Consider the following 115343-nt stretch of genomic DNA (forward strand, 5'->3'; position numbering starts at 1 on the left):
TCCTGTTGTAGCATTACTTCTTCGAAGCCATTTGCTTAAGAAAACCATTAGGAAAACTTGATTGAAAACTGGCCACATCCATGGAATCCAAACACTTTTAAAGCCATACAGAAAAGCCATACTTACTAAAAGCATTGTTCCCGAAATGTCAAACATATCGCTGGCATCGCTTAATCCTAGCATATACCAAGGTAGTTTTTTTCCACCCATTAAGTAATTGTCTTTGCTTCGTTTGGCTTTGTTTTTCATCACAATTCCAATGACAATCATCATTAAAAAATAGAGCGCAATAATGGTTAAATCTATAGCTGAAAGTCTCATTAATTATTATTTTGGTAAGTTTTTAATGTTTATTTGTATAAGTTAAATTTAGAAACGTCTTTCTGAAAAAGTGTTTTTTCTAGATTGTAAAAATCGATAAAATCTTTTTCGTTAGGATGACCTTTAAATGGAACATAGTAGTGCATTTTTTTTTCGCTTTCTTGCCAACCGTGGTTTCTCCATGCCAAAACAAAAGATATTTTGTAGTTTCCGATGGATTCTATTAAAGTTTTTGTCCAGAATTTGTCATAAGGAATTTGCTCATAACCTGTTTCTGCGAAGGCAATTAACTTGTTTTGTTCTTTTGCGATTTCGTCCATAATTCCAAATAATTTAAAATTATTTTCTACAAACGAATTGTCTTTTGTTGGATCAGTATATAGGTAATTATCAAAACTTAATATATCAACATAGTCTTCGCCTGGATAATATTCAAGAAATTCTTCGCGAGATTTCACCATCGATGTGTTGTAAACGTAAATCAAATTATGAACACCTTTTGACTTATAATAATCTACAGTAAATTTCCATACTTCTTTGAATTGCTCTGGCGTTCCGTTGTTTTTACACCACCAAAACCAATTTCCTGTAAGCTCGTGAAACGGTCTAAAAAGAATAGGAACTTTTTTGCCATCTTTCCCTTTTATTGAATTAAAAAAAACAATTGAGTTGTCTAGCCATTTTTTATATAATTCATGTTTGGAACCATTTGGAAGAATGGATGCGAAAGAATTTGGAGTAATATCCCAAGCATTTTTACCAGTAAACGGATTGTCCATGTGCCAACTGATGGTGTTAACTCCATTCCTATCGTAGATTTCGCCAATCCATCTTTTCATTTTGTCAAATGGAACGCCGTCAATATCATTTGGAGAATTGTGTTCAGTTCCACCTAAATCCCAACCATAAATTGCTGGATGATCGCCAGTAACGTCTTTTATATCACTTCTTCCTTCTTCATATTTCCAGTTGACACCATAAGCTAATACATCTTGCTGACCAAACATGACTCCTTTTTCTTGAAGAGTAAACAAATTTTTATAAAGATTGATTGTTTCTGCTGTTGCCTCTTTGTCGCATAAAAGTTTGTTATTCGATGAAATCTTTTGAGATTGACATGAAAAAATAGTTAGCAAACAAAAACTATATAATAGGTGTTTTTTCATCACTATATGAATTGATTTTCAATTATTTCTGTTTTGATAATAAGTTGTTTTTTTGATAAGACTTGAATTTTATTTCGAAATAATTTACAATTTCATAAAAATACAATCTAAAAATTTAATATTCTTCAAATATACTTTTGATAATTTACTTGACATGATATTATTTTATCATTTTTATATCTTATAATTGCATTAAAATTAATTAAATTTATGAAAAATATCTCTAAAATTCACAGAGAAATTACTCCATTATCAATGGAAGACAGTTTTTTGGTCTTCGATAGAGTAAAAGATAACTTTGATTTCCCAATTCATTATCATCCAGAATATGAAATAAATTTCATTCAAAATGGAAAAGGAGTTAAGCGAGTCGTTGGTGATCATATTGAAGAAATCGATGATATTGAGTTGGTTTTAGTTGGTCCAAATTTATATCATGGTTGGGAATTGCATAAGTGTAAAAACAAAAAAATTCATGAAATAACGATTCAGTTCCATAATGATTTGTTTACTGATTCTTTATTATCAAGAAGAATTATGGCTTCCATAAAAGATATGTTTAATAGGTCAATTCACGGTATATTATTTTCTAAAAAGACCGCAAATGAGTTGGCTGAACGAATAATTAAACTTTCGAGATTGGATGGAATGGATTATTTTTTAGAGGTGATTTCTATTCTTCAAGATATGGCTAACTCCCGTAATCAGAGAATTTTATCAACATATACTGTAGATTATGATAAGTTCGAAGATGATGATAAAATGAAAGTTGTGTATGAGTATGTACAGAAAAATTTTTCGGAAAAAATAACTTTAGATGATGTTTCAAAAGTAGCATTGATGAGTCCGGTTTCATTTAATAGATTTATAAAAAAGCGAACAGGAAAAACATTTGTGAATTACTTAAATGACATTCGAGTTGGTTATGCTGCAAGATGGTTGGTAGAAAAAGATTCTAGTATTTCTGAAATTGCTTTTAAGACCGGTTTTAATAATATAGCTAATTTTAATCGAATATTTAAAAGTTTAAAAAAGACTACACCAAGTCAATATAGGGATGAGTTTTATGGAATAAAAAGAATTCTGTAAAGTAGTTCTTCTCAATAATACTATAGTTAAACTCATGCTAATATAATTTTATCATTTTTAATAAAAATAGTTACGAAATCGATAGAGAAAATAATAGTAACATTTGATAAAATAATATTAACAAATACTTAACAACAAGTATAAATTTGTTATTGTCAAAAAATAAACAGTAAAAATAGTAATACTGAAAAATTAATGTTTATTTTTTAAATTATTAACAATCTTAACTAACTAACAAAAATTATGAGGGATTTACTTTTTTATCTCGATCGATTTGAGGGTAAGAGACATAAGTTTTTACTTTTGTTTTTTTTATGCTCAATTTCAATTTTAAATGCACAAACTAAGGTTTCAGGAGTTGTTTCAGATTCAAAGGGATTAACACTTCCGGGAGTTAACGTTACTGTAAAAGGTTCTAATGATGGTGTTTCTACAGATTTTGATGGAAAATACCAGATTGATATTCCTGCAAATTCTACCTTGGTATTCAGTTTTATTGGTTTTACTACTCAAGAAGTTGTTGTAGGTTCAAAAACTACCATTAATATTAAATTATCTGAAAGTTCAAATGAACTAGATGAAGTTGTAGTAATTGGGTATGGAACACAAAAGAAAGGTGATGTTAACGGTTCAATATCTTCTGTAAAAGCAAAAGATTTGCAGGATTTAAAGCAAGTTAATATTGACCAAATGTTACAAGGAAAAGCTGCGGGTGTTAGTGTTACTAGTAATAACGGACAGCCAGGAAGTGCCGTTTCTATTAGAGTTAGAGGTACAACTTCTATTAGTGGAACCAATGAACCTTTATATATAATTGATGGAGTTCCAGTTTCAGGTGATGCAACGGGAATAGCAACTGGTGGAAGACCAATTGCTGGAAATGATTTTTCTGCAAATGGTGGAAGTGGTAATAATGCAGTAAGTCCATTATCAACTATTAATCCTAATGATGTTGAGTCTATAGATATTTTGAAAGATGCTTCTGCAACTGCTATTTATGGTTCAAGAGGTGCAAATGGTGTTATCATAATTACTACAAAATCAGGAAGAAAAGGTAATGGTAAAATTACATACGAAGGATTTACATCGGTTCAATCTATATATAAAGATTTGGATGTAATGAACTTAAGACAATATGCTATTCATCAAAATGAGTTGGCCTCTTTATTCGGGACTGAGTTAAGACCAGAATTTGCACATCCAGAATTATTAGGAAATGGAACAGATTGGCAAGATGCGGTATACAGAACAGCTGCAACCAATAGTCACCAAGTTTCTTTTTCTGCCGCAAAAGACGGTACAAACTATTATTTATCGGGAGGTTTTCTTGATCAGGAAGGAATTCTTTTAGGTTCAGGTTTGAAAAGATATACAATGCGTTTGAATTTAGATTCTAAAGTTAAAGATTGGCTAAAGGTTGGAGCTAATTTAAATACTGGTATAACAAACGAAAATATTACAATTAATCAAAGTTTTACTGGTTTGATTTCTAATACTTTATTGCAAGCTCCAGATATTCCTGTTAGAAATATTGATGGATCATATGCAACAGCTCCATTGAATGCAAACTTTACAACTTATTTTAATCCAGTTGCAGAAGCTCTTACTAAAGATAGTAAATTGATAAGAAAAAACTTTTTAGGAAATGTATATGCTGAAATGAGTTTAGCAAAAGGATTAAAGTATAGAATTGAACTTGGAGCTAATACAGAGTTTTCTGAAAATACCGAGTTCAGACCTTCATCAGAGCCTTTGCGAAATGCTGTTGCAGATTTGAATGAAAGAAGACAGAACTGGTATTCAACGAATTTAAAAAACTTATTAACTTACGATTTTAGTTTAGGTGAGAAAAATAAGTTTACACTTTTAGCGGGACAAGAAGCTAATGATAGTCATTGGGAAGGAATTATAGCTAGTGCACAAGGATTTCAAACCAATGATATTTATGGATTAAATTTATCTGATCCTGATAACAGAATTGTAGATAGCTATAAAGGTAGTCAATCAATTTCTTCGCTTTTTGGTCGTTTTATTTATGATTTTGATAATAAATACAACATCTCAGCTTCAATCAGACAAGACGTTTCTTCTAAATTTGATCCAACAACTGATAACCAAAAAGGAGTATTTGGTGGAGTAGCTGCATCTTGGAAATTGTCTAGTGAGAAATTTATGGAAAATACGCGTAAATATATAGACAACATAAAACTTAGATTAGGTTACGGGGAAACTGGAAATCAACAAATTCCTAATAATGCCTATAGTGCTTTACTTGGTCAACAAAATTCTGGTCTTGGTGCTGGATTCTTACCTTCAAATTTTCCAAATCCTGCTTTAACTTGGGAGTCGCTAAATCAAACCAATTTTGGACTTGATTTTACTCTACTAGACTCAAGGTTTTCATTTAGTTTGGATTTATATAAAAAAGTATCGGAAGGATTTTTATTTCAAGTACCATTGCCTTTATACTTAACAGGTGGCGGTGGACAATATGGTGGTATTTCTGCTCCATTTTCAAATTTAGGAGAAATGGAAAACAGAGGTTATGATATTACAGTTGGATATACTACAAAAGGAGGTAAAGATTTTTCTTGGAATTCAACACTTGTATTTTCACATTATAAAAATGAATTAACTGAACTTGTAAGTGGTTTATCATTAATCACAGAAATTAACACAAATGGATATTTACCTGTATCTGCAACAAATACAGTAGTAGGAAATCCAATAGGTCTTTTCTATGGATACCAAACAGATGGTATTTTTAATAGTTTAGATGATTTGAATGCCGCTCCACTTCAATTTGGACAAACGGTTGGAACTGCTTCCGGACAAACTTATTTGGGAGATTACAAATATAAAGATGTTAATAATGACGGTGTTGTGGATACAAACGACAGAACTTTTATTGGTAACCCACATCCGGATTTCACATTTGGATTTACAAACAATTTTAAATACAAAAACTTTGATTTGTCAATATTTCTTCAAGGTTCTTATGGAAATGATATTTTGAATTTAACAAGAAGAAGTGGTACAGCCAACTCAATATTAGGTCAAAATTTATTTGTTGAATCGGCAAACTATTGGACACCAACAAACACTAATACTGATATTCCAAGACCTATAAATCTTGAAAACAACACTAACTATAACATTTCTGACCGATATGTTGAAGATGGTTCTTATTTAAGAGTTCAAAATCTAACTTTTGGTTATAATTTACCTCAAGATTTAATTTCTGTTATTAAAATGTCTCGTGTGAGATTATATGCTAGTGTACAAAATCTATACACTTTTACAAAATATTCAGGATATGATCCAGAAATAGGTTCTTTTAATCAAAGTCCACTTTTATCAGGAATTGATAATGGTAGATATCCATCACCAAGAACTTATTCTTTTGGAATTAATGTAGAATTTTAAAAAAAAATGAAAATGAAAAAAATTATTAACACTTACAAGTTGTTTTTAGTAGCAACTCTTTTCTTAACGCTGGGTTCATGTGAAGATGAATTTACAAACAGACCTCCAGAAGATGGAATAAGCTTAGATGCTTACTATAGTTCAAACGAACAAGTAGCAAGTGCTACTAATGGAATGTACAGTAGAACCTGGTTTCAATTTGAAAACAAATTTATGTGGGCAGTTTCTGAAGTTGGTTCGGGAAATATGTATACAGGTTCTGCTGATGTAAATGCAATGAGAACATTTGCTATAAACGGAAGCGATACCGAATTAGTGAATGGATGGAGTTCAATGTGGGCAAATGTTGCACAAGCTAATGCTATTATCAACTTTTTATCTTCAAGAGTTGGACCAGCAGTTGATGAAGACGTATTACAGAATACTATTGGACAAGCTTATTTCATGAGAGCAACAGCCTACTTTTATTTAGTTAGACTTTGGGGTCCAGTTCCGATTATAGAAAATAATCTTAATTACACTTCATCTCCAGTCATTAATACAAATAGAGTTGAAGATATTTATACCTTAATTGAAAGAGATTATCTTGCTGCAATTGATCGTTTGTATGAAAAAAACAGAGGAACAAATTATGCTGAAAATGGTAGAATTTCCAAAGGTTCTGCTAAAGCAATGTTAGCTAAAGTATACCTGTATGGAAAAAAATATGCTGAAGCTAAACAAATGGCTGAAGAAGTAATCAGTAGTGGTGAATTCAAACTTTATGGCGGACCATCATTGCCTTCTAAAACCTATGCTGACATATTTACTTATGGTAACAACAACAATGAGGAGTCAATTTTTGCTTTTCAATGGAAAACGGATGGAAGATATGGTTCTGGAAATAATTGTAATACACAATTCGGAATTAGTACTCCACAAATTACTACTTCAAATGCTTCATATGGAGGCGTTTTCGCTCCATCCCAAGATTTAATGGCAGCTTATGAACCAGGCGATTTAAGAAGAAAAGCGACAATAATGCTTCCGGGCGACTCTTATCCTGAGGTTAAAGTTCTATTGGCTGGCGGAGCATTTGGTACATTAACTGTTCCTGCCGCAGATCAAATTGGAGGTCAAAATGCTGGAGCTGCCATAAAAAAATACTGTATTGGCATAGTAAACGGAGCAAATACTGGTCAAGTAGATGAATGGGGAATGATGGAAAATGTGACTTACATTATGCGTTATGCGGAATTATTACTTATACATGCAGAAGCAACACTAGCTGGTGGTGGAAGTACTTCTGATGCTGGAGCATTAGCATCATTTAATGCAGTTAGAAATAGAGCTGGATTATCTTCTCTTTCCTCAATAACTTTTAATGACATCTTCAAAGAAAGAAGATTAGAGTTAGCATTTGAAGGTGACTATTGGTTTGATTTGGGTAGATTGCCAAGAGCGCAAGCCATTTCAATTATGGCAGCACAAAACAGAGGAAATAGATTTGCTGCCGAGTATTATACTCCTGAAGAGGGTGATTTCTTATTGCCTTATCCTGACAATGATGTTGCTAAAAACCCAAAATTATTGGAGCCTCCAGTTCCTTATGATTTTAATTAAAAAAAACATATAGATATGAAAAATTTTAAAATTAAATATTTGTTTCACTTTTTACTATTAACATCAATAGTAACTAGTTTTATTTCATGCTCTGATGATGATAACTCCTCTCAAGGTGCTGCTCCAGTTATTGAAAGCGTTAGCGCAGCGGTAGATATTGATGGAAATCCTGTAGAATTAACTCCAACAACAATAGGTTTTGCAGACAATGTATATATCATTCAAGGTTCTGGATTTAAAACCGTTCAAAAAGTTTTCTTTAACGATACTGATACTTATTTTAATCCAACATTGGTTACTGATAATACAATTATTGTAACAATTGATAGAGACACACCTTATGCAAATGCTTCAAATGAATTACGTGTAGAAACATTAAACGGAATTGCAACTTTTGATTTTGTTGTTGCACCACCAGCACCATTAGTAACTAGTTTTAATTCTATAAATGCTAATGACGGTGATACTATAACTGTATATGGTTCTTTCTTTTTAGATCCAACGGTAACTTTTGGAACGACTCCAGCAACCGTAGTTTCTAATACGTTAACTGAAATTGAAGTCATTGTTCCAGCGGGTTCTTTTCATAAGTATGTTACAGTAACCACAATTTCAGGTTCTAGTACAAGTTCTCAAGCAGTTGGGACTGCAATTTATGATGATGTTGCCGCATCATTTGTAGAAAATTATTTAGGACCATGGGATGGAAGTGGTTTTGTTCCAAATACAGAATTTAAAGTACAAGGAGAGAGTTCTATTGAAGCAAATTATTCTGGTTATACCGGATTTAAATTTCCTATGTATGGCGCATCTCCTTCAACAACAGGTTATAGAGGTATTCGCGTTTCGTTAAGAAGCACAAAAGAAACAGGGAAATTTAAAGTTGTCTTAAATAATAATTATGGCGCTGGGAAAGAAGTTTCTTTTACGAACCAATGGACTACTTTTGTTATACCTTTTTCCGAGTTAGGTGGAGCTCCAGCTACGATAAACGAAATTGTTTTTCAAGAATTTAACAATGGTGGTGGCGACAAACTTTACATTGATGATGTAGGTTTTGTATTAAATTAAAAAATTGAGTTTGGTTATAATTTTTTTGCAGAAACCCTGAATGCTAAATCAGGGTTTCTTTTTATCTTTTTTTTATGAAAAAAATAACAATATCTATTACAGTTTTTTCCTTTTCTATAATTGCTTTTGGTCAAGGAAATACACACAAACAAGAAACTGGAAAGTTTGAAGGTTTAGCCAATACGCCGCCTATGGGTTGGAATTCTTGGAACACTTTTGAAACTCATATCGATGAAAAATTGGTCAAAGAAACTGCCGATATTATGGTCGCTTCAGGCATGAAAGATGCGGGTTACTCTTATATTGTTCTTGATGATGGGTGGATGACAAGAGAACGCGATAAAAACGGAGATTTAGTTCCCGATCCAGTAAAATTTCCATCTGGAATGAAAGCTCTTGTTGATTATGTTCACTCAAAAGGATTAAAATTTGGATTGTACAATTGTGCCGGAACAAAAACTTGCGCAGGTTATCCAGGATCGCGTGGTTATGAATATCAAGACGCTCGATTTTATGCTAGTTTAAATATTGATTTTTTAAAATATGATTGGTGTAATACCGAAGGAATTAATGCAAAAGAAGCCTATACAACCATGAGTAATGCCCTGAAAACAGCTGGAAAACCAATTGTCTTTAGCTTATGCGAATGGGGTGACAATCAACCTTGGAATTGGGGGAAACCAATTGGAAATTTATGGAGAATTTCTGGAGACATTAGTCCGTGTTTTGATTGTGAAGACAATCACGGAACATGGTCTTCTTGGGGTTTTATGAAAATTATTGACATGCGAAAAGACATCCGTAAATTTTCTGGACCTGATCATTGGAACGATTTTGACATGATGGAAGTTGGAAACGGAATGACTTTGGCCGAAGATAAATCGCATTTTGCCATGTGGGCAATGATGGCGTCACCGTTAATTGCTGGAAACGATTTTAGAAAAATGTCAAAAGAGACATTGTCAATTTTAACCAATAAAGAATTGATTGCAGTTAACCAGGATAAACTAGGAATTCAAGGATTTAAATATGCTGATGAAAATGGATTAGAAACTTGGGTAAAACCATTATCTGATGGTAACTGGACAATAACGTTCTTAAATAGAAGCAATGTTGCAAAAAAAGTTAATTTCGATTGGAATAAAAATACAATTAAAGATGCCGATTTTGGACATGAATTAAATCCATCAAAAGAAGTTTATAAACTAAAAGACTTATGGAAAAATAAAGAAGTTGGAACAACAAAAAAAGCATTTATTTCAGATATTGCTCCACATGATGTCATTACTTTAAAAATCTATAAATAAATCATTATGAAAATAAAAATTATCATTTTATCTCTACTGTTTTCAGTTTTTTCAAATGCGCAATTTGTTAAAAACCATGGACAGTTAAAAGTAGAAGGCACTCAATTAGTTGACCAAAATAATAAGCCAATTATGCTTCGCGGTATGAGTTATGGTTGGCACACTTTCTGGCCAAGATTTTATAACAAAGAATCTGTTAAATGGTTAAAAAATGATTTTAAATGTAATGTGGTTCGTGCTGCAATGGGAATAGAACAAGGTGATAGCTGTTATATAAAGCAACCTGAATTTTCAAAGAGAAAAGTAAAAGCGGTTATTGATGGTGCAATTAAAAACGATATTTATGTAATCGTAGATTGGCACAGTCACAACATCAATTTAAAAGAAGCAAAAATATTTTTTGATGAAATTTCAAAAGAATATGCCGGATTTCCAAATATTATTTATGAGATTTTCAATGAGCCTGATGATGAAACTTGGGAACAAGTAAAAGCTTATTCGGAGGAAATCATTAAAGTAATTCGAAAGAATGATAAAAAAAATATCATTTTAGTTGGTTGTCCAAGATGGGATCAAGACATTCATTTGCCAGCAGCAAATCCTATAAAAGGTTTTGATAATTTGATGTATACGGTGCATTTTTATGCTGCAACTCACGAAAAATGGTTGCGAGACAAAACAGATGAAGCCTTAAAAACAGGTTTGCCAATTTTTGTTTCAGAATCAGCTGGAATGGAAGCAACAGGCGATGGTCCTCTGAACATGAAAGCTTGGCAGGAATATATCGATTGGATGGAAGAAAAAAAAATCAGTTGGATTACATGGTCTGTTTCCGATAAAGATGAAACGTGTTCAATTTTAAAAAAATCAGCTAGTTCATTTGGAAATTGGAAAGATGAAGATTTAAAAGAATCGGGTTTGAAAGTCAGAGAATTTCTTAAAAAGTATAACATAGAAAAATAATATTTTGAAAAATAACTTGTAGATATCAATATTCGTTGTATATTTGCACCCGAAACATCGCGGGATAGAGCAGTAGGCAGCTCGTCGGGCTCATAACCCGAAGGTCACAGGTTCGAGTCCTGTTCCCGCTACAAAAAAAGCCATTCAGAAATGAGTGGCTTTATTTATATTGAAATGGATGAGTTTGTTGTATATGTTTTATACTCAAAAGAACATGGTAAAACATACATAGGTTTTACTTCTAATTTGATTGAACGATTTAAATCTCATAATTTTTTGAGTAGTAAAGGTTACACAGTTAAATTTAGACCTTGGGTTGTAATACATTTGGAATATTTCTCATCAAAAACTGAAGCTTTAAAAAGAGAAAGACTCTTAAAAACAGGAAAGGGCAGAGAGTTTGTAAAGGGAATTATTTCCAATTTATAAATTTTTGGGCTCATATCCGCCGCGGCGGACACAGGTTCGAGTCCTGTTCCCGCTACAAAGAAAGTCATTCAGAAATGAGTGGCTTTATTTTTTTACAATAAAACGAATTTATGAAAAGAGTTATTGAGTACAGAAAGTTACTAGAAGTTGACAAAAACGTAACTTTAAAAGAGTTAAAAACCATTTACAGAAACTCGATGAAAGATAATCATCCTGACAAGTTCGTAAATGATGAAGAAGGAAGAAAAAATGCAGAAGAAGTTAGTAAAAACATCATTGCAGCGTATCATTTTTTAGTAAGTATTTCAAATGAAACACTGGAAAAAAATCTACCAGAATATCAAGAAACAACAACAAAATTTAATATTCATGATTTTTATTATGAAAAGCAGACGTTGTTTGTTACCTATTTAAATGGAGTTTCATACGAATATATAGGTGTTCCAAAAAATATTTATGTAAAAATGGTCAATGCTGAATCGCCTAACCGATTTGCTAAAAGACACATTTACGGAAATTTTATTTACAGAAAATCAGGCGAAGGAACTGAAGAGTAGACGATTAACCTTTTTTTAAATAGAAACTTACACTTAGTTAATTAACTTTGTAAAAAAAATAAAATGTCACACAAAGCAGGTTTTGTTAATATAATTGGTAACCCAAATGTCGGGAAATCAACGCTAATGAATGCATTTGTTGGCGAAAGATTATCTATAATTACTTCAAAAGCACAAACAACTCGTCACCGAATCTTAGGAATTGTAAATGGTGATGACTTTCAAGTTGTTTTGTCCGATACGCCAGGAATTATAAAGCCTGCGTATGAAATGCAAAAATCTATGATGGATTTTGTAAAATCTGCCTTTGAAGATGCTGATGTTTTGATTTATATGGTTGAAATAGGTGAAAAAGAATTGAAAGATGAAGATTTTTTTAATAAAATAATTCATTCTAAAATTCCAGTTTTATTGCTTTTGAATAAAATTGATAAATCAAATCAAATCGAATTAGAAGAGCAGATTGATTTGTGGGCAACTAAAGTCCCAAATGCGGAGATTTTTCCAATTTCGGCTCTAGAAAATTTCAACGTAAAAGAGGTTTTTGCCCGAATCTTAGACTTACTTCCTTTATCTGAACCATATTATCCAAAAGATGCGTTGACGGATAAACCAGAGCGTTTTTTTGTAAACGAAACCATTCGTGAAAAAATTCTTTTAAATTATGATAAAGAAATTCCATATGCTGTAGAAATTGAAACAGAAGAATTTCTTGAAGACGAAAAAATCATCCGAATTCGTTCGGTAATTATGGTAGAACGCGATACCCAAAAAGGGATTATTATTGGTCACAAAGGTGCTGCATTGAAAAAAGTGGGAATGCAATCTCGTGAAGATTTAGAAAAGTTTTTTGGAAAACAAATTCACATCGAGTTGTATGTAAAAGTCAATAAAGATTGGAGAAGTAATGCCTATCAACTTAGACGATTTGGGTACAACCAAAAATAATTTACCCAAAAAATTATTTTAAACATTTAAATCTGAAACCTTTAAACAAAAGGTTACCTTTGCAAAAAATTAAAAATAAAAAAGATAGCGATAATTACTTTTATGCTCTATTTCCTAAATCTAATATCTTAAATCTAATAGTTAATATCAAAATGAACAATATTGTAGCCATCGTAGGAAGACCAAACGTAGGGAAATCAACCTTTTTTAATCGATTAATCAAAAGAAGAGAGGCGATTGTTGACTCAGTTAGCGGTGTAACTCGTGACCGAAATTATGGAAAAAGTGAATGGAACGGAAAAGAATTTTCAGTTATTGACACTGGTGGTTATATTAAAGGTTCAGAAGATATTTTTGAAGCAGAAATTCGTCGTCAAGTTGAATTAGCTATAGATGAAGCTGATGCAATTATTTTTGTAGTTGATGTTGAAGAAGGAATAACTCCTATGGATGCTGAGGTTGCAAAACTATTACGAAAAGTAACGAAGCCAATTCTACTTGCGGTTAATAAAGTCGATAATGCCATGCGTGAAAAAGACGCTATCGAATTTTATAATTTAGGTCTTGGCGAATATTTTACCATTGCCAGCATTAGCGGAAGCGGAACAGGTGAACTTTTAGATAAATTGGTTGAAGTTTTACCAGAATTGCCAGAAGTTACAGAAGAAGAAAATCCATTGCCAAGATTTTGTGTCGTTGGAAGACCAAATGCTGGAAAATCATCTTTTATCAATGCTTTGATTGGCGAAGATCGATTTGTTGTAACTGATATTGCTGGAACAACTCGTGACTCAATTGATACAAAATACAATCGTTTTGGTTTTGAATTCAACCTTGTTGATACTGCTGGAATTCGTAGAAAAGCAAAAGTAAAAGAGGATTTAGAATTTTATTCAGTAATGCGTTCGGTTCGTGCTATCGAGCATTCTGATGTTTGTATTCTCTTAATTGATGCTACACGTGGTTTTGAAGGGCAAGATCAAAGTATTTTTTGGTTAGCTGAAAAGAACCGAAAAGGCGTAATTATTTTGGTAAACAAATGGGATTTAGTAGAAAAAGATACTATGTCAACTCGAGATTATGAAAACAAAATCAAAGAAGAATTACAACCTTTTACAGATGTGCCGATTTTGTTTATTTCTGCATTAACCAAACAACGTTTACTAAAATCATTAGAAGAAACGGTTAAAGTTTTTGAAAACAGAAAACAACGTATTCCAACTTCAAAATTCAATGATTACATGTTGAAAGTCATTGAACACATGCCACCGCCAGCATTAAAAGGGAAATATGTAAAAATTAAATATTGTATGCAGTTACCAACACCAACACCTCAGTTTGTGTTTTTTGCTAATTTGCCACAATATGTAAAAGAACCATACAAACGTTTTCTTGAGAATAAAATTCGTGAAAACTGGGATTTTTCAGGAGTTCCGATAGATATTTACATCCGTGAAAAATAAATAAATGTTAAATTTTCGTAAGATTTTTTAACATTACACAATAAAATTATTATTTAGCCGTTATTTAGTTTTTAAACTAACCTAACAGCTAAATTTTTTTTATGCCTAAACCATTTTATTTATTTTGTACATTACTTTTTAGTTCTTTTCTTTTTTCCCAAAACACAATTACTCTTAAAGGGAAAGTTATTGACCCAACAACCAAAATGCCTATCGAATCGGCTACGGTTTATTTAACTTCGGTGAAAGACTCATCCGTCGTAGATTACACTATCACTAATAAAACGGGTAACTTTGATATTAAAGTTCGGAAAAGTGATAAACCAATCAATCTTAAAGTATCATTTGTTAGTTACCAAGATTTTGTTGAAACCATTGCCAATTTATCAACAGATAAAGATTTTGGAACAATTGAATTGAAAGAAATCACCAATCAGTTGAATGAAGTGATTATTAAATCAGAAATTCCGCCAATTCGAATTAAAAAAGACACACTAGAATTTAATGCAGCTTCTTTTAAAGTTGGGGCAGATGCTAACGTGGAAGCTTTATTAAAACAATTACCTGGAGTTGAAATTACACCAGAAGGAAAAATAACTGTCAATGGAAAAGAAGTAAACAATATTTTGGTCAATGGAAAACCATTTTTTGGCAAAGATGGAAAAATTGCTACTCAAAATCTTCCTGCAGAAATCATTGATAAAGTGCAAGTTGTTGATACAAAAACGAAAGCTGAAGAAATTTCAGGTGATGCTTCTGGCTCTGAAGAGAAAACTATTAATTTAACCATTCAAGAAGATAAAAATAAAGGTTTTTTTGGAAAAATAATGGGCGGATTGGGTTCGGATGAACGATATGAATCCAGTTTATTATTGAATTATTTCAAAGGCGAACAAAAGATTAGCGTTTTGGCTTCGTCAAACAATATAAATTCGGTAGGATTTTCAATGGATGAGATTTTTGATAATATGGGTGGCGGAAGAAGTCGCTCTGTTTATTATAATGACGATGGAAGTTTTGGTATCAATAATATGTCTTTTGGTGGTGGAAATCGAGGAATTACGCGTTCCAATATGGTTGGAATTAACTATCAAGACAAGTTTTTAAAGAAAATAGATCAAAGTGGAAGTTATTATTTCACAAATTCTGAAACTGAAAATAACAATAGAACCGATAGAATTAACCTTTTGCCAGAAGGTAGAACATTCACCAACTCAACAGCGGTTACTGAAAATAGCAATAATGGACATAATTTAGGATTGGATTTTGAAATTAAACTAGATTCTACTGCGACAATTTATATCAGTCCAAGTTTTCAAAAAACAAAATCTCAAAGTAGATCTTCTAGAAATCAAGTGACTACCAACGAAGCTTTTGCTGAATTAAACAGTAGTTCCAATGATGATTTTAGTGAAAATGATAATTCTTCCTTTACTACAGAAGCAAGTTTTAGCAAACAATTTAAAAAGAAAAGTAGAGGAATGTCTGTCAACTTTGAAACACAAATCAATAAAAGAGATAATTTCTTAAATACTAATTCGCAAACGCTTTTTGCCGATGCAACACCAGATGATATAAGGAATCAGAATCAATTTGAAAGTGACGACAATAAATTTGTCAAGCTCGAAGTGCGATTTGGCGAACCTTTGACTGATTCCATTCGATTGAGTTTGACTTCTGAAGTTACGTACCGTAAAATTGACAATCAATTAAACACCTTTGATTTTGACAATGGAACCAATACTTATGATGATTTTAATGACACGCAATCTAACGAAACATTTTCAAAAGCAACTACGTTTTTTCCATCGACTGGATTGATTTTGAATAAATCAAAAACGAATGGTAGAATCAACTTTGGACCTGAATTTATAACCTTCGATGCACAATCAAATTATTTGGGATTGGTTACAAACAGAAATAAAAATTATGTTTTTCCAAGAATAAAAGGTTATATCAGTCATACAATCAATAAGTCAAAGTCAATTTATTCGTTCTATGATTTTGGTGTGGAATTGCCTCAAGCAAATCAGGTTTTACCAGTTGAGAATTTATCAAATCCATTGAGTACTTTTATTGGAAACGATAATTTACGTCCAACACAAAGACACAATTTATATTTTAGTTTTAATGATTATGATTACCAATCACGTTCAGGATATTATATTTATTCAGGTTTTAATTTGAGCAAAAATGCAGTAGTTTCTTCAACTATTTTTGATGATAATTTCAAGGCTACAACAACGTATCAAAATGTAGAAAGTGGATATAACTCTTATTTTGGTGTGAATTGGAGTAAATCCATGAAAAAAGAAAAGCGAACGCTTCGTTTTGGTGTTGGAATTAATTTAAACTATGACTTTAGCCAAGGTTTAACCAATGCTGTTTTGTTTGAATCTAAAGGTTTACAACTTAATCCAAAGGTTAACTTGACTTGGAGTATTGATGAGCTGATTACTATTGCGCCAAGTTATCGTTACACCTATTTTAAAACTGATTATAAGAACTATGTGATTGATAATGCCAATAACTTTTTGCACAACGCGAAACTTGAAATTACATCCTATTTTCCAAAGAAGTTTGTACTTGGTTCTGATTTTGGATATACTTACAATTCTAATATTGCTCCTGGTTTCAAAAAAGATTTTTATTTATGGAATGTGAGTTTGGGCTATAATTTTTTTAAAGACCAACTTTTGGCTAAGGTTAAAGTCTACGATATGTTAAATCAAAATCTGAACAATTCACGAACTATAACACCTACAGCAATTATCGATTCTGAAAATACGGTTTTAAGACGCTATGTGATGTTTTCCTTGACTTACAAGCTAGAAAAGTTTGCTGGAAAGAAGAAAGAGAACAATATGATGTTTATGGATTAAAAAGTAAAAATCCGGTCTCAAAAAGACCGGATTTTTTTATTCTTTCCACTTTTGAATTAAGTTCAAAAGACAATTTTTTATTCCTTCAAAATAATTTCCTTTTTTGAATTCTGGAATAATTTTGTCAACCTCTTCTTTGCAGATTTCGTTCGTCAATATGTTTTCTGTTTGTGTTCCAGTGTTAATTCTAAATTTTCTCAATTCGGCAGAAAATACAATGATTAGACCATTATCGTTCTCTTTTTTTCCAACACCATAATAGTTTGATAAATCAAGGCAATATTTATCAAAATCGTCATAAGTTGGATGTATTTCTTTTAAAGTGATTATTGCAATTTCATTGGATGTTTTCTTTTCAAAATCAGTAATAATTTTAGCTAATTCTTCCTTTTGTTTTTCGGTAAAAATGCCTTCAAAATCATTTACCACACCAACACTTTCTGGAAAAACGTTTTGTCCACAATTAATTGATGTAACAAATAGTAACAAGTAAAAATATTTTCTCATAAATATAAATTTTTACCAACCGCCACTTGCTCCACCACCTGAAAAACCGCCGCCGCCAAATCCACCACCAAATCCGCCGCCACCAGAAGAACCGCCAAAACCACCACCAAAACTTCCGCCACCGCTATTTCGTCCAAGACTACTTAAAATAATAATATCAGCTAAGTCAAATCCGCCGCCACCGCGATTTCCTGAGTTTCCACCGCCATTTTTCTTGTTGTTAGCAAAAATGATGATTAGAATAACAATAACAATAAGTATTGGAAAGAAGGGAAAATCACCTTGTTTATTTTGTTTTCTTGTGCCTTTGTATTTGCCTTTTACAACTTCAATAATAGCATCAGCGCCTTTGTCTAAACCTTTGTAAAAACTTCCAGCTTTAAATTCAGGAGTAATTACATAATCGATAATTTGTCCGCAAGTTGCAGCAATAAGTTTGTCTTCTAATCCATATCCTGGTCGAATGCTTATTTTTCTATCATTTTTTGCAACAAGAATAAAAACACCATTGTCTTCTTTGGCTTGACCAATTCCCCATTTTTGTGCCCAATTAGTAGAAACAACATCGATACTTTCTCCTTTTAAATCCAAAATAGTAGCCACAACAATTTGAGTTGTTGTACTGTCGGAATAGCGAATTAGCTTTTCTTCTAGTTGAATTTTTTCCTCAGGACTTAAAAGATTAGCAAAATCATAAACTGAGGTTTGCTCTTTTGGTTTTTCAGGAATTGTAAATTGTGAAAAACCAGAAAGCGAAGTAAATAGTAAAAAAATCAAAAACGTTGTTTTGAAAATTTTAGAATTCCTAATTTGCAATTCGTAATTCATAATTCTCATAATTCGTCTTTGGATATTTCGTTTGACAGTTCATTTTTATCGCCTTCTTGATAAGGGAAATACTTTTGTAATTGTTCGCCAGCTCGTTGAATTCCTTCCACTAAACCTTGTTTGTAATTTCCCTCTTTAAAGTTTTTTACCATGACATCTCGAGTGCAATCCCAAAAATCATTTGGAACGACATCATTAATGCCTTTGTCACCACAAATTACAAAGGTTTTATCTTTTACTGCAAGGTAAATTAAAACGCCGTTTTTGAGTTCGGTTTCGTCCATTTTCAATAAATGGAAAACTTCCATCGCGCGTTCATACGCATCAATGGAAGTCTTTTTTTCTAAATGTACTCTAATTTCACCCGAAGTATTTTTTTCGGCCACGCGAATAGCTTCAACAATTTCTTGCTCTTCTTCTTTGGTTAAAAAATCTTCTACTTTTGACATTGTCTTAAATTAGAATTTTACTTCTACTGGTTTTTCTGCTCCTTCAACGGCTTGAAAATAAGCTTTTTCTTTGAAACCAAACATACCAGCAAACATTGAATTAGGGAAAGTTTTAATATGTGTATTATATGGTTTAACCGCTTCGTTAAAACGAGTTCTTGCTGTTAAAATTTGATTTTCAGTACTTGCTAATTCTCTTTGTAAATCAAGAAAGTTTTGGTTTGCTTTTAAATCTGGATAAGCTTCAACGGTTACTAATAATCTTGATAAAGCTGATGAAACACCACTTTGTGCTTTGTTGAATTCAGCCAATTGTTCTGGTGTAATGTTAGTTGGATCAACAGTTACCGATGTTGCTTTTGAGCGTGCTTCTATAACAGCAGTTAATGTTCCTTTTTCAAATTCGGCAGCACCTTTTACAGTGTTTACTAAATTTCCAATTAAATCATTTCTTCTTTGGTATGACGTTTGAACATCACCCCAACTTTGCTCAACAGTTTGGCCCAGTGTAACTGCAGTATTATTAATTCCTTTAACCCAACTGTAAATTGCGAAAATTACAACTGCTCCAATAATCCAAGGTAAAAATTTTTTAAAATCCATTTTTGTTTAATTTAAAGTTTATTATTAGTTTTTTAGTTTATTTAATTGTTACAACTGATTTTTTATAGCAGTCAGTTGTGCTTTTACCGCTTCGAGTTTACTAATGATTTCAAATTTATCAAGTGTTTTTTTCTGACCTTCTTTCAGATGCGTTTTTGCTCCTTCCAATGTAAATCCACGTTCTTTAACCAAGTGATAAATCAATTGTAGATTTTTCACATCTTCGGGAGTGAACATTCGGTTGCCTTTTGCATTTTTCTTCGGTTTTAGAATATCAAATTCTTTATCCCAAAAACGAATTAGCGACGCATTTACATCAAATGCTTTGGCAACTTCGCCAATGCTGTAATATCTTTTTCCTTCCTGTAAATTTACATTCATAGTTTTATCTTTAATCTGAAATCAAAATTCATTATTCTTAAATCGTTAATCAAGCGACTGATTTTCCTGATTGGCTAATTTAGATATAATTGAATATTCTGCCGCAGAAATGTTTCCATAATAAAAATTAATTGGGTTCACGGGTTTACCATCTTTGTGAACTTCATAGTGCAAATGTGGCGCTTCACTTCGACCTGTGCTTCCAACATAACCAATAATATCACCACGTTTTACTCGTTGTCCAGCTTTGCATTTGTATTTACTCAAATGACCATAAAGCGTTTCATAACCATATCCATGCTGAATAACAATGTGATTTCCATAACCCGAAGCGGTGTTGTCTGCACGTTTTACAATTCCATCGCCAGTGGCAAAAATCGGTGTTCCAGTTGGAGATGTAAAATCCATTCCTTGGTGCATTTTTCTCGCTTTCGTAAACGGATCACTTCGATATCCAAAACCTGATGCCATTCGTTTTAACTGCTCATTTTTAACAGGTTGAATAGCTGGAATTGCGGCTAATAATTTGTTTTTTTGTTTTGCTAAAGCCAAAATTTCGTCCAACGATTTTGACTGAATTGCCAATTCTTTAGATATAACATCTACTCGTTTTGAGGTGTTTATAACCAATTCAGAGTTGTTGAAACCTTCTAATTCTTTGTACCTATTTACACCGCCAAAACCCGCTTTTCGTTGTTCTGTTGGGATTGGTGACGTGTTAAAATAAGCTCTGTAAATATTATTATCTCGCTCTTCAATCGATTCCAAAACTTCATCAATTTGTTCCATTTTTTTATTCAAAATCGAATACCGAAGCTTCATCGTTTCAATTTCTCTCGCTTGCAATCGGTCTTTTGGCGTTTCAAAATATGGCGTATTCAATAAAACCACAAAACACAAAAATCCAAACAACGCCGATGACAACAAAAACAAACCAATATAACCCAATTTCTTGGAGAGTTTTGGTTTTATTTTGCGGTAAGCCAAACTTTCGGTATCGAAATAATACTTTACTTTTTTCGCCATCTTTTATTTTATACTATTTTTGTGCAGGTTTTAAAAACAATGGTTATACGAACAAATTTAACAAATGTTTCAATTAATCCTTAAATTTAATTTGAACTTGTTTCAAATTTTACTGTCAATCCCAACTTGATTGACATAAGGAGCGAAACATTCGGGCTTTTTCAATAAACCATTTTCCTGCTTTTCGTTGCAATCTTTTTTTGAGTTATCACTCAAAAAAAGGATTTCCACTTCAATCAGGGCTAAAAAGTAAACCATTTTAAATCTAATAATCTAAAGATCTAACAGTCTAATAATCTAAAATGAAATCACAAGACATTCGTAAAGCCTACCTTAATTTCTTTGAATCAAAAGGACATTTAATCGTTCCATCGGCACCAATCGTGCTCAAAGACGATCCAACCTTGATGTTCAACAACTCGGGAATGGCACAATTCAAAGAATACTTTTTAGGAAACGGAACGCCAAAAAGTCCACGAATAGCCGATACGCAAAAATGTCTTCGTGTTTCAGGAAAACATAACGACCTTGAAGATGTAGGTTTTGATACGTACCATCACACCATGTTTGAAATGCTTGGAAACTGGTCGTTTGGCGATTATTTCAAGAAAGAAGCCTTAGCTTGGGCTTGGGAATTTTTAACCGAAGTGTTGAAGTTAGACAAAGACCGTTTGTACGTTTCTGTTTTTGAAGGAAATCCAGCCGAAAATGTTGCTTTCGACCAAGAAGCTTGGGATATTTGGAAACAATACGTTCCAGAAGACCGAATTATTTTAGGAAATAAAAAAGACAATTTTTGGGAAATGGGCGATCAAGGTCCGTGTGGTCCATGTTCTGAAATTCATATCGATTTGAGAACTGATGCTGAAAGAGCTGCTGTTTCTGGAAGAGATTTAGTAAATGCCGATCATCCGCAAGTGGTAGAAATTTGGAACAACGTTTTCATGGAGTTCAACCGTAAAGCTGATGGTTCGTTAGAAAAACTACCAGCACAACACGTTGACACCGGAATGGGATTTGAGCGTTTGTGTATGGCAATGCAAAATGTAACTTCCAATTATGATACGGATGTTTTTACACCACTAATTGAAAAAGTAGAACAAATTACAGGATTAAAATATACTTCAAACGAAGTTAAAAACGTTTCAGAAGAACAAAACAAAACTAACATCGCAATTCGTGTAATTGTAGATCACGTTCGCGCTGTGGCTTTTGCTATTGCCGATGGACAACTTCCTTCAAATACTGGCGCAGGTTATGTAATTCGTAGAATTTTGCGTCGTGCGATTCGTTACGGATTTACATTTTTGAATACTAAAGAACCTTTTATCAATAAATTGGTTGAAGTTTTAGCGAATCAAATGGGCGAATTTTTCCCAGAAATTAAATCGCAACAACAATTGGTTACCAATGTGATTCGTGAAGAAGAAGCTTCGTTTTTGAGAACTTTAGATCAAGGTTTGCAATTATTAGATAAAGTAGTTGCTGAAACTAACGGAAATGAAGTTTCAGGAGCGAAAGTTTTTGAATTGTACGATACATTCGGATTTCCAAAAGATTTAACAGCGTTAATTCTGAAAGAAAAAGGATTTTCATACAACGAGTCAGATTTCGAATCTGAATTACAAAAACAAAAAGCGCGTTCTCGTGCAGCATCAGAAGTTTCAACCGAAGATTGGTCAGTTTTAATTCCAGGAAATGTGGAAACATTCGTTGGTTATGACCAAACAGAAAACGAGGTAAAAATCACTCGTATTCGTAAAGTAGATTCTAAAAAAGACGGAATTTTATACCAAATAGTTTTAGATAATACCCCATTTTATCCAGAAGGTGGAGGACAAGTTGGAGATAAAGGAACATTAGTTTCTGCTAACGAAACGATTGATATTATTGATACTAAGAAAGAGAATAACTTAATTATACATTTTGCAAAACAACTTCCAGAAAATATTGAAGTTGATTTTGTAGCAAAAGTAAATACTGATTTACGAACTTCAACTTCTAAAAATCACTCGGCTACGCATTTGATGCATTTGGCTTTGAGAAACATTTTAGGAACGCATGTGGAGCAAAAAGGTTCGTTGGTAAATCCGAATTATTTGCGTTTTGACTTTTCGCATTTTTCTAAAGTTTCTGATGACGAATTACGTCAGGTTGAAGCAAGTGTAAACTCTCAAATTGAAGCACAATTGCAATTGGTAGAACACAGGAATATTCCAATAAAAGAAGCATTGGAAAAAGGTGCGATGGCATTGTTTGGAGAAAAATATGGTGATTCGGTTCGAATGATTGAATTTGGCGAAAGCAAAGAACTTTGTGGTGGAATTCATGTGAAAAACACGGCTGAAATCTGGCATTTCAAAATTATTTCTGAAGGTGCAGTTGCAGCAGGAATTCGTCGTATTGAAGCTATTACTGGTGATGCTGTGAAAGATTTCTACAAAAATCAAGAAACTACATTAGCTGAAATTAAAGAGACGTTGAAAAATCCGCAAGATATTTTGAAATCGGTAGCTTCATTGCAAGATGATAATGCGAAGTTGAAAAAACAAATTGAGCAATTAGTAAAAGAAAAAGTGGACGGATTAAAAGACAATTTACTTGCAGATTTTCAAGTTATAAACGGAATTAACTTTTTAGCAAAACAAGTTGATTTATCGATGAGTGCAACGAAAGATCTGGCGCAAGCAATTGGAACTTCAAAACCAAATTCGTTTGTGTTTTTAGCTTCTGTTGAAGATAATGCTCCAAATATTCACTGTTATATTTCAAAAGAATTGGTTACCGAAAAAGGATTAAATGCTGGAAATGTAATTCGTGAATTAGGAAAATTAATCGATGGAAATGGTGGTGGACAACCATTTTTTGCCTCTGGAAAAGGAAAAAATGTTGCTGGAATAAAAGAAGCTTTGGAGAAAGTAATTAATTATATTAAATAAAATAAACATGAAAAAAATTATTTTAGGATTACTCATTTTTACAGCTTTTACTACTTCTTGTAGTAGTGATGACGATAATGGTTTGGCTGTAACCAAGCAAAATTTACTTGGAAAATGGTATTTAAAAGGAGGAACAATAAATAATGGAGCTTTTGAAGATTACAACCATGATTGTTCAATTTCAAGAGATTTTCAAGAGTTTTTTGATAATGATATTTTAACATTTAATGGATATAATATTGATTGTGAATTAAATGAAGTTGAGGAATCTAACTGGTATTTAAATGGAAGAGTAATAACAGTTTCGATACCCAATTTTATGGAATATGACATTACTGTTGAAAAGTTAACCAGCAATGAGTTGATTTTGAAACAAGATGGAATTAATGAAGATACTGGTGCTGTTGAAGATGTCAGATATTATATGACAAGAAACTAAAAAAGAAAAACCCTTTCAATTTGCTGAAAGGGTTTTTTTATTATGCTTTTTCTAAAATTCTATTTGGATCATAACCAAAAAGATGATGTTGCTTGATTATCTCTGCAATACCTTTTGGTAAAAGATTTTCCCAACCTGGAGTTCCATTGCTAATCATTTTTAAAACTTCGCGTGAGAAAATTTTTAAGTGGTCTTTATCAAATTCGGTGATGTCGACTACCTTTCCATTATAAGCGAAGAATTTGTATAATTCTTTCATTCTTGGATGAACTTTTAGATTTTGAGAGTTTATGATTTCTCCATTTTCATCTTCCATTGGATATAAGAACACTTTCAAATCACGGTAGAATAATTTTCCAAACGCTTCAAGAATTCCACCACTTAAATGACGATAGTATTTTTCATCAAAAATATCAATTAAGTTGTTTACACCCATCGCTAATCCCATTCTAGCTTTGGTATAACTAGAAAAATATTCAACTACTTTGTAATATTCTTGAAAGTTGGATATCATTACGGTTTGTCCTAACGAACAAAGTAATTCTGCTCTGTCCATGAAATCTCTTTCGTCAATTTCACCTTCAGAACGAAGGTTTGAAAGTGTAATTTCAAAAATTACTAAGGCATTGTCTTTGTCTACTTTGCTTTCGTCAAGAAACATTTTTAATGATTTCTCATACATGTCCATATTTACCTGAGTTACTGGACGGAAACTTCCGCGCAAAGCAAGAATATTTTTTTTGTAAAGTATCGCTGCTGGTAAAATATTTTTACCATCTGGACCAAACATTACCGCATCGGTCATGCCATTTTTCACTAATTGTAAACTCATCAATCGATTGTCAACATTAGCAAATCGTGGACCAGAAAAATTGATAGTGTCAATCTCTAATTGGTCTTTGTCTAAATGGTCATACAAATAACGAAGCAGTTTTTTTGGATCATTGTATTTATAATATGCACCATAAATTAAATTTACCCCTAAAATACCTAATGTTTCTTGTTGCAACTTTGCATCAGTTTCTTTAAAACGAATATGAAGCGTAATTTCATTATACTCTTCATCTGGTTCTACTTGGTATTTTATTCCAACCCAACCATGACCCTTAAATTGCTTTGCAAAGTCAATGGTAGCAACGGTATTTGCAAAACTGAAGAATATTTTATTAGGATGTTTGTCTCTTTTTAAACGCTTTTCAATCAGTTCTACCTCATGGTTTAGCATTTTTTTCAAACGACTTTCCGTAACATATCTTCCGTCATCTTCAATACCATAAATGGCGTCACTAAAATCTTTATCATAAGCAGACATCGCTTTTGCAATAGTTCCAGAACTTCCTCCAGCTCTAAAAAAATGTCTTACCGTTTCTTGTCCAGCGCCAATTTCTGCAAAGGTTCCATAAATGTTTTCATTCAGGTTGATTCGTAAAGCTTTGTCTTTAATTGCAGGAATCTGCTCAATAGCTTTATCACCTTTTAACTTTATGTTTGAAATAATTGTATCCATAGTAATTTATATACTTTGCAAAGTTAGTAAAATAGCTATTTCATAGAAAGATAATTAACCCTATTTTTGTAATTAATTGCTTTAGAAATAAAACCAACAAATTATTTTTATCAAAAACCGTGCTATTATGCAAATCTATTTTCTAGGAACAGGAACTTCACAAGGCATTCCCGTTATTGGTAGTTCACATTCGGTTTGTTTAAGTAATGATGCCAAAGACAAACGATTACGAGTTTCGGTTTGGTTAACTTGGGATGAAAATTCGATAGTGATTGATTGCGGTCCTGATTTTAGACAGCAAATGTTGGTTTCGGGTTGTCAAAAATTGGATGCATTGCTTTTTACGCACGAACATGCTGATCATACCGCAGGGTTAGATGATATTCGTCCTTTTTATTTTAAGCAATCTAAACCAATTCCTGTTTATGCTCATCGTGATGTTTTAGAAAATTTGGCTGTTCGATTTGATTATATTTTTAAAACCGAAAACAAATATCCTGGTGCGCCACGCGTTGAGCCAATTGAAGTGATTAATAATATTCCATTTTTACTTGGTGGAAAAGAAATTGTTCCAATTAATGTCAATCACGGCGGAACGCAGGTTTTTGGTTATCGTGTTGATGATTTCGTTTATTTGACGGATGTGAAATCAATAGATGACGTTGAGGTTGAGAAAGTAAAAAATGCAAAAGTATTGGTTATTAATTGCTTGAGAGAAGAAGAACATCATTCACATTTTAATTTGCAAGATGCTTTAGATTTCATACATTTGGTACAACCTACAAAAGCATATTTAACACATATTAGTCATCTTTTAGGTTTTCACGAAGAAGTTCAAAAACGTTTGCCTGCCAATGTTTTTTTAGCTTATGATAATTTAAAAATTACTTTATAATTTTATATTTTATATGAAAAAATCATTGTTTTTATATTTGTTTATCATTGCTGTTTTGATGAATGTTTTCACCTACAAATATTTTGCTTCAAAAGGTTTAGATGAAGTGAATACTTTGAAAATAGAAAACAAAAAACTAAAAGACAGCACATTAGTAATGTATAATAAGTCGATTGATGATAATTCTTTTTCATTGGAATTTAATGATAGAGCTCAGAATTATTTGAACCAAAATAATCTTGCTGCTTTTTCTGAAAAAGTAAAACAAGCACTTTTGGCATACAATGATGATCCAGCAGGAAATAAATATGTTGATCAAGGTAAAGTTGGCGAACAAAAATTCATCATCAACAAACTAAAAATTTTAAATCACCGTTGGATTATTGCTGATTATAGTAATGGCGAACTTTGGGGCGAAGTACTTATAAAATATTTTGTTGAAGAAGACCAAAGTATAACGTTTCAAACGATGGATAGCTATTTATATCCACAACAATTAAATTAAAAAATGATGAAAAATATACTTTCACTTTTACTAGTTACACTGTTATTTTCTTCTTGTAAATTAACGGATAATCCATCGGTTGAAGAAGCAGAAGAAGTGGCAAATGCTCCAAAAGATACTATTGCAGTTTCTGATAAAGATGAAAACGGATGCTTGGCTTCGGCTGGTTATGTTTGGTCAAAAGTTAATAAGGAATGTGTAAAAGGATTTTCTGGGATTCAATTAAATCCTGCTAATCTAGAAGCAAATGAAGATGAAACCAAAAGCGCTTATGTACTTTTTAGTGAAGATGTTAATCAAGCGGAGGTTTTTTTGCCAAACGATGCCAATTCTATTATACTAACCAGAAAATCGGAAGGAAGTCCTTGGATTTATCAAGATTGGCAACTTATTCCTTGGAAAGGTTATGTGCTTAAAAAAGGGGAAGAAATTAAGTTTTCTGGTGATGCAGAAATTGGACATAAAGTTTTAGGAAGCGATACGGAACAATAAATATTAGATTTTAAATATCAAATATTAAATTTCTAAAATCTGATATTTCATATCTAATCTTCCAGCCATTTCTTAAAATCAAAAAAGTTTTGTGGCGCAACACCATGTCCAACAGGATATTCCCTGTATGTAACATTTATTCCTAAATCTTCTAAAACGGGAATTGATTTTCGAGCCCAATCTACGGGTATAACTTGGTCAACTGTTCCGTGAGAAGCAAATATTCTAAGTTGAGACACATCATTGTTTTTGAAATCATCCACAGCAATTTCAGTATTTAAATAACCGCTCATTGCTACTACTCGTTGTACTTTTTCTGGATACGATAAGGCAACAGCATAACTCAAAATACAACCTTGACTGAAACCAATTAAGGTTACGTTTTTATCGTCAATGGCATAATTGGCAACTAATTCGTCAATGAAATTAGCAATGATGTCTCTTGAAGCTCGAGCTTGACCAATATCAGAGAACTTGTTTTCATCTGCATCAAAATTTATGGCATACCAAGCATAACTGTTATACATCATGTCAAAAGGTGCGCGTGCCGAAATCACATAATAATTATCAGGTAATTCATTGGCAAAAGAAAATAAATCTTCCTCATTACTGCCATAACCATGTAGTAATAGCAACAAAGGATTTTTATCATTTTTAATTTTTGGCTCTCTAACTAAATGATGTAAGGATAAATTCATGGTTCAAAATTAATTTCCAATTCTATTTTTTTCGTCTTCTAAACCAGTATTTCTGTTTTGTGCTCGTTTGATTTGTTCGCTACCAAAGTTATAACTTAAATTAAAACGAACTTGTCGGCTATCACTTCCACCATCGCCACGAATTACTAGATTTGGAAACGTTGCTCGTCCATTCCAAGGTGATGTAAATAAAACATCCGAAAATGCCAATCTAGCCGTTAGTCTTTTGTTCATAAATTGTTTTTGAACAGCTAAGTCTAATGAACCTAATCCTTTGGTTCTGTATGTTCCACCCCAAACGGATGGCGAACTATACCAACCAGAAACTTCTAAATTGAAATTTTTTGGAAGGCTAAAATTGTTTTGACCATAAAAACTAAAAGTTTCTTGTGTTAAGCCCGTAAAAGAGTCGTTCGTCGGAATGTATTTGCTTTGATAAGCGTTAACAGACATATACACATTCCACCATTCTTTCACTTTAAAAGGATAAGAAATACCAAGATTTATTATTTCTTGATTGGCCACATTTCTTGTAATTAAGAAGTTTTTGGTATCGCCAACTGCTTCGGTTACTTGTGCAAAAAAGTCAGTGATATAACTATAACTCAAAGTTGTATTTAAAGTGTATTTATAGGTATGAGAAACTTTGATGTTCGTTGTATATTGAGGTTTTAAAAACGGATTTCCTTTTTGGAACGACAGCTCATCAATTTGATTTTCAAATGGATTTAGCGATTGATAGCTTGGTCTTTCAATTCGACTACTAAAAAGTAAAGCTATTGAATTGTTGTCGTTTGCTTGGTAGGTAATTCCACCACTTGGAAATAAATCAGTATAATTTCTTTTTACTCTTTCATTTTCGTTTTGTTGTGTGCTGATAAGTTTCCCATCTGAATTTGTGTTTTCAACTCGCAACCCAACTTGAAAATTGAACTTTTTATACAAACGATTATAGTTCATGTAAACCGCATTGATGTTTTCATTAAATTCAAATCGATTACTCAGATTGGTATTGAAAATAGGTTCTCCGTTTTCATAATTAAAAACATCAAATGTATTGTCTGTTTTTACCAAAGAAGTTTTAAAACCTGCACCAAATTTCCCTTTGAAAAGACGTTGTTCATAATCACTTTTTAAAGATAAAATATCAATTAAAATCGGAGTGTTTTGCGAATTGATGGATTCGCTTAAAATCATACTTTCAGTATTGTTGTAATAGAAGTTAGGTTGATAATTATTTCTATCACTGTTGTATTTTCCATAATCAAAATCCGAACTAAACGTTGTTCCTGATGTATCTTGGTATCTGTAATTTATGTTGGAATAAAGATTGTAATTGTTGTTGCTTGCATCGCCTTTGGCAATTAAAATACTATCAATAGTTGTGGCGTTAATTTGTTTTATTGGCGTTCTCGTTTTTCCGTTGCTGAACGAATTATTAAAGTTTCCACTAACTACAACCCCAAACGTATTTTTTGAATTAGCATAATAATCATAACCAAATTTTAGATTGTTGGCGTTATTTTCATAAACACTAGTCGAACGAGAATCGAAAAGTGTGTTGCTTTGTTCGCGATAAAGATTTATAAAACCATAATTTCTTCCAAAACGATTACTATAACTTCCGTAAAAATTATTCTTCTTGTTTCTATTATTAAATGAAATGGAATTTACCGAAGTTCCAAATCTACCTACGTTAAAACCAGAACTTATCGTTCCGTTTGTTCCAAAGTTTTTATTCTTTTTCAATTTGATATTAACAATTCCAGCATTTCCAGCGGCATCATATTTTGATGACGGTTGTGTGATGATTTCAACCGCTTCAATGTCTGTGGCTTGTATGGTTTTTAGATAATTTGTCAAATCGGAACCCGATAAAAACGATTGCTTTCCATCGATATAAATTAAAACACCTGATTTCCCTTCAACAATTAAGTTGTCATTATTGTCAATCACAACGCCTGGTGCTTTTCGCAACAATTCAAATCCCGAAGTTCCTGTCGCATTAATGGTGTTTTCTACATTAAAAACCGTTTTGTCTGCCAAGACTTGAACCATCGGTTTTTCTTTTTTGATGACTACTTCTTTAAGTTCTTCAGCACTTTTAGATAAGCGTATGATTGGAACTTCAATATTTTTGTCGATTACATTTAAAGTTGCTGTTGTATAGTTTTGATAGCCTAAGTAACTTACTTTCACATAATAATTACCCGTTTTAATATTGTTAAATACATAACTTCCATTAGCATCCGTAACAATAGCTTTGACTAAAGTTTGACTGTTTTCTGGGTATAATAAAACGGAAATTGTTGGGATTTTTTCACCGTTATCAAGTTCAACTTTCCCAGTTATACTAAAGTTTTGTGCTCCAGCAATACTTGACAACAATAAAAATAAGAAGTATAAATGTTTCATATAAAATGGAGTTTGCTACATTGGTAGGAAACTTTGTTTTTTGTTACAAATTTTTAAATAATTTCTGAAAAATAGTTCCCAAAAGCGGAAGCGAAGTTGTTTTTCCCATTGCTGCCGAAAACAAACCATACATAGCTAAAACCGAAATAAAAATCCACATTGAAGCGGCAATCATAAGGTTTTCAAAATGACTAATAGTAATGCCCAAAGTGATAAATGTAATCGTTAAACCCAATCCTTGACGGATGTGAAACGAAGCAAAACTATTTTTATTTTCGCTATTCATTGAAATGGCGATTAATGGTCCAACGAACAATATATAGCTGATAATAGCTGCTGTTTTTCCTTCTTTTATAATTTGTGGTTCCATTTATAAAACTAATTTCTTTTGATTATAAATTCCAATTGCTTTTCCTTTCATTTTTTGCCCAATGAAAGCACTGTTTTTTGATTTTGATAAAATACTGTCTTTACTAAAGTCCCAATCATTTTTGGTTGTAAACAAGGATAAGTTGGCTGTGTTGCCTTCTGTTATGGGTTGATTTTCAATTCCAAAAATGGTTTTTCCTGCTGTTAGTTTTTCAACTACTTTTTCCAAAGGCAAAACAGTTAATAACGCACCAAAAGCACTTTCTAAACCAATCGTTCCGTTTTTTGCCAAATCAAATTCCATCTTTTTGTGTTCAATATCAATCGGATTGTGGTCAGATGTGATGCAATCTATTGTATTGTCTAAAACGGCTTTAAGTAACGCTTTTTTATCGGCTTCGTTTCGCAATGGTGGTGTAACTTTATAGCGACTGTCAAAGGTTTGTAATTTTTCATCGGTAAATACTAGATGATGTACAGCAACACTACACGTAACGTTCAATCCTTTTGCTTTTGCTTCTTTTATCAACTCAACTGATTTGGCAGTTGAAATGGTTGGAATATGAAGTTTTCCACCTGTGTATTCTAGTAAAAATAAATTCCTAGCTACAATTAATTCTTCAGCAAGTGTTGGAATTCCTTTCAAACCAAGTTGAGTAGAAACTATTCCTTCGTTGGCAACGCCATTTCCTTTAATTGCTTCGTCTTGACAAAATGCGATTAGCAAACCATCAAAATCCTGTGCATATTGCAAACCAATTTTCATCAAATTAGAATTTGACAAACTCTTTGTATAATCTCCAAAAGCAACTGCACCAGCGTTTTTCATATCAAAAAGTTCTGCTAAATCTTTGCCTTCGCTGCCTTTGGTCATTGCACCAATTGGAAACAACTCGGTGGCAAAGCCTTGCGCTTTTTGTTTTACAAAATGAATTTGCGATTGATTGTCAATAATTGGAAACGAATTAGGTTGTAATGCAATGGCTGTAAAACCGCTTTTAGCCGCAACTTCTAGTCCGTTGGCAATGGTTTCTCGGTCTTCAAAACCAGGTTCGCCAAGCGAAACGCTACTATCAAACCAACCTTGTGAAATATGCAATCCTTCAATGCTGATTTCTTTATAATCATCAATATTGGAGATGCTTTTACCTATTTTTTCTATAATTCCATCCTTGATAACCACATCTACTTTTTGATTGTGAAAAGCACTTTGGTTATCAATTATAGTTGCGTTGCGGAGGATTAGGTTCATTTTACAAATTTTTGAATGAGTAATTCTAATACTAAAAAGAGTAGTGTAAGCAGCACAAACCATTTCCAGATTTGCGTATCGGTTCGGTTTGTTTGAATGGTGTTGAACACCGTTTCAATATCGTTGATTTCTTGAAAGTTGGCTGCAATATCTGGATTGGCTAACGACAGATTACTTTCGGTTCTACTGTAATTGAAACCAATATTTTGCACCAAGTTTGTTTTATTATAAATACCAAAATTTCCAGCCGTTGACGGATTTTCGTTAAAGGTCATTTTAACTTTGGTATTCATCATTTGCTGTACAGGAATAAATTTTTCGGTATCGTTTTTTATCTCAATAATTTCATCTTTTGAAAGCGAAGCATCAATTATAAAAGGTTGGTTTTCTCCAATGATAATAGCATTTACACCTGTTTTTTGATTGTTTTTTGCCATGTTGTAAAAAGTCGGAACAATCAGCGGTGAGTTTTGAAAATTACTATTTTCTTTATTGATTGCTGCCGCAAAAACATACACTGAAGCTAATTCATTTTTAACGGAAGTTAGAAAAGCCGTTTGGTCTTCATAAGTTAAAATTGCTGGTGAAGTAGTGCTTACAGCAAATGAATTCTTGGTTGATGGATATTGAAAATTATCAATCTTTTTCTCAAAAACACCGCTAAATAACGGATGATTGAAATTTATTTTAGTTACTTTTTTTTCCGAATTGGTTGCTGCATTCAGTTTAATAGCTCCAAAACCAGCAAGCCAAGTGTTTAAGTTTTGCACATTGCTATTTTGCGCTGGAACGATGACCAAATTACCACCTTTTTGCACAAACGATTTTAACGTAGTTTGCAACGCTTGTGGAATTTCTTGTATTTCATTTAAAACGATAGCGTCTTGTTTCTCCAATGCATTATAATCTAAACTGGATAACTGAAAGTTGTTATAATTAAACTCGTCACTAGTGTAAATTCTCGAAAGATAGTTGCTTTTATCATTTTCGCCTATACTGATTACGTTGGTTTTACTTGGTTTGCTAATGCTGAAATAATACGTATTGTCATACTCTAAACCTTTGTCAAGAATAGAAACATAACCATTAAAATCGGCTTTTGGAATGGTGAAATTGATGGTTTTAGTCGTTGTTTCAAAATTCAAAATGGTTTTTGCCGCGAGTTTCGAATTGTTGTAAAGCGAAATAGGCACTTCTTTGAAATCTTCGCCGTTTGCCGTAAGTTTTACACCAATTTCATAGAAATCATCGAGTGTTTGTTGAATAAAAACGCTGTCAATAGCCACATTATTTTTTTGTTCCGCTTCTGGAAGAACGAACAATACATTGTCTTCTTTTCTAAATCCTTTGGCTTGATTTTCTTTAACGCCAACAGCATCGGTAATGATAATGATGTCTTTATTAAAAGCTGATTTTCTTGCATTTATTTTTGCTAAAATATTATCCAATCGGAATTCGTTGCCGCTGTATTTTAAATTTTGTAATTCTTTTTGAATGGATTTAATATCCGTGTTCCAAAAATTCTCATTGCAAGTGATTAATGAAAAGTTTTGCGCTTCTGGCGTGTGTTCCAATAAATCTTGAACCGCTCTTTTTAGCAATTCGCCATTTTTTCCTTTGGCTTGCATACTGAACGAATTATCTAGAACGATATACATTTCATTGGTAGCTTTTTTACTTTCTTTTGCTGTAAAAAAAGGTTGAGCAAACGCTAAAATTAAAAAGGCTAGGAGTAATAATCGAGTGAAAAGCAACAACCATTTTTTGATGGTGGAACTTTTTCGTGTTTGAATAGATAGTTCTTTTAAAAATTGAACATTGGTAAAATATTCTTTTTTAAAACGACGCAATTGAAATAAGTGAACCAGAATTGGGATAACCAATAAGAAAAGAAAATATAGAATTTCTGGATGTTTGAATTGCATTTTGATTTTCGATTTGTCAAAAATACTACTTTTTATTATTTTGAGTTACGAATTCAAAATTTTAAATTTAAAAAATGCTGTTAACTTTTGAAACACCTATTTTTGCAGCAGTCAAAATTCCACAAATGAAACATTTTTTTACTTTCTTGCTTACATTTTGCTTGTCCCAAATGGCTTTTTCACAAGACAATAAAACCAAGTTACTGATTGGTACTTATACTAACACTTGCAAAAGCGACGGTATTTACATTTATGATTTTAATACCGAAACAGCTGATTTTAAATTGAAATCTTCCTCAAAAAGTATAGTAAACCCTAGTTTTCTAGCGCTTTCTTCGGATAAAAAAACGGTTTATAGCGTTAACGAGAATGGCGATGCGAGTGCGGTAAGTGCTTTTGACTATACTTCAAAAACGAGTAGTTTAAAGTTTAAAAATGCTCTTCCTTCCGAAGGAAATGATCCGTGTCATATCATTACGGATGATAAAAATGTAATGATTGCTAATTATAGCGGTGGTAACATAGCCGTTTTTGGTAAAAATCCTGATGGCAGTTTGTCTAAAGTAAAACAAACGATTAAACATTATGGCAACAGTAGTAATCAACAACGCCAGGAAAAACCGCATGTGCATCAGCTGCATTTTTCTCCAGATAAAAAATACGTTTTAGCAACCGATTTGGGAACCGATTTTATACATATTTATAAGTACGATCAAAACCGCGATGACAAACCATTGGAATTATACAAAGTTAAAAAAGTAAAGGTTGGCAGTGGACCAAGACATCTTACCTTTAGTAATGATGGTAAGTTTGTCTATTTAGTTCAAGAGTTAACGGGTTTGGTTTCGGCGTTTAGTTATCAGGATGGTGAGTTAAATTTGCTGCAAGAAACATCGCTTTTGGAGAAAAAGTTTGTAGGCGAAACCAGTGCTGCTGATATTCACATTTCGCCTGACGGTATTTTTCTTTATGCTACCAATCGTGGAACGGCAAATACCATTTCGTGTTTTAAAATTAAAGAAGATGGAACATTAAAATTAGTACAAACCATCAGCACGCTAGGCAAAGGTCCACGGAATTTTGCTATTGATCCATCGGGGAATTTTTTGCTTGTAGCACATCAGTATTCAAATGAAGTTGTGGTGTTTAGAAGAAATAAAACCAAAGGCACGTTGACCGATACCAATCAAAGAATTAAAGTATGTTCGCCAGTTTGTTTAGTTTTTGAAAACTAGTTTATTTCTTCTTGCGCTTTGCCGCTCTTGTTTTTAAGATGTTTCGGTTGACAGAAGTTCCGGTTTTCTTTTTAGTTTTTGATGGTCCGCCAAGATTGATTTTTTTGTTTTTGGCTGCTTTTTCATGAAACGAAGCACCGCCTTCCAACTTTGGTTTTTTCATCAAAAACTTCATTTGCTTTTTCTTGTCTTTTTCAAATTCCAAAAGTTTTTCGGCAATTTCAACTGTGGATGGAAGTGCTAAAAACGTAATTTCCTTTTCCATCAACACTTCGGCTTCAATTTGAATTTCTTGCTCGTTTGGAACAATTAAACTAATGGCAATACCCGATTTATCCGCACGACCTGTTCTACCAATTCGGTGAATGTATTGCTCTGGAATTTCGGGAAACTCCACGTTGATAACATGAGTAATATCAGAAATATCCAAACCGCGCGCCATCACATCAGTAGTTACGATACCGCGAATTTCTCCTGCTTGAAACGAAGCCATCGTTTGCAAACGATAGTTTTGGGATTTGTTCGAATGAATAACACCAAATTGTTCAGGATAGACTTCTTCAATTTTATCTGCTAGTAAATCGGCCGTTTTTTTATTGTTTACAAAAAGCAACACGCGTTCTAGCTTTTCGTCTTTCAATAATTCAAGGATAAGATTTATTTTCGTCAAAAAGTTAGGAACGTAATAACCCAATTGTTCAATTTTTTCTAAAGGCGTGCCACTAGCTGCCAACGAAACTTCTTCAGGCAAATCAAAATATTCTTCGAGCATGGCATCTACTTCATCGGTCATCGTTGCAGAGAACAAAATGTTTTGACGCTTGTTTTTTAGCATCGATAATATAGTAGTAACTTGGGTTCTAAATCCTTGGTTGAGTATTTCGTCAAACTCGTCGATGATTAGTTTTTGCAAACTGTCAAAACGGATAACATTGTCTAATGCCAAATCCATTGTTCGTCCTGGTGTTCCAACCAAAACGTCAACACCTTGATAAATTGCTTTTTTCTGTGTGTTGATGTTCACACCACCATATACGCCAACGGTTCTAACCGACATGAAGCGTGTCAACTTTTCTACTTCTTCTGCTACTTGAACAACCAACTCACGTGTTGGTACTAAAATTAAAACTCTTGGCGAGTCAGTAGCGACAAATTTCCATTGTTTTAAGATAGGCAAGAGGTAAGCAAAGGTTTTTCCTGTTCCTGTTTGTGCAATACCCATTACATCTCTACCCGAAAGTATTGGCGAAAAAGCGCGTTCCTGAATAGGAGTAGGCGTTGTTAGCCCAAGTTCGTCTATGGCTTTTTGTAATGATTTAGGTAAATTGAATTGCTCAAAAGTGGACATGCTATTGCGGATTTTGGCAAAGGTAACAATTTCTAACGGTTATGCGATTTGGAAGTGGGTTTTGTTTGTTTTGGAAGTCAACGGTTAGGTTTTATTCACCTTTGAGAATGAATGTCTTTCTTATTTTTTGAATTTGATTGTTCTAATTGATTTTAAGAATGCTTGTTGATTCTCTTCACTTAAATTAAAACCACTAATTAAAAAACTCACATTCTTTTCCTTGGTCTTAATTTTTTTAAAATAAACCCAGGTTAATCCTGTTCCAACTTTTTTTGGAATTGTTATTTGTGCATTTATATTATTGATTACTTCGAAAGAAGATTTTGTGTTAGATAAATTTTTAAAATTAACAGTATCTGCTTTGCCGTAAAATTTATCTTTATATCGATTAACTTTATCTTCATTTTCTTGATAAAGAAATACACTATCATTAATAATGTAAAACCCTTTGTTAGCCTCAAAATTATTTAAGTTTTTGCCATAATAGAATTGTAAAGTGTCTTTTTTATCAAGTGCTATTTCACCCAAGATAAAATCTGTTTCCCTTTTTTTGATATACTTCCAATTGTTTGGAATTTTCATTGTAAATGAACCAAAATCCATTTCTTGATTACTACTAAAATTTAGCAATAAAAGGACAATAAAAAGAGGGCTTACTATTTTCATTTATTTTTTTTAAGATTTTTGGCTAACTAACTAATAATAACTTTTCATTATTTCAAGTGGGTTTTAAATTTTTCCAGCAAACCCACTTCAAAGCAAATTTAGTAAAAAACGACAACGGTATTACTTGCGTTTCTTTATCTTCCTATAGAATTAAGATAAAGCACTTTATAATTTTTTACCAAGGTCCATCTCTAGTTACATTTACAAATGCTCCGTTGTCTAATCGGTAGGCACCTTTAAACCCAACAAACCAAAAACGGTTTTGTAGGTCTTGGTAAATTTGGAAAGGAAACGGCGAAAAGTCACTGTCTTTATTTTTAACTTTTGTAAATCCATTGGTGTTATAATTATAAATTTCTCGCTTGTTTACGCTAAACCAAAGCGTACCTTCTTTGTCTTCATAAACACAACCAATACTATCATCATTTTTAATTAGTTTTTCAGTAATGTTGGTAAGTGTCTTTCCGTCGTATTTATAAATTGCTTTGGATATTGCAATATAAAAATAGCCCATCTTACTTTCAATAACAGTACTAACAAAATTGGATTGAAGTCCGTCTTTCTCAGAAATGTTTTTTAAAGAAGTTCCATCAAACTTGTAAACACCACCATTAGTGGCAAACCACATGTTGCCATTACGGTCCTCAATTATGGAATGAACCATTTTGGCAGTACTAATACCCATTGAAGGATTTATTTTTCCTTCTGGAATTTCGAATGGAGAAAGTGTTTTACCATCAAAGGTAAAAACGCCTTGGGTTGTCCCAATCCAAAGAATACCTTTTTTATCTATGGTCATGCTCCAAAGACCAGTTCTCAATAGAATATCTTTTTGATGAAAAACAGTAAAATAACTACCGTCATATTTTGCAATGCCACCGCCATAACCAATCCAGACAATTCCCTTGGTATCTTCAATAATAGTATGTACTGTTACTCCTTGGTTATTACTGTCTTTTAAATCAAAATAGAAAAGTCCGTTTTTATCTTTTCGGCAAAGTCCATCTTGGGTGCCAAACCAGTAGTTTCCTTTACTGTCTTGAAAAACGGTTCTGATAACACCGCTAATTTGATTACCCTGACTTTCTTTGTCGTGAACATCTACTTTAAATTCGGGTAGCGTTGCTGCATTAACACTAATACTGTCTTGATGGATTTTTGTTATGCTTACTACTTTTGGTTCTGCATTTTGTCCAGCACAGGAATTTAATAAAAATAATAGAAGTAGTGAAAAGTAGCTTGTTTTCTTATTTTGGTGTAAAGCCATAGTAATTGTTTTTCTGTTGTAAAATGTGCTATCACACTTTAATCAAAGGTAGAAAAATAATTGTTTGTTTTGTTTTGATTGTATGAGCGAGAAGCTTTTAGGTTTTTAGTTTGAAATATTATTTTAAACTTTGATAATAGGTTTTTGTAATAACTCAAAGTAAGGATGCTTTGATCAACAGGTTTTATTCTAACGATTTTCTAACAAATTCTAATGTCTTCCCATTTGACAGTTCAATTGAAATGGTATCATTCTTTATTTTCTTCAACATTTTTGTTTCGTTGTTGTTTTCAAAAGTTAAAGTATAAGTTAAGCAATTTTCAGATTCAGATACCTGGTTTGGATAAGATAAACTGTCGACTTTATTTAATTTTCCGAAGGCAGTTGATTTAATTTCCTTAATAATTTCATTTTTGCTTAAGTCAATATTTGGACTTAATTTAATTGTAGCTGTTAAACCACTTAGTTTTGGTTTCATGTACTTTATATAATATCCAGTTCTTATGTTTAAAAAATTATCTCCATCATATTTAACTTTTGTAAAAGCAAATTCATCATCCTGCGAATCCATTCCGGTATATTTATACTCGTGAAATTTTCCGCCAGGACAACCCATTAATGTATAACAACTTAAAATCAGAAGAAGTATTTTTATTTTCGATTTCATTTGCGCTTTTTTTTAAGGAATTAATATGATAGGCTTTTATTTTAGCTCAAAGTCGGGAGACTTTGCGCAGCTGGTCACTAAGCAACCCAGCAATTGCGCGAAACCGCTGTTAGCTGCTGGCTTTTTTCCATAATATTGACTTCTTCTTGATTGGGAATCTAAGCTTTAAACCTATTTCACCACTTCTAGCACTACTAACAGGTTTTTCATTTAGTTGTATTCCTTCAATAATATTTCTTTGAAACTTACCATTTTTTTCAATAAATATTTCTTCTGATATTTTTAATTCAACCTCTGTTATATTAATGATGCACACTTCACCATTTTTTAGAATTTCTTTGGGCTCATCGATGTAAACTAAATTTTCAGGTTTTATCTCAATCAAACCAAAATTTAAAAGTGAATTTCGAACTTCTTCTTTTGTAATAATTCCGTCTTCAATTTCATAGTATGCATTAAATAATTGCCAGGTTGTTAATAATCCTCTTTCATCATTTTGTGCATCCTGTATTTGATTTTCTGTAAATGGAGGATTCTGACGAGTTAATGGTGGTAAATATCTCTGATGATTGACAATATACAAAGCATAAACATCAAATTTTCCACGCTCCTTACATCTTCTGTGCTTAATTTTTGAAATTTGACTACAGTCTGAATCAGTTGATGTGCCACCAATTCCTTTACATTCAATTATTAAGATACCGTTTGATAATTGAATTTGTATATCTTCCTCAAGAATTTTTAAATCGGTTTTGTCTTCATCAACTTTATTGATTTTAGTAAACCCTAACCATTTAAAATATTTTACTAAAGCTTCAACTAAATCATCCCCTGTTGCAGTTAGTAAATTATGCAGATATAAATATTGCTCTTTGTTTTTAACTATTTCAGAATCTTTAATATTTATTTTTTCAGCATATTCTTTTTCTAATTTTACTTTTTCTTCCAGTAATGATTTGTGATTAGGCAACCAATAATCTTCGGATTCTTTCCAATTGAATGTAGTAGAAAAAGGAAAGAGTTCTGGCATCAAATCTGTTAGAATTTTTGACAAAAAGGAATTCAAGAATTCACCTTTATTTTCTATTTGTGGCAAATAGAATATCATAGAATTTTCACGAGATTCACAAATTGAAATTATATCACCACTTGAGTTTTTTATTAAAGGAACAAAATTTTCATTCTCCACATACTCGTTTCCTTTGTAACTTGTTGGGTGTCTAAAGGTTTGATTGTAGCTCGCAGTTGGTAAGTGAGTTTCTAGAAGCTTTTTCAAATCTTCTTTTACGTCACATACAATCATTTCTTTTCCGATTTTTGGAGCATAAAGTGGCGCATTACCAGCAAATGAATAAATATTATATCTTTCTATTCCTTGTCTTTCTGGATAATGGTCAGTAATTCTTATAGTTTCATATTCTGTATCATAAGCTCCTGTACTAAATGCAATTATTATATGTGGTCTTGTTCCTATTTCGATTAGTTTAGTATTTAAAATTAAACTCCCGAGTGGACGCGGATCAAAAACTGTTTCGGGATAACTGCTTAAAATTGCAACCGCACTTTTGCCAGTATGCTCTTCTCTTGTATGGTCTTTCTGCTTATAATCTATTGTAGAGTAATTATCCAAGTCAACAACAATAATATCATACTCGTGTAAATTTGAAGGGAAATTATAATTTAACAATAAGTGATGTGCATTATTTCTTGAAATATTTGGAACTTTTACCTTTTTACCGAGAGTTCCAGAAGAAATATTATAACCAGATTTTTCAAGAAGATTTATAGAATCTTTATCAATATCTATACAACATATTCTTGGTCGTTCATTTATTACTTTTTCTTCAGATGCCATTTATACAATATATTTTTTGGTTATTTTTATAGAATACCCTCAATGTTGGGCAAAGCTTGCAGCTAACTAGTGTATAAGTCTAACAAAATCAAACCCATAAACCCATAATCGGATAAATAAGTCTAACAACCGTCAAACTTCATTACAACTGTAAATATATAAAAATCCAATAGATATCTCGGAGTTTTCAATCCACTGCCCAATAAATCTAGCAAAAAACAATAACCCAATTTATAATTGCTACTAAAACTAGATAACACGCTTTTGTTTACTGTAGTTCAACTTGTTACGTTATTTAATTACTACAATTTCTATCAAAAATGAGCTTTATGACTAAGCAACCACAGTATAAAGCTTAAGTAACCATAGTATAAAGCTTAAGTAATCACAGTATAAGGCTAAAGTAACCACAGTATAAAGCTTAAGTAACTACAGTATAAAGCTTAAGTAACCACAGTATAAAGCTTAAGTAACCACAGTATAAAGCTTAAGTAACTACAGTATAAAGCTTAAGTAAGTTAAGCATAAGGCTAAACTAAGTTGAGTATAAAGCTAAACTAAGGTATGCATTATACTATTGTTTGTTATGCCTTATACTATTGTTTTTAATTTTTAACACTGAAAATGAAATAGTTATAAAACGTCTTTTTTGAGGTGTACAAACAACGTTCGATTGATTTTTCATCCATTTTATTTGAAATTCACTTTAGTCAAAGTCAGTATCCTTTTGGACTAGGGATTATTTGTTACGTTTTGATACAACTAACTTACAGTAAATGAAAAACCTTTCTCGGTGTAAACCATTGACAAAGGTTGCATTTATTGAGATTGGTGTTTGTGGATGTTGGTTGCAAGTTGTGGTTACGGACTTTTATTAATGGTGCAGTTTTTCCACTGCTTTTAACCTTTTTCTTCCTCTTAAACTGTCGATTTCTGATTAATAATTGTTATCGTCGTACACTTTCATCTTCGCTTGCTATATTTTTATAATTGAATGTCCAGCGGTGTTAATTTTAGTAACAATTTATATCGAATTCTAAATCAAAACCATAAAATTCTAATTTTATTGTGGTTAAACACAACTTTTTCTATTACTTTGTATCTATTGGTTAACAATTAATTTATAAGGATATGAAAAAAGTTATATTTTTTACTGCGGTATTTGTTTTGTTTTTTAATGAGGTGTTTTCGCAAAATCCTTATATCTATTTTGATAATCAAACATCAGGCTATCTTATCGAAGGAAATACGGCTACTTTTAGATTGAGAATTTCTGGCGCCATAGCAACTCCAATTTTGGTTACTGTTACTACTGAAACCAATACAGCATCGAGTAGTGATTTCACTGCAATCAACACCGTTGTAACCATTCCAGCAGGACAAACACAAAGTGCTCAATTTTTCATACCAACAACCAATGATGCCTTACCTGAGTATGGTGAATATTTTATATTAAAAGCATCGGTAACCACTGGAAATACCTCTAATCTCACTAATCAAAGAAATGTTTACATTGATGATGATGATACAATACCTAATTTTTATGTAAGTAATGGAGTAGGACAAAAATATGAAGGAACTGGAAATTTAGGAGTTTCTGTTAGTTTAACAAGACCTTATAACTCGCCTATTACATTTAGTTGTGTTACTTCTAATATCACAACGGACACAGGAGATTTAACTCCTGTAAACACTACACTTACCATTCCTGCTGGTCAAACTTTAGCAAGTACTAGTATTCCAATAACGGATGATGCTTTAGTGGAAGCTAACGAAACATTTGAAATTATTCTAACGGCTACCTCGGGCAATACAAATAATACTGTCGTTACAAGTACAATAACTTTATTAGACAACGATACCACTCCAACACTATACATTTTAGATGGAATGGTCAGAGAAGGACAAAATGAAACTGTTTATGTTCGTTTAAACAGAGCTTATAATTCAAATGTTGTTGTAGATATTTCAACTGCTCCAGGAACGGCATCTACAGCAGATTTTACTGCTACAACCAATACAATAACATTTGATCCAGGTAGTACTTCTAAAAGCTTTGTTGTTGCAATTACAAATGATGCCATTGATGAACCTGTTGAAAAATTTAGTATAAATGGAACTATTACTTCAGGAAATACTACCAATACAAATGCTACTTCTGAAGTTTCAATACAAGATAATGATGGATTACCTGATCTAGAAATTTTTGCAGATGATGGTGGATATGGCGTCCTTGAAGGTGATACTTATAATTATGTTTCTGTAAGTTTTTCATCAGCGTTAGCAACAGATACCGTTTTGCAGCTAACTACAGTAAATGGAACAGCTGGTGCTGCCGATTTTGTTCCTCTTGCTACTACAGTAACTATTCCAGCTGGGCAAACAATGGCTTTTATTACTGTTGACACCCTTTTAGATACTTTACAAGAACCTACTGAAAATTTTTCTATAGTAGTAACAAATCCTTCGGCAACTACGTTTAATAGTTCTGCAACCTTATTGGTTGATATTCGCGATAATTACAATATTAGAGCAAGTGATGATAGTGTAGAGTCAGTGTTTGGTGTGGGAACAAATTTTAATTTATTAACTAATGATTTTTTACGCGGATTACCCTTAAATTCTTCTGACGCAGTCAGTACCCTAAATGCTAATACTATAGGAGCTACAGTTAATGCTCAAGGAGAGATCAGTATACCAGCAACAGTGCCAGTTTCAGGTGGTTATTATCAATTGACTTATACCGTATGTGAAGTGGCTAATCCAACTTTTTGTAGTTCGGCTACAATTCGTGTTAGAGTAAATTCGCCACTAACAGCAAGTGCAACAGCGGCTTATTTTGATTTAAATGGAGATGGATATACGAATGTTGGTGATGTTATTAAAATATCTTACACTATTTCAAATATTGGAAACGCACCTATTACCAATATTGTTTTTGATACAGTTCAAGGCGTAACGAATTTTACAGGTGGACCGATAGCCAGTTTAGCGGCTGGTGCAACTGACACCACTTCTTTTGAAGCTTTTTATGTGCTCACTCAAGAAGATATTTCCACTGGATTTGTGAATAATTATTTTTTTACAATCTTTAATGGAATTTATAATGGAGTACAAGTTGAAGGCAGTACTTATAATCAAGGAGCTAGTGATCCAGGACAATTAATAAGTTTAAATGTAAGTAACGGTTTAAAACTTAATGCTTTTATTGATTCTGATTCAAATTCAGCACAAAATGGTTTAGAAGTAAGTTTTCCTTATGGTAATTACGACTATTCTATCAATGGAGGAATTGTTCGTAATGTTTACACGAATACATTCCACTACTTATATGAATCGGATCCATCAAATGTTTATAATTTAACTTATAATGTTGATACGCCTTATTATCCATATAATTCTTGTGCTACTTCTTATTCTAATGTAACAGTTCCAACAGGTTCAGGTATAACAACCAAGGATTTTCCAATAATTGCCATTCCTTATCAAGATTTATCAGTTTATTTAACGGGTTCTAGTTCGCCTCGTCCAGGAGAACCTTACCGAAGTCTAATTGTGTATAGAAATTATTCAAATCAGTTAGTGCCATCAGGAACTTTAACTTTCAATAAACCAACCAATGCTTCTATTATTGAAACATCACAATCAGGAGTGGTTATCAATGCTACTGGATTTACCTATAATTTTACAAATCTATTACCTTATGAAACTCGAACTATTACAATTGAAATGTTGACGCCAACAATTCCAACGGTAAACTTAGGGGATTTGCTAGTGAGTTCTGCTTCTATAAATGAACCATCAGGTGATATTGTTCCTTTAAATAATAACAGCAATTTGGTTCAAGTTATCGTTGGTGCTTATGATCCTAATGATAAGATGGAATCACATGGCGGTAAAATATTGTTTTCAAGTTTTACACCAAATGATTATTTGACCTATACGATTCGTTTTGAAAATACAGGAACGGCTAATGCCAATTTTGTAAAAATCACAGATGTTTTAGATGATAAATTAGAACCTTCTTCTATAAAAATGGTTCATGCTAGTGCGGATTATATTTTAGAAAGAGTAGGAGCAAGTCTAACATGGAAATTCAACGGGATTAATCTTCCTCCTTCCGTTGAAGACACCACAATAGGAAAAGGATATGTAATTTTTCAAGTAAAACCTAAACCAGGATATGCTGTTGGTGATATCATTCCAAATTTTGCCAATATTTATTTTGATACCAATCCAGCGATTGTTACAAACACATTTAATACAGAATTTGTCACAACTCTTGGAAGTTCAGATTACGCTTTAACCGATTTGAAATATTATCCAAATCCGGTAAAAAACAGTTTAACCATATCTAACAATTTCACCATTGAAAAGATAGAGGTTAACTCCATTTTAGGTCAAACGGTTTTAGTAAAAGAAGTAAATGATTTACAAACAACTATTGATTTTTCTTCACTAACGAATGGTGTATATTTTATCACAGTAACAAGCCAAGGAGAAAATAAAGTAATTAAAATCATTAAGGAATAAAAGTTGAATTGAGGTGAAAAACTACACCAAAAGATTATAACTCTAAGTTATTTCAGTAAGTAGTTTTTCATCTCCTCATAACTCTTAATCTTTATACTCACTTTTTCTTGATGCAATACACTTTCAATTTGAGTTGGTATTGGTAATTTTATATTCAAAGCGGGTTCGACAATATCCAAAAATTTAATTGGGTGTGCCGTCTCTAGAAACACACCAACGGCATTCGGATGCTGCTGCATTTCTTTCTTCAAACCCAAATAACCCACAGCACCGTGAGGTTCGGCAATGTAGTTAGTGTTTTTATAAATGGTTTTTAGTGTGGCTTCGGTTTCGGCATCGGTAAAACTATAGGACGAAAAATCCTTTTGGAACGCCGCTAAATCATTGTCATACAACTCTTGTATGCGGATAAAATTACTCGGATTGCCCACATCCATTGCGTTTGAAATAGTAGCAATAGAAGGTTTAGGTTCGTAGTTGCCTTTTTCTAAAAAGCGGGGAACGGTATCATTCGCATTGGTCGAAGCTACAAAATGGGCAATGGGTAATCCCAAACGTTTTGCCATAATCCCGGCACAGATGTTTCCAAAGTTACCACTCGGACAAGAGAGAATTATTGGTTTGTTGTGTTTCTTCAATTCGCGGTAAGCAAAGAAAATATAAAACATTTGCGGCAACCAACGAGCAATGTTTATCGAATTGGCTGAGGTTAGGTTTTTATATTTCAAATCCTCATCAAGAAAGGCTTTTTTTACCATGTCTTGACAGTCGTCAAAAACACCGTCCACTTCTAGTGCGGTGATATTTTGACCTAAGGTAGTAAGCTGTCGTTCTTGAATATCGCTCACTTTGCCCGAAGGATAAAGGATAACCACTTCTACGCCTTTCACACCAAGAAAACCACTAGCTACAGCGCCACCAGTATCGCCAGAAGTAGCAACAAGCACGGTATTTTTTTGATTTTTGTTTCTGTTGAAATATGCCAAACACCGCGACATAAATCGGGCGCCGACATCCTTAAATGCCATAGTTGGTCCGTGAAATAATTCCAACGAAAAGACATTTTCTTCTACCTTCACCAAAGGAAAATCAAAGGATAGGGTTTCTTTTAAAATCTGTTTTAGTTCCGCTTCGGGAATTTCAGAACCCACAAATTGCTTGATGGCTTCAAAAGCGATTTCTTCATGGGATATAGTTTCAATAGTTTCAAAAAAAGCAGGCGACAAAGGTGTTATCGTTTCAGGGAAATACAAACCTCTGTCAGGCGCTAATCCTTGAATGACGGCTTCTTCAAAAGAAACTTTATGGGTTTTATTGTTTAGGCTGTAGTAATTCATAAAAAGTACGATTTACGAAGTTTGAAGTACGAAATGCAAATTACTTTGTACCTCGTACTTCGTACTTCTTATATTATTTTCACTCCTTCTTCATTTATTTTCGAAACATGAATGTCAAACGGAATGCTTGTTCCAACATAGGCTTCTTTCATAGCATCGGCTACTTTGTTGGCGGTTTCGTTTCCTTTGCACAGCGCAAAAATCGATGGTCCAGCACCTGATATTCCAGCGCCAAGCGCGCCATTTTGCAACGCCGTTTGTTTTACTTGGTCAAAATTAGGGATTAATTTTTTACGATGAGGTTCTGCCACAACATCAAGTAGCGAACGACTAATCAATTCATAATCTGAAGTGTAGAAACCGGCGATTAATCCGCCAAGATTTCCCCATTGGGTGATGGCGGTTTTTAGTGGAATTTCATTGGGCAATACGGCACGCGATGCTGATGTTTTTACTTCAATCAGCGGATGTAAGACTACGGCAACCAATTCGCTTGGCGTAGCTATTTTTATATAATCAATCGGATTGTAACCACGAATTAATATAATGCCGCCAAGTAGTGCAGGAGCAACATTGTCTGCATGAAAACCACCGCTGGCTAACGCTTCGCCTTGCATGGAAAATTCTACCAGTTCACTATCCGAAAAAGGTTTGCCAAGTAATTGGTTTATGCCAAAAACAACTCCCGAAGCACTAGCAGAAGAACTTCCAATGCCGCTTCCAGCTTTAATTTTTTTATGGATTTCTATTTCAAAACCATAATCAATTTCAATGGCATTTATCATAGCTAAAGCGGCAACGCCTGCTACGTTTTTTTCGTTTTCAAACGGCAAATCAGCACCCGTGATTTTGGTTATTTTTATTCCTTTTTCAGATGTTTTTCTAATAATCATCTCATCGCCGATGGTATCCAAACACAACCCGATAACGTCAAACCCACAGTTTAAGTTAGCAATACTGGCAGGACAGAATAGTTTTATTTCGTTCATAACAATTTCGTTTCGAGTATGAAACAAGTTTTAGACATTTCCAATTCGAATTACATCAGCAAAAATTCCAGAAGCTGTAACCGCAGCACCAGCACCAGCACCTTTGATTAATAAAGGTTGGTCAACATATCTTTCGGTAAAAAACTGAACGATGTTGTCTTTTCCTTCCAAATTATAAAACGGACTTTCTTTTGGAATAAATTGCAATCCAACTGATGCTTTTCCATTGTCATATTGAGCTACAAATTTAATTCGGCTGTCTTTTTCTTTAGCTTCAGCTAATAGTTGGTTGAAATGACTTTCGTTTTTGAGTAATGACTTGAAAAAATCGTCGTTATTAGTGGTGTTCATGCATTCCTCAGGAAGGAAGCAATTGTTTTCGATGTCTTCCATTTCCATGGAAACTCCGCTTTCGCGAATGAGGATTAAAATTTTTCGGGCTACATCTACACCGCTCAAATCAATTTTCGGATCGGGTTCGGTGTAACCTTCTACACCTGCTTGTTTGACTACATCGTGGAAGCTGTAGGTTTCGGAGAAATTATTAAAAATAAAGTTCAAACTGCCTGATAACACCGCTTGAATTTTGTTGACTTTATCACCAGAAGCCACGAGATTTTTAAGCGTATCGATAATTGGTAGTCCAGCACCAACATTGGTTTCAAATAAAAATGGAGCGTTGTATTTTCGAGATAATTCTTTTAGTTTTTTATAGTTTTCATAGTGCGATGAACAGGCAATTTTGTTGCAAGTAACCACGCCAACATTCATTCGAAGAAATTGCTCGTAAATCATTGCTACATCATAGTTAGCCGTAATGTCTACAAAAATGCTGTTGCGCAAATTGAGTTCTTTTACTTTCGAAATGAAATCGTTTACACTGGCTTTTTCTCCATTATCTACTTTGGCTTTCCAATCGTTGAGGTTGATGCCGTCTTCGTCAAAAAGCATTTTTCTCGAATTTGCTAAAGCAATAACGCGTACATTTATTTTTAGATTTTCTTTTAGGAATTTTTTCTGTTGGTGAATTTGGTCGATGAACTTTTCGCCTACATTACCAATTCCCATCACAAATAAATTAAGTTGTTTGGTGTTGTCTTCAAAAAAGCGTTCGTGAAGTGTGTTCAACGCTTTTTTCACATCTTTTTCATTAATCACTACCGAAATATTACGTTCCGATGCACCTTGAGCAATCGCACGAATATTGACGTTGTTTTTGCCTAAAGTGCTAAACATTTTACCCGAAATGCCTTGGTGATTTTTCATGTTTTCGCCTACTAGCGCTACGATACATAAATCTTTCTCCACGATACAAGGCTCGATTTTACTTTGTGCAATTTCGAGTTCAAAGGTTTTATCAATGGCTTTTTTGGCATTCTCTGCATCTTGGTTTAGTATCCCAATACAAATAGAATGTTCAGAAGAAGCTTGAGTGATAAAAATAACGTTGATTGAATGATTAGATAAAACTTCAAACAAACGTTTTGATGAACCTGCAACGCCAATCATTCCCGAGCCTTCAAGTGTAATGAGTGCAATTTTATCAATATGTGAAATTCCTTTGATAGGATTATTTCCTGCTTGGTTTTCATTTGAAATATAGGTTCCAAAAGCATCAGGTTCAAAAGTATTTTTAATCCAAATTGGAATATTAGAGTCAAGAACCGGTTGAATAGTTGGCGGATATAAAACCTTAGCACCAAAATGAGACAATTCCATTGCTTCTTGATAGGAAATAGTTTCGATAGGTTGCGCTTGTTTTACAATTTTTGGATTGGCAGTAAACATACCGTTAACATCCGTCCAAATTTCTAATGCAGTGGCATGAGTAGCGTTGGCAATAATCGCTGCGGTGTAATCCGAACCGCCACGACCTAATGTTGTAGTGTTTCCAGCTTCATCACTTGCAATAAAACCAGGAAGTAAAACCACTTGAGCTTTATTTTCTTTAAAATAATTGGCAATTAAGTGATTGGTGGTTTCTGTATCAACGTTGGCTTTTCCAAAATCGGAATTTGTTTTTATTAATTCGCGACTGTCTTTGAAAACGGCATTTATTTTTTGTTTTAAGGCAACAGCAATAATTTGTGAGGACAATAATTCACCAAAACTGGCTACAATATCTGCTGTTCTGTTGGACAATTCTCCTAGAAGAAAACAGCCGTCGAGCAAGGTTTTTAACAAATTAATATTACTGTTGATGTTTTCAATTAAATCACTTTGTTCACTAAGCGGAATAAGTTCTTCAATAGCAGCTTTGTGTTTTTGGTCAATCTGACTGATGATGTCGCGATAAGCTTTGTCTTTTTGTGCTGCTTTTTTGGAAGCGTCTAACAATAAATCGGTAACTCCACTAAAAGCTGAAACAACAACCGCTAAAGTGTCTTCTTTGGATTTTTTTTGAACTATATCAAGAACTAATTTAATATTTTGAGCATTGGCAACGGATGTTCCGCCGAATTTAAGTACTAACATTTTGAATTGGAATTACATTAAAAATTTGCTTTCAAACGAAAGCCATTAGAATGGACTATATGTGAAAATTATACCCCAAATGGGGTTGTAGTTGTTGTGCCAACAGTAGTTGTAACCAAAGTTTTGGTTGGAGTAGTGAAATTATATTTTTTACTGTTGAAAATCATAATTTCAAATATATACTATTTCGTTTTAAAACCTACAAAATCCTTTCATTTTTATGAAAATAGCAATAATATATCGATATAGTGTGTTAATTTTTTGATAGTTGCAGTTGATTAAATTACATTTTTGATGATTTGTCAATAAAATAGCGATTACATAATTGCTTATTAACGATTGTTTACTCATTTTTGCATTGTAAAAAACGATAAAATGGATACTACGCACTACATTTCAACAGAAGTATTGACTTTAGAACAACTGCAACAAATTGTTTCACAAGGAAAAAGCATTGCGCTATCTGAGGAAGCAAAAGTTAATATTCAGAAATGTAGAACCTACTTAGACAATAAAATGGCGTCAAACGATGAGCCAATCTATGGAATTAATACTGGATTTGGTTCGTTGTGTAATGTGAAGATATCTACTGAAAACCTATCAAAACTACAAGAAAACTTAGTGAAATCGCATGCTTGCGGAACGGGTGATGAAGTGCCAAGTGACATCGTGCAGTTGATGTTGTTGCTTAAAATTCAATCGTTGAGTTATGGTCATTCGGGTGTGCAATTGGAAACAGTGGAGCGTTTGGTAGATTTTTACAACAAGGGAATTTATCCTGTGATTTATACACAAGGTTCGCTTGGTGCTAGTGGTGATTTAGCGCCGTTAGCTCATTTGTCGTTGCCTTTATTAGGCGAAGGCGAAGTCTATTTTGAAGGAAAGAAAATCCATTCCTCCGAAGTGTTGAAACAGTTTAATTGGCAACCTATCGTCTTGCAGTCTAAGGAAGGATTGGCGTTGTTGAACGGAACGCAATTTATGAGTGCGTATGGTTGTTATGTTTTGTTGAAAGCCATGAAATATGCTTATTTGTCAGATGTGATTGCTGCAATTTCGCTTGAAGGTTTTGATGGTCGCATTGAACCTTTCAATGAACTAATTCATTATGTTCGTCCGCACAAAGGACAAATCGTAACAGCACAACGTATGAATGAGTTGCTTGAAAATAGCCAAATAATTGCCCAACCAAAACAACACGTGCAAGATCCATATTCTTTTAGATGTATTCCTCAAGTTCATGGCGCTAGCAAAGATGCCATTGATTATGCGAAGAAAGTTTTTAAAACTGAAATCAACTCCGTGACGGATAATCCAAATATTTTTATTGAAAGCGATATTATCGTTTCTGGTGGAAATTTCCACGGACAACCATTGGCACTTGCTCTGGATTTTCTTGGAATAGCGTTAGCTGAATTGGGTAGTGTTTCCGAAAGAAGAACGTATCAATTGATTTCAGGACTTAGAGGTTTACCTGCTTTCTTGGTAGACAATCCAGGATTGAATTCTGGGTTTATGATACCACAATATACTGCTGCCAGCATTGTGAGCCAAAACAAACAATTGGCTACTCCAGCCAGTATCGACAGTATTGTTTCGAGCAACGGACAAGAAGACCATGTTTCTATGGGCGCGAATGCAGCAACGAAATGTTTGAAAATCATGGAAAATCTAGAACGTATTTTGGCAATAGAATTGATGAACGCTTCTCAAGCCATTGAGTTTAGACGACCATTACAGTCAAGCGACTTCATAGAAATGTTTCTTAAATCCTATCGTGCCGAAGTGCCGTTAGTAAAAGAAGACCGCATTCTTCATTATGATATCGAAAACTCGGTAGCGTTTTTAACTAGCTTTATGATTGAGTTGGAAGATTAATTAGTTCTTTAATTAAACACCGCATTTAGTTTTTGCCAAAGCGCATTATCAAAACCCGAGAGTGCAAAATTAGGATTGGTAGGATCAGAGGCATTTCCCATTCGGATAACGACCATGTTTTTGCTTGGGATAACATATATTCGTTGGTCTTCAGCACCCATTGCGGCATACATGTCTGATGGCGCATCAGGAACCAAATTGGTAGGATAGACCGTTTGTCCGCCAGGAACCATATAACTTCCTTTTCCGTTCAACCACCACAAATAGCCATAGGATGGATTTATATTCTGAGAAGTAGTGATACTTTGGTTAAAAAACGTTTCGTTGATTATGGTTTCGTTTTTCCATTTTCCTTTGTTGAGTGCTAGCAATCCGAATCGCGCCATACTTCTGGTATTGCTATTGTAAACTTTAAAAATAACGCCATTGTTCCAAAAACCATCCATTCCGATTTTGTTTTTTAGTTTGGCATTGAAATACGTTTCAAACCCTTGATTGCTCGCATCGGCAACAACATCCATCAGTTTTTGAAACACATTGTGATAGGACCACCTTGTTCCGGCATCGGCGAGATAGGTTAAATTGGCTGGTATTACAAAATTACTTTCGTCATTTAGCCCAGAAGTCATCGTTAGTAGATTTTTCGATGTGATTAGGTTTTCTTTATCTATTGGCGCGTTGGCCCAACCTTCACCTAAATAAGTGCTTACTTTATCATTGATGTTGAGCAAACCTTCTTGTTGCGCAATTCCTGTTGTTGTCGTTACAAGTGTTTTTCCAGCACTGTTCCATTGCCAAGAAGTAGAAGCGGTATGACCATCATAATATTCTTCCATCACAATTCGACCATTAACTAATATCATAAATGATTTGGTGTTTTTATCGATAAGATAGTCGCGTAGTGGTTGGAGTTGGCTTTCGTTCCATCCTAAACTTGCTGGGGTTTTGGTTTCCCAAACGTTATTGGTATTTGAAGGGAAATACATTGTTTCAACATTTGTTGTATCGCCATCATCAGAACTGCAACCTAAAAAAGTAATCGATAGTAGGAATAGATAGGTTAAATTTTTCATAAGTAACTTTTTTAACAATAGTATTTCTTAAGACGTAAAATAGACTAAAAGGTTTAAAAGGATTAGAAGGTATTTCTTTGATTGGGTTTTAGTTCAACTCATTACTTTGTTAGTAGTTACTATATAAATAACTTATTCTTGTTTAGAAAAAGTAGTTTAAAAAACCACTAAGGTTTATTTTCTATAAATTCTTTTAATCTTTTTATAAAGCTTGGTGAGTAGCAATATTCACCTCTTTGACAAATATAATTGCCGTTGCTATCTATTATTACATATCCACCACATGGATAGGCAATTGGAAAAAATATTTTTTCAATTAATCGATTTTTATCTCGTAACCAATCTATTTTTGAACCAAAATCTTTAAGATTATCAGGAGTTTTGTATATAAAAAATTGTTTTAAATTTTTTATTTTTTCAATTTCGTTGAAGTATGTGTCATGTTTATTTTTAAAATTTATCATATATCCATAAGAACTACAGGGAGTATTTCCGGGATAATAATTAATTACAAGTATATCTTCTGGTTTAAGTTCTTCTTTGCTTAAGCTTGATAAATCAGTCTTAATTGAATCGAGTAGTTGTAAACTTATTTTCCCTTTTTTGTATCTTGAGACTTTAACATTATAAAAGCATGTATCCAATTTTAATCTCAAATTATAATCCAAAGGATTGTCATGCTCTTTTATAAATTCGGTTTCTGTTATAAAATTGAAATCATCATTAAGAAAGTATTCTTTTTTCTGAGCTAAAACAAAGTAAGATGTAATGCAAAAAATAATTGTAAGGACTTTTTTTAGCATAGTTTATATCATTAACATTGTTTTTTTTAATGTTGGGCATTACAAACATAAATATAAAATTTCACTTTAAATAAAAACTAATTAGGTCTGGTAACTATTTTTTCAATTCAACGGACAGCAAATTAGTAAAATTATAAAAGAATACGGTACACAAAAAAAAGCCAGTCTGTGTAGACTGGCTTTACTTTGTAATGGTAAATTATATCTTAGATAACAGTAACATTTACAGCTGTTGGTCCTTTCTGTCCGTTTTCTACAGAATAAGACACTTTGTCGTTTTCACGTACTTGACCTGTAAGACCAGTAACATGAACAAACACGTCTTGTCCACCACTATTTGGTGTGATGAATCCGAAGCCTTTTGCTTCGTTAAAAAATTTAATTGTTCCTTCGTTCATAATAAATAATGTATTAAATAAAGCATCAAAGATAGGTATTATTATTATAATTTCAGTTTTTATTTAAATTATTTAAAAATTTTTTAAAAAATTAAACTTTTTAATATGATTTTTTTAATAAAAATAAGTATTAGTTGATTTTTTTAAAAACATATTTCCTATCTCTATTCACGTCATTTGAAAGACTAACTTTTTTATCTTTACCAAAAAAAGGAATGCAGTTTTCAACACCCGTTTTTGTTTCAAAATCAAACCATCCTATTGATTATACATCATCAATAGTGGCATTGGGTTCTTGCTTTGCTGAAAACATGGGAGAGAAGTTTAGTTATTTTAAATTTCAAAATACGGTCAATCCGTTTGGTATTATTTTTAATCCTTTTTCTATTGAAAAATTAATCGAGCGAGTGGTTAATCAATCGCTTTTTACAGAGAAGGATGTTTTTTTTCACAATGATTTGTGGCATTGCTTTGAGGTGCATTCGGAGTTGTCAAATCCTAGCAAAGAGGAATTGATAGATAACTTAAACGCTATACTCACTTCAACACGTAACCAAATAATTAAAGCTACACACATCATCATTACTTATGGCACTTCGTGGGTATATCGAAATAGAGAAACCAACGCAATTGTTGCCAATTGTCATAAAGTATCGCAAAACCAATTTACTAAAGAAATACTTTCGGTAACAACTATTGAGCAATCCATTCAAAATACGATTGATTTAATTCGTCAACTCAACCCGAGTTGTAATTTTATATTCACTATTTCGCCCGTTCGTCACATCAAAGATGGTATTGTTGAAAACCAACGAAGCAAAGCGCACTTGATTTCTGCCATTCACAGTTCAGAATTCACCATTCATAATTATTTCCCTTCCTATGAAATTATGATGGATGAACTTCGCGATTACCGTTTTTATGCCAATGATATGCTACATCCAAGTCAGCAAGCAATTGATTTTATTTGGATAAAATTCTTTGAGAATTATGTAGCAGAAAAAGAGTTTAAAACGATGCAGGAAGTTTGCGATATTCAGAAAGCTTTGGCTCATCGACCATTTAATGTTGAATCGATAAATCATCAAAAGTTTATTGATAGCACCAATAAAAAGATTGCTGCACTCCTCCAAAAACACCCGAATATTAGTTTCTAGACTTAACATGTTTCTAGTTGTAAAGCAATTGCGTAGATAAAAATACGGCAATTGCCCTATTGATTGCCTTATTGTTATCCTGCAAATTTGCATTATAACTTTAACACATTAAACAATATGAAAACAATTAAACAATTCGGATTTGCATTAGCAATTATTTTTTCTTTAACATTATCATCTTGCGGAGGTAGCGATGATAATGGCGGTGGCGGCGGATTTAACGGACCAGCAACTGGCACTTTTATTAAAGCAAAAGTTGGAGGTTCTAACTTTATATCTGAAGGAGAATTTGCAGTAGGTAATTATACAAGTGGAGCAATGGTCTTGACAGGTTCAAGCACATCGGGTAAAAATATTGGAATTCAATTATACTCAACTACAGGTTCACTTGCTGTTGGAACTTATAACATGAATGCAACACAAGATAGCGATATTGCGGTAGGAAGTATTACTTACACCGATGTTAATACAAGTACTTTTACTGTTACTCCATATAATTCATTAAACTGTGAAAATACTAATGGAACATTAGAAATCACTTTTATGGATGCTACAAAAATTGAAGGAACATTCAGTTTTGTTGGTAAAGAAGTAAAAGAAGATGAAACTTGTAATGGAGGAACTAAAACTGTTACAAATGGTTCATTTAGATTAGTATTGTAATAGTTTTTTTGAGTAATAGAAAGACCTAATTTAATTAGGTCTTTTTTTTGTTAATACGGCATTTGGCGTATTTTTTTGCATAAATGAATTGCCGAGATTTGAAAAATTAACTTAAAATTATTTTCACTCATGATATACTTCTTAACCTTTGTTTTCATAGCACTGCTTACATATATATTCTATCTAACTTACAATATACATGTGAACAGAGTTAGTTTTGATACGAAGTTAAAAGCTCTCGAAGAGTTTGTGATTCAGTTGAACGAGGAACAAAAAATGCAATCCAATCAATTGCAAATTTCTTCTGAATTAAGAGAAAAGATGAAAGAAATTAATCAAACACTAAACAGGAACATCTTTGATATAAATTACCAACTATTTGAAGATAATTATCAGAAAAAGAAATAAAATAACACTGATTTTAACAAAATTTGTATATTTAAAATATAATTTGACTTCATGAAGAAACTGTGTGTTTTTATTTTATTTGTTGTTTTTGGGAGTTGCTACTCTCAAGACATTCAAAAGCATTTGATGAAAGCATTTACTTCACAAGACTCGTCAGATTATTACTTTAAAATTGCTAAAAGGAATATAAAATCTAAGGCAGATGAAAGCCAATATTATTTTTGTAAAAATGCGCGTTGTACTGATTATAGTGAGACTGATAGTGCCATAATTTATGGAAAAAAGGCCATCAAAATGTTGAAGGAGTTGAAAGACTATCAAACACTCTGCAGTGTTTACAGTAACATTATTAAGGTGTATAGAAAACAAGGAGAATATGATACAGCTACATCTTATGCTTTGGAGGGATTGACTCTTGCTGAAAAATTAAAATACGGTTATTGGCTTGTGCATTATAATTCTTATTTATCTTTAAATTATCATGATTTTGAAAGTTATGAAAAAGGAATTTATTATGGCAAGAAATCATTAGACTATGCTCTCAAATCAAAAAAGAAAAGCACAAGTGAAATTGTAACCGCTTTAAACGTTATTGCTATCAATTATGACGATTGGAACAAACCCGATAGTGCTTTGTATTATCATAAAAAAGTCATTGATTATGTCAAAGGAAAAGACACACTTACTTTAAGCTCTACTTACAACAATATTGGAAATACTTTATTAAAGCAAAAAAAATATAAAGAAGCAGAAAAATGGATTTTAAGAGCATTAAAACTCACAAATTTAGAAGCAATTAACGAAACAAGTTCTGTAAATTATTATCAATTAGCTACCAATTATACCAATCTAGCTACAATTGCATTTGAATTAAACGATTATTCAAAAGCCGAAAAGCTATTTGAAAAAGCTTTTCTTTATTCTAAAGAAAGTAAAAATGCTGAAAAGTTAAGAGATTACTACTATCAAAAATCAAAATTTGAGAAAAAAAGAAACAACCTTCAAAAAACAGTTGAAGAACAAGAAAACTATATCAAGTTAAGAGATTCCGTTTTTGCTATTGAACGCGAAAAAACCTTTTCTGAGTTAGAAGCTAAATATCAAAACGAGAAGAAAGAAAAAGAATTATTGCGATCCAAAAACGAAATAATTCAAAACGAAAATGAAATCAAAAGAAAGAATACACAGTTTTTAATTTTATCATTAATAGTAGTTGGACTACTGATTATTTCTTATTTAATATACCGTCAGCAGAAGCTGAAAAACAAACAACAAGAACAAGAGTTCGAATTGAAATCGGCTATTTCAAGAATTGAAACACAAAACGAACTCCAAGAACAACGATTGCAAATTTCGAGAGATTTGCACGATAACATTGGTTCACAATTGACTTTTATAATTTCTTCAGTTGATAATATAAAATATGCTTTTGATATTACAAATGAAAAATTGGATAATAAACTTTCAGGAATTAGTGATTTTGCCAAATCAACTATAATTGAGCTTCGCGACACGATTTGGGCAATGAATAAAAGCGAAATTACTTTTGAAGATTTACAAATTAGAATTCATAATTTCATTGAAAAAGCAAAAATTGCTAAAACGGATGTCAACTTTAACTTTACTGTTGATAATCAATTAAAAGAATGTAAATTTTCTTCGGTGGAAGGAATGAATATTTATAGAACCATTCAAGAAGCTATAAACAATAGCATGAAATATGCTAATTCAAAGTCAATTTCGATTGCAATACAACCTAATAATGATGCTATTGAAATTTTAATTTCTGACGATGGAAAAGGATTCAAAATTGATGAGGTTTCTCTTGGAAATGGAATTGTTAATATGAAAAAAAGAATTTCGGATGTAAATGGAATATTTGAATTGCAATCTAATGAAAATGAAGGGACTAAAATAAAAATAACTATCCCTAAAAAATGTAAAAAAGTATAGATTTTATAAAATACTAAGTAATTAAATACGGCATTTGCCGTATTTTTTTTTACACGCACATCAGCCATCTTTGTAATATTAAATGAGTAGTCTAATACAGAATTAAGATAAAACGGTTGTTTTTATTGTCGTCCTTTTCAAACCAATATCAGTGGAGCAAAACTTAAGGTTTGGAAAGGACTTTTTTTTAGTTGCCAATACTTTTTTATACTAAATGTCTATAAAACCAAGTCCAATATTGCTTCTTCTTTTTCTTTTAATTTTTAAAAGCAATATCATATTGGCTCATAATGATGGGCTTATAAAACAGATTGATTCTATTAATAATCTTTCTTATCAAAACAAAATAGCCAATACTTCAAACTACCTAAAAATTTATCAAGACAATCTGAGTAAAGCCCAAAAAATCAATTACAAAATCGGAATTGCTGACTCGTACTATAACTTGAGTTTGATATACTATTTTCAAGGAAAGTACGATTTGAATACAAAATACATGCTCAAAGCAACTCGACTCTATCAGCAGTTGAAATTAAAAAACAAGCAAGCCAATTCCTATGCTGAATATGGTTATCAGTTGAAACGAAGAGACATGAATTCAGCTGTGAAGTATATGAATAAAGGAATGAGGCTGGCAGAATCTATTAAAGACGAGTTTAGTTTGAGTGGAATTTATGATAACTATGGTGTTTTGAAAGAAATGCAAAACCAACTCGATAGCGCGCTATTTTTCTACAACAAATCATTAAAACTAAAAGAAAAATTAAAAGACAATCACGGAATTCCTTATAGCGCAAATAAAATAGCTTTGGTCAAATTGATTCAAAACAAACCTCTTGAAGCAAAAACACTTTTGGATTATGCTTACAAGGTTAGAAAAGAAATTCAGGATGTTTATGGAATTGCTGAAAATTTGAATTATTATGGTTTTTATTTCAAGCAAATTAATGATGATGAAAAGTCGATAAGTTATTTTAATCAAGCAATTGAATGGAGCAAAAAGCACAATTTTCTCTATTTGACACAAGACAATTATAAAGAGTTGTCGGGCGTTTATGAGCGAAACGAAGATTTTAGAAAAGCACTGGAAACATTTAAAAGTCATGTTGAAGTTAAGGACAGTATTTTCAATTCTGAAGTAAGAAATAAACAATCAGAACTCGATATTGAATACGAAACCGAACAAAAAGAAAGGGAAATTTTAATTCAAAAAGCAAAATTGGCTGAGAAAAATCTATGGATTTTAGGTGGTTTTTCATTAGCAATAATCGCTATTCTTTTGGGCTTTTTATTCTACAGTAAACAAAAACAAAAAACAGTCCAACTTCAAAAAGAAAATGAATTAAAAGACGCATTGTTGAAAATTGAAACCCAAAATAAACTACAGGAACAACGTCTGAGAATTTCAAGAGATTTGCATGATAATATAGGTTCGCAGTTGACTTTTATTATTTCTACAATCGATAATTTGAAATATGGATTGAAAGATCAAGACGAGAAAATTATCAATAAATTAACCAGTCTAAGCGGATTTACTAAAGAAACTATTGCGGAACTTCGTGATACCATTTGGGCGATGAACAAAGACGAAATATCGTTTGAAGATTTAAAAGTGAGAATTTCCAATTTTATCGAGAATGCTCAAATTGCATCCAACGGAATTGACTTTGAGTTCAATTGTCAAGAGGAATTTGCACCGATTTCATTGAGTTCTTTGGAAGGAATAAACAGTTATAGAATTATTCAAGAATCAATAAATAACGCCTTGAAACATGCCAAACCAACAAAAGTTTCGGTTGAAGTTTTATTTCAAAATCAATTTATAGAAATCATAATTAAGGACAACGGAATTGGTTTTGATGAAGCAACGACTAATTTTGGTAACGGAATAAACAATCTAAAAAAGCGCACCAAAGAATTAAATGGTGAAATTGTAGTAACTTCACAACTAGAAAAAGGAACAACAATCGTTTTAAAATTTAAAAAAAAATAACATGTCAGTAAGAATAGCAATAGTCGACGATAATACATTTCTTCAAAAAGCCGTTGCCGAAAAGCTCTCTTTTTTTGACGATTTAGTACTGAAATTTACTGCAATAAATGGTAAAGATTTAATAACGAAATTAGAAGCAAATAAAAACATTGATTTAATTCTAATGGATATCGAAATGCCTGAATGCAATGGGATTGATGCGACTAAATTGGTTAAAAATAAATATCCTCAAATCAAAATTATTATGCTTACAGTATTTGATAACGATGAAAATATTTTCAATGCAATCAAAGCAGGAGCTGATGGTTATTTGCTCAAAGAAGTAAACCCAAAAGAACTTCATCAAGGAATTATTGAAACGCTAAATGGTGGAGCAGCAATGAATCCTTCGATAGCACTAAAAACATTAAAATTACTCAGAAACCCTGTTGATTTTGTCTCCAATGACAATCAAGAAATTAAATTGTCAACTCGCGAAATAGAAGTTCTTGAACAACTAAGCAAAGGATTGAGTTATAATATTATTGCTGATAATTTAATACTTTCTCCATCAACTGTTAGAAAACATATTGAAAACATCTATACCAAACTTCAAGTTCATAACAAATTGGAAGCCATTCAAAAAGCAAAAAATAACAATTTGATTTAATGAAAATAAGGCAATTGCCTTATTTCTTTGCTCTGTTTCATCATATAGATTTGCTTAATAACTAAAAAATAAAATGATGAAAACAAAAAATTACTTTTTAAAAATTGCTTCGGCATTATTTTTATTATTTGCTATCAACACAAATGCAAATAATTTAGAGATTACAGGAACATCAGTTTCTGGAAATGATATTACATTTAATATTTCTTGGGATAACAGTTGGAATGCCAATGTTGCACCGGCCAACTGGGATGCAGTTTGGGTTTTCGTGAAATTTCAAGATTGTAACACACGTTTGTGGGCGCATACTAGTTTAAGTACAGCTGCAGGCGATCATTCTGCGGCTTCTCCGTTACAAGTAGATCCAGTTGCCGACGGTAGAGGTGTTTTCATCAGAAGAAGTGCTCTTGGTGGTGGTAATATTTCTGCTACATCCATCACATTAAAAATGACTGGACTTGGAGCTGGGCCATATAATTTTAAAGTTTTTGGTATCGAAATGGTAAATGTACCGCAAGGAAACTTTGAAATTGGTGATGGTACAAGTACTTCATCATATAACAGTATTTCTATAACAGCTGCAACACAAGCATCAGGATTAACTTCTGCTGTAATTGGTGGTAGTTCTGCGGCTGTTCCAGCAACTTTTCCAATGGGTTACAATGCTTTTTATTGTATGAAATATGAAATATCGCAACAACAATATGTAGAGTTTTTAAACGCATTAACTTATGATCAACAAAAATCAAGAACGTTTAATGATCCAATTAGTGCAGCAGGAACTTATGCCATGTTTACAGGATTTAATTATCGTAATGGAATAAGAATTTTAACACCAGGAAACAATGCTGCTATCCCAGCAGTTTACGCTTGTGATGCAACTGCAGGTGTAGAAAACAACAGCGATGATGGTCAAGCAATTGCTAATAGCGGAATGAGTTATGCCGATTTATCTGCCTATTTAGATTGGGCTGCTTTACGTCCAATGACTGAAATGGAATTTGAGAAAATATGTAGAGGAACTTTACCTAGAGTTGGTGGAGAATACGCTTGGGGAACAACAGATATTGTTCCAGTATATAATGTTTCAGCTGGATTAATTAATGATTTTCAAGCAAATGAAACCTATACGCCAGCAACAAATGGAGCATGTGCTGTAGCTATTGGAAGTATCAGTGGTATTTACGGACCATTAAAAGTGGGTGTTTTTGCTACAGGAACATCGGGTAGAGCATCATCAGGTGCAGCTTATTATGGCGCAATGGAGATGAGTGGAAATTTACAAGAAAGATGTGTAACAACAGCAAATGCAACTGGAACAGCTTTTAACGGAACTCTTGGCGATGGAACATTAACACCTCTTGGCGACTCTAATCAAGCTACTTGGCCTTCTCCAGTAACTGCAATCGGTATCTCTTTTAAAGGTGGTGATTATATTAGTCCTGCAACACAAGCTAGAATTTCTCACAGAAATACAACAGTTGATGCTGCTAGATATCCAATTTATGGTGGTCGTGGTGTAAGATAACATTCTAATTTGATTTGCATCTCAATAGTTTTGATTTGCAATACAATGAATTATAATAATTTAAAAATCAAATTAGATGAAAACAACAAAAATATATTTAGTTGTTTGCTTAACATTTCTTTTGACACAATTCAACGCTTTTTCACAATACAACGGAGGTGTTTCGGATGGAGCAACTTTAGATGAAATTAGCGCAACCAGTTGTTCAACTCCAGCGCATTTTTATGCCTATTTTGGAGGAAACAACGATGGTGCAAGTGTCGATGAGTTAAGTGCAACAACCTGCGGATTTTCAAACTTCCAATATGCTTATTTTGGTGGAGTTTCAGATGGTGCAGCAACAGAAGAATTAAGTGCCACAACTTGTGGAATTCCACCATCTTTCTTTGCCTATTTTGGAGGAAATAGTGATGGTGCAGGAGTAGAAACTTTAGAAAGCACTGTTTGCGGATTTCCACCTCAGTTTTATGCATATTTTGGAGGAAATAGCGATGGTTTTTCATTGGATGCAACTGCTCCAATATGTCCAACGCAACCACCAGTGGCAAGTTTTACAGCGTCAACAACGGCTTTGTGTGTAGGTCAATCGGTTACGTTTACAGATACGTCAACTAATATTCCTTTTGTGTGGAATTGGACAATAACTGGTGCAACACCAAGCACATCAACAGTTCAAAATCCAACATTCACATTCAATTCACCTGGAACTTTTACGGTAGTATTTACAGCAACCAATTATAACGGAAGTGACACAGTTACCTTCACCGATTACATAACAGTAACTGCAATTCCAGTTGTAAATTCAACAACTCCAGCAAGCAGATGCGATGCAGGTACTGTAACCTTGCAAGCGGCTGCAACTTTGGGAACGTTAAATTGGTATGATGCACCAACAGGAGGAAATCTAGTTGGAACAGGAACTAGTTTTACAACGCCAAGTATTTCCGCTACAACAACCTATTATGTTCAATCGGTTGTAGGTTCATGTACTTCAACACGAGTTTCAGTTGTTGCAACGGTAAATAATACACCAACAATTACTTCAACAACTCCTGCAGCTCGATGTGGAACTGGAAATATTACTTTATTGGCAATAGCAAGTTCGGGTACAATACAATGGTATGATTTACCTTCGGGTGGAACATTATTAGCGTCAGGTGGAACATTAAATTTATTTGGGTTATCCACAACTACAACGTATTATGTTCAGGTAACCAACGGATTTTGTACTTCGTCAAGAACTCCTGTAATTGCTACGATAAATGCTGTGCCAACAGTTACATCAACAACACCAGCAACCAGATGCGATGCAGGAAGTGTAACGTTGCAAGCACTAGCTTCAAGCGGAACATTAAACTGGTACGATGCACCAACAGCAGGAACTTTAGTAGGAACAGGAACAAGTTTTACAACTCCAAGTATTAGTACCACAACAACTTATTATGTTGAAGCAACTTCTGGAACTTGTAATTCAGCGCGAACTGCAGTAACAGCAACAGTGAATGTTACACCAAGTATAACTTCTACTACTCCAGGAAATAGATGTGATACAGGTAGTGTTACTCTTTTTGCTTCAGCAAATGCTGGAACGTTAAATTGGTACAATGCTCCAACTGGAGGAACTTTACTTGGAACTGGAACAAGTTTTACAACGCCTAGTATTTCTGCAACTACAACGTATTATGTCGAAGCTGTAAATGGATCTTGTACTTCTGTGAGAACATCAGTTGTAGCTACCGTAAATGCAAGTCCAACAATATCATCAACAACTCCAGCGAGTATTTGTAGTGGTGATGCATTCAACATAACAGCTGTAGCAAGTTCGGGAACAGTTAATTGGTATAATTCACCAACAGGTGGAACTTTGCTCGCAACAGGAAGTAATTATTCATTGTCAAGTTTGAGTACTACAACAATTTTTTATGCTCAAGCAATTGACGGAAGTTGTTCATCAGTAAGAACTCCTGTAGAAGTTACGGTAACCAATAGACCAACAAATACGTCGTCAACGCCAGCTTCACGTTGTGGAAATGGTTCGGTTACTTTATCGGCAACTTTCTCATCTGGAACTGTAAATTGGTATGATGCTCCAGTTGGCGGTACTTTAGTCGGAACAGGTTTTAACTTTACCACACCAAGTTTATCTGCTACAACTTCGTATTTTGCAGAAGCGACGAACGGAGTTTGTACATCATTAGTAAGAACATCGGTTACAGCAACTATTAATGAAATTCCAGTGATAACTTCAACAACGCCAGCGAGTAGATGCGGCGACGGAAGTGTAACATTACAAGCAACAGCAAGTATCGGAACAATTAATTGGTACAACGCTCCAACAGGCGGAACATTAGTGGCAACTGGTGGAAGTTTCACTACTCCAATTTTAGGAACTACAACTATTTATTATGTTGAGGTTGTAAATGGAGGTTGTAATTCGGCTCGAACTGCTGTAAACGCAACAGTATTTGCAGTAGCAACAATCACTTCAACATCACCAGCGAGTAGATGCGATGCAGGAACTTTAACATTAAATGCAACTTCCAATATCGGAACATTGAATTGGTATAATGCGCCTTCTGGAGGAACTTTGCTCGCAACAGGAACAAGTTTTACAACACCTGTAATTTCAAATTCTACAACGTATTATGTAGAAGCAACAAATGGTTCTTGTACATCTTCGAGAGTGGCAGTAACGGCTTCAATAAACACAATTGCTGCACCAACAGGTTTTGCAAATCAAACCTTCTGTGCAGGAGAAACTGTCGGATTAATTTTGGTTACTGGTTCGAACGTAATTTGGTATGATTCTCCAACAGGCGGAAATATAATTCCAAATGGAACAGCTTTAGTTTCTGGAACAACCTATTATGCTTCTCAAACGCTTACCAGTTGTGAAAGTCCAACAAGATTGGCGGTTACAATGACTTTAGGTGGATGTTTAGGTATTGATGATTTTGAAAAAAATAACATAAAAATCTATCCAAATCCAACAGAAAATAGCGTTACTATTTCAAGTACACAACAAATCAAAAATGTTGAAGTTGTTAATTTACTTGGTCAATCGCTATTTGTAAAGCAATTTAACTCCATGCAAGATGAGGTAGATTTATCAAAATTGCCAACAGCTACTTATTTACTCAAAATTAGTGATGAAAATGGTTCAACCAAAATCAGCAAAGTAATTAAGAAGTAATAATCATAAATTGATTAGAAACCGTCTCACTTTTGAGGCGGTTTTTTTAATATAAATAAATTTGATTTTCTATCTTCGTTCAAATTATTGAAAATGACAAGGAAAGTATCAACAGAAACTCAAATCAAAAATCTTTTAGTTCCAATTATTCAAGGAATTGGAAGATCAGGAAAGCTCATTTACTTGCTTTTATTTATCGTCATTGGTGTAATTATCTTCAAATTTTTCTCTTCCAAAGAAGAAGCTTCAACAATTGAATACAACACAAATTTAATTGAGAAGCAAATCAAAAATGTTGGAAAACTAATTGTTACCGAAGGACATTTTGCCGAAGTTCTTACTTATAAAGACCAAAAAAGATATCTTATGGATATGGTTTCTTTTGAAAAAAAGGCATTGATAATTGTCAATGCAGATGTCACTGTCGCTTATGATATGAGGCAAATAAAGTATGATATTGACGAAAAAAATAAAACGATTACCATCCTCAACATTCCAAAAGAGGAAATTAAAATCAGTCCTAATATTGAATATTATGATGTAGATCAAAGCACATTAAATCCATTCACAGGTGATGATTACAACAAAGTGAACAAAACGGTTCGTGCCAATTTGCAAAAGAAAATTGAAAAATCCACATTAAAATCAAATGCAAAAAACAGATTGTTAAGTGAGTTGTCAAAGATTTTAATCCTTACTAATTCCATGGGTTGGAAATTAGTGTATGAAGGAAATAGCATTACTAACGAAGCTGACTTTAATAAAAAACTATAATTGTTTTGATGAAGCCAATTGATAGAAAAACCGAAATCATAAACGTATCCGCAAAACTTTTCAAAGAAAAAGGATACAGCGCTGTAACTATGCGTGACATTGCCCAAGCTATGGATATAAAAGCAGCAAGTTTATACAATCACATCAAATCAAAACAAGAAATTTTAGTCTTAATAATCATTGAAATAGCCGAAGAATTTACTTCCGTAATTGATGAAATACTAGCTTCAGACCAAACTACAATCCAAAAAATCGAACGAGTTATTCAACTTCATATCGATATTACTCTACGAAATTCAGATGCATTAGCTTGCCTAAACAACGATTGGATGCATTTAACCGACGACGATTTAATCTATTTCATCAAAATGCGTGAAGACTACGAAGAAAGTTTTCGAAAAATTATTAAATCCGGAATAGCAAACGGCGAAATCAAAAACCTAAACATCGAAGTCATCATTTTCTCCACACTTTCCACACTAAGAACGCTCTACCTCTGGTACGGAAAGAAAAAAACAATCAAACCCGAAGTCCTAAAAGCAAATATGATACAGGTTTTATTAAATGGAATAGTGTAAGCAAAACTTAATGAACCTTAATTTATTAATTGACGAAAATACAAGCAATATTTTTTTAAATTTCTCAAGTTTATCCAATCTGTATTGCAACTTAAAACTTAATGAACCTTAATTTCTTAATGGTTCAAAAAACTACCCAATGGTTTTAACTAAACCTAGATAAAAAATTATAACGTTTTCGTAACATATCAAAATTTTCACTAAATTTGCATAACAAACTAACAAGTGTTAGTTAAAAAGTAGTAAGAAGTTATGTCAAAATTTCACAGCATAAAAATTGCCGATATTTACAAGGAAACAAAAGATTGTTCCGTACTTTCTTTTGAAATTCCAAACGATTTAAAGGAAGAATTCCAATACAAACAAGGACAACATTTAACGCTTCGATCAATCATCAACGGTCAAGATACACGTCGTTCCTATTCATTATGTTCATCTCCAATCGAAAATACGTGGAAAATCGCTGTTAAAAAAATCAACGGCGGATTGTTTTCAACTTTCGTAAACGACACCCTTAAAAAAGGTGACACCATCGAAGTTATGGCGCCAAATGGTGAATTTAATGTAGCAATCAACTCCCAAAAACCGAAAAATTACATCGTTTTTGCAGCAGGAAGCGGAATAACTCCAATTCTTTCCATCATAAAAACGCACTTAATTTCCGAGCCAAACAGCACATTTAAACTGTTTTACCTCAATCGTACCGTAAAATCAATTATCTTTAAAGAAGAAATTGAACAACTAAAAAATACCTATTTCGACCGTTTCGAAATCTTCCATTTCTTAACCAAAGAACACCGAAGCATCGAATTATTAAACGGACGATTTACCAAAGAAAAATTACAAGTTCTTACCAAAAATATCATCGACATTCCATCAACCGACGAATGTTTTATTTGCGGTCCAGAACAAATGATATTCCTAATCCGCGACGAATTAGTAGCCGCAGGTTTAGACAAAAATAAAATCCATTACGAGCTGTTTACCTCAGGAATTACTGAAGAAGACAAAGCCCGAATGGCAAAAATTGTAGAGAAAAAAGTAGAAGGAACAGATGTAACAATCATCGATGGCGGAAAAGAATTCCATTTCGTTATGGACGACGATTTCGACAACATTCTAGACGGTGCATTAGCCGCTGGAGCCGATTTGCCATTCGCCTGCAAAGGTGGCGTTTGCAGCACATGCAAGTGCAAAGTCGTGTCAGGAACAGTCGAAATGAAAATCAATTACGCACTCGACGAAAACGAAGTCGCAAAAGGATTGGTGTTAAGCTGTCAAGCCGTGCCAACCTCAGAAAAAGTAGTAGTCGATTTTGGAGTTTAGGAGCGGCACGAGCGATAGCGAATTGGCGAAGCAAATGGCTTGGGCATTTTTTGCAATCCATTTTCCTGCTTTCCGTTGCAATCTTTACTTTTTTAAAGAAAAAAAGTAAAGGATTTCCACTACAATCAGGGCTAGAGAGTAAGCAAAAGGAATAAAATTAAAATATAGAAATCATAAATTCTTAAATGACCTTATATAGCTTATATGGTTCAGAAAAAGAAAAATAAAATAATAATCGTTCAAAGTTACTGCAAAGTAAAGTATTACGGCGACTGAACACTGAACACTAATTCAAAAAATTATGTCAGAACACGAAGTAAAAAACCTAGAAGCAATTTTCGACGCAAGAATTGCAAGAGACGAAAAAATCGAACCAAAAGACTGGATGCCCGAAAAGTACCGTCAAACACACATTCGTCAAATTTCCCAACACGCGCATTCCGAAATTGTTGGCATGTTACCCGAAGGAAATTGGATAACTCGTGCGCCTTCTCTAAAAAGAAAAGTAGCACTTTTAGCCAAAATTCAAGACGAAGCTGGACATGGTTTATACCTGTATTCTGCTTGTGAGACTTTAGGCGTATCTCGCGAAGAATTATACGATCAACTCCATTCTGGAAAAGCAAAATATTCAAGTATTTTCAATTATCCAACATTAACTTGGGCAGATATGGGAGCAATTGGTTGGCTAGTTGACGGCGCAGCAATCATCAATCAAGTGCCATTAACAACTACGTCATTCGGACCTTATGCTCGTGCCATGGTACGTGTGTGCAAAGAAGAAAGTTTCCACCAACGTCAAGGTTTTCAAATCATGATGACACTTGCAGAAGGAACGCCAGAGCAAAAAGAAATGGCACAAGATGCCTTAAACAGATGGTGGTTTCCAGCATTAATGATGCTTGGACCAACAGACGATGCTTCTGTTCACACAGAACAATCCATGAAATGGAAATTGAAACGCAAAACTAACGATGAATTACGTCAACAATTTGTAGACCAAACCGTTCCACAAGCACACATGATCGGACTTACAATTCCAGATCCAACGTTAAAATTTAACGAAGAAACCAAACATTACGAATTTGGAGAATTAGATTGGGACGAATTCTGGCAAGTTGTAAAAGGCCACGGACCATGTAATAAAGAAAGAATCTCAGCACGTAAAAATGCATGGGATAACGGAAAATGGGTTCGTGATGCAGCAATGGCTTACGCCGAAAAACAAGCAAACAAAGAAGTAAAACAAGCTATATAATTCAGTATTCAGTTGACAGAAATTAGTTGACAGTTAAATCTGAGCACTAATAACTGAACACTGAACACTAATAATTGAACACTATGAAAAACTGGCCACTTTGGGAAGTATTTATAAGAAGTAAAAACGGATTAGAACACCGCCATTGCGGGAGTTTACATGCAAGCGATGCAACAATGGCATTAGAAAACGCTCGAGATGTTTACACACGCAGAATGGAAGGCGTAAGTATTTGGGTAGTTCCATCAGCACAAATCACAGCTTCAAATCCACATGATAGTGCAGAGCTTTTCGATCCAGCAAAGGACAAAGCCTACCGTCATCCAACATTCTATGAATTACCAGACGAATTAAAACACATGTAGAATTTGAAATAAGTTTTACTTAAATGACCTTAATTGTCTTATATGGTTTAAACTTAATTTTTCTTAATTTCTTAATGGTTTAAAAAACAAAAAATGAACAACAATTTAATTCAATACATCTACGGAATTGCAGATAATTCTCTAATTCTAGGTCAACGTCTCGGTGAACTTTGCGGTCACGGTCCAAGTCTAGAAACCGATATTGCTATGACCAATATTTCTCTAGATTTATTCGGTCAAGTACGTAGTTACTTTCAATATGCAGCCAAATTAATCGGAGGCGATGCTACAGAAGATACAATCGCTTTCTTAAGAAAAGAAAGAGAATATAAAAACGTTTTATTGGTAGAACAACCCAATCAAGATTTTGCTTATTCTATTACAAGACAATTCCTGTTTGATGTCTATCATTTGTTAGTATTAGAAGAATTACAAAATAGCAAAGACGAAACGTTATCAGCTATTGCTAAAAAAAGCATAAAAGAAGTTTCGTATCACACTAGATTTTCTTCTGATTGGATTAGAAGATTAGGCGACGGAACCGAAGAAAGTCATAACAAAATCCAAACCGCAATCAACGATTTATGGATTTTCACCGACGAATTATTTCACCAAACCGATGCCGATAAAGCAATGGTTGCCGAAGGAATTGGTGTAGATGTAACACTTTTGAAAGGAACTTACTTTAAAAAAGTAAACGAAATTTTAGAAGAAGCAACATTAGAAATTCCAACAATTGAGTATTTCCAAAAAGGAGGAAAACAAGGAATTCACAGCGAACACATGGGATATCTTTTGGCACAAATGCAATACATGCAATTAGCGTATCCAAATATGAATTGGTAAATGATTAACGATTGTCGATTTCTGAATTTTAATTTCTGAATTTTTCACTTCATAAATCAAAAATCGTTAATCTTCAATCAAATAAATCTACATGACAGAACAATTAACACATATCGACCAAAATCTCTTCGAAATCCTCGAAACAGTATCCGATCCAGAAATTCCAGTATTATCAATAATGGAAATGGGCGTAGTTCGTTCTGCCAAAATAGTAAACGGAATTGTAGAAGTTCAAATCACACCAACCTACAGCGGTTGCCCAGCAATGGATGTAATTGGTGATGATATCAAATTAGCATTCAAACAAAAAGGCTACGAAGCCAAAGTAGAACTAATCCTTTCGCCAGCATGGACAACCGATTGGATTACGCCAAAAGGCAGAGCAGCATTAGAAAAATACGGAATTGCTTCACCATTATCAGAATCAGCAGATAAAGAAGCACTTCTTGGAAATAAAAAAGTAGTAAAATGTCCGCAATGCGGTTCATTCAACACAAAATTAGTAAGTCAATTTGGTTCCACAGCATGCAAAGCATTTTTCCAATGCGAAGATTGCTTAGAACCATTCGACTACTTTAAATGTTTAAAATAATAGGATTAACGATTGTTGAATGTTGATTTTTGATTTATGAAATTTTAAAAATTCTGAAATCAAAAATCGTTATTCTTCAATCTTCAATAAATATAGGTATGAGCAATAATTCAATAGAACTAAAAATTGAAAATAATGTCGCGTGGATTTCACTAAACAGACCCGAAGTTTTCAATAGTTTCAATCGTGAGATGGCTTTTCTGTTACAAGAAACTCTTGACAATTGTGCAAACGATACAAATGTCCGAGCAATAGTAATCACCGGAAACGGAAAAGCATTTTGCGCTGGACAAGACCTAAATGAAGTAACAGATCCAGACCTAAATCCGGGTTTCAGAAAAATATTGGAAGAACATTACAATCCAATTATTCAAAAAATAAGAAACATCGAAAAACCTATAATTGCCGCTGTCAATGGTGTTGCCGCTGGAGCTGGAGCTAACATCGCTTTAGCCTGTGATATTGTGGTAGCATCAGAACAAGCAAGTTTTATTCAAGCTTTCAGCAAAATCGGATTAATTCCAGACAGCGCAGGAACATTCTTTTTGCCAAGATTAATTGGTTTCCAAAAAGCAACAGCTTTAATGATGTTAGGCGATAAAGTTTCAGCAGTAGAAGCCTTAAATATGGGAATGATTTATAAAATTTTTCCGGTTGGGATTTTCAATGAAGAAGTAAAAGAATTAGCCGAAAATTTAGCTCAAATGCCAACAAAAGCTCTGGGTTTAACCAAAAGATTATTAAATCAATCCATGACAAATAATCTAGAACAACAACTAGCTTTAGAAAGTGATTTACAAATTGAAGCGAGTTCGTCCAATGATTACAAAGAAGGAGTAACTGCTTTCGTAGAAAAAAGAAAACCCGAATTTAAAGGAAATTAAAGTTCCGTTGGAACGAAATATAGTTATGAAAGTAGCAATCATAGGTTCAGGAACAATGGGAAGTGGTATCGCGCAAGTTGCCGCAACTGCAGGTTGTGAAGTAAAAATTTACGACACCAATCTCGATGCGATTGCTAAAAGCAAATCCAATCTCGAAAATACGCTATCTAAATTAGTCGAAAAAGCAAAAATCGATGAGCATGAAAAATCCCGAATCGAAAATAACATTTCCTACGCACACACGCTAGGAGAATTATCGCATTCCGATTTAGTGGTCGAAGCCATCATTGAGAATATGGAAATCAAGCGAAAATTATTTTCTGAACTAGAAAATTACGTCTCGCCCGAAACCATTTTAGCATCCAATACGTCTTCATTATCAATAGCTTCCATTGCTGCATCTTGCCAAAAACCAGAACGCGTCATTGGAATTCACTTTTTTAATCCAGCGCCATTAATGCAATTGGTTGAGGTAATTCCAGCGGTTCAAACCAGCGAAGAAGTGCTCCAAAAATCAGTAGAAATTATCTCCGATTGGAAAAAAGTAGTAGCCGTTGCCAAAGACACACCAGGTTTCATTGTAAACCGAGTTGCAAGACCATTTTACAGTGAAAGTTTACGAATTTACGATGAAGGAGTAGCTGATTTTGCAACCATAGATTGGGCTTTAAAAACTATTGGCGGTTTCAAAATGGGACCATTCGAACTAATGGATATGATTGGTCACGATGTAAATTATATCGTAACTGAAACCGTATTCACAGCATTCTATTTCGATCCAAAATTCAAACCATCATTCACACAAAAACGCCTTTTGGAAGCAGGATTTCTAGGAAGAAAATCAAGACGAGGATTTTATGATTACAACAAAGAATTGCCAGTTCCAAATGAAGATTTAGTTTTAGCAAAATCAATTTTCGAAAGAGTAATTGTAATGTTAATCAATGAAGCAGCAGATACGTTATTCTTAAACATAGCATTAGCCAAAGATATTGACAACGCCATGACCAAAGGAGTAAATTACCCAAAAGGATTACTGGCTTGGGCAGACGAACTCGGCATTCAATGGTGCGTTGAAAAGCTAGACGAATTATACAACGAATATCACGAAGACCGATATCGTTGCAGCCCAATTTTAAGAAGAATGGCTAAAGAGAATAAAAATTTTTTCTAAATGGAAGGAACAAAAATACCATATAAAATGTTAAGTCAAGATGCTTACAGCCAATGGCTCGGCATCGAAATTCTCGAATGCGAAATCGGGCGTTGCAAAGTGGCCATGATGGTTCGTAAGGAAATGCTCAACAGTATGTACAAAGCCCACGGCGGAATCACTTATTCCTTAGCCGACACCGCTTTTGGATTTGCAGCCAACACACACGGAAAATTTGCGGTTTCCATCGAAACCTCAATAAATCACATCGAAGCTGTAAACGAAGGCGATTATCTAACCGCCGAATCAGTAATAGAAAAAGTAAATAACAAATTAGGGTTCAATATAATAGAAGTAAAACGAGGCGATGAATTAGTAGCATTATTCAAAGGAGTAGTCTATCGCACACAAAAAGATTGGGAAGAATAAGATTAACGATTGAAGAATATACATTTTTGATTTTTGAAGTTTCATAAAGTTCTAAAATCAAAAATCGTTAATCAACAATCAAATAAATCATTTAGAGCGAATGGCTCGGGCATTTTCAGTAATGGCAATTCCTGCTTTCCGTTCCAAGTCCCGAAAAAAAATCGGGTGCTTTCCTCTCCAATCAGGGCTAAATAGTAAATGTATTGAATAGAAAATAGAATAAAAAAAGGGATTAACGATTGAAGATTAACGATTTTTGATTTTAGAACTAATCAACAATCAACAATCAACAATCAACAATCAACAATCAAACATGGAAGCATACATCATAGACGGAGTAAGAACTCCAATCGGAAATTACCAAGGAACACTAGCATCGGTTCGTCCAGATGATTTAGGTGCATTGGTAATAAAAACCGTAGTAGAAAATAACCCAAACATCCCAAAAGAAGCGTATGATGACGTAATCATGGGTTGTGCCAATCAAGCCGGTGAAGACAATCGTAATGTGGCTAGGATGTCACTTTTATTAGCAGGATTACCATTCACAGTTCCAGGTGAAACTGTAAACCGACTTTGCAGTTCGGGATTGTCAGCCATAATCCACGCAAATCGTGCCATAAAAGCAGGCGACGGACAAATCTTTATAGCAGGCGGAATCGAAAACATGACTCGCGGTCCATTAGTAGTTTCTAAACCATCATCAGCTTATGGAACCGATTCTAAAATGTACGACACTAGTTTTGGATGGCGTTTTATAAACCCAAAACTGCACGAAATGTATGGTACTGACGCAATGGGTGAAACTGCCGAAAATTTGGTAGAAAAATACAATATCACTCGCGAAGACCAAGATTCATTCGCTTTAAATAGCCAACAAAAAGCAACAGCAGCCCAAACTTCAGGAAGATTAGCCAAAGAAATAGTAACCGTAGAAATTCCCCAACGAAAAGGCGATGCGATTCAGTTTTCAAAAGACGAATTCATTAAGTCAACTACTTCTATGGAAGGTTTATCAAAATTACGTCCAGCCTTCAAAAAAGACGGAAGTGTAACAGCAGGAAATGCGTCAGGATTAAATGACGGAGCTTGTGCAACAATCATAGCATCAGAAGAAGCAGTAAAAAAATACAATCTAAAACCTTTAGCTCGAATAGTAAGTTCATCCGTAGTAGGAGTAGAACCAAGAATCATGGGAATTGGTCCAGTAGAAGCCACCAAAAAAGCACTAGAAAAAGCAGGTTTAACATTGGATCAAATCGACATAATAGAATTAAACGAAGCCTTCGCAGCTCAAAGTATAGCATGCATTCGCGAATTAGGATTAAAAGACAACGATACAAGAATAAATCCAAACGGTGGCGCAATAGCAATCGGTCATCCACTAGGAGTAACCGGAGCAAGAATTGCCTATTCAGCAGCCTTAGAATTACAACTAACAGGAAAACGATACGCATTAATTACAATGTGCATCGGAGTTGGACAAGGCTACGCCGCAATTATCGAACGCGTAGCTGAATAGCCGTTGGCTTTAGCCAATGGAAAAAATGGAAAAAATGGAAAAAAATGAAAAAAAGATTTTTATTTTAATATAAAAGCTCCGTAGGAGCGACATATTGGTTATATGAACAAAACACAACATTACGTACAAGGAAAATGGACTTCAGCAATAGGAGAAGGGAAACCTTCTTTTGATGCAGTAACAGGAGAATTCATAGCAGAAACTTCTGTTGAAGGATTGGATATCCCAGCCATTTTACATTATGGAAGAACCAAAGGCGGTGAAAAACTTCGCAAAATGACCTTCCAAGAACGTGGCAATATGATTAAAAGTTTGGCGATGTATTTAACCAAACGCAAAGAAGCATTTTACGAAATTAGTTATAGAACCGGTGCAACTCGCGTCGATTCGTGGATTGACATCGAAGGTGGTTTCGGAAATTTATATGCTAATGCGTCCTTGCGAAAATTATTCCCAAATCAATCCTATCACGTAGAAGGCGACCCAATCAATTTGTCAAAAGGTGGCCGATTTATGGCGCATCATATTCTAGTTCCGAAAAAAGGAGTTGCCATTCATATCAATGCTTTTAACTTCCCAATTTGGGGAATGTTAGAAAAATGTGCGTGCAATTGGATGGCCGGAATGCCAGCGGTTGTTTTACCAGCGCCAGTTACAGCTTATCTGACTGAAGCTGTTGTGCGTGAAATAATCGCATCAAATATTTTACCAGAAGGCGCATTACAATTAATTTCTGGAACTGCTAAAGATATTTTCGATACTATTGAAAGCCAAGATGTAATAACATTTACAGGTTCGGCAACAACTGGAAGAGTATTAAAATCGCATCCAAGAATACTACAAGAATCAGTTCCGTTTACAATGGAAGCCGACTCATTAAACGCATCCATTTTAGGCGAAGACGCCGTTCCAGGAACGCCAGAATTCGATTTATTCATAAACCAAGCTCGAAGTGAAATCACCGTAAAAGCAGGTCAAAAATGTACAGCAATCCGTCGTATGATTGTTCCAGAAAAACTGATGGATGACGTTCAATTTGCTCTTTCAAAATCATTAGATAAAGTTGCTATTGGCGACCCAAGATTAAAAGAAGTCCGAATGGGAGCATTGGTAAGTAAAGACCAAGTCGATGTTTTAAAAGGACGTGTTCAAGAATTATCAAAATCGGCCAAAATAGTTTACGGTGATTTAGAAAAAACCAACATAATCGGTGCCGATGAAAAAGGGGCTTTTGTGAGTCCAATTTTACTTCGCGAAGACAATCCGTTTACAAATATAGCCGTTCACGAAACCGAAGCTTTCGGCCCAGTTTCAACAATAATGCCTTATAAGAATCTTGATGAAGCGATTGAATTAGCCCAAATGGGTAAAGGTTCATTAGTATCTTCTATCGTTACAAATTCAGACGAAATTGCCAAAGAATATGTTGTAAATGCGGCCTCACATCACGGTAGAATTTTAGTTCTAAATCGTGAAAATGCGAAGCAAAGTACTGGTCACGGTTCGCCATTGCCATTATTGGTTCACGGTGGTCCAGGTCGTGCCGGTGGCGGAGAAGAAATGGGTGGCGTTCGCGGAATTAAACATTATATGCAACGTTGCGCGATTCAAGGTTCGCCAACAACTTTAACTGAAATTACAGGCATTTATCAGGCGAATTCGGCCTACAAAGAAATCACGCAACATCCGTTCCAATACCATTGGGAAGACATCCAACCCGGAATGTCATTGCGAACTCATAACAGAACAGTTACCGATACAGATATCATCAATTTTGCCAATATCACTTGGGATCATTTCTACGCACATACCGATATTACTTCGCTTGACGGAAGTATTTTCAAAAAACGAACGGCTCACGGCTACTTCATTTTAGCAGCTGCAGCAGGTTTGTTCGTGTACCCAAATAAAGGTCCGGTTGCCGCAAATTACGGATTAGAAGAATGTCGTTTCTTACGACCAATTTACCACAATGATACGGTTTATGTACGTTTAACGTGTAAACAAAAAGTTGATAGAGATGTGGCTTCTGCCGAACATCCAAGCGGAATTGTAAAATGGTTTGTTGAAGTTTTTGATACCGAAAATGAATTAGTAGCAGTAGCAACAATTCTAACAATGGTTCAGAAAAAACAAGAGGTTTTCGTAGAAATGACTGATGAAAAAATAGTTGAATGTCTAAATAAACTAACCGAAAATTCAAAACCAAGTTGGGGAATTTTAACGCCACAACATTTGTTAGAACATTTGGAACAAGGCTACCGAATCATGTCAGGTGAAATTCAAGATTTCGAAATTGCAACACCCGAAAAGATTTTAGATAAAGTCCATAATTCGTTATACAATTATGATAAATTTCCAATTGGAACCAAGTTTCCAACGATGAAAAAAGACGAATTAGAAGATTTAATCCATCCCGATTTCGAGACAGCCAAAGCCAAATTTTTTGAAGCAAGAGAACAATATAAAACCTTTTTCAAAGAAAATCCAGAAGCGGTTTTAAAGAATATGGTTTTCGGAGAAATGAATAAATACGCGTCTTATTTATTAGAAAGAAAGCATTTGAACCATCACTTTGAACAGTTTAATATTTTGTAGAATAATAATTTGGAGCTAATCCTGCTATCCGTTGCAATCTTTTCTTTTTTAAAGAAAAAAAAGAAAAGGATTTCCACTACTATCAGGGCTAGGAATATAGAATAAAAAGAAAATCAGCGGTAATCAGTTAAATCTGTGTCATCCGCGTTCAAAAAAATAATTATGTCAGAAGCATACGTTATAAAAGAAATAAACAACAACATCGCCACTATCGAGTTCTTTCATCCTGAACAAAACTCCTTGCCAAGTGATATATTAGCACTATTAGCCAACACAATAACAGAAGTTGGAAATAATTCAGAAGTAAAAGTAATCATCCTAAAAAGTGGTGGCGACCGAACATTCTGTGCTGGAGCAAGTTTTCAAGAACTAATTTCCATCAACGATGCCGCAACCGGAAAAGTATTTTTCTCAGGATTTGCCAATGTAATCAATGCCATGAGAAAATGTCCAAAATTTATCATCGGACGCATTCAAGGAAAAACCGTTGGTGGCGGAGTTGGAATTGCAGCATCAACCGATTATTGTATGGCAACTAAATTTGCAGCCATTAAATTATCAGAATTAAACGTTGGAATTGGTCCTTTTGTGGTTTCACCAGCAATCGAAAGAAAAATGGGAGTTTCAGCAATGTCACAAATAGCAATCGATGCCAACACATTTTATGATGCAAATTGGGCAAAAGAAAAAGGATTGTTTTCTCAAGTATTTGAAAATATAGAAGAAATGGACGAAGCCGTTCAAAAATTCGCCGAACATTTATGCACCTACAATCCAGACGCCATGACCGAAATGAAAAAGGTTTTTTGGAGAGGAACAGAAGATTGGGACAGTTTACTAGCGGAAAGAGCCGCAATAAGTGGACGATTAGTATTGTCTGATTTTACGAAAGAGACGTTGAAGAAATTTAAGTAATTGTATACTGTAAAATGTATATTGTATACTGAAAAGAGCAATATACATTATACAACAATACATTATACAACAATACATTATACAACAATACATTATACAATAAAACATGATATACGAATTCAAAGGGTTCATCCCAGTAATACACGAAAGTAGTTTCATCCATCCGCAAGCTGCGGTAACGGGTAACGTGATTATTGGAAAAAATGTTTACGTTGGTCCAGGCGCGGCTATTCGTGGCGATTGGGGAGAAATTATAATTGAGGACGGCTGTAACGTTCAAGAAAATTGTACGATTCATATGTTTCCTGGAAAGACAATGGTATTGAAAACTGGTGCGCACATCGGTCACGGAGCCATTATTCACGGAGCAAATATTGGTGCGAATTGCTTAGTTGGAATGAACGCCGTAATTATGGATGACGTAAATGTTGGTGATGAATGTATTATCGGCGCATTAAGTTTCATAAAAGCCGGAATGCAAATCCCAAACCGAAAAATGGTAGTAGGAAATCCAGCTACAATTATAAAAGACGTTTCCGATGAAATGATTGATTGGAAAACCAAAGGAACCGCATTATATCAGCAATTACCAAAGGAATGTTATGAAACCTTAAAAGCCGTTGAACCGTTAAGAGAAATTCCAGCCAATCGACCAACACAAGAAGCTTTTTATAAAACATTAGAAGAATTTAAAAAAAAGTGATCAGTATTCAGTGGTCAGTTTGCAGAAATGCGAGACTGAACACTGAACACTGAACACTGAATACTATATAAATGATAACAGAATTCAAAATGCCCAAAATGGGTGAAAGTATTTCAGAAGCAACAATAATCAGTTGGTTGAAAAACGTAGGTGATTTTGTGGAAGCCGAAGAAACTATTTTAGAAGTAGCTACCGATAAAGTCGATAGTGAAGTGCCTGCGCCAGTATCTGGAGTAATAACTGAAATTCGTTTTCAAAAAGATGATGTGGTTGAAGTTGGAACTGTTTTGGCTTTGATAGATTCTGATGGAAAAACAGAAACAAGAAACAAGAAGCAAGATGTATCTGAAAAGAATAGTATCAAAGCGAGTTCAGTCGAGGTACAACAGCCAAAAATTGACATCCAAAAACTGACAACTAATCCAAATGCTTTCATTTCGCCATTAATAATTTCTATCGCTCAAAAAGAAAATCTTTCGATAGAAGAATTACAAGCCATTCCAGGTTCGGGAGCAGAAGGAAGATTGCAAAAAAGCGACGTTTTTAATTATCTGAAGAATCGTAAATATCCACTTCAATCTAAACCGATAATTGACAACCGACAACTGTCAACCTCTTCTTATCCTAAACCAAAAATCAATTTCGTTGAAGGAAAAGACCGCATTGTAGAAATGGACAGAATGCGCAAGATGATTGCCGATCACATGGTGTATTCTAAGCAAACTTCGCCTCACGTAACTTCTTACATTGAAGTCGATGTTACGAATTTGGTAAATTGGAGAAACGGAAACAAAGACAAATTTCAAGAAAAACACAACGAAAAACTAACGTTTACTCCAGTTTTTGTTCAAGCTGTAGCCAAAGCTGTAGCTGATTTTCCAATGATTAATGTTTCGGTAGATGAGAAAAACATCATTGTCCACAACGACATCAATATCGGAATGGCAACCGCATTACCATCAGGAAATTTAATAGTTCCTGTAGTGAAAAATGCCAATGAAAAAGATTTAGTTGCTTTAGCAAAAGATGTAAATAATTTGGCGGAAGCTTCACGAAATAACAAATTAAAACCTGAACAAATTCAAGGAAGTACGTTCACTATTTCCAACGTAGGAACTTTTGGAAGTTTGATGGGAACACCAATTATAAACCAACCTGAAGTTGCCATTTTAGCATTAGGAATTATTAAAAAACGTCCCGAAGTTATCACAACTGAAAAAGGAGACGAAATCGCCATCAGAAGCATGATGTATCTTTCTTTATCGTTCGACCATAGAGTAGTGGACGGATTTTTAGGAGGTTCATTCTTACGAAAAGTAGGCGATTATTTAGAACAATTTGACACAAACACAACGATATAAATTATGACAGAGAGTATGACATCAGAAATAAAAATAACCAAAGTCACACAATCAAGAGTTTCAGAAGTGAATCTTGAAAACATTACTATGGGAACCAATTTCACCGATCACATGTTTATTTGCGATTATGAAAATGGTGAATGGCAAAATCCAAGAATTGAACCTTTGGCGTTAATTCCAACGCATCCTGCGGCAATGGCTTTACATTACGGACAAGCTATTTTTGAAGGAATGAAAGCGACTTTAGGAAAAGACGGAACACCATTGTTATTTCGCCCAGAAGAAAACGCAAAAAGAATGAACTTTAGCGCGGATAGAATGGGAATGCCTTCATTTCCAGAAGATTTATTTGTAGAAGCATTAAAACAATTCACTGCTTTAGAGAAAAATTGGATTCCAACTTCAACAGGAAGCGCTTTGTATTTGCGTCCGTTTATGTATGCTGATGAAGCTTTTATCGGAATGCGTGCAGCGACGAGTTTTAAATTCATCGTAATGGCATCGCCAGCTGGACCATTTTTTAGTAGAAAAATTAAATTATACGCGGAGAAAAAATACGTTCGTGCCGTAAATGGAGGAACAGGAGAAGCCAAAGCAGCCGGAAATTACGCTGCAGCAATTCGTCCAACGGAATATGCGAAAGCGAAAGGTTTTGACCAGGTTTTATGGTTAGATGCACAAGATTTTGAATACATTCAAGAAGTGGGAACAATGAATATCTTCTTCAAAATTGATGGGAAATTCATCACACCAAGTTTAACGGGTTCGATTTTATCAGGAATTACCCGAATGAGCATAATCGATTTGTTAAGAAGTAAAGGATTTGAAGTAACCGAAAGACCAATCACTATTTCAGAGATCATCGAGGCATCTAAAAACGGAACTTTAGAGGAAGCATTCGGAACAGGAACAGCAGTAGGAATTGCGATGGTAGAAGAAATTGGAAACAATGATTTGTCAATTAAATTCCCAGTAGAAAATCCAGTTTCTGTGATGGTAAATGATACGTTGAATGCTATTAAAGTTCAAGATATTAAAGATGAATTTGGTTGGATTGTAGAAGCAAAATAAATTTTAAACCACTAAGACACTAAGAAAGTACAATGAACACAAAGTAACTAAATAGTGAGCTTCGCGATTTCTTTGTGAGCTTTGTGGTTAAATTTTAAAACAGATGTTAGATAAAAAAATACTAGAAAAAGCGTTTTCAACAATGGCAACTGCCAAAGCCATGGCAACCTTGTATGAAGATAATTTCAAAATAGTTTCTAAATACGTACACGCAACTTCACGCGGACACGAAGCCATTCAAATTGCGATGGCGATGCAATTGTTGCCACAAGATTATGCGTTTCCGTATTATCGTGATGATGCCATGATGCTCGGAATTGGAATGCAGCCTTACGATTTGATGTTGCAATTGATGGCAAAAAAAGACGATCCGTTTTCGGGCGGACGAACTTATTATTGTCATCCGAGTTTGAACGATGCTGATAAACCTAAAATTCCGCACCAATCATCAGCTACAGGAATGCAAGCTATTCCAGCAACTGGAGCTGCGATGGGATTTTGGTACAAAGAAAACATAGGGATTCAAGAAACTAATCAAGAAAAACCATTCGTTGTTTGTTCACTTGGTGACGCATCTGTTACCGAAGGAGAAATCGCCGAAGCATTGCAAATGGCAGCTTTAAAACAACTTCCAATTTTGTATTTAGTACAAGATAATGGTTGGGATATTTCGGCAAATGCGGCGGAAACTCGTGCGCAAAATGCATTTGAATACGCCAAAGGATTCCACGGAATTGAAGCCATTTCTATTGATGGAGCGAATTTTACCGAGAGCTATTTAGCCGTTCAAAAAGTGGTAAAAACCATTCGTGAAGAACGTCGTCCATTTTTGGTTCATGCCAAAGTTCCGTTGTTAAATCATCATACTTCAGGTGTTCGAATGGAATGGTATCGTGACGATTTGGAAGAAGCACAATCGCGTGATCCTTTTCCAGTTTTAGTACAACAATTGTTGGAAGCTGGATTTACCGAAGAAGAAATAGATGCTATTGAAAATACAGCTGTAGCCAAAGTGCAAGCCGATTTTGATAAAGCACAATTAGCCGAAGATCCAACTCCAGAAGATTTATTCACGCACGATTTTGCTCCAACGCCAATCACAGAAGAAGTTGGAGAACGAAATCCAGAGCGTGAAGATAAAGTCGTAATGGTGGATTGTGCGCTTTTCGCCGTAGAAGAATTAATGAAAAAGCACCAAGAATGTTTGCTATACGGACAAGACGTAGGCGGACGATTAGGTGGAGTTTTCAGAGAAGCAGCAACATTAGCACAAAAATTCGGAGACGAACGCGTTTTTAATACGCCAATTCAAGAAGCATTTATCGTTGGTTCTACAGTCGGAATGTCGGCTGTTGGCTTGAAACCGATTGTTGAGGTGCAGTTTGCCGATTACATTTGGCCAGGATTGAATCAGTTGTTTACCGAAGTCAGCCGTTCGTGTTATTTATCCAACGGAAAATGGCCTGTGAGTATGATTTTGCGTGTTCCAATTGGAGCTTACGGAAGTGGCGGACCTTATCATTCCTCGTCTGTAGAAAGTGTTTTGACCAATATTCGCGGTATTAAAATTGCTTATCCAAGTAATGGCGCTGACTTAAAAGGACTTTTGAAATCTGCTTATTACGACCCAAATCCAGTGGTGATTTTGGAGCATAAAGGTTTGTATTGGAGCAAAGTAAAAGGAACTGATGCCGCAAGAGTAAACGAACCAAGCGAAGATTACATTTTACCTTTCGGGAAAGCTAATATTGTTCAAGAAATTTGGGAACAAGAAACCGACGAAACAATTACGGTAATTACTTACGGAATGGGAGTTCATTGGGCATTGAATGCTTCTACTACAATTAAAAATCAAGTAGAAATTATCGATTTACGAACCTTGTGTCCACTTGATGAAGAAACAATCTTTAAATCGGTTAAAAAAGCCAAAAAATGTCTTGTCGTAACCGAAGAACCAACCAACAATTCCTTTGCAAGAAGTTTAGCTGGATTGATTCAAGAAAAATGTTTCAAATATCTTGATGCGCCAGTAATGGTAATTGGTTCAGAGAATATGCCTGCCATTCCGTTAAATAGTACTTTAGAGTTTACTATGATTCCGAATGTCGATAAAGTGAAAGTTAAAATAGAAGAACTTTTGAAGTATTAGTTCTTTTGAAATGCTGCCTCTATTCAATACAAAACCTATCTATCCCGAAGTTTCGGGACTGATTGCAGTGGCACGAAGTAGAGCGGAAAGCAGGAATAGAGAAACCAAAAGGAACCAAGCCATTCGCTCCTAAAATTCATAGCATAAATCATAAAAAAAAAACACTATTTCGGCAGTACGAGATAGTGTTTTTTATATTTTCCGCAACATCAACTGAATACTGTCAACTGAAAACTGTGTACTATTTTTTCGGTGGATATTGTTCTAAAATTTTGGAAACAAATTCTTTTATTTTTTCGTCTTTTTTTTCGGTTCGTTTGGTTAAAGCGCCTTCGCCTTCACCTTGCCAAATTAGTTCTTTTTTCTTGGCATCTATGATATCAATGGTTAAAATACCTTCGGTGTAGCGATTGACGGAAGTTGTATTACCCCATAACCAAGGGTTCCAACCCCAACCCCAACCCCAACCAAAGCCCCAGCCAGCATTGAATTGGTTGACATCTACCTGCTCTCTTTCTTTGGTTGTGAAGTTTATCAGAACTTCTGGATTTTCACTTTTTGTAAAACCTTTTGTAGCCATTACTTCGTCTATGGAACGAAGAATTCTTTTTTTGTCTAAATCGGAAATCTCCGCTTTGTCAATGCCACTTTTATGATAAGCATAGGTTTTATACTGACTAAAATCGGCATTTTTGTCGTAGTCTTGGTATACCCTAACCGAACTGCACGAAGCAAGAACGAAGAGTAGGAGTAACGGTAAAAATTTGAGCGTTTTCATTATCTTTTGAATTTTAGATTATTAAATTTTCAGATTGCTAGATTTATTATTCTTGACAATTCTAACAATTCTAATTGTCTAAAAATCTAACAATCCGTCTTCAACTATATTAGGGATGGTAACTTTTAATAAAGGTTGCGTTTCCATGGCTCTTTTTATGGCAAAAATGGCACCTTCATTTCTAGCCCAACTACGTCGCGAAATTCCGTTATTGACATCCCAGAAAAGCATTGACTGTAAACGTCTTGATGCTTCTTTAGTTCCATCAAGAACCATACCAAAACCACCATTAATAACTTCGCCCCAACCAACGCCACCACCATTGTGAATGGAAACCCAAGTAGCACCACGGAAACTGTCGCCAATAACGTTTTGGATAGCCATATCGGCAGTAAATCGTGAACCGTCGTAGATGTTTGATGTTTCTCTGTATGGCGAGTCTGTACCGGAAACGTCGTGATGATCGCGACCTAAAATGATATAGTCAATTTCGCCTCGAGCAATGGCTTGATTAAAAGCTTCTGCGATTTTAATTCTTCCTTCGGCATCGGCATAAAGTATTCTGGCTTGCGAACCAACTACTAATTTATTTTCTTGTGCGCCTTTTATCCATTGGATATTATCAGCCATTTGCTGTTGGATTTCTTCTGGAGAATTTTTCATCATTTCTTCCAAAACATCGCAAGCAATTTTGTCGGTTTTGGCTAAATCTTCGGGATTTCCTGAAGCACAAACCCAACGGAATGGTCCAAATCCGTAATCGAAACACATTGGACCCATAATGTCTTGAACGTAGCTATTGTATTTGAAATCGATATGATTTTCTGCAAAAACATCAGCGCCAGCTCGAGAAGCTTCTAGTAAAAATGCATTTCCGTAATCGAAGAAATACGTTCCTTTTGCAGTATGTTTGTTGATTGCATCTGCATGACGACGCAATGTTTTTTGAACTTCTTCTTTGAATTTATCAGGATTATTTGCCATTAAATCATTGGATTCTTCAAAAGTGTAACCAATTGGATAATATCCTCCAGCCCAAGGATTGTGCAACGAAGTTTGATCGGAACCTAAATCGATATGCAGATTTTCTTGGTCAAATCGTTCCCAAACATCAACTACATTTCCGAGATAGGCAATGGAAACAATTTCGTTGTTTTCTAATGCTTTTTTAACTCTTGGAACTAATTCGTCAATGTTTTCAATAATTTCATTTATCCAACCTTGTGAATGACGAATGTGAGTTATTTTCGGATTAACTTCTGCGCAAACAGTAACGCAACCTGCAATATTTCCAGCTTTGGGTTGTGCACCAGACATTCCTCCAAGTCCAGAAGTAACGAATAATCCACCTTTGGGTGATTTTTTTATTTTTCTGAATCCGTTTAAAACCGTGATTGTAGTTCCGTGAACAATCCCTTGCGGTCCGATGTACATGTAACTTCCGGCTGTCATTTGTCCGTATTGTGAAACGCCTAATGCATTCATTTTTTCCCAATCGTCCGGTTTTGAATAATTTGGAATCACCATTCCGTTAGTAACTACGACTCTTGGTGCTTCTTTGTGAGAAGGAAATAATCCCATTGGATGACCGGAATACATTGCTAAAGTTTGCTCATCGGTCATTTCTGCCAAATATTTCATGGTTAGTAAATACTGAGCCCAATTTTGAAAAACTGCGCCGTTTCCGCCATATGTAATTAGTTCATGAGGATGTTGCGCAACTGCATAATCCAAATTATTTTGTATCATCAACATAATGGCTTTTGCTTGTTCGGATTTTCCCGGATATTCCGAAATTGGTCGTGCATACATTTTGTAATCAGGACGTAAGCGATACATGTAAATTCTTCCGTAGGTTTCTAATTCGGCTTTGAATTCGGGAAGTAATTCGGCATGATGTTCTGGTTTAAAATAGCGCAAAGCATTTTTAAGAGCTAACTTTTTTTCCTCGTCAGATAGAATTTCTTTTCGTTTTGGCGCGTGATTTATTTCGACTTCGTAGGGTTTTGGATTTGGTAAAACCGATGGAATTCCTTGTAGTATTTGTTCTTTGAAGGTCATTTTATATTTTTTCTAAGATAATGTTAGGATTATTTTTTTTTAATTCGTCTAGAAATAACTCTTCATTTTCAGGAGTTATGTATAAATCGTTTCTATGTTTCGTAAAAATAATTAACCCGTTTGTAGATGTACCAAATTTATTAAATCCACTCCACATAGTTTCACCTTTTCTTATTTTATAAATTTTATTAATATCTGTTTTGTAGAGTGTAAAAATTATTTTTACTACAAGAAAATTTCCTTGGATACTAATTTTTAATTTTAGAATAGAAACAATTAAAATTGATATGATAAGAGTAAAAATACTTTCCATGACGATAAACGGATATAAACCATTTTTTGTCAATAACAAAGGTAAAGGCATAAGTAGCATAAATAGAAATAAAAAAATGTAAATCTTCTTAAATATTCCATTTATTTTTTTTGATTTATAGTCAATAATCATAGAATTTTGATGTTTTTAATGAATAGTAAGTTTAAACAGATTAGACAAGAGCTCACAAAGAATTAGCTTACTTCTTGATTGTGCCTGTTTTTTTATCAAAACCATACGGACAATGTCGGCAACCGCTTTTGCAACAATAACCACGTTTTAGATGGTATTTTTCGGTGAAACATCGATAACCTTCGGGCGTTAGATAATAATCTTCACCTTCTATTGGTTTTTTTTCGTTATTTTGGTCATTCATAGCTACAAATTTAAAGAGTTTATAACAAATGTTGATAATTGTTTCAAGATATTTAATACCAAAAGGTTTTAGAGGATTTACTTTTTTTCCTTTTGTTTTTTTGAAATATAGAAAAGATACAGCCAATGAAGTCTTACTTAATCATGAAAAAATTCATATTCAACAACAGTTAGAAATGCTTGTTGTTCCTTTTTTTATTTGGTACTTGTTAGAATACACATATCGTTTAATTCAATATAGAAATAGTCAAGACGCATATAGAAATATTTCGTTTGAAAGAGAAGCGTATGATAATGAAAAAGACCTCAACTATTTAAAGCTAAGGTCTTTTTGGCAGTTTTTGAAAAAACTTTGATTACTCTTGAAATTCTGTTTTTTTGATTTCAAATTCTTTTAAAGGTTCAATGTTTTTTTGCATAGAATTATTATTGGTTTGATATTCTTTTGATTGTTTGTTTAACACTTGCTTTTGGTTTTCAAAATTATTTTTGGTTACAACTTGTGTTTCAATTTCCGTTGGTTTTAGAATACTTTTTTCTTTTAATTCTGGCATACGAATATCTTCTTTCCCTTTCCAGATTGCGTAAATGCTGAACTGAACAATTCCATTACTATTTCCACCTAAATCTTCAAGAAGAAATGATTTTTCAGTTTGATTTCGGGTAATTTTTATAGATCCTAATGTGTTTTCTGCACCTTGTACAAAAACTTTGAAAGGTTTGCTATCTGAAATTGTTTCAGTAAAAAGAGGATCAAGTTGTACTGTTGCTTTTCCGTTAACTAATTGTACTTCTCCCATGTCAAAAAACCAATTTTCTGTTGCCTCAGGAGCAAACATAATTCGTTCACCTTGAGAGGTTTTCATGGTTGTAGAAACAGAACCACCACCAGTTCCTAATATTTTGTAATTTACACCTCCAACTCTTGCTCCAACATAAACGTTATCTAAAGTGCTTCCGCCAGAAGTATAGTTTCCAGTTAAAACAGCTCTGTCAGTTGCGTCATTTGCTACATCAGTTATGGTCGAAATACCTGTAATTGCCCATTGAAGTCCAGTAAATGCTCCTCCAGCGCCATTAGCTAAAGTAGAAATGGCTACATTATTTCCAGCTCCAGCTATTCCGATTCCGCTTGCGGTATTTGTACCAAAAGAGACAGAGCCATAGTTAGTTCCTGTAAATGCACCGCCACTTCCGTTAGTCAGATATAAAGCTGTTCCATTATTACCACTTCCAAATACTCCTGTTCCTGAGGTGTTTGTGTTTGTACCAAAAACACCAGAACCACTTGCTCCTGAACCTTCGCCATAAACTCCATCTGAAGCTGTTCCACTTGCTAATCCAACTACACCTGCTGCAGTGTTTCCTGTTGAATTTCCAATGACGCCGATTCCTGTTGCACCAGTACTTGAACCTGACATTCCAACACCTGTTGCATTATTGTTAATTCCTCGAACTCCAATTGCGGTTGCCCCACTTGCAGTTCCAAGAACACCATTTCCTGATGTTCCGGTAGTTTCTCCACTAACTCCATTGGAATTATTTCCTGTTGACGAACCATAAACTCCAATTCCTGTAGCATTATTATTTAATCCCCAAACTCCATATCTGTTTGCTTGATTTGCTTCACCAAAAACGCCAGTTCCACTTACTCCAGAGGATTGACCTAAAACTCCAATTCCATTTCCACCAGATGAATTTCCAAAAACGCCACGACCATTTAATCCATTTGAAGTTCCATAAGTTCCAACTCCATTGGCTACATTTCCAACTCCAAAAACTCCTGCGCTAGTTGCACTTGTGCTTGTTCCATAAACTCCAGCGCCAGTTCCTGTATTTTGACCAAAAACAGCTAGACCATTTCCAGTATTTGAACCAAAAACACCAACGCCATTTGATGTTGAGTATCCATTAATTGCATAGTCACTTGTTGTAGTGTTGTAAACGCTAAACCTGTCTGTTGCTGCTGGAGCTGCAATATTATTTATAACTACTTGTCCATTGGCTAAAACTCTAATTCTTTCTGTACTTGCTGTTGATAATTTCAAAGCAACTGCATCAGTTGTTCCAATAAAATTTGCTGCACCTGTTCCCGCATTTCCAGTTATTGTCCAATCGTTAGAGTTGACAGTAATAAAAGGCGTCCAAGATGTTGCATTCCAATAATAAAATCCAGGAACGACGTTGTTTGGAGCTACACCACTTGTTGCGGTATTATAAACTAATAATGATGTTGCAGGTGCGGTTATTGGTCCAGCAGCATTTCTTGCTGTAAGCGCAACTCTTGGAATTAAAAGTCCTTTATCTGTAGCGGTTATGTCCATTTTTGCAGAGGCATTTGGTGTTACACCAATACCAACATCGCCATCAGCTTCAACTCTCACTTTTTCAGTTCCAGCAGTTGCAATATTTAAAATATCACCGCCAGCACTAAATATTCCAGTATTTGTATCAGCACCGAAAGAATAAAATGGAGCATTAGCAGTTCCAAGATTTAGCGCATGAATTTGATTAGCATTTGGAATTCTGAGGCGAGCATTTCCATTGGTCGAAAAATCTAAAGCATCATTTCCTGAACTGAATATTCCAGTATTTGTATCAGCATTAAATGAGTAAAAGGGGTCATTATTTGTTCCTCTATCCATCGCAAGGATTTGATATTCGTCGGGAATTCGTAACCTAGATTCTCCCCAAGTTGCAAAATCTAATGTATTTTCTCCTGAGCTAAACATACCAGTATTTGTGTTTATATCTTGTTGGAAAGAATAGAAGGGTTCGTTTTCAGAACCTCGATTCATAGCTAATACCTGAGTATTAGTGATTCTGAAACGGCTATCACCTTGTGTTGAAAAATCTAATATGTTTGGATTAGAACTATACATTCCAGTATTTGGATCTGCAGAAAAACTATAGAACGGTAAGTCATCAGTTCCTCTCGATAAAGCATGAACTTGATTAGCATTAGGAATTCTAAATCGGGAAGTTCCACCAGTAGTAAAATCTAAAGCATCGGATCCAGAGCTATACATTCCAGTATTTTGATCTGTTTGAAACGAATACGTAGGTAATGCTGTTGTACCCAATGAATAAGATTGTAATTGACCTAAGTTAGCATTTGAAATATTCCATCGGTCAATATTATTTGTTTTAATTCTAATGTCAACAGCATTTATTGTTCCAAGAAAGTTTGTTCCTGGAGTTGTACCATTATTGCCAGTTAAAGACCAATCTGAGCTTACTCCAGAATTTATTGGAACCCAAACAGTACCATTCCAATAATAAAAACCGTTTGGTGCAAAACCGTTATTATAAACCAATAGCGATAATGCAGGTGCAGTAATTGTTGCTGTATCTGTTACACTTAATAATCCAACTCTTGGAATTAATAATCCTTTGTCGGGAGAAGTGATATCAAGTATTGATGAACCAGATGGATTAGTCGTACCAATTCCAACCTGACCAAAAGTATTGCAAAAATTTAAATGCAATACAACAATAAAAAAAAAGTAGTATAGCTTTCTCATGATGTTTTGTTTTATTCAAAATTACTATATAATGGATTGTAAGTGTTTGAAAATCAGTTAAAATGCTTTTATAGCCGATAAAGTGTCGTTTTTTTAATTATTGTGCATTTCATCAAATTTTTTTGCATTTGAGGTGTAAAATTTAGATAGATAAATACTTATTAAGTAATTTGTATTTATATCTTTGTATCTCAAAATCAGAAAGTCATGAAAAAATTATATATTTTACTCTCAACAGTTATTTTTTTAAATTCATTTGATGTAGAAGCCCAACTATTTGTTAGTGATAGTTATGTGTATGTTGGAAATCAGTATTTGTATGTAAAACAGAATATTGAACTCGAAACAGATGGTAATATCTTGTTAAGAAGAGAAGGACAGCTTTTACAAGGAACAACAGCAGGTTCTGCAAATGTTGGAGTTGGAAAACTTTCAACCTATCAAGAAGGAACTTCGGATAATTTTGCATTTAATTATTGGTGTTCACCAGTTGGAAACGCATCAAATAGTATAGGAAATGAAAATTTTGGAATTACAATGTTAGAACAACCAACATCGGTTGAAAATAGTAATCCTGCAATCATCTTACCTATGAGTGCTACTAATAGTATTTCTAGTCCATTATCTATAGCTCCAAGATGGATTTATAAATTTACACCGATTATCAATAATGCTCAGATTTATGCAGATTGGATTACTGTTGGTTCGACTTCAACCATTGGAGCAGGACAAGGATTTACAATGAAAGGAACTGGATATGGAGCATTAGATGGATATACACCTACAGGCGAGTCGGCACCAAATAATCCTGGTGGAGCACAACGATATGATTTTAGAGGAAAACCAAATGATGGGAACATTACTATTGATGTGGCTGATGATAAATTTACTTTAACAGGAAATCCTTATCCATCTGCAATTGATTTGTCTGATTTTTTGACAGACAATTTAAATTGTACAGGTATTGCTTATTTTTGGGAACATGATAAAAATGCAAATTCTCATATAATTTATCAATATCGAGGTGGTTACGGCATTTATTCTCCTATCTCTCGTAGTGGAACAGGGATGTATATACCGCCAGCTTACAGTGCATACGACATTAGTGGAAATCCAACAGGTGTTACTGGTGCACCACCATCACCACTAGGACCATCTTCGAGATATTTTTCACCTGTTGGACAAGGATTTATGATTGAAGGAAATGGTGTAGGAAGTACGGTTTTAATGAGAAATGATTATAGAGTTTTTACTAAAGAAAATTCAACAACATCTGTTTTTGAAAGAAATGCTGAAAACTCAGAAGCTAATGAAAATGAGTTTTTACCTTACACTCCTTCTGTTTCTGGATTTGATTACACAACAGTAAGAAAGGGTGAAGTTCCTCATATCAAAATCAATACTTTGATAAACGGTCAAGGAATTAAACAAATTGCTGTAGCTTTTGATGATGAAGCTACTGATGGAATGGATCATGCAAAAGATGCAAAAAATCCAAACGGAAATGCAATAGACGTTAATTTTGTTGTTGAAACTAATAATTGTGTATTATCTGTTATTCAATTTGATGAAAGCAAAAGATTACCATTGTCGATAAAGTCTAATGCTAATGCCACTTTTACTATGAAAGCTGTAGACTTTGTTAATTTTAACCAAGCTGAGAATGTTTACCTATATGATGCAGAAACAAATTTATATCATGATATAAAAAACAGTCAATATGATTTTGTATTACCACAAGGTGAATTCAATGATAGGTATGAGATTACATTTAGAAATAGCACACTTTCTATTGATGATAATGTGAAATTAAATATAGGTATTCATCAAAACAATGCTATAAAATCTTTGGTTGTTTCTAATCCTAATTTAATTGATTTGAAATCGGTTTCACTTTATGATTTAACTGGAAAAAGAATATTTGAAAAGAATAATCTTGGACCACAAGAAAAACATGAGTTTTCAACATCATCAATTGCTGAAGCAGTTTATTTAGTTGAATTAATTACTTCTGAGAATAAAAAAGTTACTCAAAAAATAATAGTTACTCAGTCTAAGAACTAATTTCATTTTAAAAAATATAATAAAAAACCTTAACAATTTTGTTAAGGTTTTTTTATTTGGCATTTAAGATTAAAATGGATAATGGTTTAACTCTTTAATTGACTTGAAAATTCTAATTTAGTAAATTACTTTCTTTGTTACTATAATTCCATTTTCAAGTTTAATCTTTAACAGTAATGAAGTGTTGCTTTTTGCGATAGAATTAATTATGACGTTTTCTCTATCAATGTTATTGATAGCTTCTATTTTTTGACCTAGGATATTAAATACTTCTATAGAATCTATTACTTCATTAGAAACAATATTAATTTCATTTTTAGTAAAAACAATAACTTCATTTTTACTTGATATTTCTCCGATGGATAATGTTGAATTTCTGTAAATGATTTCAAATCTATTATTGAACATTCCGTTAGATGAATAAAATTGATATGGGTTAGCTTTAATATCGTGAACTGTATTCAATAAATTATCTCTCAGATATATTTCATGTGAATTGAATATACCATCAACTCCAGCAATAGCGATAGTATGGTTTCCTGCGGTTTGTATAACAATACCAATTGGAACAACGTCATTTTCATCAAAAGGAAGTTCTTTTCCTTGAATTAAATATTTATCATTATTTGATAATGTATATATTGTCATTAGTCCTATATTTTGAGTTAAACAATCATAAAAATGATCTAGATTGTTCGTTGCTCCTTCTATATATCCGAATAATGTTCTTTCAGATTTATTAGTTGAATTTATAATATCCAACCAAATTCTGTTTTTTTCTAATTGATTGACATTTACATTGATGTCATTGTTTTGAGTAGGATTTTCAAATCTAAAGAAATAATCATTTGGATAGGATGCATTTCTTAATCCGTTGTTGAACGCTACAACATCACTACCTTCTGGTCCATCCAGCATTTGAACCATAAATCCTTGTCCAGCACCAATAAATAAATCATCCTCTGCAGCTGGACAACAACTTGTTCCAGTAAAAGTATATGTCAAATAGTCGCCAGGTGTGTAATTATAACCAAAAGAGTCGTAAAAAGGGTTTGTGTTGTAAATTGGAAGATTTCCATGTGTCCATAATCTAACATTCCCTAATATTTTTGTTCTGTTATTGAATAAAAACTGACTAGCACGAATAGAAGAAGGATAAGGATTACCTATTAAGTTCCAATTATCGCTGAAATTTGATATTTCTATTCCATTCGCGCCAAAATGTGGTAATGGGTTTTCGTCATCACCTCTTGAAATTTGCGTAAATATGTCACCATTATTGGCTACTCCAGTAAATGTGCCAACTAGAATGTTTGGAGTTGTGTTATTAAATCCAGAAGTGCTTGGACCTCTAATAATATATCCTTTACCTCTTGTCATTGTTGTTGTGCTTGGAACTGTCCAATTTCCTTGAGTATTATTAGGGTTATCAATTGTTGGATTCCACTGATAAATTGGTCCAGAAACAATAGGTGATGTTATACCACTAAAGACTTGATTAAATACTGGTGATGACCAATAAACATAGTCTAACGTTCTTATGTTTGCTTCTCTTTTATAAGTTATGTTTCCTGTGTTAGTAACATTGTTTATTTGAACTAAACTTGCATCATTATTGATTAAAAAAGTACCTCCAGTGTTAACATCTACAAAATCAGTAACTGTTATACTGTTGTTAGAATTAACAGTTAAAATAGCGTTATTGTGAATTGTTAGAGTTCCAGCCAATCCATTATAATTTGTTCCTGAAATTATTGGGTCATTTACTGTATTTGGTATCGTTACACAATCTGAACCGTTTGGAATCCCAACAGGTATCCAGTTGTTTGGCTTGTTCCAATCAAAATCTACGGAACCATTCCAAACTTTATCTGGATTGACAGTTACAGTAGTTTGATCTAATTCTGTAATAGTTCCACCAGTACACAAATTATAAGTTACTTGTGCAGTGTAGGTAGTTGTAGTTGTTGGACAGACACTCAAAACATCTGTAGTTCCAATAGCTGGTCCTGTTATTCCAGCACCTTCATACCATGTGATTGAAGTTAAAGTATTTCCGCTTGGAGTAAATCGCCATGCTTCGTTACTTGTAGCCCAATTGGTATCCAATCCATTTCTGCCAGGAGCAACAGTTGCAAGCGTTCCTGCAGCATTTTGAAGACCAATAATTGCATTACCGTCATTCCAGTTTGTTGAACCATTAAACTCAATGTTTTTTTCTTTAACATATACTTCAATAATGTTTGTATTTTCATAAAGAACAATCATACCAGAATATAAAATACTATTTGTTCTAAACATTGGAACATTACTCCATGCAGCAACCAAAGCTCTACAACCAGTGTCTAAAGTAATGAGTTCCCAGCCAACTTCACCACCTTTACTCGGATCAATATCATGATAAACGCCGTAGATAGTGTTTGCAAATAAAGCGCCAACTGTGCTAGGCAAATTATTACTAAAAGAATAACCCGTTGCTCCACCAGGAGTTCCAGTATTAAAAGTAATCATTCCGTTTGATCCAACTAAACAAGAATTATATGTATTTCCATAAAAACAAAAGTTAAAAGGAAGGTTTACAATTGGTGACCATACATCGTCAATATTAACACTCACAGGATTCGCCAAACACTCAAAATTATATGGTGGTGGATTATAATTTATTTGTTCTACTGAATAAGATGTAGTTTCGCCAACAACTAAATAACTTGCTTCAAGTTCAACACAGCTCGAAGCATTACAAGCATCTAAAGGATCTGGATCAGCACCAATAAGCCCTAAACCACCAGTCACAATTACAGGACAACCCGCAGTAGTATTTCCTTGACCATTTCCGGGAGTACAAGGTGTGCTTAAACAAATACCAAAAGTACCCGGATTGTCATTATTGGTTTCCCAAAAACGAATGTATAATATATTTCCAGGCGTTTGACCAGTTAAGTTTAAATAAGGCATTGCACCATTAACGCTACTATCGTTATCACATTGAATTAATGTTAATCCTGTACATGTTCCAGAATAAACTGCCAATCCACCATCTAAAACCTGACCGATTTGTGTATCTATTCTAACAATTCCATTGGCAGGAACTGTGGTTGTAAACCATACATCACCACTAGTATAACTTGCACAACCTGGCGCAGGAACTCCAGGACTTGCAGTAGCTGCTAATGTGGTAAAACTTTGAAAGCTACAAGTTGTATTTGTATTCAAATCTATAGCAGAACAAGGATTGTCATTTATTGGCGGATTTGGTGTTGTAACACAAATTCCAAATGTGCCATTGTTGTCGTTTCCATATTCCCAAAATCGAATGTAAATAGTACTTCCTGGGGTTTGATTTATTAATCTTAAAAAAGGCATTGCTCCATTGGCGCTATCATCATCATCACATTCAATTAATATTAATGAACCACAAACTCCTCTGTAGGCAGCCACTCCGCCATCTGTTACAACACCTTGAATTGTATCAATGAGCAATATTCCATTTGCTGGAACAACCGCACTAAACCAAACATCTCCACCAGAATAGGATGCACAACCTGGTGCAGTTTCGATACTGGCTGTTGCACCACTTGTAGAATAAGTAGCATAAGTACAAACACTTCCTGTAGGTGTTAATGATATAGCACCTAAACAATTATCGTTTATTGGTGGTGGTATAGGACAAGTAATACTAAAGCTTACGCTTCCGCCTGTATTACTTTCTGGGTCTAAAAGAAAAAAATATTGTGTTCCTGCTGTAAGTGTAAATCCTAAACTCGAACTTGCTCCAAATATATCATCGATACAAGTCCAGCCAGTAGCACTACATCCTAAACTTGCTAATTTATATTGATAATCAATAAAAGTGAAAGAACTAGTTTGATTTATAGTATAAAGTCCTGTAACAGTTGGAGTAAAACTATAAATTAATTCATTTCCGGGAGTTGTAAATCCACAAGCTGATGTCGAATATGTTCCGGTTCCAGCGGGGATTGTCACAGAAATAGGTGTATTACAAGCTGTAATAGTAGTTATGCTTGAACATGGATTGGGTGGAGTTGTAACACAAACACTAAAAGTTCCTTGTCCGGTTGAGTTTCCAAAACTATAAACTCGAACAAAATAAGTTGTTGATGGGGTTAATCCTGATAATGCAATGGTTTCTGCTCCGCTAAAAGTTCCGTCAACACACGAAACACTTGTCAAACTTCCACAACTTCCACTAAAAACTTCTAAAACAGCATCAGATAATGATCCAGGAGTTACGGTTATTGTATGTGCTGTGCTTGTAGCTACGAAACTATACCAAACATCATCATCGGCTGCGCCAAGGCAACCTGTTTGAGATTGGGTTGCATTGATGGTTGTTCCAGACGAATTTGTAGTACATGTTGCTGTTGGATTTACTGTTAAATTTGTTGCTCCTGAACAATTATTATTACTTGGTGGTGTTGAAACACATAAACTAGAAATATTTATATTTCCAGCATTACCTACGTTGGATGCTTTAATAAAATAAGTTCCTGCAGGAAGTGAATTATATTCTATAATTTCAGTTTGAGCGCTATTATTGTTAACAGTATTTGCACATGCCAATTCAGATAAAGTTCCTCCACAAGTTCCATTTATAAGTTGTAAATATAAATTTCTGTTATTGTTTGTTGATGTTCCTCTAATTACTATATTTTGCGGACCAGTAGCTAAAGTAAATGTGAACCAGCTTTCTCTATTGAATGTTCCAGGACAATTAACACCAACATTTGGAGCATTTGGTGAAGTGTCTGAGGCGTTGATTGCTCCACAAGTTCCGTTCAAAGTGATTGGCAAAGCTGTTGAACATGATGTTTGAGAAAAACATACACTATAAAAAAGCAATAAACCAAAAAATAATAAATGATTTAAAAATCTTGAATGCTTTTTCATTCTATTTTTGAATTTGTATTTTTTTATCATATGCGTTTTAAATTTAACTTGAATAGTTTATAAAAGCACAATTATAAATTAAATGATATTTAATTATTTAGATTTAAAATGTTAACAAAACAGTTGCTTATTAACACTATTTTTTCTTTTTTTAAAGAAAAAAACCATAAAACCTAAAAACTTCATTATCAAATTAAAAAAAAATGTTAAGATAATAAACTATTTGAACGTAGAAAAGTAAATAAAGTCGATATAATACATCTTTTTATAAAAAATTTAATTTACATTTAATAAAATTAAACATTAAAAAATTAAATAAAACATTGGATATTCAGTTACAAAAAATAGTCGAGTTTAAAAATCAAATATCACTCTTTATTAAACGTGAAGATTTAATACATCCAATCATTTCTGGTAATAAATTTCGAAAGTTGAAATACAATTTAACTGAAGCCAAGAAACAAAATCAGACAACATTGTTGACTTTTGGAGGAGCTTTTTCAAATCATATTTTGGCTGTAGCAGCTGCGGGAAAAGAATATGGTTTTAAGACAATTGGTATTATTCGTGGTGAAGAATTAGAGACTAAAATTGAAGCTAATCCAACACTGAAAAAAGCTCAGGAATTTGGAATGGTTTTTGACTTTATTTCAAGAGAAGAATATAGAACTAAAAACAATCCCGAATTTGTTAATAAAGTTGAAAAAAAATTTGGCAATTTTTATTTAATTCCAGAAGGTGGAACAAATGAATTAGCCGTTATTGGTTGTCAAGAAATTTTAACAAAAGTCGATGAAGATTTTGATTTTATTTGTTGTGCAGTTGGAACTGGAGGAACAATTTCAGGGATAATTAATAGTTCAAAAGATTGTCAAAAAGTTTTGGGTTTTCCGGCGTTAAAAGGTGACTTTTTACAAGAAGATATTCGTAAATTTGCAAACATGGATAATTGGGAATTGATAACCGATTACCATTTTGGTGGTTATGCAAAAATTGATGAAAAATTAATACATTTTATCAACGATTTTTATATGAAATATAGTATTCCTTTAGATCCAATTTATACTTCCAAAATGACTTTTGGAGTAATCGATTTAATTGAAAAAGGATATTTTCCGCCAAAATCAAAAATTTTACTCATTCATACCGGTGGTTTACAAGGTGTAAACGGAATGAATTCAGTTTTGAGAAAAAAAAATATAACCCAAATTAATATAAATGTATAAAAGATTTTTTTTAGTGTTTTTGTCGATTTTTGTTATTGCTTGTAGTTCCAATAAAACAGTAGTTAGAACTACCAAATCTGCTCCAACAAAACCACGAATAGCAACAGTACAAACTGCCCGAAAAACGCTTCAATCGACTTCGCATTCGCAAACAAAAATTGAAACTAAAAAGCCTTCAGATAATAATTCCACAAATAATTCTAGAGGTGAAATTGTTATTTTAGAAGCTACAACAAAAGTGAAAGTTACTACCGAATTGGTTTTGGCATACATCGATAGATACAAAGAAATTGCCAAAGATAATATGAATAAAAACGGAGTTCCAGCTAGCATTACTTTGGGACAAGCTATTTTAGAATCGGGAGCTGGAACAGGACCTTTAAGTGTTCAAGGAAATAATCATTTTGGAATAAAATGTCACAAAGAATGGACTGGCGCAAGTATCCGCCATACCGATGATGAAGAAAATGAATGCTTTAGAAAATATGACGATCCAAGCCATTCGTTTCGTGATCATTCCTATTTCTTAGTAAGTCGTCCACGATATGCCGATTTGTTCAAGCTAGGAAAAGATGATTATAAAGCTTGGGCAAAAGGTTTAAAAGCTGCAGGTTATGCAACAGACCCAAAATATCCTGATAAATTAATCAGTTTGATAGAACGTTATCAATTGCAAAAATACGACGCTGAGGTTTTAGGAAATGAGTTTATTCCAAATTCCAAATCTGAGCCAATTGCCTACAATGATGAATCTAAATACACTGTTGTGAAAGGCGATACGTTGTATTCAATCTCAAAACGATTTAATATTTCGGTTGATGATTTAAAAAAGAAAAACAACCTTACCGATAATTCACTTTCATTAGGACAAAGTATAATTATCAAATAATTTCAAAAAATGATATACCAAAGAAGCAGTCAGCTTTTTGCTGAAGCAGAAAAAGTAATTCCTGGCGGTGTAAATTCCCCAGTTAGAGCGTTTAAAGGAGTTGGAGGAACTCCAATTTTTGTAAAAAGTGCAAAAGGTGCCTATCTTTATGATGAAGATGATAATCGATTAATTGACTACATCAATTCTTGGGGACCAATGATTTTAGGTCATGCATTTGAACCTGTAGTTGCTGCAATAATCGAAAAAGCTAAAAAAGGAACATCTTTTGGAATGCCGACTGAACTTGAAACAAAAATTGCTGAATTAGCAGTTTCGATGATTCCAAATGTAGATAAAATTAGATTTGTAAATTCAGGAACAGAAGCTTGTATGAGTGCTATTCGTTTGGCAAGAGGTTATACAAAAAGAGATAAAATCATTAAATTTTCTGGATGTTATCACGGTCACTCCGACTCGTTTCTGATTGCCGCTGGAAGTGGTTTATCCACTTTTGGTGTGCCAAATTCTCCAGGAGTTACTCAAGGAACTGCGAAAGATACTTTATTAGCTAACTATAATGATGTCGAAAATGTAAAAGCATTATTCGAAGCAAATAGAAATGAAATTGCAGCCATTATAGTTGAACCTGTCGCTGGAAATATGGGTTGTGTACCACCAAAAGATGGTTTTTTACAATCATTAAGACAACTTTGTGATGAGAATAATACTTTGCTAATTTTTGACGAAGTGATGACGGGATTTCGCTTAGCTAAAGGTGGAGTTCAAGAATTATATAATGTCAAAGCAGATATAGCTTGTTTTGGTAAAGTTATTGGTGGTGGTTTACCTGTCGGTGCTTTTGCTGCTAGAAATGAAATCATGAATTATTTAGCGCCAATTGGACCGGTTTATCAAGCTGGAACTTTATCTGGAAATCCATTGGCTATGGCAGCAGGATTGGCAATGTTAGAAGCTTTGAATAATGACTCAGAAATTTTTAATCGATTAGATCAAAAAACGGTTTATTTAGAAAAAGGAATTCAAACTGTTTTGACTAAAAATAATATTGAATTTACCATAAATAGAGTAGGTTCGATGATTTCTGTTCATTTTGATAAAAATCAAGTTGTAGATTTTGAAACAGCAAAAAATGGAGATAACGAAACCTTTAAAAAATTCTTCCACGGACTGTTGAATGAAGGCGTTTACATTGCGCCATCTGCTTATGAAACTTGGTTTATTACTGATGCCTTGACTTATCAAGATTTAGATTTTACAATAAACGCAATAGATTTAGTTGCAAAGACATTATAAAAACAAAACCTCTCGTTTATTTAGGAGAGGTTTTATTATTTATGTATTATTATTGTTTAATTAATCTGTTTAGTAATTCAGGATTTTGATCTAATTTTTTCATTTGTTCAGCTGTAAGCCCAGCTCTTAATTTGGCTTCTATTGATCCAGCTAACTCAGATTTTCTCTCCGCTGTTAATCCTTCAGTAGTTAGTACTTTATATTTCTTTGTAAACAGTCTCGCAAAGGTTTCAAGATTTTTTTCATCTAAACCTAAATATTTAATAAGTTCAATAGCGTCATTTTTACCAGCAACTTCAGGAGGTAATTCTTTTCTTAATTTTTCGGTTTTTGCTATCTCTTCTTTGGATAAACCTTTCTTGTCTTGAGCATTAGCTCCTAATGTAAACGCGAGGCATAATGTTAAAACTGCGATTATTTTTTTCATTTTTCTAAGTTTTTTAGTTGAATTAATACGTCAAAGCTAATTTATTTTTAGTTCAACTCAAAATTTATTTTTTATTTTTACTCCTCTGAAGGTTTTTCTAATGATTTTGCTTTACGATTTTTCATCCTACTTTTCATTTTAGATTTTGCTTCATCGCGATTTTGTTCCCATTTTGAAAATTGTTCTGCAGTTAGAACTTTTTTCATCTCAGCTTTGTGAGCGATTTGTTCATCTAGCATTTGGTTTTTTAATGCAAACCTTTCATCAGCAGTTGGTTTTTGTCCCTCTACTTTTTTTGCTTTTAACTCTGCTTTTTTTGCCTCTCTTTTTTCAATTTGTTTTGACATAATTTTTTTAACTTCTACAATTTGTTTGTCATTCAAATCTAGTTCAAGTTTCATTCTCTTTACTTGTAATTCTACTTGTTGTTCAGGAGTTAATTGTTCTCTTTTTTCTCCTTTTTTCTGAGCAAATGTTGTTGTTCCAACAACTAATAATGCTAATAAAAATAATTTTTTCATAAATACTAATTAAGTGTTATGCAAATAAGAATAAGGATATTTAAAAAGGTTTAATTGTTAACAAAACATTTGCATTTGAAAAATTAAAAAGTCAAATAACCATACCAAGCACTATTACCACATTTTGCTCTTACAATATAATTTCCATCACTGATTTTAACTCTAAATGAAGTATCTAATTCGTAACAGTGTTTTTTTGTATTTCCAACTCCAGCACTAAGTAACTCTACTCTTTCAATGGTTTTTCCCGAGGAATCAATGGTTTGTAAAACTGGAATTCTACTGTTGTATAATATAGAAACCAATCCTTTATTTAGGTTTTTCGTATCGTTATAAATCAATGAAAGTTTGTTATTTTTTAAGAAATACAAACTGCTAAAAAATTCACCATTATCATTAATTGTTCCTGGTTCATCATTTTTAATGTCAGTAATCCAATCTAATTTTCCTGTGATTAAATCTACCATCGCAATTGTCATTCCAGCAGAATCATATTTATATTCATATTTAAAATCAAATGCTGCTGCGCCAGGTTGTTGAGGTAATCTCTTAGTTTCTTTATAAACTTGATCAAATAGTAACCATGTTTTATTTCCATCGACCAAAACATCTTTTATTAAAAAGTTTTTATATCTCTCGGTTGGATTTGAAACAAAATAATTCATTTCTCCTGAATTGGCATTGAATTTAGACGAAAAAATCCCCGTAGAAGGAGAAGATTGTCCATAGCTGACAGAAAAAAATCGAGCACTATCAGAATAAAATCCCTGCAAGTAAAAATTATCATCAATGAAGTGACCTTTAAATTGATTGATTTGCAAAATATCTTGTTCTAATTTTAAACTTTTTTCAGTTATTTTGTTTTCTTGAGTGTTCCAAAAATACAATGACATATAAGGTTTCATTTTTGGTAAATCGATATTTTTGACCATGAATACATTTCCTGAATTAGAAACATAAAGTGTGTTATCACCTGATTGTTTTGATGAAAAAGGAAATTCGTATTCAATTTCTTTTACTGTTTTTAATTTGTCATCCAAAAGACATAAAACAACTTTTTCATTCACTTTTTTGTCGTAGGATGGTTGTTTTAAAACTACATATAATTGTTTGTTTTCTGATTGTGCGACATAGAACTCACCCGGATTTGTACCGTTTTTTCCAGGCATTTTTGTCACCATTTGAATTCTAGATTTTGTCCTAGTATCAATATTTACTTTTTGGAAAAACAACTCGTTTTCTCTTGAAGTTTTGTTATATTCATCTAAAAAATGGATGTATTCTTTTCCAGACAAGCGAAACATAGTATTGAAAGTTAACATGTTTAAACCCATAACAGGTTGCTCTACAGACAATGTATTAGTGTCGTCTTTTTCGAAATCATCATTTGGAGAATAAATGTCAACCAAAACATCAGTATTGAACGTTTTTTCGTTATATTTTGACTTTACTTTAAATAATCGTCCCGACTCGTAAATGTGTTCTACATTAAACTCGGTTTCGTGTTCAATAGTTGTTGGTTCTATACTCCATTTAAAAGTGGGTTGAACTTGCGCAAAACTCGAAATACATAAAAGTAAAAGTGTAATGATTTTAATTTTCATGATGTTTTTGTTTAAAAAAAAATCTACTCAATTGAGTAGATTTTATATTGTTATTTCCCTAAGTATTCTACAATTTTAGCATCGCCATTAACTACTACTTTCATCAATCCATGTTTGCTAATTCCTTTGCTTGCAGTATCCCATTTTTTGCCACTTAAAGCCGATTTCTCTTTTAAATCACCAATCGAAATTCCTTCATTTGCTTTTAAGATTTCGATAATCCATTTTTCATCTTCCGTCAATTCGATTTGTTTTTTCTCTGGACGCATTTGAGGGAAAAACAACACCTCTTGAATAGAAGGATTATTGGTCAAGAACATGATTAATCTATCCATTCCAATTCCTAATCCAGACGTTGGCGGCATTCCATATTCTAAAGCTCTCAAGAAGTCTTCGTCTATAATTCCGTTAGCTTCATCATCACCTTTTTCAGATAATGCCATTTGCGCTTCAAATCGTTCGCGTTGGTCAATTGGATCATTCAATTCTGAGTAGGCATTGGCAATTTCTTTACCGCAAACCATCAACTCAAAACGCTCCGTCAATTCAGGATTGTCTCTGTGTGATTTACACAACGGCGACATTTCCTTAGGATAATCAGTAATAAACGTTGGCTGAATAAAATTTCCTTCACATTTAGCTCCAAAAATCTCATCAATCAATTTTCCTTTACCCATGGTTTCATCCACTTCAATTCCCATTGATTTGGCAGCTTCAAAAAGCTCTGCTTCTGTTTTTCCAGAAATATCAAATCCTGTAAAGTTTTTAATCGCATCGGTCATTCTAACTCGTGCATAAGGTGCTTTAAAACTCACTTTATGTTCGCCAAAAGTTGCGTCTGTAGTTCCGTTTACAGCCTTGGCACAATGTTCCAATAAGTTTTCGGTAAACTCCATCATCCAATTGTAGTCTTTGTAAGCTACATATATTTCCATTGCGGTAAATTCAGGATTATGTGTTCTGTCCATTCCTTCATTTCTAAAGTTTTTCGAGAATTCATAAACACCGTCAAATCCACCAACAATTAATCGTTTCAAGTACAATTCATTCGCAATTCTCAAATACAAAGGAATATCCAAAGCATTGTGGTGCGAAATAAAAGGTCGTGCCGCAGCGCCACCAGGAATAGCTTGTAAAATTGGAGTTTCAACTTCCATGTAACCAGCATCGTTGAAGAAACTTCGCATTGCAGAAAAAAGCTTCGTTCTTTTCACGAAAACTTCTTTCACATTTGGGTTTACCACCAAATCAACATAACGCATTCTATAACGCAATTCAGTATCGGTAAAAGCATCGTGTACTTTTCCTTCTACATCTACTCTTGGAAGAGGCAAAGGTCTAAGTGTTTTACTCAAAAAAGTAAAATTTTTAACCATTACACATTGAGCACCAACTTTAGTAGTAAAAAGTTCGCCTTCTACACCAATAAAATCCCCTAAATCAGTCAGTTTTTTAAAAACCTGATTGTAAAGCGTTTTATCTTCGTCTTCGCAAATTACATCTCGGTTAAAATACAACTGCATACGACCTTCACTGTCTTGTAACTCAGCAAAACACGCTTTTCCTTGGTCGCGAACACTCATCAATCTACCAGCAAGAACCACCTTTTTACCGTCTTCAAAATGTTCCTTCACCTGTTTAGAAGTGTCCTTTACAGGATATAAATCTGCAGGATAAGGGTTAATTCCAAGTTCGCGTAAACCGTTAAGTTTTTCTCGTCTAATGATTTCTTGTTCCGAAAGTTGCATAGTATTGTTATATTTAAGCGTGCAAAGATAATTGATTTTGTCCCAAGTTTCAAGTCCAAATTTTAATGTTTTTAGGAGCGAATCGTATAGGTTTTTCAGGACTCCATTTTCCCGCTTTCCGTTATATCCCGAATTCTCGGGATGCCACTTCAATCGGGGCTAAAGATTAGCGTCGAGTTTACTTATAAACTTTGTAACTTTGCAGCTTTAGAAGAATGATGAACAAAAATATCCATTTACAAGATTTAGGGAATAAAGATTATAAAGTAGCTTGGGATTATCAAGAGCAGCTTTTTAAGGAAATTGTTGATTTTAAAATTCATAAGAGAAGTAATCCAGAAACTGTTACTCCAAATTATTTTTTATTTGTAGAACATCCACATGTTTACACCTTAGGGAAAAGTGGCGATGTTTCTAATCTTCTTTTATCTGAAAAACAATTAGAAACAAAAGGAGCTACTTTTTATAAAATAAATCGTGGTGGCGACATCACTTATCATGGTCCAGGACAAATTGTAGGTTATCCAATATTAGATTTAGAAAATTTCTTTACAGATATTCATAAATATTTGCGCTTTTTGGAAGAAGTCATAATTTTAACACTTTCAGAATACAATATAATAGGTGTAAGGAGTGAAGGTGAAACTGGCGTTTGGTTAGATGTTGGAACTCCGTTCGCGCGAAAAATTTGTGCGATGGGAGTTCGAGCCAGTCGATGGGTTACCATGCATGGTTTTGCACTAAATGTCAATTCCGATTTAGGCTATTTCGATAATATAATTCCATGTGGAATAAAAGGAAAAGCGGTTACTTCTTTAAATGTTGAACTTGGAGTTAAAGAAGTAAATGAACAAGAAGTTAAAGAAAAAATTCTAAACCATTTTTCAAACTTATTTCAATCTACATTTATTTAAATTTTCAGATAACTTAAAAATCAATTTTTAATTGTTCTGGCAATAATCGGAATGACATTCTGTGGTATATAGTAGTTCCATATTTTCTGATTGCCTCTCTATGTTCCAATGTTGGATAGCCTTTATTTTTTTTCCAGTTGTACATTGGAAACTCTTCATGAATAGTGTTCATGTATTCGTCTCGATAGGTTTTAGCTAAAACGGATGCAGCAGCTATACTCATATATTTACTGTCTCCTTTAATTATAGTTGAATATGGAATATTGTTTACTGGTTTGAATCTATTTCCATCAACTATTATGTATAAAGGAGTAGGATTAAGTTTTAAAACACATTCTTGCATGGCCTTAATTGAAGCGTTAAGAATATTGATTTCGTCAATAATTTTTGGCTCAAGATGGGTAACTGAAAAAGAAATTGCTTTTTCTTCTAATATTGGTTTTAATTTTTCTCTTATTTTTTCAGAAAGTTGTTTCGAGTCGTTGAGTAAATCCAATTCAAATCCCTCTGGAAGTATAATTGCAGCAGCGGTGACTGGACCTGCAAGACATCCACGTCCAGCTTCATCCGTTCCACATTCTAAACCAAACTCTGAGAAATTAGATAGTAACATGTATGTTTTTTTTATAAAAATATAAAAATAGACGCAACCAAATAATAAATATTACATCAAATAATAAGTTATGTGTAAACAATTCAAATTTATTTTAGATTTATTTCTGTTAAAAAAGTATTATTCCGAAGTAATATTTGTTTTTTTAAGAAATAATTAAGAAGTTTGCGGAATAACTAACTCAAATAAAAATAATATGAGATCGAAGTTCAAATGGATTTTTTCGCTACTATTAGCGTTTTCAATGCAGCTTTCCTTCGCACAAGAGAAAACTGTGACAGGTGTTGTTACTGATAAACTTGGACCACTTCCTGGTGCCAATGTTGTCGTTAAAGGTTCAACCAATGGTGTGCAAACTGATTTTGATGGTAAGTATTCCATCAAAGCCAAAGCAGGCGATGTACTGCAAATTTCCTTTACTGGTTATGATGCCAAATCTGTAACAGTTGGTTCTGCTAATAGTTACAATGTTGTTTTGACTGAAGGTGTTGTGCTGGATGAAGTGGTTGTAGTGGGATATGGTACTTCGACTAAAGAACGATTTACAGGTACTGCTACAAAAGTTACAATGGAGAATATTGAGGCAAAAGCGGTTACTAACGTGTCTCAAGCGCTTCGTGGTGAGGTAGCTGGTGTTAACGTTGTTTTAGGATCTGGTGCTCCAGGAAGTGAAGCGACAATTCGTATCCGTGGATTTGGATCAATTAATGGTAACAGAAATCCATTGTATGTTGTGGATGGTGCTCCATTTAGTAGTGATATTTCGGCTATCAATCCAGCTGATATTGAGTCTATGGTTGTTCTAAAAGATGCTGCTGCAACCTCTATATATGGTTCCAGAGGTTCTAATGGGGTGATATTGATAACAACCAAACAAGGAAAGTCTGGTAAGTCTCAGATTTCGGTAGACTTTAAGACTAGTGTCAATTCAAATTCATTGCCTGCATATGATGTAATAACTTCACCTGAAGAATATATTGAGCTTTCTTGGAAAGCATTAAAAACTAAAGGAGCTCTATTAGGTGAGTCAAATCCAGCAGCATGGGCAAGTGCAAACTTGTATAGCGCTACTGGTGATGGAGAATCTATTAATAATGCTTACAATATTTGGAATGCTAGCGGTAATAGTCTTATAGATCCTTCTACAGGTAAATTTGCAAATGGTATTACAAGAAAATACACTCCAACTAAATGGTCTGATGCAGCTTTTGGTACAGGTTACAGAAGTGAGGCAAATTTATTATTTAGTGGAGGAAATGAAAAAACAAAATATGCAACTTCATTTGGTTTTGTTGAAGACCAAGGGGTAGTTACAAATTCGTCTTACAAGCGTTATACCACTCGTATTAATTTGGAGCACAAACCGAAAGAATGGTTGACTGCGTCTGGTAATATATCCTATACTGGCGCAAAATACACAAATTCTGGAAGTGATGAAGGTGAAGCAGGTTCTTCGGGAAATATTTTTGCATTAACGAGCACTACTCCAGCTATATATGATATTTTTTTAAGAGATACTAATGGAGATTTAGTTGAAGATCCAATATTTGGTGGAAATCAATATGATTATGGTGCTTTAACTGGAAGAAGAGCATGGAATAGTACGAATGCAATTGCTGATGCAAAGTATGATAGAGTTAGAGATTTGGCTACTACTTTATTAGGTAATTTCAACTTTAAAATTGATATTACTAAAGATTTGGCTTTTGAAACTAGATACAGTGGGCAATATCAAAATAATGATTATGCCTCAAGAAACAATCCATTTTATGGTGGAAGTGCAGAAGTTGGTGGTTCTTTGTTTAAGGATATCCGTACTAATAAAAATCAAAACTTTTTACAATTATTGCGTTACAGTAAAACATTTGGACGTCATAATTTAGAGACTTTTGTGGCGCATGAGTCAACTCAAAATGAGATTAACGTTATGACTGGTTCAGCACAAAATGCTGTTAACCCTTATACTTTTGACTTAGCTCAGTATACTACCGCAACAGGTAGAGCAGATTCATTCTCTCAGCGTTGGGCAATAGAAAGTTATTTTGCTCAACTAAACTATGATTTTTCCAAAAAATATTTTCTAACTGCTTCAGTAAGAAGAGACGGTTCTTCTCGTTTTATAAAAAATAAATGGGGAACTTTCGGTTCTGTTGGTTTAGGCTGGATAGCATCTAAAGAAAGTTTTTTATCAAATGTTAAAGCAATTGATTATTTGAAATTTAAAGCAAGTCTTGGTTCTATTGCTGACCAAGGAACTAATGTTCAGTATGGTTTCCAAACATATTCAATTGAGAATACAGTTGGTGGATTATATTCTTTTTTAATATCTAACACAGCTGCTAACAGAAATCAAACTTGGGAAAGTGCTGAAATATTACAAGTTGGTTTAGAGACTGTTTTATTTGGTAATTCTTTGGAAATAGATGTTGATTATTATGTTAAGAATACCAATAACTTATTCTTTAATCAGGCACAGCCAGGTTCGTTTGGATTTGCTACACTTCAGATTAATGATGGACAGTTGCGCAATAGCGGTTTAGAGTTTGATGTTTTAGGACACATTTTTAAAGCAAAAAATGCAGGTGATTTTTCATTGTCTGTTGGTGTGAATGGGGAAATTTTGGAAAACAAAATAACTCAAATGCCTAGAGGTTTAGATGGTGTAAGAAGGGTATTTGACACTGCTAATGAAATTTCTAAAGGTAGATCTCAATATGATTGGTTCATGAGAGAATGGGCTGGTGTTGATCCAGCTAATGGTTCTGCCCTATGGAATTTATATTATAATGATGTTAATGGAAATGGTATTTTTGATGATGGTAATGTTAATGTTATTCCTAACATGGTTAATTATTTAAGTCAAAACCCTGATGCAAACGTTCAAAAAACTACAACTTCAAATTATGCTCTTGCAACACAAAAGTATGTAGGAAAATCTGCTATACCAACAGTTAGAGGTGCTTTCAGAATCAATGCAGGCTTCAAAAATCTTGATTTAACGGCACAATTTGGTTATAGTTTAGGAGGTTATGCATATGACAGCGGTTATGCTTTATTAATGAGTAATAGAGGTTTGATAGGTGCTGACAATTTCCATACTGATATAAGAAAGGCTTGGTCACAACCAGGTGATGTAACGGATGTTCCTAGAACATCGGCTTCTTTCGATACAGATGTACAGTTTAGTGCAGAATCAACACGTTTCTTAATTAAATCTGATTATTTATCTCTTAATAATATACGTTTAGGCTATACTATTCCTAAAGATTTCTTGTCTAAGATGATGCTTTCAAATGTTAATTTATTCGTTTCAGGTGATAATTTATTTGTTCTTAGTGCAAGAAACGGTTTTAATCCTACTACTATTATTAGTACTACTAATACAGGTATATATACACCTATGACTACATTGAGTTTTGGTGCAAAAATTGAATTTTAAAAAAGAAAGATATGAAAAAAAGTGTTATTTATTCGATTGTCATTACTTCTTTACTTAGTGTTGGATGTGGTGAAGAGTTTTTAGATCCTGTTAGAAATACACAGGTTATAACTAGTGAAGAGTTAGCTGCCTTAGCTCCTGATAATCCTGCATTGATAGCGGGTACTCTTGAGGGAGTTTATAGCTTTATGGTTCAGCCAGGTGGTGTACTAGGAACAAGTCGTCATTACGACTTAGGTCAAAAAGGAGTTGATATATACACAGATATGTTATCTGGAGATATGGCATTATCTGCTAACTCTTATGGGTGGTATCAAAATGTTGCTAATCTTGTAACTACTGTCGATTTTACAAGAGAAGAAAATAGAATTGTTTGGAATTATTATTACAAAGTTATTAATATATCCAACGCTGTAATTAATAATTTAGGTGGAAATGATGCGGTTCCAGCAGATGCTACTACTAGACATTTTATGGGTCAAGCAAAAGCTGCAAGAGCTTATGCCTACTTTTATTTGACGCAATTATTTCAAAAAGAATATAACCCAACTCAAGAGATTTTACCTTTTTATGATGGTGTTATAGTAAGTCCTGCTAAAGTTCCTGCATCTCAAATCTATGATCAAATAATTGAAGATTTAAATCAGTCTATTGAGTATTTAAGTGATTACACTAGACCGTTAAAGAATCAAATAGATAAAAATGTTGCAAAAGGTTTATTGGCATATACGTATGCAGCAATGGGTAACTATTCAGAAGCAAAGATTTTATCTGAAGATATCATAAATACAGGAGGTTATCCTCTTACTACAACTGGTCAGCTTGCTTTCCCTGGTTCTGGTTCAGGATTTAATAATGTAAACACTCCTTCTTGGATGTGGGGTTATGATATTACAAATGAAATGGGTCATCAATTAGTTAATTGGTGGGGTCAAGTTGATTATTACACTTATAGTTATCAATGGGCTGGTGATAGAAAAGTTGTAGATAGCGGTTTATATGCTGCTATACCTTCAAATGATATCAGAAAATCACAGTTTGGAACTTCTGGTGTTACTAATGGTATGCCAATTAATAAGTTTTTTGATCCAGGAAGAGCTGCTGGTGGACAACAAGCTATTACAACGGATTATATTTTCATGAGAATTGAAGAATTCTATTTATTAAGTGCTGAATGTTCAGCTAACTCTGGTGATGAAGCAACTGCTAAAAACAGACTTAAAGAATTGATGGCGCTACGTTTAGGTAGTTTGGCTAATGCTAATGCATATGTAGATCCATTGGTTGGACAAGCTCTTAAAGATGCTATCTATTTACAGACTAGGATTGAGTTTTGGGGTGAGGGTAAAAGTTATTTAGCTTTAAAACGTAATAAAGCAACTTCTACAAGAGGTACAAATCATGTTTTCCGTTCAGGACAGTCTTTCTTTTATAATACTGACGAAATGTCTTTCCAGATACCAGAAAATGAATTGCTTAATAACCCAGCTATTACAACTCAAAATTAACTTTAATTAATTTAAATTTATTAATCATGAAATTTAAAAAATCATTATTTTTTCTCTCATTACTATCGATACTTTTCACATCAATTAGTTGTGAAGACGATTCTGCAACTACGAGTAATTTATCGAGTTTTGTTGGAGTAGAAGAAGCAAAAAATGTTGGAGTAGTTCTTGGCGAAACTATTGTTGTTGAGTCTAAAGTATATGCTTCTAATGCAACAAATACTGATAGAGTTTTTAATTTAGTGGTAGATGCTGCTACAACTCATGCTCAAACTAATTTTGTTGTGCCAGCAACGGTTACTATACCAGCTGGTTCAAAAGAAGGTGTTTTTCAAGTTAGTATTGTTGGTAATAGTATTGCCAATGCAGGAAATAAACTTGTATTATCTATGGCTGAATTAGATGGTAATAATCAGAATTTCGTTTTCAATTCAGACTCTCAAACTTATTCAAATAAGAAAATTGTATACAATATCTCTGAAGTTTGTCAAACAGGTTTAACTAAAGTTCAATTAGCTATAAAATTTGATAATTTCCCTGAAGAAACTGCATGGGAGCTTTATGACTCTAGTTTTAATGTAGTTTCATCTGGTGGTTTTACTGGTACTGCTATAACTGGTTATGCAGCTTTAGGTTTTGCTGACAGAAGTACTTTTATTTCAAACTTTTGTTTAGCTCCTGGTACGTATACTTTTGTTATCTATGATGATTATGGTGATGGAATGTATACTAGTGCTACAGTTTCTGGTGATTATTCATTGAAACTTGCTGATGGTACTGTCTTAGCATCTGGTGGTGGTGATTTCGGTACTTTTCAAGATACTGAATTTACAATTCAATAAGTAATTTTATTTATTTTTTAAAAACCGAAACTTTTTAGTTTCGGTTTTTTTTTTAAATCTTTATTTATTGATTCTTTTTTCATATTTTTGAATTTAATATACAATTATCAAAAAAGTAAGTCTATGAAAAAGTCACTTTTAATTTTTTTAGTAACCTCTTTTACTTGTTTTTCTCAAACGGTCAAAGAGATTGAGTTTATAAGAAGTAAATATAATTTGGATGAAATTAATATTTTAAAAGAAAATATTATTAATTCAAATACATTACGTTCTAATAGGGTTCAGAATTATTTAAATTCAAATTTTAATAAAAGTCTTGAATTTTATAGCGGTGGAATCAAATATATGATTTATGATGTTATTGATAACAGTCCAGTATATATTTCCACGGACAATAGATTGAGTGCATTAGCTTCAAAAACAAATACTCTCTACCCAGGAGGTAGCTTAGGATTAAATTTAACTGGTTCTGGTATGAAGGTAGGTGTATGGGAAATTAATTGGCCTTTAGTTAATCATCAAGAATTTATGTCAAATTCGGTTTCAAAAGTTACTGTACCTGACTCTTCATCTCCAACTCCTAATGCGGAGTTGCATGCTACTCACGTTGTTGGAACTATTGCAGCTAAAGGTGTTGTAGCTAATGCGAAGGGTATGGCATATGAGTCTAATATTGTTGCCTATACTGCATCTAATGATGCATTTGAAGTTACTGATGAAGGTTCAAATAATGGACTTTTAATATCTAATCATTCTTATGGTGTTCCTGTTCTTAATGATAATGGCGAGTTAAATGTTCCAAATTGGTATATGGGTTGTTACAATTCTACAGCAAGAGAATGGGATCAAGTTTCACAAAATTTACCTTATTATTTAATGGTAACTTCTGCTGGAAATTCTGGACTAGACAGTTACCCAAATGGACTTCTTGCCGGAATCGATAAGCTAACTGGTAACAAAAACTGTAAAAATAATTTAGTTGTTGCAAATGCAAACCCGACTGTAAATCCTATCACTGGAGTGATGTCTAATTTAGTTATCAATCCGTCAAGTAGTCAAGGTCCATCTGACGATGGTAGAATTAAACCAGATATTGCTGCGGATGGGACAAATCTATTTTCATCAAGTAGCGCTTCTACAACTAGTTATGATACTTTAACAGGAACATCGATGGCATCTCCAACTGTTGCAGGGACTTTAATATTATTGCAGCAACATTATAATAATTTGAATTCTAATTTCATGCG

90 protein-coding genes and 1 tRNA gene (2 of these 91 running past the window's edge) are annotated in these 115343 nt (G+C 33.6%); 55 read left to right on the forward strand and 36 right to left on the reverse strand.

Annotation, left to right across the window (positions count from 1 at the left end; genetic code table 11):
• On the reverse strand, positions 1-321 hold the 5' portion of the coding sequence (locus tag BC748_RS11075) for a sodium:solute symporter family protein (RefSeq protein WP_133533561.1). 1605 nt of this gene lie to the left of the window's left edge; 321 of the gene's 1926 nt are visible here — the first part of the coding sequence; its start codon is at positions 319-321; its stop codon lies beyond the left edge, outside the window.
• A gap of 29 nt (positions 322-350) precedes the next feature.
• Positions 351-1487: a glycoside hydrolase family 26 protein gene (locus BC748_RS11080; protein ID WP_133533562.1), complete on the reverse strand. Its 1137-nt coding sequence runs from the start codon at positions 1485-1487 to the stop codon at positions 351-353.
• A 210-nt stretch (positions 1488-1697) separates the two neighbouring features.
• Here BC748_RS11080 and BC748_RS11085 point away from each other — a divergent pair, with 210 nt between their 5' ends.
• The 12 genes from BC748_RS11085 (at position 1698) to BC748_RS11140 (ending at position 17224) form a co-directional block, all read left to right on the forward strand.
• Positions 1698-2576: an AraC family transcriptional regulator gene (locus tag BC748_RS11085; RefSeq protein WP_133533563.1), complete on the forward strand. Its 879-nt coding sequence runs from the start codon at positions 1698-1700 to the stop codon at positions 2574-2576.
• 243 nt (positions 2577-2819) lie between these two features.
• Positions 2820-6002 (forward strand): SusC/RagA family TonB-linked outer membrane protein, encoded by a 3183-nt coding sequence (locus tag BC748_RS11090; RefSeq protein ID WP_133533564.1) that lies wholly within the window; start codon positions 2820-2822, stop codon positions 6000-6002.
• A gap of 12 nt (positions 6003-6014) precedes the next feature.
• Positions 6015-7604 carry a RagB/SusD family nutrient uptake outer membrane protein gene (locus tag BC748_RS11095; RefSeq protein ID WP_133533565.1) on the forward strand — a complete coding sequence of 530 codons (1590 nt, stop codon included), beginning with the start codon at positions 6015-6017 and terminating at the stop codon, positions 7602-7604.
• 15 nt (positions 7605-7619) lie between these two features.
• Positions 7620-8675 carry an IPT/TIG domain-containing protein gene (locus BC748_RS11100; RefSeq protein ID WP_133533566.1) on the forward strand — a complete coding sequence of 352 codons (1056 nt, stop codon included), beginning with the start codon at positions 7620-7622 and terminating at the stop codon, positions 8673-8675.
• Positions 8676-8749: 74 nt separating this feature from the next.
• A complete protein-coding gene (locus tag BC748_RS11105; protein WP_133533567.1) occupies positions 8750-9982 on the forward strand; it encodes a glycoside hydrolase family 27 protein in 1233 nt (410 codons plus the stop codon).
• Between the two features lie 6 nt (positions 9983-9988).
• Positions 9989-10945 carry a glycoside hydrolase family 5 protein gene (locus BC748_RS11110; RefSeq protein WP_133533568.1) on the forward strand — a complete coding sequence of 319 codons (957 nt, stop codon included), beginning with the start codon at positions 9989-9991 and terminating at the stop codon, positions 10943-10945.
• Positions 10946-11003: 58 nt separating this feature from the next.
• Positions 11004-11076: transfer RNA gene (locus BC748_RS11115), tRNA-Met, on the forward strand.
• A gap of 19 nt (positions 11077-11095) precedes the next feature.
• Positions 11096-11374: a GIY-YIG nuclease family protein gene (locus tag BC748_RS11120; protein ID WP_246014036.1), complete on the forward strand. Its 279-nt coding sequence runs from the start codon at positions 11096-11098 to the stop codon at positions 11372-11374.
• 110 nt (positions 11375-11484) lie between these two features.
• Positions 11485-11931: a KTSC domain-containing protein gene (locus BC748_RS11125; protein ID WP_133533569.1), complete on the forward strand. Its 447-nt coding sequence runs from the start codon at positions 11485-11487 to the stop codon at positions 11929-11931.
• Positions 11932-11994: 63 nt separating this feature from the next.
• A complete protein-coding gene (era, locus tag BC748_RS11130; protein ID WP_133533570.1) occupies positions 11995-12879 on the forward strand; it encodes a GTPase Era in 885 nt (294 codons plus the stop codon).
• Between the two features lie 152 nt (positions 12880-13031).
• Positions 13032-14342, forward strand: a complete 1311-nt coding sequence (gene der / locus BC748_RS11135; RefSeq protein WP_133533571.1) for a ribosome biogenesis GTPase Der — start codon at positions 13032-13034, stop codon at positions 14340-14342.
• Positions 14343-14443: 101 nt separating this feature from the next.
• Complete coding sequence (locus BC748_RS11140) at positions 14444-17224, forward strand: outer membrane beta-barrel protein (RefSeq protein ID WP_133533572.1); 2781 nt, start codon at positions 14444-14446, stop codon at positions 17222-17224.
• Positions 17225-17260: 36 nt separating this feature from the next.
• On the opposite strand, the gene BC748_RS11145 is transcribed toward BC748_RS11140, so the two are convergent.
• The 6 genes from BC748_RS11145 to BC748_RS11170 are packed head-to-tail and all read right to left on the reverse strand — an operon-like array spanning position 17261 to position 21018.
• Positions 17261-17731: a TPM domain-containing protein gene (locus tag BC748_RS11145; RefSeq protein WP_133533573.1), complete on the reverse strand. Its 471-nt coding sequence runs from the start codon at positions 17729-17731 to the stop codon at positions 17261-17263.
• Positions 17732-17743: 12 nt separating this feature from the next.
• Positions 17744-18568: a TPM domain-containing protein gene (locus BC748_RS11150; RefSeq protein ID WP_162846454.1), complete on the reverse strand. Its 825-nt coding sequence runs from the start codon at positions 18566-18568 to the stop codon at positions 17744-17746.
• Positions 18565-19008, reverse strand: coding sequence for a TPM domain-containing protein (locus BC748_RS11155; protein ID WP_133533575.1), 444 nt, complete (start codon positions 19006-19008; stop codon positions 18565-18567). The genes BC748_RS11150 and BC748_RS11155 overlap by 4 nt, the downstream gene beginning before the upstream one ends.
• Positions 19009-19017: 9 nt before the next feature.
• Positions 19018-19611 carry a LemA family protein gene (locus tag BC748_RS11160; RefSeq protein WP_133533576.1) on the reverse strand — a complete coding sequence of 198 codons (594 nt, stop codon included), beginning with the start codon at positions 19609-19611 and terminating at the stop codon, positions 19018-19020.
• Positions 19612-19659: 48 nt separating this feature from the next.
• Positions 19660-19992 carry a MerR family transcriptional regulator gene (locus BC748_RS11165; protein ID WP_133533577.1) on the reverse strand — a complete coding sequence of 111 codons (333 nt, stop codon included), beginning with the start codon at positions 19990-19992 and terminating at the stop codon, positions 19660-19662.
• Positions 19993-20037: 45 nt separating this feature from the next.
• A complete protein-coding gene (locus BC748_RS11170) occupies positions 20038-21018 on the reverse strand; it encodes a M23 family metallopeptidase (RefSeq protein WP_133533578.1) in 981 nt (326 codons plus the stop codon).
• 302 nt (positions 21019-21320) lie between these two features.
• Here BC748_RS11170 and alaS point away from each other — a divergent pair, with 302 nt between their 5' ends.
• Together alaS and BC748_RS11180 are read left to right on the forward strand one after the other, a co-directional pair.
• Entirely contained in the window at positions 21321-23957 is a 2637-nt protein-coding gene (gene alaS, locus BC748_RS11175) for an alanine--tRNA ligase (RefSeq protein ID WP_133533579.1), read from the forward strand.
• 7 nt (positions 23958-23964) lie between these two features.
• The gene (locus BC748_RS11180; protein ID WP_133533580.1) at positions 23965-24396 is read left to right on the forward strand and encodes a lipocalin family protein; all 432 of its coding nucleotides are present in this window, start codon (positions 23965-23967) and stop codon (positions 24394-24396) included.
• A gap of 40 nt (positions 24397-24436) precedes the next feature.
• Here the strand turns inward: BC748_RS11180 and BC748_RS11185 are convergent, their stop codons facing one another.
• Complete coding sequence (locus BC748_RS11185; protein WP_133533581.1) at positions 24437-25903, reverse strand: TonB-dependent receptor; 1467 nt, start codon at positions 25901-25903, stop codon at positions 24437-24439.
• Positions 25904-26030: 127 nt separating this feature from the next.
• On the opposite strand from BC748_RS11185, the gene BC748_RS11190 reads away from it, so the two are divergent.
• Genes BC748_RS11190 through BC748_RS11200 form a run of 3 tightly spaced genes read left to right on the forward strand, consistent with a single transcriptional unit; the run spans position 26031 to position 27795 of the window.
• A complete protein-coding gene (locus BC748_RS11190) occupies positions 26031-26798 on the forward strand; it encodes an MBL fold metallo-hydrolase (RefSeq protein WP_133533582.1) in 768 nt (255 codons plus the stop codon).
• Positions 26799-26811: 13 nt separating this feature from the next.
• Positions 26812-27303 (forward strand): hypothetical protein, encoded by a 492-nt coding sequence (locus BC748_RS11195; protein WP_133533583.1) that lies wholly within the window; start codon positions 26812-26814, stop codon positions 27301-27303.
• A gap of 3 nt (positions 27304-27306) precedes the next feature.
• Positions 27307-27795, forward strand: coding sequence for a hypothetical protein (locus BC748_RS11200; protein ID WP_133533584.1), 489 nt, complete (start codon positions 27307-27309; stop codon positions 27793-27795).
• 53 nt (positions 27796-27848) lie between these two features.
• On the opposite strand, the gene BC748_RS11205 is transcribed toward BC748_RS11200, so the two are convergent.
• Genes BC748_RS11205 through BC748_RS11225 form a run of 5 tightly spaced genes read right to left on the reverse strand, consistent with a single transcriptional unit; the run spans position 27849 to position 34454 of the window.
• Positions 27849-28493: an alpha/beta hydrolase gene (locus BC748_RS11205; RefSeq protein WP_133533585.1), complete on the reverse strand. Its 645-nt coding sequence runs from the start codon at positions 28491-28493 to the stop codon at positions 27849-27851.
• 9 nt (positions 28494-28502) lie between these two features.
• Entirely contained in the window at positions 28503-30908 is a 2406-nt protein-coding gene (locus BC748_RS11210) for a TonB-dependent receptor (RefSeq protein ID WP_133533586.1), read from the reverse strand.
• A 43-nt stretch (positions 30909-30951) separates the two neighbouring features.
• On the reverse strand, positions 30952-31278 hold the full coding sequence (locus BC748_RS11215) for a hypothetical protein (RefSeq protein WP_133533587.1): 327 nt from the start codon (positions 31276-31278) through the stop codon (positions 30952-30954).
• Positions 31279-32529, reverse strand: coding sequence for a dihydroorotase (locus tag BC748_RS11220; protein WP_133533588.1), 1251 nt, complete (start codon positions 32527-32529; stop codon positions 31279-31281).
• Complete coding sequence (locus BC748_RS11225; protein ID WP_133533589.1) at positions 32526-34454, reverse strand: vWA domain-containing protein; 1929 nt, start codon at positions 34452-34454, stop codon at positions 32526-32528. Before BC748_RS11225 ends, BC748_RS11220 begins: the two co-directional genes overlap by 4 nt.
• Before the next feature lie 125 nt (positions 34455-34579).
• Here BC748_RS11225 and BC748_RS11230 point away from each other — a divergent pair, with 125 nt between their 5' ends.
• Positions 34580-35689 carry a lactonase family protein gene (locus tag BC748_RS11230; protein ID WP_133533671.1) on the forward strand — a complete coding sequence of 370 codons (1110 nt, stop codon included), beginning with the start codon at positions 34580-34582 and terminating at the stop codon, positions 35687-35689.
• 1 nt (position 35690) lies between these two features.
• Here BC748_RS11230 and BC748_RS11235 read toward each other — a convergent pair whose 3' ends face one another.
• The 5 genes from BC748_RS11235 to BC748_RS11255 all read right to left on the reverse strand — a co-directional run bounded on the left by BC748_RS11235 (position 35691) and on the right by BC748_RS11255 (position 41492).
• The gene (locus BC748_RS11235) at positions 35691-37037 is read right to left on the reverse strand and encodes a DEAD/DEAH box helicase (protein ID WP_133533590.1); all 1347 of its coding nucleotides are present in this window, start codon (positions 37035-37037) and stop codon (positions 35691-35693) included.
• 120 nt (positions 37038-37157) lie between these two features.
• Complete coding sequence (locus BC748_RS11240; protein ID WP_133533591.1) at positions 37158-37619, reverse strand: hypothetical protein; 462 nt, start codon at positions 37617-37619, stop codon at positions 37158-37160.
• Positions 37620-37878: 259 nt separating this feature from the next.
• Positions 37879-38970, reverse strand: a complete 1092-nt coding sequence (locus tag BC748_RS11245; RefSeq protein ID WP_133533592.1) for a ligand-binding sensor domain-containing protein — start codon at positions 38968-38970, stop codon at positions 37879-37881.
• Positions 38971-39154: 184 nt separating this feature from the next.
• Positions 39155-39637: a hypothetical protein gene (locus BC748_RS11250; RefSeq protein WP_133533593.1), complete on the reverse strand. Its 483-nt coding sequence runs from the start codon at positions 39635-39637 to the stop codon at positions 39155-39157.
• A gap of 109 nt (positions 39638-39746) precedes the next feature.
• Positions 39747-41492, reverse strand: coding sequence for a hypothetical protein (locus BC748_RS11255; RefSeq protein ID WP_133533594.1), 1746 nt, complete (start codon positions 41490-41492; stop codon positions 39747-39749).
• Positions 41493-42623: 1131 nt separating this feature from the next.
• On the opposite strand from BC748_RS11255, the gene BC748_RS11260 reads away from it, so the two are divergent.
• Entirely contained in the window at positions 42624-46025 is a 3402-nt protein-coding gene (locus tag BC748_RS11260; protein WP_133533595.1) for a DUF7619 domain-containing protein, read from the forward strand.
• A 47-nt stretch (positions 46026-46072) separates the two neighbouring features.
• Here BC748_RS11260 and thrC read toward each other — a convergent pair whose 3' ends face one another.
• The 3 genes from thrC to thrA all read right to left on the reverse strand — a co-directional run bounded on the left by thrC (position 46073) and on the right by thrA (position 50826).
• Complete coding sequence (thrC, locus tag BC748_RS11265) at positions 46073-47362, reverse strand: threonine synthase (RefSeq protein ID WP_133533596.1); 1290 nt, start codon at positions 47360-47362, stop codon at positions 46073-46075.
• 68 nt (positions 47363-47430) lie between these two features.
• On the reverse strand, positions 47431-48351 hold the full coding sequence (locus BC748_RS11270) for a homoserine kinase (protein WP_133533597.1): 921 nt from the start codon (positions 48349-48351) through the stop codon (positions 47431-47433).
• 30 nt (positions 48352-48381) lie between these two features.
• Positions 48382-50826 carry a bifunctional aspartate kinase/homoserine dehydrogenase I gene (thrA, locus tag BC748_RS11275; RefSeq protein ID WP_133533598.1) on the reverse strand — a complete coding sequence of 815 codons (2445 nt, stop codon included), beginning with the start codon at positions 50824-50826 and terminating at the stop codon, positions 48382-48384.
• Between the two features lie 375 nt (positions 50827-51201).
• Between thrA and hutH the strand changes: the two genes are divergently transcribed.
• Positions 51202-52704 (forward strand): histidine ammonia-lyase, encoded by a 1503-nt coding sequence (gene hutH / locus BC748_RS11280; RefSeq protein ID WP_133533599.1) that lies wholly within the window; start codon positions 51202-51204, stop codon positions 52702-52704.
• Between the two features lie 8 nt (positions 52705-52712).
• On the opposite strand, the gene BC748_RS11285 is transcribed toward hutH, so the two are convergent.
• The 3 genes from BC748_RS11285 to BC748_RS11295 all read right to left on the reverse strand — a co-directional run bounded on the left by BC748_RS11285 (position 52713) and on the right by BC748_RS11295 (position 54978).
• A complete protein-coding gene (locus tag BC748_RS11285) occupies positions 52713-53777 on the reverse strand; it encodes a serine hydrolase domain-containing protein (RefSeq protein ID WP_162846455.1) in 1065 nt (354 codons plus the stop codon).
• A 167-nt stretch (positions 53778-53944) separates the two neighbouring features.
• Positions 53945-54580 carry a hypothetical protein gene (locus BC748_RS11290; protein WP_133533600.1) on the reverse strand — a complete coding sequence of 212 codons (636 nt, stop codon included), beginning with the start codon at positions 54578-54580 and terminating at the stop codon, positions 53945-53947.
• Positions 54581-54786: 206 nt separating this feature from the next.
• Positions 54787-54978 (reverse strand): cold-shock protein, encoded by a 192-nt coding sequence (locus BC748_RS11295; protein ID WP_133533601.1) that lies wholly within the window; start codon positions 54976-54978, stop codon positions 54787-54789.
• A 215-nt stretch (positions 54979-55193) separates the two neighbouring features.
• On the opposite strand from BC748_RS11295, the gene BC748_RS11300 reads away from it, so the two are divergent.
• The 25 genes from BC748_RS11300 to BC748_RS11420 all read left to right on the forward strand — a co-directional run bounded on the left by BC748_RS11300 (position 55194) and on the right by BC748_RS11420 (position 85046).
• The gene (locus BC748_RS11300) at positions 55194-56135 is read left to right on the forward strand and encodes a GSCFA domain-containing protein (protein ID WP_133533602.1); all 942 of its coding nucleotides are present in this window, start codon (positions 55194-55196) and stop codon (positions 56133-56135) included.
• Positions 56136-56252: 117 nt separating this feature from the next.
• Positions 56253-56798 (forward strand): DUF6252 family protein, encoded by a 546-nt coding sequence (locus BC748_RS11305; protein ID WP_133533603.1) that lies wholly within the window; start codon positions 56253-56255, stop codon positions 56796-56798.
• A 129-nt stretch (positions 56799-56927) separates the two neighbouring features.
• Entirely contained in the window at positions 56928-57206 is a 279-nt protein-coding gene (locus BC748_RS11310) for a hypothetical protein (protein WP_133533604.1), read from the forward strand.
• Between the two features lie 51 nt (positions 57207-57257).
• A complete protein-coding gene (locus BC748_RS11315; RefSeq protein ID WP_133533605.1) occupies positions 57258-59159 on the forward strand; it encodes a tetratricopeptide repeat-containing sensor histidine kinase in 1902 nt (633 codons plus the stop codon).
• Positions 59160-59373: 214 nt separating this feature from the next.
• A complete protein-coding gene (locus tag BC748_RS11320) occupies positions 59374-61152 on the forward strand; it encodes a tetratricopeptide repeat-containing sensor histidine kinase (protein ID WP_133533606.1) in 1779 nt (592 codons plus the stop codon).
• A gap of 1 nt (position 61153) precedes the next feature.
• A complete protein-coding gene (locus BC748_RS11325; protein WP_133533607.1) occupies positions 61154-61801 on the forward strand; it encodes a response regulator in 648 nt (215 codons plus the stop codon).
• A gap of 76 nt (positions 61802-61877) precedes the next feature.
• On the forward strand, positions 61878-63329 hold the full coding sequence (locus BC748_RS11330) for an SUMF1/EgtB/PvdO family nonheme iron enzyme (RefSeq protein ID WP_162846456.1): 1452 nt from the start codon (positions 61878-61880) through the stop codon (positions 63327-63329).
• A gap of 76 nt (positions 63330-63405) precedes the next feature.
• Entirely contained in the window at positions 63406-66522 is a 3117-nt protein-coding gene (locus tag BC748_RS11335) for an Ig-like domain-containing protein (protein WP_133533609.1), read from the forward strand.
• A gap of 93 nt (positions 66523-66615) precedes the next feature.
• The gene (locus BC748_RS11340; RefSeq protein WP_133533610.1) at positions 66616-67296 is read left to right on the forward strand and encodes a DUF4230 domain-containing protein; all 681 of its coding nucleotides are present in this window, start codon (positions 66616-66618) and stop codon (positions 67294-67296) included.
• Between the two features lie 8 nt (positions 67297-67304).
• Positions 67305-67874 carry a TetR/AcrR family transcriptional regulator gene (locus BC748_RS11345; protein WP_211338557.1) on the forward strand — a complete coding sequence of 190 codons (570 nt, stop codon included), beginning with the start codon at positions 67305-67307 and terminating at the stop codon, positions 67872-67874.
• Positions 67875-68126: 252 nt separating this feature from the next.
• Positions 68127-69200 (forward strand): 1,2-phenylacetyl-CoA epoxidase subunit PaaE, encoded by a 1074-nt coding sequence (gene paaE, locus BC748_RS11350; RefSeq protein ID WP_133533611.1) that lies wholly within the window; start codon positions 68127-68129, stop codon positions 69198-69200.
• Positions 69201-69501: 301 nt separating this feature from the next.
• Complete coding sequence (gene paaA, locus BC748_RS11355) at positions 69502-70458, forward strand: 1,2-phenylacetyl-CoA epoxidase subunit PaaA (protein ID WP_133533612.1); 957 nt, start codon at positions 69502-69504, stop codon at positions 70456-70458.
• 83 nt (positions 70459-70541) lie between these two features.
• Positions 70542-70823, forward strand: a complete 282-nt coding sequence (gene paaB / locus BC748_RS11360) for a 1,2-phenylacetyl-CoA epoxidase subunit PaaB (protein ID WP_211338558.1) — start codon at positions 70542-70544, stop codon at positions 70821-70823.
• 93 nt (positions 70824-70916) lie between these two features.
• The gene (gene paaC, locus BC748_RS11365; protein WP_133533614.1) at positions 70917-71669 is read left to right on the forward strand and encodes a 1,2-phenylacetyl-CoA epoxidase subunit PaaC; all 753 of its coding nucleotides are present in this window, start codon (positions 70917-70919) and stop codon (positions 71667-71669) included.
• 91 nt (positions 71670-71760) lie between these two features.
• Positions 71761-72261 (forward strand): 1,2-phenylacetyl-CoA epoxidase subunit PaaD, encoded by a 501-nt coding sequence (paaD, locus tag BC748_RS11370; RefSeq protein WP_133533615.1) that lies wholly within the window; start codon positions 71761-71763, stop codon positions 72259-72261.
• Between the two features lie 98 nt (positions 72262-72359).
• Positions 72360-73145, forward strand: a complete 786-nt coding sequence (locus BC748_RS11375; RefSeq protein WP_133533616.1) for an enoyl-CoA hydratase-related protein — start codon at positions 72360-72362, stop codon at positions 73143-73145.
• A 25-nt stretch (positions 73146-73170) separates the two neighbouring features.
• On the forward strand, positions 73171-74319 hold the full coding sequence (locus tag BC748_RS11380) for a 3-hydroxyacyl-CoA dehydrogenase NAD-binding domain-containing protein (protein ID WP_133533617.1): 1149 nt from the start codon (positions 73171-73173) through the stop codon (positions 74317-74319).
• Entirely contained in the window at positions 74320-74727 is a 408-nt protein-coding gene (locus BC748_RS11385; protein ID WP_133533618.1) for a PaaI family thioesterase, read from the forward strand. It abuts the gene before it with no gap.
• A 313-nt stretch (positions 74728-75040) separates the two neighbouring features.
• Positions 75041-76249 (forward strand): 3-oxoadipyl-CoA thiolase, encoded by a 1209-nt coding sequence (pcaF, locus tag BC748_RS11390; protein ID WP_133533674.1) that lies wholly within the window; start codon positions 75041-75043, stop codon positions 76247-76249.
• Positions 76250-76351: 102 nt separating this feature from the next.
• The gene (gene paaZ / locus BC748_RS11395; protein WP_133533619.1) at positions 76352-78847 is read left to right on the forward strand and encodes a phenylacetic acid degradation bifunctional protein PaaZ; all 2496 of its coding nucleotides are present in this window, start codon (positions 76352-76354) and stop codon (positions 78845-78847) included.
• A 162-nt stretch (positions 78848-79009) separates the two neighbouring features.
• Positions 79010-79762, forward strand: a complete 753-nt coding sequence (locus BC748_RS11400; RefSeq protein ID WP_133533620.1) for an enoyl-CoA hydratase/isomerase family protein — start codon at positions 79010-79012, stop codon at positions 79760-79762.
• Between the two features lie 106 nt (positions 79763-79868).
• Positions 79869-80465 carry an acyltransferase gene (locus tag BC748_RS11405; protein WP_133533621.1) on the forward strand — a complete coding sequence of 199 codons (597 nt, stop codon included), beginning with the start codon at positions 79869-79871 and terminating at the stop codon, positions 80463-80465.
• Positions 80466-80536: 71 nt separating this feature from the next.
• A complete protein-coding gene (locus tag BC748_RS11410; RefSeq protein ID WP_246014037.1) occupies positions 80537-81826 on the forward strand; it encodes a dihydrolipoamide acetyltransferase family protein in 1290 nt (429 codons plus the stop codon).
• A gap of 3 nt (positions 81827-81829) precedes the next feature.
• The gene (locus tag BC748_RS11415) at positions 81830-82897 is read left to right on the forward strand and encodes a branched-chain amino acid aminotransferase (protein WP_246014038.1); all 1068 of its coding nucleotides are present in this window, start codon (positions 81830-81832) and stop codon (positions 82895-82897) included.
• Positions 82898-83000: 103 nt separating this feature from the next.
• Positions 83001-85046 carry an alpha-ketoacid dehydrogenase subunit alpha/beta gene (locus BC748_RS11420; protein WP_133533622.1) on the forward strand — a complete coding sequence of 682 codons (2046 nt, stop codon included), beginning with the start codon at positions 83001-83003 and terminating at the stop codon, positions 85044-85046.
• 241 nt (positions 85047-85287) lie between these two features.
• Here the strand turns inward: BC748_RS11420 and BC748_RS11425 are convergent, their stop codons facing one another.
• From BC748_RS11425 to BC748_RS14205, 4 genes are all read right to left on the reverse strand, one after another.
• Entirely contained in the window at positions 85288-85824 is a 537-nt protein-coding gene (locus BC748_RS11425; RefSeq protein ID WP_133533623.1) for a DUF4136 domain-containing protein, read from the reverse strand.
• 78 nt (positions 85825-85902) lie between these two features.
• A complete protein-coding gene (locus BC748_RS11430) occupies positions 85903-87885 on the reverse strand; it encodes a urocanate hydratase (RefSeq protein WP_133533624.1) in 1983 nt (660 codons plus the stop codon).
• 1 nt (position 87886) lies between these two features.
• Positions 87887-88330 (reverse strand): PH domain-containing protein, encoded by a 444-nt coding sequence (locus BC748_RS11435; protein WP_133533625.1) that lies wholly within the window; start codon positions 88328-88330, stop codon positions 87887-87889.
• Positions 88331-88397: 67 nt separating this feature from the next.
• On the reverse strand, positions 88398-88574 hold the full coding sequence (locus BC748_RS14205; RefSeq protein ID WP_162846457.1) for a C1orf53 family protein: 177 nt from the start codon (positions 88572-88574) through the stop codon (positions 88398-88400).
• Positions 88575-88602: 28 nt separating this feature from the next.
• Between BC748_RS14205 and BC748_RS11440 the strand changes: the two genes are divergently transcribed.
• The gene (locus BC748_RS11440) at positions 88603-88929 is read left to right on the forward strand and encodes a hypothetical protein (protein ID WP_133533626.1); all 327 of its coding nucleotides are present in this window, start codon (positions 88603-88605) and stop codon (positions 88927-88929) included.
• Here BC748_RS11440 and BC748_RS11445 read toward each other — a convergent pair whose 3' ends face one another.
• Positions 88930-92097 carry a beta strand repeat-containing protein gene (locus BC748_RS11445; protein WP_133533627.1) on the reverse strand — a complete coding sequence of 1056 codons (3168 nt, stop codon included), beginning with the start codon at positions 92095-92097 and terminating at the stop codon, positions 88930-88932.
• Positions 92098-92304: 207 nt separating this feature from the next.
• Between BC748_RS11445 and BC748_RS11450 the strand changes: the two genes are divergently transcribed.
• Positions 92305-94161: a T9SS type A sorting domain-containing protein gene (locus tag BC748_RS11450; protein ID WP_133533628.1), complete on the forward strand. Its 1857-nt coding sequence runs from the start codon at positions 92305-92307 to the stop codon at positions 94159-94161.
• A 117-nt stretch (positions 94162-94278) separates the two neighbouring features.
• On the opposite strand, the gene BC748_RS11455 is transcribed toward BC748_RS11450, so the two are convergent.
• Complete coding sequence (locus BC748_RS11455) at positions 94279-99069, reverse strand: pre-peptidase C-terminal domain-containing protein (RefSeq protein WP_133533629.1); 4791 nt, start codon at positions 99067-99069, stop codon at positions 94279-94281.
• Positions 99070-99398: 329 nt separating this feature from the next.
• Between BC748_RS11455 and BC748_RS11460 the strand changes: the two genes are divergently transcribed.
• Genes BC748_RS11460 through hemL form a run of 3 tightly spaced genes read left to right on the forward strand, consistent with a single transcriptional unit; the run spans position 99399 to position 102480 of the window.
• Positions 99399-100295 carry a 1-aminocyclopropane-1-carboxylate deaminase/D-cysteine desulfhydrase gene (locus tag BC748_RS11460; RefSeq protein ID WP_425459553.1) on the forward strand — a complete coding sequence of 299 codons (897 nt, stop codon included), beginning with the start codon at positions 99399-99401 and terminating at the stop codon, positions 100293-100295.
• A complete protein-coding gene (locus BC748_RS11465) occupies positions 100288-101184 on the forward strand; it encodes a glucosaminidase domain-containing protein (protein WP_133533631.1) in 897 nt (298 codons plus the stop codon). The genes BC748_RS11460 and BC748_RS11465 overlap by 8 nt, the downstream gene beginning before the upstream one ends.
• 9 nt (positions 101185-101193) lie before the next feature.
• A complete protein-coding gene (hemL, locus tag BC748_RS11470; RefSeq protein WP_133533632.1) occupies positions 101194-102480 on the forward strand; it encodes a glutamate-1-semialdehyde 2,1-aminomutase in 1287 nt (428 codons plus the stop codon).
• Positions 102481-102529: 49 nt separating this feature from the next.
• Here hemL and BC748_RS11475 read toward each other — a convergent pair whose 3' ends face one another.
• The 4 genes from BC748_RS11475 to lysS form a co-directional block, all read right to left on the reverse strand.
• The gene (locus BC748_RS11475) at positions 102530-102907 is read right to left on the reverse strand and encodes a hypothetical protein (RefSeq protein WP_133533633.1); all 378 of its coding nucleotides are present in this window, start codon (positions 102905-102907) and stop codon (positions 102530-102532) included.
• 77 nt (positions 102908-102984) lie between these two features.
• The gene (locus BC748_RS11480) at positions 102985-103428 is read right to left on the reverse strand and encodes a hypothetical protein (protein WP_133533634.1); all 444 of its coding nucleotides are present in this window, start codon (positions 103426-103428) and stop codon (positions 102985-102987) included.
• 83 nt (positions 103429-103511) lie between these two features.
• Positions 103512-105032 (reverse strand): hypothetical protein, encoded by a 1521-nt coding sequence (locus BC748_RS11485; RefSeq protein WP_133533635.1) that lies wholly within the window; start codon positions 105030-105032, stop codon positions 103512-103514.
• 50 nt (positions 105033-105082) lie between these two features.
• A complete protein-coding gene (gene lysS / locus BC748_RS11490) occupies positions 105083-106780 on the reverse strand; it encodes a lysine--tRNA ligase (protein WP_133533636.1) in 1698 nt (565 codons plus the stop codon).
• Positions 106781-106998: 218 nt separating this feature from the next.
• Between lysS and lipB the strand changes: the two genes are divergently transcribed.
• Complete coding sequence (lipB, locus tag BC748_RS11495; protein ID WP_133533637.1) at positions 106999-107694, forward strand: lipoyl(octanoyl) transferase LipB; 696 nt, start codon at positions 106999-107001, stop codon at positions 107692-107694.
• Between the two features lie 13 nt (positions 107695-107707).
• On the opposite strand, the gene BC748_RS11500 is transcribed toward lipB, so the two are convergent.
• Complete coding sequence (locus BC748_RS11500) at positions 107708-108307, reverse strand: ribonuclease HII (RefSeq protein ID WP_133533638.1); 600 nt, start codon at positions 108305-108307, stop codon at positions 107708-107710.
• 196 nt (positions 108308-108503) lie between these two features.
• Here BC748_RS11500 and BC748_RS11505 point away from each other — a divergent pair, with 196 nt between their 5' ends.
• The 4 genes from BC748_RS11505 to BC748_RS11520 form a co-directional block, all read left to right on the forward strand.
• Entirely contained in the window at positions 108504-111746 is a 3243-nt protein-coding gene (locus BC748_RS11505) for a SusC/RagA family TonB-linked outer membrane protein (protein ID WP_133533639.1), read from the forward strand.
• An 11-nt stretch (positions 111747-111757) separates the two neighbouring features.
• A complete protein-coding gene (locus BC748_RS11510) occupies positions 111758-113254 on the forward strand; it encodes a RagB/SusD family nutrient uptake outer membrane protein (RefSeq protein ID WP_133533640.1) in 1497 nt (498 codons plus the stop codon).
• Positions 113255-113280: 26 nt separating this feature from the next.
• Positions 113281-114096, forward strand: coding sequence for a hypothetical protein (locus BC748_RS11515; RefSeq protein ID WP_133533641.1), 816 nt, complete (start codon positions 113281-113283; stop codon positions 114094-114096).
• A 123-nt stretch (positions 114097-114219) separates the two neighbouring features.
• Positions 114220-115343 carry the 5' portion of a S8 family serine peptidase gene (locus BC748_RS11520; protein WP_133533642.1) on the forward strand. Its footprint extends 802 nt past the window's final position, so the window shows 1124 of its 1926 coding nt (coding positions 1-1124); the start codon lies at positions 114220-114222; the stop codon falls past the right edge of the window.

The sequence above is a fragment of the Flavobacterium dankookense genome (assembly GCF_004362665.1).
GTDB lineage: Bacteria > Bacteroidota > Bacteroidia > Flavobacteriales > Flavobacteriaceae > Flavobacterium > Flavobacterium dankookense.

Excerpts from the sequence above, each read along its gene's own strand:
- BC748_RS11405 (WP_133533621.1), top strand. The coding sequence starts at position 79,869 with ATGATATACGAATTCAAAGGGTTCATCCCAGTAATACACGAAAGTAGT.
- paaZ (WP_133533619.1), top strand. The coding sequence starts at position 76,352 with ATGAACAAAACACAACATTACGTACAAGGAAAATGGACTTCAGCAATA.
- BC748_RS11200 (WP_133533584.1), top strand. The coding sequence starts at position 27,307 with ATGATGAAAAATATACTTTCACTTTTACTAGTTACACTGTTATTTTCT.
- BC748_RS11505 (WP_133533639.1), top strand. The coding sequence starts at position 108,504 with ATGAGATCGAAGTTCAAATGGATTTTTTCGCTACTATTAGCGTTTTCA.
- era (WP_133533570.1), top strand. The coding sequence starts at position 11,995 with ATGTCACACAAAGCAGGTTTTGTTAATATAATTGGTAACCCAAATGTC.
- BC748_RS11255 (WP_133533594.1), bottom strand. The coding sequence starts at position 41,492 with ATGGCATCTGAAGAAAAAGTAATAAATGAACGACCAAGAATATGTTGT.
- BC748_RS11320 (WP_133533606.1), top strand. The coding sequence starts at position 59,374 with ATGTCTATAAAACCAAGTCCAATATTGCTTCTTCTTTTTCTTTTAATT.
- BC748_RS11315 (WP_133533605.1), top strand. The coding sequence starts at position 57,258 with ATGAAGAAACTGTGTGTTTTTATTTTATTTGTTGTTTTTGGGAGTTGC.
- BC748_RS11170 (WP_133533578.1), bottom strand. The coding sequence starts at position 21,018 with ATGGCGAAAAAAGTAAAGTATTATTTCGATACCGAAAGTTTGGCTTAC.
- BC748_RS11325 (WP_133533607.1), top strand. The coding sequence starts at position 61,154 with ATGTCAGTAAGAATAGCAATAGTCGACGATAATACATTTCTTCAAAAA.
- BC748_RS11205 (WP_133533585.1), bottom strand. The coding sequence starts at position 28,493 with ATGAATTTATCCTTACATCATTTAGTTAGAGAGCCAAAAATTAAAAAT.
- BC748_RS11270 (WP_133533597.1), bottom strand. The coding sequence starts at position 48,351 with ATGAACGAAATAAAACTATTCTGTCCTGCCAGTATTGCTAACTTAAAC.
- BC748_RS11195 (WP_133533583.1), top strand. The coding sequence starts at position 26,812 with ATGAAAAAATCATTGTTTTTATATTTGTTTATCATTGCTGTTTTGATG.
- BC748_RS11165 (WP_133533577.1), bottom strand. The coding sequence starts at position 19,992 with ATGAATGTAAATTTACAGGAAGGAAAAAGATATTACAGCATTGGCGAA.
- BC748_RS11260 (WP_133533595.1), top strand. The coding sequence starts at position 42,624 with ATGAAAAAAGTTATATTTTTTACTGCGGTATTTGTTTTGTTTTTTAAT.
- BC748_RS14205 (WP_162846457.1), bottom strand. The coding sequence starts at position 88,574 with ATGAATGACCAAAATAACGAAAAAAAACCAATAGAAGGTGAAGATTAT.
- BC748_RS11445 (WP_133533627.1), bottom strand. The coding sequence starts at position 92,097 with ATGAGAAAGCTATACTACTTTTTTTTTATTGTTGTATTGCATTTAAAT.
- BC748_RS11150 (WP_162846454.1), bottom strand. The coding sequence starts at position 18,568 with ATGAGAATTATGAATTACGAATTGCAAATTAGGAATTCTAAAATTTTC.
- BC748_RS11380 (WP_133533617.1), top strand. The coding sequence starts at position 73,171 with ATGAAAGTAGCAATCATAGGTTCAGGAACAATGGGAAGTGGTATCGCG.
- BC748_RS11240 (WP_133533591.1), bottom strand. The coding sequence starts at position 37,619 with ATGAAAATTCCAAACAATTGGAAGTATATCAAAAAAAGGGAAACAGAT.
- BC748_RS11215 (WP_133533587.1), bottom strand. The coding sequence starts at position 31,278 with ATGGAACCACAAATTATAAAAGAAGGAAAAACAGCAGCTATTATCAGC.
- BC748_RS11285 (WP_162846455.1), bottom strand. The coding sequence starts at position 53,777 with ATGAAAAATTTAACCTATCTATTCCTACTATCGATTACTTTTTTAGGT.
- BC748_RS11450 (WP_133533628.1), top strand. The coding sequence starts at position 92,305 with ATGAAAAAATTATATATTTTACTCTCAACAGTTATTTTTTTAAATTCA.
- BC748_RS11480 (WP_133533634.1), bottom strand. The coding sequence starts at position 103,428 with ATGAAAAAATTATTTTTATTAGCATTATTAGTTGTTGGAACAACAACA.
- BC748_RS11440 (WP_133533626.1), top strand. The coding sequence starts at position 88,603 with ATGTTGATAATTGTTTCAAGATATTTAATACCAAAAGGTTTTAGAGGA.
- alaS (WP_133533579.1), top strand. The coding sequence starts at position 21,321 with ATGAAATCACAAGACATTCGTAAAGCCTACCTTAATTTCTTTGAATCA.
- BC748_RS11160 (WP_133533576.1), bottom strand. The coding sequence starts at position 19,611 with ATGGATTTTAAAAAATTTTTACCTTGGATTATTGGAGCAGTTGTAATT.
- BC748_RS11295 (WP_133533601.1), bottom strand. The coding sequence starts at position 54,978 with ATGAACGAAGGAACAATTAAATTTTTTAACGAAGCAAAAGGCTTCGGA.
- lysS (WP_133533636.1), bottom strand. The coding sequence starts at position 106,780 with ATGCAACTTTCGGAACAAGAAATCATTAGACGAGAAAAACTTAACGGT.
- lipB (WP_133533637.1), top strand. The coding sequence starts at position 106,999 with ATGAACAAAAATATCCATTTACAAGATTTAGGGAATAAAGATTATAAA.
- paaE (WP_133533611.1), top strand. The coding sequence starts at position 68,127 with ATGTCAAAATTTCACAGCATAAAAATTGCCGATATTTACAAGGAAACA.
- BC748_RS11085 (WP_133533563.1), top strand. The coding sequence starts at position 1,698 with ATGAAAAATATCTCTAAAATTCACAGAGAAATTACTCCATTATCAATG.
- pcaF (WP_133533674.1), top strand. The coding sequence starts at position 75,041 with ATGGAAGCATACATCATAGACGGAGTAAGAACTCCAATCGGAAATTAC.
- BC748_RS11110 (WP_133533568.1), top strand. The coding sequence starts at position 9,989 with ATGAAAATAAAAATTATCATTTTATCTCTACTGTTTTCAGTTTTTTCA.
- BC748_RS11145 (WP_133533573.1), bottom strand. The coding sequence starts at position 17,731 with ATGAGAAAATATTTTTACTTGTTACTATTTGTTACATCAATTAATTGT.
- hutH (WP_133533599.1), top strand. The coding sequence starts at position 51,202 with ATGGATACTACGCACTACATTTCAACAGAAGTATTGACTTTAGAACAA.
- BC748_RS11455 (WP_133533629.1), bottom strand. The coding sequence starts at position 99,069 with ATGAAAAAGCATTCAAGATTTTTAAATCATTTATTATTTTTTGGTTTA.
- BC748_RS11245 (WP_133533592.1), bottom strand. The coding sequence starts at position 38,970 with ATGGCTTTACACCAAAATAAGAAAACAAGCTACTTTTCACTACTTCTA.
- paaC (WP_133533614.1), top strand. The coding sequence starts at position 70,917 with ATGAACAACAATTTAATTCAATACATCTACGGAATTGCAGATAATTCT.
- BC748_RS11220 (WP_133533588.1), bottom strand. The coding sequence starts at position 32,529 with ATGAACCTAATCCTCCGCAACGCAACTATAATTGATAACCAAAGTGCT.
- BC748_RS11330 (WP_162846456.1), top strand. The coding sequence starts at position 61,878 with ATGAAAACAAAAAATTACTTTTTAAAAATTGCTTCGGCATTATTTTTA.
- BC748_RS11185 (WP_133533581.1), bottom strand. The coding sequence starts at position 25,903 with ATGGATACAATTATTTCAAACATAAAGTTAAAAGGTGATAAAGCTATT.
- BC748_RS11465 (WP_133533631.1), top strand. The coding sequence starts at position 100,288 with ATGTATAAAAGATTTTTTTTAGTGTTTTTGTCGATTTTTGTTATTGCT.
- BC748_RS11125 (WP_133533569.1), top strand. The coding sequence starts at position 11,485 with ATGAAAAGAGTTATTGAGTACAGAAAGTTACTAGAAGTTGACAAAAAC.
- paaB (WP_211338558.1), top strand. The coding sequence starts at position 70,542 with ATGAAAAACTGGCCACTTTGGGAAGTATTTATAAGAAGTAAAAACGGA.
- hemL (WP_133533632.1), top strand. The coding sequence starts at position 101,194 with ATGATATACCAAAGAAGCAGTCAGCTTTTTGCTGAAGCAGAAAAAGTA.
- BC748_RS11250 (WP_133533593.1), bottom strand. The coding sequence starts at position 39,637 with ATGAAATCGAAAATAAAAATACTTCTTCTGATTTTAAGTTGTTATACA.
- BC748_RS11210 (WP_133533586.1), bottom strand. The coding sequence starts at position 30,908 with ATGAAACATTTATACTTCTTATTTTTATTGTTGTCAAGTATTGCTGGA.
- BC748_RS11310 (WP_133533604.1), top strand. The coding sequence starts at position 56,928 with ATGATATACTTCTTAACCTTTGTTTTCATAGCACTGCTTACATATATA.
- BC748_RS11500 (WP_133533638.1), bottom strand. The coding sequence starts at position 108,307 with ATGTTACTATCTAATTTCTCAGAGTTTGGTTTAGAATGTGGAACGGAT.
- BC748_RS11105 (WP_133533567.1), top strand. The coding sequence starts at position 8,750 with ATGAAAAAAATAACAATATCTATTACAGTTTTTTCCTTTTCTATAATT.
- der (WP_133533571.1), top strand. The coding sequence starts at position 13,032 with ATGAACAATATTGTAGCCATCGTAGGAAGACCAAACGTAGGGAAATCA.
- BC748_RS11190 (WP_133533582.1), top strand. The coding sequence starts at position 26,031 with ATGCAAATCTATTTTCTAGGAACAGGAACTTCACAAGGCATTCCCGTT.
- thrC (WP_133533596.1), bottom strand. The coding sequence starts at position 47,362 with ATGAATTACTACAGCCTAAACAATAAAACCCATAAAGTTTCTTTTGAA.
- thrA (WP_133533598.1), bottom strand. The coding sequence starts at position 50,826 with ATGTTAGTACTTAAATTCGGCGGAACATCCGTTGCCAATGCTCAAAAT.
- BC748_RS11435 (WP_133533625.1), bottom strand. The coding sequence starts at position 88,330 with ATGATTATTGACTATAAATCAAAAAAAATAAATGGAATATTTAAGAAG.
- BC748_RS11235 (WP_133533590.1), bottom strand. The coding sequence starts at position 37,037 with ATGTCCACTTTTGAGCAATTCAATTTACCTAAATCATTACAAAAAGCC.
- BC748_RS11080 (WP_133533562.1), bottom strand. The coding sequence starts at position 1,487 with ATGAAAAAACACCTATTATATAGTTTTTGTTTGCTAACTATTTTTTCA.
- BC748_RS11515 (WP_133533641.1), top strand. The coding sequence starts at position 113,281 with ATGAAATTTAAAAAATCATTATTTTTTCTCTCATTACTATCGATACTT.
- BC748_RS11300 (WP_133533602.1), top strand. The coding sequence starts at position 55,194 with ATGCAGTTTTCAACACCCGTTTTTGTTTCAAAATCAAACCATCCTATT.
- BC748_RS11225 (WP_133533589.1), bottom strand. The coding sequence starts at position 34,454 with ATGCAATTCAAACATCCAGAAATTCTATATTTTCTTTTCTTATTGGTT.
- BC748_RS11420 (WP_133533622.1), top strand. The coding sequence starts at position 83,001 with ATGTTAGATAAAAAAATACTAGAAAAAGCGTTTTCAACAATGGCAACT.
- BC748_RS11415 (WP_246014038.1), top strand. The coding sequence starts at position 81,830 with ATGACAGAGAGTATGACATCAGAAATAAAAATAACCAAAGTCACACAA.
- BC748_RS11335 (WP_133533609.1), top strand. The coding sequence starts at position 63,406 with ATGAAAACAACAAAAATATATTTAGTTGTTTGCTTAACATTTCTTTTG.
- BC748_RS11410 (WP_246014037.1), top strand. The coding sequence starts at position 80,537 with ATGATAACAGAATTCAAAATGCCCAAAATGGGTGAAAGTATTTCAGAA.
- BC748_RS11100 (WP_133533566.1), top strand. The coding sequence starts at position 7,620 with ATGAAAAATTTTAAAATTAAATATTTGTTTCACTTTTTACTATTAACA.
- BC748_RS11400 (WP_133533620.1), top strand. The coding sequence starts at position 79,010 with ATGTCAGAAGCATACGTTATAAAAGAAATAAACAACAACATCGCCACT.
- BC748_RS11290 (WP_133533600.1), bottom strand. The coding sequence starts at position 54,580 with ATGCTAAAAAAAGTCCTTACAATTATTTTTTGCATTACATCTTACTTT.
- BC748_RS11475 (WP_133533633.1), bottom strand. The coding sequence starts at position 102,907 with ATGAAAAAAATAATCGCAGTTTTAACATTATGCCTCGCGTTTACATTA.
- BC748_RS11140 (WP_133533572.1), top strand. The coding sequence starts at position 14,444 with ATGCCTAAACCATTTTATTTATTTTGTACATTACTTTTTAGTTCTTTT.
- BC748_RS11230 (WP_133533671.1), top strand. The coding sequence starts at position 34,580 with ATGAAACATTTTTTTACTTTCTTGCTTACATTTTGCTTGTCCCAAATG.
- BC748_RS11510 (WP_133533640.1), top strand. The coding sequence starts at position 111,758 with ATGAAAAAAAGTGTTATTTATTCGATTGTCATTACTTCTTTACTTAGT.
- BC748_RS11120 (WP_246014036.1), top strand. The coding sequence starts at position 11,096 with ATGAGTGGCTTTATTTATATTGAAATGGATGAGTTTGTTGTATATGTT.
- BC748_RS11095 (WP_133533565.1), top strand. The coding sequence starts at position 6,015 with ATGAAAAAAATTATTAACACTTACAAGTTGTTTTTAGTAGCAACTCTT.
- BC748_RS11430 (WP_133533624.1), bottom strand. The coding sequence starts at position 87,885 with ATGACCTTCAAAGAACAAATACTACAAGGAATTCCATCGGTTTTACCA.
- BC748_RS11180 (WP_133533580.1), top strand. The coding sequence starts at position 23,965 with ATGAAAAAAATTATTTTAGGATTACTCATTTTTACAGCTTTTACTACT.
- BC748_RS11375 (WP_133533616.1), top strand. The coding sequence starts at position 72,360 with ATGAGCAATAATTCAATAGAACTAAAAATTGAAAATAATGTCGCGTGG.
- paaA (WP_133533612.1), top strand. The coding sequence starts at position 69,502 with ATGTCAGAACACGAAGTAAAAAACCTAGAAGCAATTTTCGACGCAAGA.
- BC748_RS11305 (WP_133533603.1), top strand. The coding sequence starts at position 56,253 with ATGAAAACAATTAAACAATTCGGATTTGCATTAGCAATTATTTTTTCT.
- BC748_RS11345 (WP_211338557.1), top strand. The coding sequence starts at position 67,305 with ATGAAGCCAATTGATAGAAAAACCGAAATCATAAACGTATCCGCAAAA.
- paaD (WP_133533615.1), top strand. The coding sequence starts at position 71,761 with ATGACAGAACAATTAACACATATCGACCAAAATCTCTTCGAAATCCTC.
- BC748_RS11340 (WP_133533610.1), top strand. The coding sequence starts at position 66,616 with ATGACAAGGAAAGTATCAACAGAAACTCAAATCAAAAATCTTTTAGTT.
- BC748_RS11425 (WP_133533623.1), bottom strand. The coding sequence starts at position 85,824 with ATGAAAACGCTCAAATTTTTACCGTTACTCCTACTCTTCGTTCTTGCT.
- BC748_RS11485 (WP_133533635.1), bottom strand. The coding sequence starts at position 105,032 with ATGAAAATTAAAATCATTACACTTTTACTTTTATGTATTTCGAGTTTT.
- BC748_RS11385 (WP_133533618.1), top strand. The coding sequence starts at position 74,320 with ATGGAAGGAACAAAAATACCATATAAAATGTTAAGTCAAGATGCTTAC.
- BC748_RS11155 (WP_133533575.1), bottom strand. The coding sequence starts at position 19,008 with ATGTCAAAAGTAGAAGATTTTTTAACCAAAGAAGAAGAGCAAGAAATT.
- BC748_RS11090 (WP_133533564.1), top strand. The coding sequence starts at position 2,820 with ATGAGGGATTTACTTTTTTATCTCGATCGATTTGAGGGTAAGAGACAT.